The 114,068-nt window shown below is 67.6% G+C and carries 112 protein-coding genes, 1 tRNA gene and 1 pseudogene (1 of these 114 running past the window's edge); 48 read left to right on the top strand and 66 right to left on the bottom strand.

Going from position 1 to position 114,068, the window contains the following annotated elements:
* The 9 genes from ACZY1G_RS17220 to secA2 form a co-directional block, all read right to left on the bottom strand.
* Positions 1-436: the 5' portion of a bifunctional nuclease family protein gene (locus tag ACZY1G_RS17220; protein WP_463816008.1), read on the bottom strand. The gene continues 59 nt to the left of window position 1, outside the view; only the first 436 of its 495 coding nucleotides appear in the window; the start codon lies at positions 434-436; its stop codon lies off the left edge, out of view.
* A 92-nt stretch (positions 437-528) separates the two neighbouring features.
* Positions 529-1,308 carry a transcriptional regulator FtsR gene (gene ftsR, locus ACZY1G_RS17215; RefSeq protein WP_463816007.1) on the bottom strand — a complete coding sequence of 260 codons (780 nt, stop codon included), beginning with the start codon at positions 1,306-1,308 and terminating at the stop codon, positions 529-531.
* Between the two features lie 57 nt (positions 1,309-1,365).
* Positions 1,366-1,836, bottom strand: coding sequence for a glycogen accumulation regulator GarA (garA, locus tag ACZY1G_RS17210; protein ID WP_463816006.1), 471 nt, complete (start codon positions 1,834-1,836; stop codon positions 1,366-1,368).
* 146 nt (positions 1,837-1,982) lie between these two features.
* The gene (gene gcvH / locus ACZY1G_RS17205; protein WP_463823070.1) at positions 1,983-2,378 is read right to left on the bottom strand and encodes a glycine cleavage system protein GcvH; all 396 of its coding nucleotides are present in this window, start codon (positions 2,376-2,378) and stop codon (positions 1,983-1,985) included.
* A 51-nt stretch (positions 2,379-2,429) separates the two neighbouring features.
* Positions 2,430-3,260, bottom strand: a complete 831-nt coding sequence (locus ACZY1G_RS17200; RefSeq protein ID WP_463823069.1) for a DUF881 domain-containing protein — start codon at positions 3,258-3,260, stop codon at positions 2,430-2,432.
* Position 3,261: 1 nt separating this feature from the next.
* Positions 3,262-3,594: a small basic family protein gene (locus ACZY1G_RS17195; protein WP_463816003.1), complete on the bottom strand. Its 333-nt coding sequence runs from the start codon at positions 3,592-3,594 to the stop codon at positions 3,262-3,264.
* On the bottom strand, positions 3,591-4,469 hold the full coding sequence (locus ACZY1G_RS17190) for a DUF881 domain-containing protein (RefSeq protein ID WP_463816002.1): 879 nt from the start codon (positions 4,467-4,469) through the stop codon (positions 3,591-3,593). The genes ACZY1G_RS17195 and ACZY1G_RS17190 overlap by 4 nt, the downstream gene beginning before the upstream one ends.
* Complete coding sequence (locus tag ACZY1G_RS17185; RefSeq protein ID WP_463816001.1) at positions 4,466-5,101, bottom strand: CDP-alcohol phosphatidyltransferase family protein; 636 nt, start codon at positions 5,099-5,101, stop codon at positions 4,466-4,468. Before ACZY1G_RS17185 ends, ACZY1G_RS17190 begins: the two co-directional genes overlap by 4 nt.
* 9 nt (positions 5,102-5,110) lie before the next feature.
* Positions 5,111-7,411, bottom strand: a complete 2,301-nt coding sequence (gene secA2, locus ACZY1G_RS17180) for an accessory Sec system translocase SecA2 (protein WP_463823404.1) — start codon at positions 7,409-7,411, stop codon at positions 5,111-5,113.
* A gap of 230 nt (positions 7,412-7,641) precedes the next feature.
* Between secA2 and ACZY1G_RS17175 the strand changes: the two genes are divergently transcribed.
* Together ACZY1G_RS17175 and ACZY1G_RS17170 are read left to right on the top strand one after the other, a co-directional pair.
* Positions 7,642-9,537 carry an ABC transporter ATP-binding protein/permease gene (locus ACZY1G_RS17175; RefSeq protein WP_463816000.1) on the top strand — a complete coding sequence of 632 codons (1,896 nt, stop codon included), beginning with the start codon at positions 7,642-7,644 and terminating at the stop codon, positions 9,535-9,537.
* A gap of 45 nt (positions 9,538-9,582) precedes the next feature.
* Positions 9,583-11,499 carry an ABC transporter ATP-binding protein/permease gene (locus tag ACZY1G_RS17170; protein WP_463815999.1) on the top strand — a complete coding sequence of 639 codons (1,917 nt, stop codon included), beginning with the start codon at positions 9,583-9,585 and terminating at the stop codon, positions 11,497-11,499.
* 3 nt (positions 11,500-11,502) lie between these two features.
* On the opposite strand, the gene ACZY1G_RS17165 is transcribed toward ACZY1G_RS17170, so the two are convergent.
* Positions 11,503-13,008 (bottom strand): FAD-binding protein, encoded by a 1,506-nt coding sequence (locus ACZY1G_RS17165; protein WP_463823068.1) that lies wholly within the window; start codon positions 13,006-13,008, stop codon positions 11,503-11,505.
* On the bottom strand, positions 13,005-13,496 hold the full coding sequence (locus tag ACZY1G_RS17160; protein WP_463815997.1) for a VOC family protein: 492 nt from the start codon (positions 13,494-13,496) through the stop codon (positions 13,005-13,007). The genes ACZY1G_RS17165 and ACZY1G_RS17160 overlap by 4 nt, the downstream gene beginning before the upstream one ends.
* Positions 13,497-13,685: 189 nt before the next feature.
* On the opposite strand from ACZY1G_RS17160, the gene ACZY1G_RS17155 reads away from it, so the two are divergent.
* Entirely contained in the window at positions 13,686-14,114 is a 429-nt protein-coding gene (locus ACZY1G_RS17155) for a hypothetical protein (RefSeq protein ID WP_463816501.1), read from the top strand.
* 4 nt (positions 14,115-14,118) lie between these two features.
* Here the strand turns inward: ACZY1G_RS17155 and ACZY1G_RS17150 are convergent, their stop codons facing one another.
* The gene (locus ACZY1G_RS17150; protein WP_463815996.1) at positions 14,119-14,802 is read right to left on the bottom strand and encodes a TetR/AcrR family transcriptional regulator; all 684 of its coding nucleotides are present in this window, start codon (positions 14,800-14,802) and stop codon (positions 14,119-14,121) included.
* Positions 14,803-14,908: 106 nt separating this feature from the next.
* Here ACZY1G_RS17150 and ACZY1G_RS17145 point away from each other — a divergent pair, with 106 nt between their 5' ends.
* Positions 14,909-15,376, top strand: a complete 468-nt coding sequence (locus ACZY1G_RS17145; protein WP_463816500.1) for a nitroreductase/quinone reductase family protein — start codon at positions 14,909-14,911, stop codon at positions 15,374-15,376.
* Here the strand turns inward: ACZY1G_RS17145 and ACZY1G_RS17140 are convergent.
* The 5 genes from ACZY1G_RS17140 to ACZY1G_RS17120 form a co-directional block, all read right to left on the bottom strand.
* A complete protein-coding gene (locus ACZY1G_RS17140) occupies positions 15,373-16,047 on the bottom strand; it encodes an Rv1815 family serine proteinase (protein WP_463816499.1) in 675 nt (224 codons plus the stop codon). The genes ACZY1G_RS17145 and ACZY1G_RS17140 overlap by 4 nt on opposite strands.
* A gap of 181 nt (positions 16,048-16,228) precedes the next feature.
* Positions 16,229-17,641, bottom strand: coding sequence for an NAD(P)/FAD-dependent oxidoreductase (locus ACZY1G_RS17135; RefSeq protein ID WP_463823067.1), 1,413 nt, complete (start codon positions 17,639-17,641; stop codon positions 16,229-16,231).
* A gap of 10 nt (positions 17,642-17,651) precedes the next feature.
* Positions 17,652-18,542 (bottom strand): sterol desaturase family protein, encoded by an 891-nt coding sequence (locus ACZY1G_RS17130; protein ID WP_463816498.1) that lies wholly within the window; start codon positions 18,540-18,542, stop codon positions 17,652-17,654.
* Between the two features lie 48 nt (positions 18,543-18,590).
* Positions 18,591-20,168 (bottom strand): carboxylesterase/lipase family protein, encoded by a 1,578-nt coding sequence (locus ACZY1G_RS17125; RefSeq protein WP_463815994.1) that lies wholly within the window; start codon positions 20,166-20,168, stop codon positions 18,591-18,593.
* A gap of 81 nt (positions 20,169-20,249) precedes the next feature.
* Positions 20,250-21,437 carry an MFS transporter gene (locus ACZY1G_RS17120; RefSeq protein WP_463823066.1) on the bottom strand — a complete coding sequence of 396 codons (1,188 nt, stop codon included), beginning with the start codon at positions 21,435-21,437 and terminating at the stop codon, positions 20,250-20,252.
* Between the two features lie 85 nt (positions 21,438-21,522).
* On the opposite strand from ACZY1G_RS17120, the gene malQ reads away from it, so the two are divergent.
* The 4 genes from malQ (at position 21,523) to ACZY1G_RS17100 (ending at position 26,345) form a co-directional block, all read left to right on the top strand.
* Positions 21,523-23,691 (top strand): 4-alpha-glucanotransferase, encoded by a 2,169-nt coding sequence (gene malQ, locus ACZY1G_RS17115; RefSeq protein WP_463823065.1) that lies wholly within the window; start codon positions 21,523-21,525, stop codon positions 23,689-23,691.
* A 109-nt stretch (positions 23,692-23,800) separates the two neighbouring features.
* Entirely contained in the window at positions 23,801-24,274 is a 474-nt protein-coding gene (locus ACZY1G_RS17110) for a hypothetical protein (RefSeq protein ID WP_463815991.1), read from the top strand.
* Positions 24,275-24,333: 59 nt separating this feature from the next.
* A complete protein-coding gene (locus ACZY1G_RS17105; RefSeq protein WP_463815990.1) occupies positions 24,334-25,242 on the top strand; it encodes a metal-dependent hydrolase in 909 nt (302 codons plus the stop codon).
* Positions 25,242-26,345, top strand: coding sequence for a PDR/VanB family oxidoreductase (locus ACZY1G_RS17100; protein ID WP_463823064.1), 1,104 nt, complete (start codon positions 25,242-25,244; stop codon positions 26,343-26,345). The genes ACZY1G_RS17105 and ACZY1G_RS17100 overlap by 1 nt, the downstream gene beginning before the upstream one ends.
* Here ACZY1G_RS17100 and ACZY1G_RS17095 read toward each other — a convergent pair.
* Complete coding sequence (locus tag ACZY1G_RS17095; RefSeq protein ID WP_463815988.1) at positions 26,342-26,815, bottom strand: NUDIX hydrolase; 474 nt, start codon at positions 26,813-26,815, stop codon at positions 26,342-26,344. The genes ACZY1G_RS17100 and ACZY1G_RS17095 overlap by 4 nt on opposite strands.
* Positions 26,816-26,847: 32 nt before the next feature.
* On the opposite strand from ACZY1G_RS17095, the gene ACZY1G_RS17090 reads away from it, so the two are divergent.
* Positions 26,848-27,627 (top strand): hypothetical protein, encoded by a 780-nt coding sequence (locus tag ACZY1G_RS17090; RefSeq protein ID WP_463823063.1) that lies wholly within the window; start codon positions 26,848-26,850, stop codon positions 27,625-27,627.
* Positions 27,628-27,638: 11 nt separating this feature from the next.
* Positions 27,639-28,418 carry an SGNH/GDSL hydrolase family protein gene (locus ACZY1G_RS17085; RefSeq protein ID WP_463823062.1) on the top strand — a complete coding sequence of 260 codons (780 nt, stop codon included), beginning with the start codon at positions 27,639-27,641 and terminating at the stop codon, positions 28,416-28,418.
* Between the two features lie 33 nt (positions 28,419-28,451).
* Here ACZY1G_RS17085 and ACZY1G_RS17080 read toward each other — a convergent pair whose 3' ends face one another.
* A complete protein-coding gene (locus ACZY1G_RS17080) occupies positions 28,452-29,030 on the bottom strand; it encodes a hypothetical protein (protein WP_463815985.1) in 579 nt (192 codons plus the stop codon).
* Positions 29,031-29,091: 61 nt separating this feature from the next.
* A complete protein-coding gene (locus tag ACZY1G_RS17075; RefSeq protein WP_463823061.1) occupies positions 29,092-29,898 on the bottom strand; it encodes a nuclear transport factor 2 family protein in 807 nt (268 codons plus the stop codon).
* Between the two features lie 106 nt (positions 29,899-30,004).
* On the opposite strand from ACZY1G_RS17075, the gene ACZY1G_RS17070 reads away from it, so the two are divergent.
* From ACZY1G_RS17070 to ACZY1G_RS17045, 6 genes are all read left to right on the top strand, one after another.
* Positions 30,005-30,451: a hypothetical protein gene (locus ACZY1G_RS17070; RefSeq protein WP_463815983.1), complete on the top strand. Its 447-nt coding sequence runs from the start codon at positions 30,005-30,007 to the stop codon at positions 30,449-30,451.
* Between the two features lie 190 nt (positions 30,452-30,641).
* The gene (locus ACZY1G_RS17065) at positions 30,642-31,067 is read left to right on the top strand and encodes an MmpS family transport accessory protein (RefSeq protein ID WP_463816497.1); all 426 of its coding nucleotides are present in this window, start codon (positions 30,642-30,644) and stop codon (positions 31,065-31,067) included.
* A complete protein-coding gene (locus ACZY1G_RS17060; protein ID WP_463815982.1) occupies positions 31,064-33,964 on the top strand; it encodes an MMPL/RND family transporter in 2,901 nt (966 codons plus the stop codon). Before ACZY1G_RS17065 ends, ACZY1G_RS17060 begins: the two co-directional genes overlap by 4 nt.
* Positions 33,961-34,293: a DUF732 domain-containing protein gene (locus ACZY1G_RS17055; RefSeq protein WP_463815981.1), complete on the top strand. Its 333-nt coding sequence runs from the start codon at positions 33,961-33,963 to the stop codon at positions 34,291-34,293. The genes ACZY1G_RS17060 and ACZY1G_RS17055 overlap by 4 nt, the downstream gene beginning before the upstream one ends.
* A 2-nt stretch (positions 34,294-34,295) precedes the next feature.
* Positions 34,296-34,946 (top strand): class I SAM-dependent methyltransferase, encoded by a 651-nt coding sequence (locus ACZY1G_RS17050; RefSeq protein WP_463815980.1) that lies wholly within the window; start codon positions 34,296-34,298, stop codon positions 34,944-34,946.
* Positions 34,947-35,004: 58 nt separating this feature from the next.
* Positions 35,005-36,246 (top strand): HNH endonuclease signature motif containing protein, encoded by a 1,242-nt coding sequence (locus tag ACZY1G_RS17045; RefSeq protein WP_463815979.1) that lies wholly within the window; start codon positions 35,005-35,007, stop codon positions 36,244-36,246.
* 10 nt (positions 36,247-36,256) lie between these two features.
* Here ACZY1G_RS17045 and ACZY1G_RS17040 read toward each other — a convergent pair whose 3' ends face one another.
* Together ACZY1G_RS17040 and ACZY1G_RS17035 are read right to left on the bottom strand one after the other, a co-directional pair.
* On the bottom strand, positions 36,257-37,426 hold the full coding sequence (locus ACZY1G_RS17040; protein WP_463816496.1) for an acyl-CoA dehydrogenase family protein: 1,170 nt from the start codon (positions 37,424-37,426) through the stop codon (positions 36,257-36,259).
* A 36-nt stretch (positions 37,427-37,462) separates the two neighbouring features.
* A complete protein-coding gene (locus ACZY1G_RS17035; RefSeq protein WP_463823060.1) occupies positions 37,463-38,485 on the bottom strand; it encodes a hypothetical protein in 1,023 nt (340 codons plus the stop codon).
* Positions 38,486-38,727: 242 nt separating this feature from the next.
* Between ACZY1G_RS17035 and ACZY1G_RS17030 the strand changes: the two genes are divergently transcribed.
* Positions 38,728-39,396, top strand: a complete 669-nt coding sequence (locus ACZY1G_RS17030; protein WP_463823059.1) for a hypothetical protein — start codon at positions 38,728-38,730, stop codon at positions 39,394-39,396.
* A 40-nt stretch (positions 39,397-39,436) separates the two neighbouring features.
* On the opposite strand, the gene ACZY1G_RS17025 is transcribed toward ACZY1G_RS17030, so the two are convergent.
* Complete coding sequence (locus ACZY1G_RS17025) at positions 39,437-41,788, bottom strand: Tex family protein (RefSeq protein WP_463823058.1); 2,352 nt, start codon at positions 41,786-41,788, stop codon at positions 39,437-39,439.
* An 86-nt stretch (positions 41,789-41,874) separates the two neighbouring features.
* Here ACZY1G_RS17025 and ACZY1G_RS17020 point away from each other — a divergent pair, with 86 nt between their 5' ends.
* On the top strand, positions 41,875-42,525 hold the full coding sequence (locus ACZY1G_RS17020) for a UdgX family uracil-DNA binding protein (RefSeq protein WP_463815975.1): 651 nt from the start codon (positions 41,875-41,877) through the stop codon (positions 42,523-42,525).
* A 45-nt stretch (positions 42,526-42,570) separates the two neighbouring features.
* Positions 42,571-43,236, top strand: a complete 666-nt coding sequence (gene phoU, locus ACZY1G_RS17015) for a phosphate signaling complex protein PhoU (RefSeq protein WP_463815974.1) — start codon at positions 42,571-42,573, stop codon at positions 43,234-43,236.
* 76 nt (positions 43,237-43,312) lie between these two features.
* On the opposite strand, the gene katG is transcribed toward phoU, so the two are convergent.
* The 5 genes from katG to ACZY1G_RS16990 all read right to left on the bottom strand — a co-directional run bounded on the left by katG (position 43,313) and on the right by ACZY1G_RS16990 (position 50,889).
* A complete protein-coding gene (katG, locus tag ACZY1G_RS17010) occupies positions 43,313-45,556 on the bottom strand; it encodes a catalase/peroxidase HPI (protein WP_463823057.1) in 2,244 nt (747 codons plus the stop codon).
* Between the two features lie 33 nt (positions 45,557-45,589).
* Complete coding sequence (locus ACZY1G_RS17005) at positions 45,590-46,027, bottom strand: Fur family transcriptional regulator (protein ID WP_463823056.1); 438 nt, start codon at positions 46,025-46,027, stop codon at positions 45,590-45,592.
* Positions 46,028-46,059: 32 nt separating this feature from the next.
* Positions 46,060-47,379, bottom strand: coding sequence for an acyltransferase family protein (locus ACZY1G_RS17000; RefSeq protein ID WP_463823055.1), 1,320 nt, complete (start codon positions 47,377-47,379; stop codon positions 46,060-46,062).
* A 53-nt stretch (positions 47,380-47,432) separates the two neighbouring features.
* Positions 47,433-48,470, bottom strand: coding sequence for a hypothetical protein (locus ACZY1G_RS16995; protein ID WP_463823054.1), 1,038 nt, complete (start codon positions 48,468-48,470; stop codon positions 47,433-47,435).
* Between the two features lie 166 nt (positions 48,471-48,636).
* Positions 48,637-50,889: an NADP-dependent isocitrate dehydrogenase gene (locus ACZY1G_RS16990; protein ID WP_463815969.1), complete on the bottom strand. Its 2,253-nt coding sequence runs from the start codon at positions 50,887-50,889 to the stop codon at positions 48,637-48,639.
* A gap of 139 nt (positions 50,890-51,028) precedes the next feature.
* On the opposite strand from ACZY1G_RS16990, the gene ACZY1G_RS16985 reads away from it, so the two are divergent.
* The gene (locus tag ACZY1G_RS16985) at positions 51,029-51,358 is read left to right on the top strand and encodes a cupin domain-containing protein (RefSeq protein ID WP_463816495.1); all 330 of its coding nucleotides are present in this window, start codon (positions 51,029-51,031) and stop codon (positions 51,356-51,358) included.
* Positions 51,359-51,362: 4 nt separating this feature from the next.
* Here the strand turns inward: ACZY1G_RS16985 and ACZY1G_RS16980 are convergent, their stop codons facing one another.
* Positions 51,363-52,760: an amino acid permease gene (locus tag ACZY1G_RS16980; protein WP_463815968.1), complete on the bottom strand. Its 1,398-nt coding sequence runs from the start codon at positions 52,758-52,760 to the stop codon at positions 51,363-51,365.
* A 190-nt stretch (positions 52,761-52,950) separates the two neighbouring features.
* On the opposite strand from ACZY1G_RS16980, the gene ACZY1G_RS16975 reads away from it, so the two are divergent.
* A complete protein-coding gene (locus ACZY1G_RS16975; RefSeq protein WP_463816494.1) occupies positions 52,951-53,550 on the top strand; it encodes a glycoside hydrolase in 600 nt (199 codons plus the stop codon).
* Here ACZY1G_RS16975 and ACZY1G_RS16970 read toward each other — a convergent pair.
* On the bottom strand, positions 53,547-55,346 hold the full coding sequence (locus ACZY1G_RS16970) for an alkaline phosphatase family protein (RefSeq protein ID WP_463823053.1): 1,800 nt from the start codon (positions 55,344-55,346) through the stop codon (positions 53,547-53,549). The two genes, ACZY1G_RS16975 and ACZY1G_RS16970, sit on opposite strands and share 4 nt — an antisense overlap.
* A 116-nt stretch (positions 55,347-55,462) precedes the next feature.
* On the opposite strand from ACZY1G_RS16970, the gene ACZY1G_RS16965 reads away from it, so the two are divergent.
* Together ACZY1G_RS16965 and ACZY1G_RS16960 are read left to right on the top strand one after the other, a co-directional pair.
* A complete protein-coding gene (locus ACZY1G_RS16965; protein WP_463815966.1) occupies positions 55,463-56,326 on the top strand; it encodes an SDR family oxidoreductase in 864 nt (287 codons plus the stop codon).
* A complete protein-coding gene (locus ACZY1G_RS16960; RefSeq protein WP_463815965.1) occupies positions 56,316-57,224 on the top strand; it encodes a DMT family transporter in 909 nt (302 codons plus the stop codon). The genes ACZY1G_RS16965 and ACZY1G_RS16960 overlap by 11 nt, the downstream gene beginning before the upstream one ends.
* Here ACZY1G_RS16960 and ACZY1G_RS16955 read toward each other — a convergent pair.
* Positions 57,191-57,466, bottom strand: coding sequence for a hypothetical protein (locus ACZY1G_RS16955; RefSeq protein WP_463815964.1), 276 nt, complete (start codon positions 57,464-57,466; stop codon positions 57,191-57,193). The two genes, ACZY1G_RS16960 and ACZY1G_RS16955, sit on opposite strands and share 34 nt — an antisense overlap.
* A gap of 183 nt (positions 57,467-57,649) precedes the next feature.
* Between ACZY1G_RS16955 and ACZY1G_RS16950 the strand changes: the two genes are divergently transcribed.
* Positions 57,650-58,441, top strand: coding sequence for a bestrophin-like domain (locus ACZY1G_RS16950; protein WP_463823052.1), 792 nt, complete (start codon positions 57,650-57,652; stop codon positions 58,439-58,441).
* Between the two features lie 174 nt (positions 58,442-58,615).
* On the opposite strand, the pseudogene arsB reads toward ACZY1G_RS16950, so the two are convergent.
* Both arsB and ACZY1G_RS16940 read right to left on the bottom strand, forming a co-directional pair.
* Positions 58,616-59,944 (bottom strand): annotated as a pseudogene (gene arsB, locus ACZY1G_RS16945) (ACR3 family arsenite efflux transporter); the annotation flags it as partial.
* Between the two features lie 10 nt (positions 59,945-59,954).
* Entirely contained in the window at positions 59,955-60,341 is a 387-nt protein-coding gene (locus tag ACZY1G_RS16940) for an ArsI/CadI family heavy metal resistance metalloenzyme (protein WP_463816493.1), read from the bottom strand.
* Between the two features lie 105 nt (positions 60,342-60,446).
* On the opposite strand from ACZY1G_RS16940, the gene ACZY1G_RS16935 reads away from it, so the two are divergent.
* Entirely contained in the window at positions 60,447-60,806 is a 360-nt protein-coding gene (locus tag ACZY1G_RS16935) for an Rv2640c family ArsR-like transcriptional regulator (RefSeq protein WP_463815962.1), read from the top strand.
* A 14-nt stretch (positions 60,807-60,820) separates the two neighbouring features.
* Here the strand turns inward: ACZY1G_RS16935 and ACZY1G_RS16930 are convergent, their stop codons facing one another.
* Positions 60,821-61,555 carry a hypothetical protein gene (locus ACZY1G_RS16930; RefSeq protein WP_463823051.1) on the bottom strand — a complete coding sequence of 245 codons (735 nt, stop codon included), beginning with the start codon at positions 61,553-61,555 and terminating at the stop codon, positions 60,821-60,823.
* A 72-nt stretch (positions 61,556-61,627) separates the two neighbouring features.
* A complete protein-coding gene (locus ACZY1G_RS16925; RefSeq protein ID WP_463823050.1) occupies positions 61,628-64,696 on the bottom strand; it encodes a BTAD domain-containing putative transcriptional regulator in 3,069 nt (1,022 codons plus the stop codon).
* A 355-nt stretch (positions 64,697-65,051) separates the two neighbouring features.
* Between ACZY1G_RS16925 and ACZY1G_RS16920 the strand changes: the two genes are divergently transcribed.
* Positions 65,052-65,342, top strand: coding sequence for a hypothetical protein (locus tag ACZY1G_RS16920; protein ID WP_463815959.1), 291 nt, complete (start codon positions 65,052-65,054; stop codon positions 65,340-65,342).
* Positions 65,343-65,346: 4 nt separating this feature from the next.
* Here ACZY1G_RS16920 and ACZY1G_RS16915 read toward each other — a convergent pair whose 3' ends face one another.
* Entirely contained in the window at positions 65,347-66,705 is a 1,359-nt protein-coding gene (locus tag ACZY1G_RS16915; protein ID WP_463823049.1) for a neutral zinc metallopeptidase, read from the bottom strand.
* 168 nt (positions 66,706-66,873) lie between these two features.
* Between ACZY1G_RS16915 and lpqN the strand changes: the two genes are divergently transcribed.
* The 3 genes from lpqN (at position 66,874) to ACZY1G_RS16900 (ending at position 68,429) form a co-directional block, all read left to right on the top strand.
* A complete protein-coding gene (lpqN, locus tag ACZY1G_RS16910; RefSeq protein WP_463823048.1) occupies positions 66,874-67,596 on the top strand; it encodes an envelope biogenesis lipoprotein LpqN in 723 nt (240 codons plus the stop codon).
* Positions 67,597-67,725: 129 nt separating this feature from the next.
* Complete coding sequence (locus ACZY1G_RS16905) at positions 67,726-67,929, top strand: hypothetical protein (protein WP_463823047.1); 204 nt, start codon at positions 67,726-67,728, stop codon at positions 67,927-67,929.
* Between the two features lie 23 nt (positions 67,930-67,952).
* Entirely contained in the window at positions 67,953-68,429 is a 477-nt protein-coding gene (locus tag ACZY1G_RS16900) for a hypothetical protein (protein WP_463823046.1), read from the top strand.
* A gap of 58 nt (positions 68,430-68,487) precedes the next feature.
* On the opposite strand, the gene ACZY1G_RS16895 is transcribed toward ACZY1G_RS16900, so the two are convergent.
* Complete coding sequence (locus tag ACZY1G_RS16895) at positions 68,488-68,727, bottom strand: hypothetical protein (protein WP_463815955.1); 240 nt, start codon at positions 68,725-68,727, stop codon at positions 68,488-68,490.
* Between the two features lie 87 nt (positions 68,728-68,814).
* The gene (locus tag ACZY1G_RS16890) at positions 68,815-69,027 is read right to left on the bottom strand and encodes a hypothetical protein (protein ID WP_463815954.1); all 213 of its coding nucleotides are present in this window, start codon (positions 69,025-69,027) and stop codon (positions 68,815-68,817) included.
* 166 nt (positions 69,028-69,193) lie between these two features.
* On the opposite strand from ACZY1G_RS16890, the gene ACZY1G_RS16885 reads away from it, so the two are divergent.
* Both ACZY1G_RS16885 and ACZY1G_RS16880 read left to right on the top strand, forming a co-directional pair.
* Positions 69,194-71,227 carry a toprim domain-containing protein gene (locus tag ACZY1G_RS16885; protein WP_463823045.1) on the top strand — a complete coding sequence of 678 codons (2,034 nt, stop codon included), beginning with the start codon at positions 69,194-69,196 and terminating at the stop codon, positions 71,225-71,227.
* 10 nt (positions 71,228-71,237) lie between these two features.
* The gene (locus ACZY1G_RS16880; protein ID WP_463823044.1) at positions 71,238-73,376 is read left to right on the top strand and encodes a DNA gyrase subunit A; all 2,139 of its coding nucleotides are present in this window, start codon (positions 71,238-71,240) and stop codon (positions 73,374-73,376) included.
* Here the strand turns inward: ACZY1G_RS16880 and ACZY1G_RS16875 are convergent, their stop codons facing one another.
* A complete protein-coding gene (locus ACZY1G_RS16875) occupies positions 73,377-73,799 on the bottom strand; it encodes a pyridoxamine 5'-phosphate oxidase family protein (protein ID WP_463823043.1) in 423 nt (140 codons plus the stop codon).
* 376 nt (positions 73,800-74,175) lie between these two features.
* Between ACZY1G_RS16875 and ACZY1G_RS16870 the strand changes: the two genes are divergently transcribed.
* The 12 genes from ACZY1G_RS16870 (at position 74,176) to ACZY1G_RS16815 (ending at position 84,794) form a co-directional block, all read left to right on the top strand.
* Positions 74,176-76,032 (top strand): hypothetical protein, encoded by a 1,857-nt coding sequence (locus ACZY1G_RS16870; RefSeq protein ID WP_463823042.1) that lies wholly within the window; start codon positions 74,176-74,178, stop codon positions 76,030-76,032.
* A 218-nt stretch (positions 76,033-76,250) separates the two neighbouring features.
* On the top strand, positions 76,251-76,853 hold the full coding sequence (locus ACZY1G_RS16865; protein ID WP_463815949.1) for a TetR/AcrR family transcriptional regulator: 603 nt from the start codon (positions 76,251-76,253) through the stop codon (positions 76,851-76,853).
* Positions 76,854-76,894: 41 nt separating this feature from the next.
* Complete coding sequence (locus ACZY1G_RS16860; protein WP_463823041.1) at positions 76,895-77,620, top strand: hypothetical protein; 726 nt, start codon at positions 76,895-76,897, stop codon at positions 77,618-77,620.
* A gap of 238 nt (positions 77,621-77,858) precedes the next feature.
* On the top strand, positions 77,859-79,391 hold the full coding sequence (locus tag ACZY1G_RS16855; RefSeq protein ID WP_463815947.1) for a nitric oxide reductase activation protein NorD: 1,533 nt from the start codon (positions 77,859-77,861) through the stop codon (positions 79,389-79,391).
* A complete protein-coding gene (locus ACZY1G_RS16850; RefSeq protein ID WP_463823040.1) occupies positions 79,388-80,197 on the top strand; it encodes an AAA family ATPase in 810 nt (269 codons plus the stop codon). Before ACZY1G_RS16855 ends, ACZY1G_RS16850 begins: the two co-directional genes overlap by 4 nt.
* A gap of 14 nt (positions 80,198-80,211) precedes the next feature.
* Positions 80,212-80,343: a hypothetical protein gene (locus tag ACZY1G_RS16845; protein ID WP_463815945.1), complete on the top strand. Its 132-nt coding sequence runs from the start codon at positions 80,212-80,214 to the stop codon at positions 80,341-80,343.
* Complete coding sequence (locus ACZY1G_RS16840) at positions 80,340-81,068, top strand: hypothetical protein (RefSeq protein WP_463815944.1); 729 nt, start codon at positions 80,340-80,342, stop codon at positions 81,066-81,068. Before ACZY1G_RS16845 ends, ACZY1G_RS16840 begins: the two co-directional genes overlap by 4 nt.
* Before the next feature lie 11 nt (positions 81,069-81,079).
* Positions 81,080-81,514, top strand: coding sequence for a hypothetical protein (locus tag ACZY1G_RS16835; RefSeq protein ID WP_463815943.1), 435 nt, complete (start codon positions 81,080-81,082; stop codon positions 81,512-81,514).
* Between the two features lie 160 nt (positions 81,515-81,674).
* Positions 81,675-82,733: an NAD(P)H-dependent amine dehydrogenase family protein gene (locus tag ACZY1G_RS16830; RefSeq protein WP_463815942.1), complete on the top strand. Its 1,059-nt coding sequence runs from the start codon at positions 81,675-81,677 to the stop codon at positions 82,731-82,733.
* Positions 82,730-82,867 (top strand): hypothetical protein, encoded by a 138-nt coding sequence (locus ACZY1G_RS16825; RefSeq protein WP_463815941.1) that lies wholly within the window; start codon positions 82,730-82,732, stop codon positions 82,865-82,867. The genes ACZY1G_RS16830 and ACZY1G_RS16825 overlap by 4 nt, the downstream gene beginning before the upstream one ends.
* Before the next feature lie 98 nt (positions 82,868-82,965).
* Positions 82,966-84,192 carry a cytochrome P450 gene (locus ACZY1G_RS16820; protein ID WP_463823039.1) on the top strand — a complete coding sequence of 409 codons (1,227 nt, stop codon included), beginning with the start codon at positions 82,966-82,968 and terminating at the stop codon, positions 84,190-84,192.
* Positions 84,189-84,794, top strand: a complete 606-nt coding sequence (locus ACZY1G_RS16815; RefSeq protein ID WP_463823038.1) for an isomerase — start codon at positions 84,189-84,191, stop codon at positions 84,792-84,794. Before ACZY1G_RS16820 ends, ACZY1G_RS16815 begins: the two co-directional genes overlap by 4 nt.
* Here ACZY1G_RS16815 and ACZY1G_RS16810 read toward each other — a convergent pair.
* The 5 genes from ACZY1G_RS16810 to ACZY1G_RS16790 form a co-directional block, all read right to left on the bottom strand.
* Positions 84,782-85,051 carry a cytochrome C oxidase subunit IV family protein gene (locus ACZY1G_RS16810; RefSeq protein WP_463823037.1) on the bottom strand — a complete coding sequence of 90 codons (270 nt, stop codon included), beginning with the start codon at positions 85,049-85,051 and terminating at the stop codon, positions 84,782-84,784. The genes ACZY1G_RS16815 and ACZY1G_RS16810 overlap by 13 nt on opposite strands.
* Positions 85,051-85,635 carry a cytochrome c oxidase subunit 3 gene (locus ACZY1G_RS16805; protein ID WP_463823036.1) on the bottom strand — a complete coding sequence of 195 codons (585 nt, stop codon included), beginning with the start codon at positions 85,633-85,635 and terminating at the stop codon, positions 85,051-85,053. The genes ACZY1G_RS16810 and ACZY1G_RS16805 overlap by 1 nt, the downstream gene beginning before the upstream one ends.
* A 17-nt stretch (positions 85,636-85,652) precedes the next feature.
* Positions 85,653-86,402, bottom strand: coding sequence for a hypothetical protein (locus ACZY1G_RS16800; protein WP_463815937.1), 750 nt, complete (start codon positions 86,400-86,402; stop codon positions 85,653-85,655).
* On the bottom strand, positions 86,399-87,076 hold the full coding sequence (locus tag ACZY1G_RS16795; protein WP_463815936.1) for a hypothetical protein: 678 nt from the start codon (positions 87,074-87,076) through the stop codon (positions 86,399-86,401). The genes ACZY1G_RS16800 and ACZY1G_RS16795 overlap by 4 nt, the downstream gene beginning before the upstream one ends.
* A gap of 119 nt (positions 87,077-87,195) precedes the next feature.
* Positions 87,196-88,329, bottom strand: coding sequence for an NAD(P)H-dependent amine dehydrogenase family protein (locus ACZY1G_RS16790; protein ID WP_463815935.1), 1,134 nt, complete (start codon positions 88,327-88,329; stop codon positions 87,196-87,198).
* A 158-nt stretch (positions 88,330-88,487) separates the two neighbouring features.
* On the opposite strand from ACZY1G_RS16790, the gene ACZY1G_RS16785 reads away from it, so the two are divergent.
* The 3 genes from ACZY1G_RS16785 to ACZY1G_RS16775 all read left to right on the top strand — a co-directional run bounded on the left by ACZY1G_RS16785 (position 88,488) and on the right by ACZY1G_RS16775 (position 90,608).
* Entirely contained in the window at positions 88,488-89,306 is an 819-nt protein-coding gene (locus ACZY1G_RS16785) for a mycofactocin-coupled SDR family oxidoreductase (RefSeq protein WP_463815934.1), read from the top strand.
* Between the two features lie 277 nt (positions 89,307-89,583).
* Positions 89,584-89,922, top strand: a complete 339-nt coding sequence (locus ACZY1G_RS16780; RefSeq protein WP_463823035.1) for an ArsR/SmtB family transcription factor — start codon at positions 89,584-89,586, stop codon at positions 89,920-89,922.
* Positions 89,922-90,608, top strand: coding sequence for a cation efflux transmembrane domain-containing protein (locus tag ACZY1G_RS16775; RefSeq protein WP_463823034.1), 687 nt, complete (start codon positions 89,922-89,924; stop codon positions 90,606-90,608). Before ACZY1G_RS16780 ends, ACZY1G_RS16775 begins: the two co-directional genes overlap by 1 nt.
* Before the next feature lie 167 nt (positions 90,609-90,775).
* Here the strand turns inward: ACZY1G_RS16775 and ACZY1G_RS16770 are convergent, their stop codons facing one another.
* Together ACZY1G_RS16770 and ACZY1G_RS16765 are read right to left on the bottom strand one after the other, a co-directional pair.
* Positions 90,776-91,705, bottom strand: coding sequence for an SDR family NAD(P)-dependent oxidoreductase (locus ACZY1G_RS16770; protein ID WP_463823033.1), 930 nt, complete (start codon positions 91,703-91,705; stop codon positions 90,776-90,778).
* A gap of 61 nt (positions 91,706-91,766) precedes the next feature.
* Positions 91,767-92,660 (bottom strand): alpha/beta fold hydrolase, encoded by an 894-nt coding sequence (locus ACZY1G_RS16765; protein WP_463823032.1) that lies wholly within the window; start codon positions 92,658-92,660, stop codon positions 91,767-91,769.
* A 172-nt stretch (positions 92,661-92,832) separates the two neighbouring features.
* On the opposite strand from ACZY1G_RS16765, the gene ACZY1G_RS16760 reads away from it, so the two are divergent.
* The gene (locus ACZY1G_RS16760) at positions 92,833-93,747 is read left to right on the top strand and encodes a LysR family transcriptional regulator (protein WP_463823031.1); all 915 of its coding nucleotides are present in this window, start codon (positions 92,833-92,835) and stop codon (positions 93,745-93,747) included.
* 589 nt (positions 93,748-94,336) lie between these two features.
* Here ACZY1G_RS16760 and ACZY1G_RS16755 read toward each other — a convergent pair.
* Both ACZY1G_RS16755 and ACZY1G_RS16750 read right to left on the bottom strand, forming a co-directional pair.
* A complete protein-coding gene (locus tag ACZY1G_RS16755) occupies positions 94,337-94,543 on the bottom strand; it encodes an excalibur calcium-binding domain-containing protein (protein WP_463815927.1) in 207 nt (68 codons plus the stop codon).
* Between the two features lie 305 nt (positions 94,544-94,848).
* A tRNA-Pro gene (locus ACZY1G_RS16750) sits at positions 94,849-94,922 on the bottom strand.
* Between the two features lie 100 nt (positions 94,923-95,022).
* Between ACZY1G_RS16750 and ACZY1G_RS16745 the strand changes: the two genes are divergently transcribed.
* Positions 95,023-96,501 (top strand): cryptochrome/photolyase family protein, encoded by a 1,479-nt coding sequence (locus ACZY1G_RS16745; RefSeq protein WP_463823030.1) that lies wholly within the window; start codon positions 95,023-95,025, stop codon positions 96,499-96,501.
* Between the two features lie 7 nt (positions 96,502-96,508).
* On the opposite strand, the gene ACZY1G_RS16740 is transcribed toward ACZY1G_RS16745, so the two are convergent.
* From ACZY1G_RS16740 to ACZY1G_RS16655, 18 genes are all read right to left on the bottom strand, one after another.
* Positions 96,509-97,276 carry a sulfite exporter TauE/SafE family protein gene (locus ACZY1G_RS16740; RefSeq protein ID WP_463823403.1) on the bottom strand — a complete coding sequence of 256 codons (768 nt, stop codon included), beginning with the start codon at positions 97,274-97,276 and terminating at the stop codon, positions 96,509-96,511.
* A gap of 25 nt (positions 97,277-97,301) precedes the next feature.
* Positions 97,302-98,711 carry a ribosome biogenesis GTPase Der gene (gene der, locus ACZY1G_RS16735; RefSeq protein ID WP_463815861.1) on the bottom strand — a complete coding sequence of 470 codons (1,410 nt, stop codon included), beginning with the start codon at positions 98,709-98,711 and terminating at the stop codon, positions 97,302-97,304.
* Positions 98,708-99,394 carry a (d)CMP kinase gene (gene cmk / locus ACZY1G_RS16730; RefSeq protein ID WP_463823029.1) on the bottom strand — a complete coding sequence of 229 codons (687 nt, stop codon included), beginning with the start codon at positions 99,392-99,394 and terminating at the stop codon, positions 98,708-98,710. The genes der and cmk overlap by 4 nt, the downstream gene beginning before the upstream one ends.
* Positions 99,391-100,134: a pseudouridine synthase gene (locus ACZY1G_RS16725; RefSeq protein WP_463823028.1), complete on the bottom strand. Its 744-nt coding sequence runs from the start codon at positions 100,132-100,134 to the stop codon at positions 99,391-99,393. Before ACZY1G_RS16725 ends, cmk begins: the two co-directional genes overlap by 4 nt.
* 2 nt (positions 100,135-100,136) lie before the next feature.
* Complete coding sequence (gene scpB, locus ACZY1G_RS16720) at positions 100,137-100,886, bottom strand: SMC-Scp complex subunit ScpB (protein ID WP_463823027.1); 750 nt, start codon at positions 100,884-100,886, stop codon at positions 100,137-100,139.
* A 16-nt stretch (positions 100,887-100,902) separates the two neighbouring features.
* Positions 100,903-101,694 (bottom strand): segregation/condensation protein A, encoded by a 792-nt coding sequence (locus ACZY1G_RS16715; RefSeq protein ID WP_463823026.1) that lies wholly within the window; start codon positions 101,692-101,694, stop codon positions 100,903-100,905.
* Positions 101,691-102,623 carry an AAA family ATPase gene (locus ACZY1G_RS16710; RefSeq protein WP_463823025.1) on the bottom strand — a complete coding sequence of 311 codons (933 nt, stop codon included), beginning with the start codon at positions 102,621-102,623 and terminating at the stop codon, positions 101,691-101,693. Before ACZY1G_RS16710 ends, ACZY1G_RS16715 begins: the two co-directional genes overlap by 4 nt.
* Before the next feature lie 93 nt (positions 102,624-102,716).
* Positions 102,717-103,676 carry a site-specific tyrosine recombinase XerD gene (gene xerD / locus ACZY1G_RS16705; protein ID WP_463823024.1) on the bottom strand — a complete coding sequence of 320 codons (960 nt, stop codon included), beginning with the start codon at positions 103,674-103,676 and terminating at the stop codon, positions 102,717-102,719.
* Complete coding sequence (locus ACZY1G_RS16700; RefSeq protein ID WP_463823023.1) at positions 103,673-104,305, bottom strand: NUDIX domain-containing protein; 633 nt, start codon at positions 104,303-104,305, stop codon at positions 103,673-103,675. Before ACZY1G_RS16700 ends, xerD begins: the two co-directional genes overlap by 4 nt.
* Positions 104,298-106,049, bottom strand: a complete 1,752-nt coding sequence (locus ACZY1G_RS16695) for a CTP synthase (RefSeq protein WP_463816486.1) — start codon at positions 106,047-106,049, stop codon at positions 104,298-104,300. Before ACZY1G_RS16695 ends, ACZY1G_RS16700 begins: the two co-directional genes overlap by 8 nt.
* 74 nt (positions 106,050-106,123) lie before the next feature.
* The gene (locus ACZY1G_RS16690) at positions 106,124-107,065 is read right to left on the bottom strand and encodes a copper transporter (protein ID WP_463815853.1); all 942 of its coding nucleotides are present in this window, start codon (positions 107,063-107,065) and stop codon (positions 106,124-106,126) included.
* 10 nt (positions 107,066-107,075) lie between these two features.
* The gene (gene steA, locus ACZY1G_RS16685) at positions 107,076-108,260 is read right to left on the bottom strand and encodes a putative cytokinetic ring protein SteA (RefSeq protein WP_463815852.1); all 1,185 of its coding nucleotides are present in this window, start codon (positions 108,258-108,260) and stop codon (positions 107,076-107,078) included.
* A 91-nt stretch (positions 108,261-108,351) separates the two neighbouring features.
* Positions 108,352-110,127 carry a DNA repair protein RecN gene (gene recN, locus ACZY1G_RS16680; RefSeq protein WP_463823402.1) on the bottom strand — a complete coding sequence of 592 codons (1,776 nt, stop codon included), beginning with the start codon at positions 110,125-110,127 and terminating at the stop codon, positions 108,352-108,354.
* Entirely contained in the window at positions 110,127-111,050 is a 924-nt protein-coding gene (locus ACZY1G_RS16675; protein ID WP_463815851.1) for an NAD kinase, read from the bottom strand. Before ACZY1G_RS16675 ends, recN begins: the two co-directional genes overlap by 1 nt.
* Positions 111,047-111,856 (bottom strand): TlyA family RNA methyltransferase, encoded by an 810-nt coding sequence (locus ACZY1G_RS16670; RefSeq protein ID WP_463815850.1) that lies wholly within the window; start codon positions 111,854-111,856, stop codon positions 111,047-111,049. The genes ACZY1G_RS16675 and ACZY1G_RS16670 overlap by 4 nt, the downstream gene beginning before the upstream one ends.
* 5 nt (positions 111,857-111,861) lie before the next feature.
* Positions 111,862-112,017 (bottom strand): hypothetical protein, encoded by a 156-nt coding sequence (locus tag ACZY1G_RS16665; RefSeq protein WP_463815849.1) that lies wholly within the window; start codon positions 112,015-112,017, stop codon positions 111,862-111,864.
* 13 nt (positions 112,018-112,030) lie between these two features.
* Positions 112,031-113,044, bottom strand: a complete 1,014-nt coding sequence (locus ACZY1G_RS16660) for an HAD-IIA family hydrolase (protein ID WP_463823022.1) — start codon at positions 113,042-113,044, stop codon at positions 112,031-112,033.
* A gap of 1 nt (position 113,045) precedes the next feature.
* Positions 113,046-113,855: a tetratricopeptide repeat protein gene (locus ACZY1G_RS16655; RefSeq protein WP_463823401.1), complete on the bottom strand. Its 810-nt coding sequence runs from the start codon at positions 113,853-113,855 to the stop codon at positions 113,046-113,048.
* Positions 113,856-114,068 lie beyond the last annotated feature (213 nt).

Genomic DNA, 114,068 nt, shown 5'->3' with positions numbered 1-114,068 from the left:
CCTCGTCCTCGCGCACCGCGCCAGGGGCGTCGTCGTCGTTCTCGTCGGGGATCAGCAGGCCCGCTTCGGCAAGCACCGCTTCTTCCACGTAGATGGGCACCCCGACACGCAACGCGATGGCCACGGAATCCGAGGGCCGAGCGGAGACCTTGATGTCGCGATCGAAGATCAGATCCGCGTAGAACGTGCCCTCTTGCAGATCGACGATGCGGACCTCTTTGAGCGAATGCCCCAGCGCGGCAATGACATCGCGGAACAGATCGTGAGTCAGGGGCCGGGCCGGCTCGACGCCCTGCTGTTCGAGGGCGATCGCGGCGGCTTCGGACTGCCCGATCCAGATCGGCAGGTAGCGGTCACCGGTGGCCTCGCGGAGCAGCAGAACGGGCTGGTTCTGCGGCTGCTCCACACGGATTCCGACGACGCGAACCTCACCCATCTGTGCCTACCCTCCGCACCGGTGTTGCGCTGTAGCCCCGCGGCCCGACGGGGGCCGGAGGAGACGAAAACCCGTCAAGCCGAGTCTAGTCCTCAGCGATCGAGAACGTCGCGCACGGCCGATTTGATCAATGACGTGTGCAGTGTGATCGCCAGCGCCGCGACTTCCCGCGCGAGGTCGTCGGCGCGGTCACGCGCGCCGGCCTTGCCTGCCTTCACCACCGGGCCTGCGATCTGGGCGATGAGGTCGGACTGGCGGTCGGCCGCGGACCGGAAGGCCCGCAGGTGCCGTGGCTCCACTCCGTAATCGGCCAGAGCACGGGCGCATTGCGCGATCACCACCGAATGCTCGTCGAAGAACACCGTGCCCGCGCCTTTGAAGATCGGGGTGATCACCCCGGTTTTCACCAGTGAGGTGAGCAGCTCGTCGCTGACCCCGGACCGTTCCAGCAGGGTGTCCCGGGTCAGCCGCGCCTGTGCCGGGGCGGCCGTGGCGCCGCCGTAGTCGCTGCCGTGGTCGGTCTTCGCCTCACCGACCGGCATCAACCGGGTGGCGTACGCCGACGGGCTCTGCGGCAGTTCACCGTCGGGCTGCGCGTCGAGCTGCGCCTTGATGACCTTCAGCGGCAGGTAGTGGTCGCGCTGCGCCGTGAGGATGAACCGCAACCGCGCACAGTCGTACGCGGTGAACCGGCGGTAGCCCGACGCCGTGCGTTGCGGCGTCACCAGACCCTCGGCTTCCAGGAAACGGATCTTGCTGATCGTGACGTCGGGGAAGTCGGCACGCAGCGTGTCGAGGACGACCCCGATCGACATCCCGGCCAGGGCTTCGGCACGCGCACCGTCCGGTCCCGAAGCCTCAGGGTGGGTCATCGATGATCGTCGCCGCGATGCAGTGTCAGGTGCCGGGGTCGGTGAGAGGTCGCCGGGTCAGTCGGAGCTGCCGTCGACGCCCTTGGGACCGGTCAGGAAGACCAGGCGGAACTTGCCGATCTGGACCTCGTCGCCATTGGCCAGCACGGCCGAGTCGACGGGCTCGCGGTTGACGTAAGTGCCGTTGAGGCTGCCGACGTCGACGACCTGGAACTCGCCGCCCTCGAGGCGGAACTCCGCATGCCGGCGACTCACGGTGACGTCGTCGAGGAAGATGTCACTGTCGGGGTGGCGGCCCGCCGAGGTGGTGGGCTGGTCGAGAAGGAAGCGCGAGCCGGCGTTCGGCCCGCGCTTGACCACGAGCAACGCCGATCCGACGGGCAGGCCCTCCACTCCGGAGACCGCGCTCTCGCCGCTTGCGGCGGGCGGAGCGTCGAGCTCGTTGAGGAAGTCGGCACGGAATACCGAAGTCGTTTCCACGGTGACTTCGTCAGAGTCGGCCCCCGAAGTGAAGTCTTTTTCCGTCACCCGCTGCTCCTTACTGGCTGCTGTGGCGATCTCCGGCCGGGACCTCCAGCTGTCTCGCCGCTGGTGTCGACCGTACCGCGCAGCGGACCCCATTGGGTCCACCACGGCCGGATTCGCTTACTGGTCGACTGCGACCCTAACAACCCTCAGTCGGTCACGTGGGCGCGGTAGGCCTCCGCGTCGAGCAGAGAGGACAGGGCGGCCTGCATCGACTCGGAGTCTGCCTGCAGTTCCACCAGCCAGCCGCCGCCGTAGGGGTCCGAGTTGACCAGTTGCGGGTCGGCGTCGAGATCGGTGTTGACCGCGACGACCGTGGCGGTGACGGGGGCGTAGAGGTCCGACACCGACTTGGTCGATTCGACCTCCCCGAAGGACTCTCCGGCGGTGATCTCCGCACCCACGTCGGGCAGCTGGACGAACACCACGTCGCCCAGCGCCGACTGGGCGAAATCGGTGATGCCGACGCGCACCGTGTCGTCGCCCGTCTTCGCCACCCACTCGTGTTCTTCGGTGTAGGACAGGTCGGCGGGGATCTCGGTCACTGTGCTCCTCGGCTCCAAGGTTCTCGGTTGTTCGCGACCAAGGCGGTCACGTCATTTGACGGGCTGAGCGTATTGGCGGGGTTTCGGTTGCCGCAAGGCAGTGACGTCGACCCGGTCGGACTGTTGTATCACCATCGATCCGCCGACGCGTTCGATGCTGTCCATCGCGCCGCCCGGAATGTTCATCGCCGCCGCGAGCGTGGGCGGATCCCCAATGGCGACAACCGAATACGTCGGGTTGAGGGTGGTGGAGTCGACCACGAGGGCGCCGGCGGCGCCGACGACCCAGGTGTCGACACCGATCCGCACCGCGGCCTGTCCACCGCCATCGGTTCCGCTACCGGAGCCGCCGCGGATCTCCATCGCCTCGGCGCCGGCCGCGCGCAGCTCGTTGATGACGTCGAGCATCGTGTCGGCGGCCACCCCCGAGGACGGATCGGCGATCGTGAGGGTCACCCCCGGCCCGGTCGCGGGCACGGTGCCGATCAGGATCGACAGAGCGGCCAGGCGAGCGCGGGCGTTCTCGATCGCGGCCTGGTCGCTACTGCCCGAGGCCTGCAGTTCCGACAGCGTGCGCTGCAGCTCGGTCACCTCGGAGTTCAGCGCGGCTTCCCGCTGTTGCAGCGAATCCAGCAGCACCAGCAGGTCGGCGGGCCGGGCGGTGTCGAGCGCGTCGCCGGAATCGGTCTGGCGCACCTGGGTGGCGATCGCGATGCCCAGGACCAGGCACAGCAGCACCGCCAGCACGCCGAACACGCCGCTGCGGGGGTGGCGCAACCGGCCCAGCGCAGACGTGTGCGCGGCGGGCGGCATCTCGTGACGGCCGTGATGGTCGGCCGGGTGGTCTGCCTGGTCCTCGCCGTTGTTCTGGGCCTCGCCCATCTCAGGCTCCGAACAGTCGGCGCCGCAGTGCCGCGGCGTTGCCGAAGATCCGGATTCCCAGCACCACGATGATCGCGGTGGAGAGCTGTGTGCCCACCCCGAGCTGATCTCCGACGTACACGATCAGCGCGGCCACCAGCACGTTGAACACGAACGACACCACGAACACCTTGGCGTCGAAGATGTGCTCCAGATAGGCGCGCAACCCGCCGAACACGGCGTCCAGGGCAGCGACGACCGCAATCGGCAGATAGGGCTGGATCACCTCCGGCACGCTGGGGTGGAACACGACACCGATGACGATGCCGACGACCAGGGCGACGATTCCGATCACTGCAGTCCTTTGGCGAAGGTGAGGTCTCGTACGGAGCCGGCCGGCAGGGTCAGGCCGTCGCCGGCGGCCACCGTGACGCCCACGTCGTAGGAGGCCTCGAGCAGCCGCAGCCGCTGCAGGCCGGAGCTGCGGTCGAACGCGTCGGCCATGGCGTGCGGCGGTCCGACTGCGAGCACGGCGTAGGGGCTGCTGATCGGTTGATTGTCGACGAGGATGCCGCCGCCTGCCTGGCGGATCGTCACGTTGGGGCCGATGCGGACGCCGCCCACCGAGATCGCCTCGGCACCGGCCAGCCACAGCGAGTTGACCACCAGCTGCAGATCCCGGTCGAGGATCACCTGCCTGCTGCCCTCGACACGCTGTTTGGACACGTCGGTCAGGTCGCGGGTGACGCCGGGGTCGGTCACGGTGACGGTGAGGCCGGGCCCGATCACCGGTGTCGCGGCCGCGGCGAAACTCGCCTGGTCGAGCTCGCCGAGCAGCTGTCGGCCCGACGCGTCACCGGCGAGCCGGCTGCGCCGCAGTGCGTCGGCGTCGGCGGCCAGGCTGTTGCGCTGCGCGGTCAGCTCCCGAGTCTCTGCTTCGGCGCCGCGCACGCTGGCGACCAGGACCTGCTGGGATTCGCGCACGCCGGGCTCGGTCGCCCGCGCCTGCGACCAGGCGAATGCGAACACCGCCGCGACCAGCGCCGCCGCCGCCACCTGCCACAGCCGGTCGGTGCGGGCCCGTGGCGACTGCGCGGCGGCGGCGTAGCCCGCATCGAGGTGTTCGGACAGCAGCGAGCGCAGCAGCGACGGCACCGGGATCAGCGTCGGCGCCCCCGCCCGGTGCGCGTTGCGCCCCGACGACGGGTCGAAGCCACCCAGCTGCGTCACGGTGCCTGCACCCCGGCGCCCCCGAATCTGGAGCGCGGCATCGACCGCGCGACCATGCCGACCTGGATCAGGTACAGCACCCCCGACCACAGGTACATCGCCGTGCCCCAGATCACGAAGCCCCAGCCGAACGCGAGCACCGGCGGCTGCCAGACCGCGTCGCCCTGCCCGAGCAGCACCAGCGGCAGGCCCGACATCAGCGCGAACGTCGCGGCCTTGCCGATGTAGGTGACCGGAAGCGCGGTCAATCCGCGGCTGCGCAGCAGCGGCAACGTCGTCGCCAGCACGACGTCGCGGCCCAGCAGCGTGATCACCAACCACCAGGGCACGACACCGGCCAGCGCCAACGCGATCGGGATGACGATCATGTAGATGCGGTCCACGGCGGGGTCGAGCAGCGCGCCCAGCCGCGACGACTGGTTGTCGAACAGCCGGGCGATCTTGCCGTCGGCCCAGTCGGACGCACCGCTGAACATCAACACCGCCACTGCCCAGCCGGTGTTGTGCGTGACCAGCAGCAGCACCAGGAACACCGGAACGAGGACGAGCCGCAGCACCGACAACACGTTCGGGATCGTCAGCACCCGGTCGGGCGGTGCCGGGGTGTCCCCCGGTTGAGACCCGCGAGCCATGCGTAGAACCTAGCGGAACACCCCGGGCAAACTCAGCGCTGACAGGGTGTCGTCGTTGAGCGGGTTGTCGTGCACCATGTACGTCCAGGTCGACGTCGGGCGCGCCAGCTTGGACAGATCCACCCCGGGCTCGTCCTCGATCGACGGCGCGGTGTCGAACGTCTGCTGGGCGGCCTCGATCGCGTCGGCGGCCAGCGAGCCGAACGCGTCGACGGCGAGGCGGTGGAATTCGTCGAGTGGGTTCTGCCGTCCCAGCGCGCGCAGGTGGATGCTCTCGCGGATGTCGGCCAGGTAGGACAGGTGATCGGCCCAACCGCGGTCGAGGTGGTAGAGCATGATCAGCCGGCAGATCTTCTCCAGCTTCGCCTCACCCCCCTCGCCCAGCTGCTCGAGCAGCTCCTCGTAGCGCTGCGGCGACAGTGCGGCCAGCTCCTCGCGGGCAGTTGCGGTGCGCAGCAACGCTTCTCGGCGCTCGACCAGGATGGCGCGCTGCTGGGCGATCAACTGGTTGTAGCGCCAGGTGTTGGCGTGCACGTCGAGCAGGCGGCCCTCGGCGACGCGTTGGGCGTGTTCGAGCAGCGTCGCGGCCTTCGGGCTGAGCACCTTGCCGTCGGAGTCGCAGTCCAGCGGCAGCTTGCCGGCGTCGAGGTGCGAGACCACCACGTCGTCCTCCCAACTGGAGAAGAACACCGTCGAGCCGGGGTCGCCCTGGCGCCCGGCACGGCCGCGCAGCTGGTTGTCCAGCCGCTCGGTGTGGTGGCGGCCGGTGCCGATCACGTGCAGGCCACCCAACTCGGCGACGGCATCGTGGTCCTTCTCGTCGGAGCCGCCGAGCCGGATGTCGGTGCCGCGTCCGGCCATCTGCGTCGACACCGTGACCACGCCGAGTGCGCCGGCCTCGGCGATCACGGCCGCCTCTTCGGCGTCGTTCTTGGCGTTCAGCACGACCGCGGGGACACCGGCCTTGACCAGCCGCCGGTGCAGATCCTCGGATTCGGCGACATCGCGGGTGCCGACGAGGATCGGTTGGCCGGTCTCGTGGACGGTCGCGATGTGTTCGAGGACTGCTTCGTTGCGTGCGGCGGCGGTGACGTAGACGCGGTCGGGTTCGTCTTCGCGGATGTTGGGGGTGTTCGGCGGGATCGGCGACACGCCGAGCTTGTAGAACTGACGCAGCTGTTCACCGGCGGCCAGCGCGGTGCCGGTCATGCCGCACACCGTCGGGTAGCGGTTGATCAGCGCCTGAACGGTGATGGTGTCGAGCACCTCGCCCGTCTCGGTGGTCTCGATGCCTTCTTTCGCCTCGACGGCGGCCTGCAGTCCGTCGGGCCAGCGCTGCAGCGTCGCGATGCGGCCGCGGGAGGCGTTGATCAGGTGCACGGCGTCGTCGCGGACGATGTAGTGCACGTCGCGTTGCAGCAGCACGTGCGCGTGCAGCGCGACGTTGATCTCGGTCAGCGTGGTGGCGACGTGCTCTTCGGAGTAGAGGTCGATACCGCCGAGTTTGGCTTCGATCTTCTGGGCGCCGGACTCGGTGAGGTGGACGTTGCGGCCCTCGGCATCGGTGGCGTAGTCGACGCCGTCGACGAGCTCGCCGACGAACCGGATCAGGTCCAGCCGCGGGGACTCGCGGTGGCTGGTGCCTGCCAGCACCAGCGGCACCAGCGCCTCGTCGACGAGGACGGAGTCGGCTTCGTCGATGAGGGCGACGTCGGGGTTGGGCGACACCAGGTCGGCGACATCGGTGACCAGCTGGTCGCGCAGCACGTCGAAGCCGATCTCGTTGACCGAGGCGTAGGTGACGTTGCACTGGTAGGCGGCGCGGCGTTCCTCGGCGGTGGAGTCGGCGGTGATCCAGCCGACGGTCAGGCCCATGGCCTCGATCAGCGGCGCCATCCACTCGGCGTCGCGGCGGGCAAGGTAGTCGTTGATCGTGATGACGTGCACGCTGCGGCCGGCGAGTGCGTAGCCGGCGGCGGCGATCGCGCCCGAGAGCGTCTTGCCTTCACCGGTGGCCATCTCCACGACGTCGCCGGCGAGCATCCGCTGCGCGCCCAGCAGCTGGACGTCGAAGGCGCGCAGGCCGGTGGTGCGTTCGGATGCTTCGCGCGCGATCGCGAGGAACTGCGGGATGTCGGCCGAATCCGCGAGGTCCTCGAGCTGCAGCAGGGTGGCCGCCTTGGTCAGCTTCTCGTCGTCGAGGTCGGCGGCTTTGGCGTCGAAGTCCGCGGCCGCCCGGACCTGGTCCATCGAGCGGCTCTGGTCGCGATCTGTGCTGGCCCCGAGCATTTTCCAGAAGCGTCCCGACATGCGCCCGCCGGATTTCTTGGACTGCGCAGAATTGGAGGCGGGGGCAGACGTTTTCGATGAGGTGCGTGCCACACGATCACGGTACGCGGACGGGGTGGGATTCCCGGCCGTGACTCCCGCCACCCAGAAATCGCGGTGCTGGTCGTCCAGCCCGCGCGTTGTCCGCGGTGGCGCCGCAGCACTGCGGTAACTTCGCGCAGACCGGGCAGTGCCGAAGGGGGGTGCGTCGCGTGGACACCAAGCCGTTCGCGCCGACGCTGGCCTGGAGCCGGGAATGGCTCAACTCCGCGATCTGGGTGTCGACGGCGTTCTTGGTGACCGCGCTGTGTCTGGCGGTGGTCCTCATCGCACTGGGCCGCTTCACCGAGTGGGGCAGGCAGTTCTGGCGGGTCACCGGCGGGTACTTCACGGGCCGCCCCAGCCTTCGGGTCTGGGCGGTGGTCGCGCTGCTGCTGCTGTCGGTGATCATCTCGGTGCGCATCAACGTGCTGCTGACCTACTACGTCAACGATCTGTTCACCGCATTGCAGATCGCGTTCTCCTCAGGCCCGGACCGGTCCAGCGGTATCGCCGGGTTCTGGGCCACGATGGTGGTCTTCGCGGTGCTCGCCGGGTGCTACATCGTGCGACTGCTGCTCGACATGTACGTGACGCAGCGGTTCATCATGCGGTGGCGAATCTGGTTGAGCCAGCGGTTCATCGACGGCTGGCTGGGCGATCTGGCCTACTACCGGGCCCAGTTCGGCAGCCGGCCGATCGACAACCCCGACCAGCGCATCCAGCAGGACGTCGACGTGTTCACCACCGGGGTCGGCGGGGAGACCAACAATCCGATCTTCACGTCGGGCAACACGCTGCTGTTCGGTGCGGTCGAAGCGGTGCTCTCGGTGCTGTCGTTCGGGGTGATCCTGTGGCAGCTCTCCGAGCCGCTGACCGTGGGCGGGGTGACGCTGCAGCGCGCTCTGTTCTGGATCGTGCTGGTGTACGTGCTCGTGGCCACGGTGGTCGCGTTCGCGATCGGGCGCCCGCTGATCCGGCTCAGCTATCTGAACGAGTTGCGCAACGCGGGCTTCCGGTACGCGCTGGTGCGAGTGCGTGAGGGTGGCGCGGCGATCGGGCTCTACCGCGGTGAAGCAGCCGAGCGCAGGGTGCTGGGCAGGCGCCTCGACGGCGTGATGGACAACTACCGGCACTGGCTGAACCGGATGATGCTGTTCTTTGGGTGGAACGTGTCGATGAGTCAGGCGATCAACCCGCTTCCGTGGCTGGTGCAGGCTCAAGGTCTGTTCGCACAGCGGATCTCGTTCGGCGGGGTGTGGCAGTCCTCGAACGCGTTCGCCGCGATCCACGACAACCTGTCGTTCTTCCGCAACGCCTATGACCAGTTCGCCAGCTACCGCGCGGCGATCATCCGGCTCGACGGGCTGGCCGACCAGAACGAGCGGGCGGGCCGGTTCACCCCGGTACGTCCGTCGGATTCCCCGGACGGGCGCCTGGAGGTGTCGGGCGTCGCCGTGCGCCGGCCCGACGGCAGCCCGTTGCTGCACCCGCTCGACGTCGCACTCGAACCCGGTGAGTCACTCGTCGTCACAGGCCCGTCGGGCATCGGCAAGTCGCTGCTGATGGCCAGCCTGGCCGGGGTGTGGCCGTACGCCTCGGGCGAGGTGCGCCTTCCCGGCGGGCGCGACGGTGCGATGTTCGTGCCGCAGCTGCCCTACCTGCCGTTGGGTGATCTGCGGACCGCGGTCGCCTACCCGCACCCGCCGGACACCTATGACGACGCCGCGATGCAGTCCGCGCTGCGCGATGTGGCGTTGCCGCACTTGATGATCAGGCTGGCCGAGGCGCAGGACTGGGCCAAGGTGCTCTCGGTCGGCGAGCAACAGCGCATCACGTTCGCCCGGGTGCTGTTGGCACAACCGCGCGCGGTGTTCCTCGACGAGTCCACCGCGGCGCTGGACGAGGGACTCGAGGAGATGTTGTACCGCCTGCTGCGGGAGCGGCTGCCGGACACGATCGTGGTCAGCGTGAGCCACCGGGCCACCGTGCATCCGCTGCACGACCGTCGGCTCTCGCTGGTCGGTGACGGCCAGTGGCGGCTGGAGCGACGCGCCTCGTCGGGTTGACGCCTCCGCCACGCCGCGGGCAGGTTGGCGCGGTACCTTGCCCGCATGGAGGAATTGTTCACCCCGACGCTGGACTGGGGTAGTGAACTGTGGACCTCGCTGTGGTGGATCGCCAAGGCCTGGGCGATCGCGGCGGCGTCCACGCTGGTCGTGCTGCTGCTGATCGGCCGGTTCACGAATTGGGGTCGGCAGTTCTGGCGGATCACGGGTGGTTACTTCACCGGACGCGACAGCATCAAGGTCTGGGCCTTTCTCGCCGTCCTGCTCGCCTCGGTGATGATCAACGTGCGCCTCGACGTTCTGTTCACCTATCAGAGCAACGATCTGCTGACCAGCTTCCAGGTCGTCGTGCAGGGCCTGACGTCGGACAACGAGGAGGTGAGGCAATCCGGCATCGACGGGTTCTGGTCGACGATCGTCATCTTCAGCATCCTGGCGGCGCTGTCGATCACGCAGCTGCTGCTCGACATGTACCTGTTCCAGCGGTTCTGCCTACGCTGGCGTGCCTGGCTGACCGATCGGCTGACCGGTGACTGGCTGACCGGCCGCGCCTACTACCGGGCCCGGTTCATCGACGAGACGATCGACAACCCGGACCAGCGCATCCAGTCCGACATCGACATCTTCACCGCGACCAACGGGCCGCAGCCCAACCTGCCGTACTACGGCTCGAGCAATTCGCTGCTGTTCGGCGCGATCTCGGCGGTCACCTCGGTGCTTTCGTTCACGCTGATCCTGTGGAATCTGTCGGGCCCGTTGACCGTCGCCGGGATCACGCTGCCGCACGCCATCTTCTGGATCGCGATCATCTACGTGCTGTTCGCCTCGATCATCGCGTTCTGGATCGGCCGTCCGATCATCGGTCTGTCGTTCCTCAACGAGAAGTACAACGCCGCCTTCCGATACGCGCTGGTGCGGTTGCGTGACGCGTCGGAGGCGGTCGCGTTCTACCGCGGTGAGGTCGCCGAGCGCACCGGACTGCGCAAGCTGTTCGCGCCCGTCGTGACGAACTACCGCCGGTACGTGAACCGGTCGCTGCGGTTCAACGGCTGGAACTGGTCGATGGGCCAGCTCATCGTGCCGCTGCCCTATCTGGTGCAGTTCCCGCGGTTCGCCTCCGGCGAGATCCCGCTGGGCGCGCTGAACCAGTCGGCGTCGGCGTTCGGCGCGATCCAGGGCGGCCTGTCGTTCTTCCGCAACGCCTATGACCTGTTCGCCGGCTACCGTGCCGCGATCATCCGTCTCGACGGCCTGGTCACCGCCGACGAGCAGGGCCGGGCGTTGCCGCACCTCGACGTCGCCGGCTGCACCGGCCAGAACGTCACGCTCGAGAACGTCGAGGTCCGCACCCCGGACGGCAAGCAGCTCCTCGACCCGGTGAACCTCCGCCTGGAGCCGGGCGAATGCCTGATGATCACCGGCAAGTCGGGCACCGGCAAGACCACGCTGCTGCGCAGCCTGGCCCAGCTGTGGCCGTTCACTTCCGGCCGGTTGACCTATCCGATCGACGAGAACGAAACCATGTTCCTGTCGCAGATGCCGTACGTGCCGCTGGGCGATCTGCGTGCGGTGGTGTCCTACCCCAACAAGGAGGGCGACATCAGCGACGACGCAGTGCGCGAGGCGCTGCACAAGGTCGCCCTCCCCCATCTGGTCGACCGGCTCGACGAGGTGCAGGACTGGGCCAAGGTGCTGTCCCCGGGTGAGCAGCAGCGCATCGCGTTCGCGCGCATCCTGCTGACCCGGCCCAAGGCGGTGTTCCTCGACGAGTCCACCTCAGCGCTCGACGAGGGCCTGGAGCTGACCATGTACCAGCTGGTGCGTACCGAGTTGCCCGACACGATCCTGGTCAGCGTCAGCCACCGCAGCAGCCTGCAGCGCCACCACACCCGCGAGCTCAAGCTGCTCGGTGGAGGCGCGTGGGAGCACGGGTTGATCGGCGGGGAGCCCGCGCGGGTCTGACCGCTACACGGCGGCCGTGCTGGCGGCGGCCCGGGTGGCGGCGTGCCGCCCGGCCCGGCGGCCGAAGAACGACCCCTCACCCAGTTGGGTTCCGCTCGCGTAGCCCCTGCCGTCCTGGGCGATGTTCGACGCACAGGCCCCGGCTGCGTAGAGGCCTGCGACCGCGCTGCCGTCGGAGCGCAGCACCTCGCCGTCGATGGAGACCTTGAGACCGCCCATCGTGAACCCGGAGTACATGGCGCGGCCCAGGGACAGGTCGAACGCAGCCCACGGTCTCTGGTCCTGCACGGCGACGTACTCGGGCTGCTTGTGGAAGTCGGGATCCTCGCCGCGGGCGGCGCCCGCGTTGTAGCGGTCCAGCGTGGCTGCGAGGTTGCCGGCCGGGATGCCCAGTGCCTCCTCCATCTCGGCCACTGTCTCCCAGCCGTCGATGAACTTGATGAGCGGCATCTCGGGCATCTGCATGTGCGCCTCGTCGACGATCAGGTAGGCCACCTGATCGGGTTGTTCGAGGACGAACGCCGAGGTGCGGGCGTGGTAGGAGTCCTCGGCGACGAACCGCTGACCGTCGGCGTTGACGATGACGCCGGTGAGCAGGATCTCCGGCGGGTACGCGGCGGCGGTGATGAACAGCTCGTTCATGTGGGTGGCCACGCCGCCGGCCGAGACGCCGAGCCCGATGGCCAGGCCGTCGTCGTTGGGGTTGCCCAGGATGTAGGGGGCGACGGTGCCGTGGTGCTTGGTCTTGCGTTCGGTGCCCAACGCCGGGGTGTACTCGGCCACCAGCTCGGCGTTCATCGCGAAGCCGCCCGCGGCGATCACGACCGCCTTGGCCCTGATGTCGCCGGTCTCGCCGAAGTGCTTCCAGCGCACCCCGGCCACGGCTCCGGTGTCGTCGATCACCAGTGCGGTCGCCCCGGTCTCGTAGCGGAACTGCACACCGAGCTCGCCGGCGCGGGCGACCAGCAGATCGATCACCATCCCTGCTCCCCCGAGTTCGCCGGGTACGGGAACGGAGTGCCCGCGCGGCGCGGGGACGGCCTGCTCACAGAACGGCCACACCTTCTCGTTGCCGGTGTAGGAGAGGCCCTCGGTGCCCGGCGGCACGACGACCTTGCCGGGGTAGTAGCTGCGTTCGAATTGGAAGCCGAGGGCCTCCAGCCAGTCGAAGTGCTCGACGCTGTCGTCGCAGTAGGCGCGGATCTTGTCGTGCTCGGGGTCTCGGGACTGCGAGACGAGGTACTTGTACATCTCGTCCGGCGAGTCCGGGTGGCCGGTGGCCTGCTGCACGGCGGTGCCGCCGCCGAGGTAGAAGTGGCCACCCGCCATGGAGGTGGTGCCGCCGGCGGCGGCCGCCTTCTCCAGCACGAGCACCCGCGCGCCGGCGGAGGCGGCGCTGACGGCGGCGCAGCCGCCGGCGATGCCGAACCCGATGACGATGACGTCCACGTCATCGGACCAGGAGGTGACGTCAGCGGCGCGGACGGTGTCGGGGGTGGGCAAGCTCACTTCTGCTCCTGTTTGATGTGGTCGAAGAATGCGGCGAGTTCGTCGGGGATGTAAGCGATTTCGGTGTAGGGCACGCCGGCATCGGGGGCTTCGAGGTAGGCGAACCGCATGCCCGCCATGGCGCCCGCCATCGCGACCGGGGTGCCGTTGCGTTCGGCGGCGTCGACTGCCGCGTCGAACGATTCGAGATCCGGGGCGGCGCGGCAGACGTGGTGCAGGCCGGGGCCGCTGCGGTCGAGGAATTCGGTGTAGATGCTCTGCCCGCGCACCGGTGCGATGACCTCCAGCTGGGTGTCCCCCGCGTAGCTCAGCGCGACGTCGGCGACGTGGTCGGCGGGCCGGCCCCGGTAGGTGCAGGAGTCCGGGCCGAAGTGCACGCCCGGCATGTGCACCCAGGTGCGCGCCCCGAGCAGTGCAGTCAGTGCCGCTTCTGTGGCGTCGAGGTCACGGGTCACCCAGGCAATCTGGACAGGTGTCTGGTCAAGCATCGAGTCGAGAATATCGTCACCCGACCCCTCGTGCTAGAACGTGTTCTATTTCGGCGAGCTAACGGCATCGCCCGCCGCCGCGATAGTCCAGGCATGCGCACCTCGGCCCTGTTTGCCGCACCCGTGCTGGCCTGTGCCGGCCTGCTCGCCGGCGCCGCCCCCGGACTCGCCGCCCCGTCGGAGGTCGACGTGACCGCGTATCCGGCGGTCGACCCGGCGCCGTATCAGGTGTTCGGCGCGCATCCGAGCATGTCCGGGTGGATCTTTCGCACCCCGTCGGGCGTCCGCTGCCAGGACAGCCTGATCCCCGACCTCGGCATCTTCTGCTCAGGTCCGCTGGCGGGCACCGACGCCACGACGGTTTCGGTGTCGCTGACCAACGCGGCGATGTTCACCGAGGACGGCGTGGGACCCGCAGAGGCCTTGCCGCCATTGCTGCCGGCGGGCTCGCGGTTCGACGCGGGCAACGGCGTCGTGTGCGCCGTCCCGGACACCGAGACGCTCGCCTGCCATGCGGCCAAGCCCGCGTCCTGGCCGGCGGACACCGTCGATCCGCCGGATCGTCACTACGGGGAGCACGGCTTCGTCACGTCGCCGGACGGCAGCCGGGGTTACTGAGTCATCATCTCTGAGTCATCATCTCGGTGAGCAGCTGCACCTGGACGTCGAAGATCATCGCGGGGTCGGTCAGCGTGTCGGCGCCGTACTGACCGAAGACGTCGAGGCTGATCGCACCGACGAGCGCGGCCCAGAGCAGGAAGCACCGGCTGAGCGTCGCGTCGTCGAGTGCGAGCCCGAACTCGGCCGTGAGTTTGCTGAAATCTGCTGAGAGTGCCTGTGGTACAGCAGTTTCGGACTCACTGATCGCACCGATTTTCACCGCGGAGTCGACGATGCCGAACAGCGTGCCGATCACCCGGGTGCCCGGCCCGACAGTGCGTTCTGCGGGTGCGTGGTAGCCGGGCACCGGACTTCCGTAGAGCAACGCCCAACAGGCCGGTTGGTCGACAGCCCAGCTTCGTGCCGCACGTGCGACGGCGGCGAGCTGGGAGCGCCAGTCCGGCGCCGCGGCGCGATGCGCCTCGTCGACGGCGTCGGCGAGCTCGGTGTAGGCGTCGATCAGCAGCAGCGTCAGCAGTTCGTCGCGGCTGGCCACGTAGCGGTACACGGCGGAGGAAACCATGCCGAGGTCGCGGGCGATCGCACGCAGCGACAGCCCGGCGGCGCCGTCGGTGATCAGGTGGCGCCGGCCGATCTCGATGATCTGTTTCTCGACACGCGCGCGGCTGTCCTCACGTTTCCCCACGGTCGCCAGTGTGACACGTCCGAGAGCACTGCTCTTGAATTTCAGCGCGATCCGTGTCACCGTTGTGAGAGCAGTGCTCTCTAATCCGACGATCGAGGAGATCGACATGACCCACCGCCACATCGCCCGTCGCTCCACCACCCGCTATGACGCCCCGGGACCGGCTGCTCGCCTGGTGAACAGCGCGATCCGTTGGCTCGCCGAGCGTGGCGTGAGCATCCAGGGCAGTACCGCGCTGCGGGTGCGGGGGCGCGCCAGCGGCGAGCCACGGCAGGTGGTGATCAACCTGCTGACGGTCGACGGCCGTGACTACCTGGTCTCACCGCGCGGCAACACCCAGTGGGCGCGCAACGTGCGCGCAGCGGGCGACGTCGAGACCGGCCCGCGCCGGAACTCGCGCCGACGCGACGCGGTCGAGGTTGCCGACGATGCGAAGCCCGCCCTGCTGCGCCCGTACCTCGATCGGTGGTACTGGCAGGTCAAGGGCCACATCGGCGGACTGACACCAGCATCGACCGAGGAGCAGTTGCGCGCGGTGGCGCCGTCGATCCCGGTCTTCGCGCTGTCGCCCTAGGGCTGGGCGGAGACCGGCGTGATCTCCGCGGAGGCCGCCGAGATGGTGTCCGCGCGGGCCTCGGCGCTCGCGGTCTGCCAGGAGACGGCGGCCGGGTAGGTGCCCCACGTGCTGTTGAACACCCCGATCAGGACGGTGCGGCCGTCAGGCGTCGTGGTGTACACCGGCCCGCCGGAGTCACCCTTACGGCTGACGACACCGTTGGCCATCGTGAACCAGCCGTTGTTGACGGCCTCCACCGTGCCGCAGCTCTCCCCCGTCACCACGCCGAAGTGGCAGACCGGCATACCCGCCACCGGCAGCACCGCGGGATCGGTGACCAACACCTTGCCCGACGGCAGCACGTTGTTGACCTTCGCCGACGGCAGCAGATGGATGACTTCCCAGTCAGCGATCTGATGGTTGGTGTCGACGGTCATGCCATCGGGGGTGTTGTCGCGGTAGGAGCCCTGGGTGCCGATCACGGTGCCCGTCTTGTCGGTGACGGTGCCCGAGGCGCGGCAGTGTCCAGCGGTGAAGGCGGTGCGGGTGGCGGGGTCGACGTATCCGAGGGTGCACAGCACCGAGTCCTGGTGGATCTCCATGCCGGGGAAGACCAGTGGGTCGGGCTGCGCGGCGGCGGGGGCCGTGGGGACCAGCAGCGCCAGCAGGGCCAGCGCCGCAGCCGTCATGGCTTGGCGCGGCGGCACACGCTTCGGCAGTCGGTTCAGCACGGCCCCTCCACTCTCCCCGGGTGAGTTCTCGGCGACCGCCGCGCTCACGGTGGGAAAGAGATACCCCCGCGCGCTGACGGTGTAACTGGCTCATCGCGGGTCGATAACGAGGCGTTACATCAGGTCGCGGGGTCGAGGGTCAGGAATCGAAGCCGAGTCCCACCGCGTCGAGTCCGCGCAGCAGCAGGTTGCGCCGTCCGCCGTTGTGGTCGGCACGGTCCAGCGACCAGCGGGTGGCCTGGATGCCTGCGCTGGCGATCGGTTCGGGCGGGAAGGGCATGGGCTTGCGACGCACCATCTCCAACCGGGTGCGGGGGGTGGAGAGCCCGTCGAGCAGGTCGAGGCAGACGTCGGCGGCGAAGCGTGCCGCTCCGACACCGAGCCCGGTGAAGCCGTTGACGTAGGCGACGCGACCGTCGCGCGCGGTACCCCAGTGCGCGCAAAACCTCGTGTTGGTGTCGATCGCGCCGGCCCACCGATGGGTGAAGCGGACGTCCTCGAGCGAGGGGAACGTGAGGAAAAAGTGTGCGGCCAGCCGGCCGTAACTCTCGGTGCGGTCCTCGTAGCTGGCTTTGACCTTGCGCCCGAAGTGGTAGACGGCGTCGTATCCGCCCCACACGATGCGGTTGTCCATCGTGAGGCGGTAGTAGTGGAATTGGTTGGCCGAGTCGCCGATCCCTTGCCGGTTCCGCCAGCCGATGCGGTCGAGTTGGGCGTCGGTGAGCGGTTCGGTGGCCAGCACGTAGTCGTAGACCGGTACGGTGTGCAGCCGGTTGCGGCGCAGCAGGCTGGGAAAGACGTTGGTGGCCAACACGATCTGGCGACACGTCACCGCCGGGCCGTCGGTGTCGACGCGCAGTGCCGCTCCGCCGGAGTGGATCTGGCGTGCGGTCGTGTGCTCGAAGATCTCCACGCCGGCCTCCTGGCAGGCGCGGGCGAGTTCGAGTGCCAGCTTCGCGGGATTGACGATCGCGCAGTCCTCGGCGCTGTAGAGGCCCGCCAGATACGTGGGTGAGGCGACTTCGGCACGCACCGCGGCGGTGTCGAGGAACTGTCCGTGGGCGGGCGCGGACTCCGAGAGCCACTCCACCTGGTGGGGTTCGGTGGCCACCGTGAGCATGCCGGTGCGCTGCCATTCGGTGTCCAGGCCGAGTTCGGCGATCTCGGCCTGCATGCCCTCGAGGTTCTCGATGCCGAGCGCCTCGAGGGTGTCGATCTCGTCGGGCCAGCGGGACTTCCCGTTCTCGTAGCCGTGGGTCAGGCTCGCGTCGACGAAGCCGCCGTTGCGGCCGGAGGCAGCCCACCCGATGCGATCGGCTTCGATGAGCACGACACGGCGGTCGGGGTGGCGCCGCGCAGCATGCAATGCGCTCCACAGACCGGTGTAGCCACCGCCGACCACCAGCAGGTCGGCGGTCAGCGGCCCCGTCAGCGGCGAATGATCCGGGCGCTGCACCGCACCGGGGTCCAGCCACACCGAGCCCAGCGTGCTGCCGGACAGGGACCGGTCCACCAGAGAGGGGTCGACGGGGGTGTCGAAGACTGTCTGCACTCCGCGAAGACTACGGGCTGACATGGGCACCGGCGACGGGCTGCGCTGCCGGTCGCCACCCGGGCGGACCGAAGATGTACCCGAGTTTGTCGCCCATCGTGCGCGCCGCGCGGACGTCGCGGCCGATCGCGGCGTACTCGCGCGTCTGCAGCCGCCAGATGTTGAAGGTGTGCACCGGTTTCGTCAGCCCGTAGTGCGGACGGAACACCTCGGGCTGGAACGTGCCGAAGAGGCGGTCCCAGAGGATCAGGATGCCGCCGTAGTTGCGGTCCAGGTAGAGCTGGTCCATGCCGTGGTGGACGCGGTGATGCGACGGGGTGTTGAACACGAACTCGACGGGCCGCGGCAGTTTTCCGATCCGCTCGGTGTGGATCCAGAACTGATAGACCAGACTGACCGAGAAGCTGAAGAACACCATCCACGGCGGAATTCCCAACAGCGGCAACGGTATCCACATCACGATCTCACCGCTGTTGTTCCATTTCTGCCGCAACGCGGTCGCGAAGTTGAAGTACTCGCTGGAGTGGTGCGCCTGGTGGGTGGCCCAGATCAGCCGGACGCGGTGGGCGATGCGGTGGTAGGCGTAGAACAGCAGGTCGACGCCGAGGATCGCGATCACCCAGGTGTACCACTGCGTCGCCGGCAGATGCCACGGCGCCACATAGGTGTATATCGCTGCGTATCCGAGTAACGCCCCGAACTTCCACGCGCCCATCGTGGCCACCGACACCAGCCCCATCGAGATGCTCGCCCACGCGTCACGGGTCAGGTACGACCCCGCGCCGGGTCGGTCCTCGGAGTCCTGCTCTGCGACAACGTGTTCGAGCTTGCGGGCCGCGACCCACTCGATGACGAGCAGCAGCAGGAAGAACGGGATGGCGAACAGCACCGGATCCCGCATCGCGGGCGGCAGCACGGTGAGGAACTCCGCTGATGGCACTGCTGCCCCCTACCGGAAGCTCAGCACGTCATCACCCCACGCCTGTCGCACCGGCGCGTCGAGGTCGTCGACGACGGTGTCCTGCCGGTCGATGACCAGCGTGGCACGGGAGTCGTCGTAGGGGCGCCACTGCGGCGCGGCGGCCGGGGCGCCCGGCACGCCGGTGCGGGCGAAGCCGGTCCAGCGGGCACGCATGCGCCGCGACACCTCGGCGCCGGCCGCGCGGCCACCGAGGGCGAACATCGGATCCTTGCGCCCCGCCCCGAGATTCCCCCACACGAAGGGCAATTCGGTGGCGTGCGCGGCGGCCATCCGCAACGCACGCAGCATCGGGGTGGCGAAGTCGAAGCGGTAGAGGTAGACGGGTGCGGTGGCGCGGTGACCGTCGGCGAACCAGATCGACGGCATCCGGAAACCGAGGTCGCTGGCGAGTCCGAGCCCCTTGCCCGCGCGCCTGCCCCGATACATCTTCTCGAGCTGGGCCTTCTCGGGAAGCGTCAGATCTGGTTGCTCGGCCGCGATCTGGGCGAACATCGCGTGGATCGCGTCGGCCTTGATCGGCAGTAACGGCAACTTCATGTACCGGAACAGCGCCGCTTCGTTGCGGTTGGTGCCGATGATCAACGGCACCGGGTGCGTCTGACCGTTCTGGGCCAGCCGGATCGGATAGTCCGGCACCAGGTCGCGGTCGACGATGGGCGCGAAGGCCAGCCGACCCGGGGTGCGCACCGGCACCTCGTTGAACACCGTCCGCGATGCCTCCACGATCGCCCCGATGGGCAACTGGGCAAGCCGGGAGAGCTCGTCGTGGCCGACCCCGACGACGTCGAGGAACCGGGCCGCGATGCGGCCGGCCTGCTCGGTGTCGTAGGAGGAGGTGACGGGCGAGCTCTGCGCGATCGCGGCGTGGAACAGCCCCTTGGCCGCCGGGCTGCCGAGCAGCGTGGTCACCACACCGCCACCGGCGGACTCACCGAACAGGGTCACCCGGCCGGGATCGCCGCCGAACGCGGCGATGTTGTCGCGGACCCAGGTCAGCGCAGCGAGCACGTCGCGCAGTCCGACGTTGGAGGCGAACCGCTCGGACTCCGCGCCGAGCGCGGCGAGCTCGAGGAAGCCCAGCGCGCCGAGCCGGTAGTTCACGGTGACGACGATGACGTCGCCGTCGGCGGCGAGCCGCCGGCCGTGGTAGAGCGGCTGGCTGGCCGCACCCAGGATGTAGGCGCCGCCGTGTACCCACACCATCACCGGTTTGCCGGCGCCGGGTTCGGTGCCGGATGGGGCCCAGACGTTGAGGGTGAGGAAGTCCTCACCCTGGGGAGCGCCGAGAGGAAGAGGAATGCGCGGGTCGGTCGGCTGCGGGCAGGCCGGCCCGACGAGGGAGGCGTCGCGCGGCTCGGTCCACGCTGTCGGCGGGACGGGAGCGCGCCAACGCAGGTCCCCGACCGGAGGTGCGGCGTAGGGAACGGCCTTCCAGGACGCGATCGTCCCGTCGTCGACCCCGCGGACCGGCCCGTATGCGGTGTCGACCACCGGATGACCGTCGGCGTTGCTGCGGGTCTCCTCGGAGCGGGCTTCCGCGGTCATGTCAGTAGATCTCCTTCGATCGAAGGTCCGGTACATCCCCCGTGCGGCCCCGGTACGTCACTGTACCAGCGCATTCTGGCATCACTTCCGGGTTTTGCCGGTCAGCACACCGCCCAGAGCGAGCAGGCTGAGGCCCGCCAGCACCACCATGATCAACCCGACGCGCAACCCCGCCGCATCGGCCACCACGCCCACGATCAGCGGGGCGCCGAGGAAGCCCACGCGCATCAGCCACGTCAGGATCGTCAAGCCCGTGCCGGCGCGCAGCCCGGGGAGTTCGTCGGCGGCGCGCATCGCCGCCGGCACCGCCGTCGCGACGCCCAGTCCGGCCGCGGCGAACCCGGCGATGCTGCCCGGCACCGACGGAAACGCCAGCGCCGCGCCCATCCCGGCCGCGGTGATCACCCCGCCGGCCCGCACCACCGCCCGCTCGCCGAACCGGTCGACCAGGCGGTCACCCACCAGTCGCCCGACGCACATCGCACCGACCAGCGCGACGTATCCGAGCGCGGCGACCGACCCGGCGGCACCCAGGCTGTCCCGCAGATACAGCGTCGCCCAGGAGCTTCCGGCGTCTTCCACGGCGGCACCCGCGATCGCGATGCCGATCAGTGCCAGCAGCGTCAGGTACACCGCGGCACGGGCGGAGGTGGCGCCGCCCTGCGCGGTGGGATGGTCCTCGTGGTCGGGTCCGTGCAGCAGGAACGGATACGCCGCGACCGCCACCGCGCAGAACAGCGCAGCGGACAGGCCGAGGTGCACGGTCCGCGGCAGGTGTACGGCGATGGCGCCGGCGGCCATCAGCCCGCCCACCATCGCACCCACCGCCCACACGGCGTGCAGTGAGTTGATGATCGACCGGCCGTACTGTCGTTGCAGCCGTAGGGCGTTCACGTTCTGCGCGACGTCGGTGATCGCGTCGGCGGCGCCGGCGACGAAGAGTGCCGCGGCGAACATCACGGCACTGGGTGCAGCCGAGGCGATCACGATGAACGCCGCGAGGATCAGCGTGGTGACGAGGTTGACCCGGGCGGACTGGTAGCGCCGGATCAGCGCTGCCGCGGCGGGGCCGGCGATCAGGGCGCCCGCCGAGAACGCGGCCACCGAGCCGCCGAGCATCGCGTTCGACAGCCCGAGGTCGGACTTGACCTCCGGCAGCCGGGGCAACAGATTGGCGAACAGCGCACCGTTGGTGAGGAAGACGGCGCCGATCGCGATCCGGGCACGCCGGTCACGCGTCTGGCCGCCGTCGAGCGGGTGGGGCGCCATGATGGTGCGACCCTACCGGCGCGCGGACCGTCGAGGCGACGGCGGCGGCCGACGCGTACATCGAAAGCACGGCAAGATGGCGCCCATGCCCGTGCCTATGTCCATGGACCGTTCGTCACTGATCGACCTGGCTGCCCGGTACGGCGTGGCCACCGAATATCAGGACTGGTCGGGCCGGCACGTCACCGTGCCCGACACGACGCTGGTGGCCGTGCTCGGCGCCCTCGGCGTCGCCGCGGGAACCGACGCCGAGCGGGCAGCCGCCCTGACCGCGCACGAGCACGCGTACTGGGCGCGCTCTCTGCCCGCGGCTATCGTCGCGCGGGCCGGGACGGCGACGCCGTTCTGGGTGCACGTCACCCACGGCGACCCCGTCGATGTGTGGCTCCAGCTGGAGGACGGCACGCGCCGCGACGATCTGCGGCAGCTCGAGAACAACCGGCCGCCCTACGATCTCGACGGCCGCCTCGTCGGCGAGGCGACCTTCGAACTGCCTGACGATCTGCCGCTGGGATATCACCGGGTGCATCTGCGGGTCGGCGCCTTCGACACCGGAGCGACGGTGATCGTGACGCCGTCTGACATCGCCACCCCGGTGCGGATGGGTGCGCGCCGGCTGTGGGGGCTGTCCACCCAGCTCTACAGCGTGCGGTCCGAGAAGTCATGGGGCGTGGGCGATCTGACCGATCTCACCGACCTGGCCGTGTGGTCGGCGGGTCAGCACGGCGCAGGCTTCATCCTGGTCAATCCGCTGCACGCGGCGGCACCGACACCGCCGATGGAGCCCTCGCCGTACCTGCCGACGTCTCGCCGGTTCGTCAACCCGCTGTACCTGCGAGTCGAAGCCGTGCCGGAGTACGCCTACCTGCGCCACCGCGGGCGGGTGCGTAAGGCCCATGCCCGGGTGCAGGCCCGGGCGGCGCGCTCGCAGCGCGTCGACCGTGATCGCTCCTGGGAAGCCAAACGCGCTGCGCTGCACAGCATTTACCTGGTCCCGTTCAGCCGCGGCCGGGAGCTCGCGTATCAGGGGTACTGCCGCCGCGAGGGACGAGCACTCGACGATTTCGCCACCTGGTGCACGCTGTCGGAACAGCACGGCTCCGATTGGCGCCGCTGGCCGGCAGAACTGCGGCATCCGCGCAGCGAGGCGGTGGCCGCGTTCGCCGCCGAGCACTCCGCCGCGGTCGATTTCCACCGCTGGTTGCAGTGGCTGCTCGACGAACAGCTCGCCGCGGCGCAGGCCGGCGCCGTGGGCGCCGGCATGGAGATCGGCGTCATGGCCGACCTCGCGGTCGGGGTCGACCCCGCGGGCGCCGACGCGTGGGCGCTGCAGGACGTACTGGCGCTCGGCGTGACCGCGGGTGCACCGCCGGACGAGTTCAATCAGCTCGGGCAGGACTGGTCGCAACCCCCGTGGCGTCCCGACCGGCTCGCCGAAGCCGCCTACGAACCGTTCCGTGCGTTGGTGGCCGCGGCCCTGCGACACGCGGGCGGGGTGCGCATCGACCACATCATCGGCCTGTTCCGGCTGTGGTGGATCCCCCGCGGCGTCGCGCCGACCGAAGGCACCTACGTGCGCTACGACCACGAGGCGATGATCGGGATCGTCGCACTCGAGGCGCATCGAGCCGGTGCGCTCGTCGTCGGCGAGGATCTGGGCACCGTCGAACCGTGGGTGCGTGACCATCTGCGGGACCGGGGCCTGTTCGGGACATCGATCCTGTGGTTCGAATCCGGTCACGACGGTGCGCCGCTGCCGGCCGAACAGTGGCGCCAGGCCTGCCTGTCGGCGGTCACCACACACGATCTGCCACCGACCGCCGGCTACCTGGTCGGCGAGCACGTTCGGCTGCGCGACGAGCTGGGCCTATTGACCCGTCCGGCCGAACAGGAATGGGCGGCCGATCGGGCCCACCGGGACGCATGGCTGGGTGAACTGCGGCGGGTGGGCCTGCTGGGCGCGCAGACGGACCCCGATGCCGACCTCGATGCCGACCTCGACGTCGATGAAGTGGTGATCGCGCTGCACCGTTACCTGGGGCGCAGCCCGTCGCAGCTGCTGGCGATGTCGCTGGCCGACGCCGTCGGCGAAACACGCACCCAGAACCAGCCGGGCACCACCGACGAGTACCCGAACTGGCGGGTACCGCTGGCCGGCCCCGACGGCCGCGCGGTGTTGCTGGACGACCTGTTCGACGACGCCCGCGCTGCGGCATTGTGCGACGTCATGCGCGCAGCCGCCGAGGTGCTGTGACAGCTCCGGGGGTGGCCCCCTGTAACGCCGGCGCCCTCTGCAGCGGTTTCACATTCGTCACCGCTGCGATATGTTCGCACCGCGTCGCCGACCCGAGGAGAGAGTTGTCGTGAGAAAGCTCGTCGTGTTCAGCGGTGGCCTGGTGGCCGCCGGAACAATCGCCCTGGTCGGGGCCGGTGCCGCGCTGTCCCAGCCGGCGGGTGCGCCCAGCCCGTACAACGTCACCGGTGAGCAGTACGGCCGCGCGCTGGCGATCCTGAAGAGCCAAGGCATCAAGGCCTACTTCGGCGGTTCCCGCGGCAGCGTGCTTCCTCAGTCGGCGTGCCTGGTGGATCAGCAGAAGGTCACCAGCGGTGGTCGGATGCTGCTGTCCCTGGACTGCACGCAGGCCGCCGCCGATCAGATCAAGGCTCAGGGCCCGGTGGGTGGCCCCACCGTCGGCGCCAACGGTGTGACCACGGTGACGCCGACGCCTGTCGTGCCGATCGCCGGGGCTCCGGGCGCCGGCGCTCCTGTTGCGGGTGCGCCTCAGCAGATTCCGGGCGGCCCGCCGATCCCCGGTCAGCCGCTGCCTGCCGGCTGATCCCATTACCCGGGACCCGCGGTCCCACCAATCGCGAGGTTCGTCGTAAACTCTCGGTCATGCTGCGACCCCGCCGCGACGCCGTGCGCGTCGACGACATCGATCCCGGGCCCGTGCAGATCCAGGCCCGCAAGGTCACCTTCGACGTCAGCGATGTTCCGCTGCACTGGATTCCGGGCCATCCGGCCGCCTCTCACGTGATCAGCGTGCTGAATCTCGTGCTACCTGCCGGTGAGCGCTGGTTCGTGCAGACCTTCAACGAGGCGCTGCCCATGGTCGAGGACCCGCATCTCGCGGACGACATCCGCGGGTTCATCGGACAGGAGGCCACCCACGCCGACGTGCACGACGCGATCCTGCACGACTTCATGGTCGAACGCGGCGTCGATCCGGAGCCGATCCTCGCCCAGGTCGAGCACGTCTTCTCCCGGGTGCTCGCACCGATCGACTCGCCCGACCCCGACGTGCGCCTGAACCACCTCTGTGAGCGGCTGTGGCTCATCGCCGCGATCGAGCACTACACCGCGGTGATGGGCGATTTCGCGCTGAACTGCACCTGGGACCAGCACGGCGCCGATCCCACACTGACCGATCTGTTCCGCTGGCACGGTAGCGAGGAAGTCGAGCACCGCAGCGTCGCCCACGATGTCGCGACCTACTTCCACGACAGCTACCTCGCTCGGATCCGCGCGATGACGATCGCCGCGTCCATGCTGTTCGTGTTCTTCCAGCGCACCGCGTGGTACCTGGTCAAGACCGACCCGGATGTCACGACGACGTGGTGGGGCTTCAATCGCATGCGGATGCGCGACTCCAAACTCGGCCTGCTGCCCCGCTACAGCTCGCTGTTCGGGTCGAGCACGCTGACCTACTTTCGGCGCGGTTACTCGCCGGAGCAGTTCGGGTCCACCGCCCAGGCGGTCGCCTATCTGGCGAGTTCGCCGGCAGCGCGTGCGGCTCATCAGTGATGTCCGTGCTGGGCAAGCACTACCGGCAGACGCCGCCCAGTGCGTCGGGCCGCAGCCGCCACGACCCGGTACTGGCGCTCGCCGGCGCGGGTCTCGCGCGGTTGTTCTCCGTGACCGCGACGCGCCAGATCCGTCCGCCGAGCAGTCAGGGGCAGCCGACTCTGGCCCTCACGGTGCGCGGCCGCCGGGTGGTCGCCCGCGATCAGGACGTCGTCGAGTTGACGCTGGCCGCGGTCGACGGCGCCGCACTCCCCCGCTGGTATCCGGGTGCCCACCTGGACGTGCATCTGCCCAGTGGCCGGATTCGCCAGTATTCGTTGTGCGGTGACCCGGCCACCTCCGGCGAGTACCGCATCGCAGTGCGCCGCATCCCTGACGGTGGCGGCGGTTCGATCGAGTGTCACGACGCACTGCCCGTCGGCGCGGTGGTACACACCCACGGCCCGCGCAACGCGTTCCCGCTGACCGTACCCGGGCACGGATCCCCCACGCGCCGTGTGCGATTCATCGCCGGCGGCATCGGCATCACCCCGATCCTGCCGATGCTGCGGGCGGTGCGGCACCTCGGCGTGGAGTGGTCGATGATCTACACCGGGCGCAGCCGCGACAGCCTGCCGTTCCTCGGCGAGGTGGCGGACTTCGGGGCGCCGGTCGAGATCCGTACCGATGACGTGAACGGATTACCGTCGGCAGCAATACTTCTCGGTGACTGCCCGGCCGGCACCGCCGTCTATGCCTGTGGCCCGGCACCGATGCTGACGGCGGTGCGCGCGGCGCTGGTGGACCGCGCCGACGTGGAACTGCACTTCGAGCGGTTCGCCGCACCCCCCGTGCAGGATGGCACCCCGTTCGAGGTCAGCGTGGCGTCGACGGGCGCGACGATCAGCGTGGGCGCACAGGAGACCCTGCTGACGGCGTTGCAGCGGGCCGGGATCGCGGCACCGTACTCGTGCCAGCAGGGGTTCTGCGGAACCTGCCGGGTCCGGGTGCTCGCCGGCGAGGTGGACCATCGCGACACGTTGCTCACCGACCCCGAGCGTGACGCGGCCATGATGCTGACGTGCGTGTCCCGGGGCCACGGAGCACTGACGCTCGACCTCTAGCCGAGGGCCTCGACGAGCGCATCGAGCAGCGGCCGTTGACTTTTCAGCAGTTTTTCGCGTGCGACCTCCAGACCCCACCACGCGATCCTGTCGAGTTCCGGAAACTCCGCCATCCGCCCCGAGCGGGGCGGCCACTCCATCGTGAACGTGTTGCTGACGGCACCTCGGACGTCGAGATCGCCCTTCACTGCGAATGCGGTGACGATCTTGCCGCCCGCCTGCCGTACCGGCGGCAGGTCGATGCGGGGTCCGGCCGGCGGCGGCATGCCGATCTCTTCGGTGAACTCGCGTTGTGCGGCCGCCCACGGGTCCTCCCCGTCGTCGTACTCGCCCTTCGGGATCGACCATGCGCCGTCGTCCTTGCGCGCCCAGAACGGCCCGCCCGGATGGCCGAGGAGCACCTCGAGTTCGTCGCTGCCGTGGCGGTAGAGCAGGAGGCCGGCGCTGCGGGAAGGCTTGCGGGAAATCACAGCCGACGATAGCCCGTGTAAGGATGGAGGCGATGACCCGTCCCACGCGGCGCATGCTCACCTCGTTGTGGTCGGCGACCACCATGGTGCCGGTCAACAGCGGCGCCGCGGCCGCCTATAGCACACTGTTCGTGACGGTGCGCCGTCTCGTTCTGGGAAGGCGCCTGACAGTGCGTCTGGACGACGGCGATCTCACCCTGACCGTCACCCGATTCGATTCCCGGCTCGACGTGCACGGCCTTTCTGTCGGCCAGCTCACCGACGTCCGATTGGTGGCCTCCGACATCCGTTGGCAGGAAGGCATTCTCAACACCGCAACCGTGGTCTTGCACAACGTTCACCTCCGGCCCGGCGCACCGCCGACGCTGGTGGCCGCGCCGGTGGAGGTGACGTTGGAGGTGCCGGCGCCGATGGTCGACGACATGTTCGGCCGCGCCGCGCCGCGGTTGTCCGGCGACGTCGGTGACGACGGGGTGGCCCGCATCCGGTTCGCTCGCCGGCCGCGGTTCGGCCATGTCGAAGTCGATGTGAGTGTCGACGGTTCGACGCTGTGGCTGCAGGCCCACACGGTGGCGCTGGGCGCCCGGCGCTGGCGGCTGCCCGCGCGCACTCCCGCCTACCCGGTGCGGCTGCCCGAGCTGGCCCACGGCCTGACGCTGACCGGTGTCGAATTCGCACCCAAGGTGGTGCGGGTGACGGGAACGCTGCCCCAGTGGCGCACCGACTTGGACCGGAAACGCTTGGAGGACAGCATCACCGGACTCAGCGTCGGCATGGTGCTCAACCTGACCAGGGTCGGCAGGTCGCGTTAGAGTCTTCTGCCGTGGCCGGTCACATCGGGTACGCCCGCTTCGTCGCCCTCGGCGACAGCCAGACCGAGGGGCTGTGGGACGGCGACGACGCGACAGGCCTGCGGGGTTTCGCCGATCGCCTGGCCGAGCGGCTCGATGCGCTCTGCCCGGGTCTGCAGTACGCCAATCTCGCAGTGCGCGGTAACCAGATCCGCGACGTTGCCGACGTCCAGCTGCCCGCTGCGCTGGACATGAACGCAGATCTGGTCACCCTCTGCATCGGCATGAACGACATGACACGTCCCGGAACGGGTTTCGAGCGGGCACTGATCCAGCTGCGGGAGGTGCACCGCGCGCTGGCCGACTCCGGGGCGACGGTGGTGACGACGACGTTCCCCGACCTGGCCCGCATCCTGCCGATCGGGCGGGTGCTCGGCGCCAGGGTGCTGGCGATCAACGAGGTCATCCGTGCGGCGTCCGAGCGGCACGGCTTCGCGCTGGTCGACCTGTACGGAGCGCCGTCGATGACGCAGCCCGACACGTGGAGCGCGGACCGGGTGCACGGCTCCCCGCGCGGACACCACCTGTTCGCCGAGGCGGCCGCCGAAGCGCTCGGACTGCCGGGCAGCTCCCACGACTGGGCCACCGCGGACCCCACCGCCCCGCCGCCGTCGCTGCGCTCGCGGACCTACTCTCAACTGCTCTGGACGCGGAACATGCTGATGCCCTACCTGTGGAACCACCTGCGTGGCCGATCGCTGAGCGATACGCGCGGTCCCAGGCGTCCGGCGCTGGCTCAGCTGGTCGGCTGACCCTGGCTCAGATTCCCGGCTCAGATTCCCGGCTCAGATTCCCGTCCATGTCGTGTCGAGCTCGTTCGCGACGTCGATCACCTTGGCCTTCTGCGACTCCGGGCTGTCGATCTCGCCCGCGACGTGCGCGGCGATGAACCGCCGAATCTCGGCGTCCACGCCCCCGATGATGCGCACGACTTCTCCGCGCAGCGATTTCGAGGTCACATGGATCGCGATATCGGTGGCGCGCGGTTTCTCGACATCGATGATCAGCAGCAGCGGCTCGGCGGCGCGCGCCACGGCGCGCAGCGAGATCTCGCCGAACACCATGAACCTGGGCTTGTCGATCCGCAGGTCGACCACCATGTCGATCTCCAACGGAATGCGGATCGCGAACGTGATCTCCTCGGCCACCCGCCGGTTGACCCGCGGCGTCAGGATGCGCACCTTGGCGGTCACCTTGGCGAGCTTGCCCGGCCCCTGGGCGATCGGGCCCATTTCGAAAGCCTCGCCGGCGATCTGGCCGATCGCTTCGCCCACCCGCTCTTCGGTCACCGCGACCTCGAAGAACCGCCGGCCGAACTCTTCGTAGCTCATGTAGGTCGTCGGAGCGTCAGAGGTGGTGTTCATGGTCCTGCTACGTTCTCACGTCCACCGCGCCGGAGGCGACAACACCGCCGTTTCTCGGGCCTCAGGCGGTGTCGGTGAAGACCCGAAGCCGGGTCAACGCCGCGCGTTCGGCGCCGCGAGCGCGGTACTCCCCGATCACGACGGCCCGGCGGTCGACCGTGTGCACCCGGGCCGCGACGGACCGGCCGGAGCGGATCCGCTTGTCCCAGCGGCCGCCTGCGAGGAGCCGTGCGACGTCGGAGGCGGTGCGCGGCTCGTCGTCCCCGGTGGTGATCTCGACGCCGGCGGTGCGCCGCCGCAACCCCACTTCGTCACCGGCGCAGGCGTCGTCGAGACACCGCCCGAACGCTGTCCCGATCCCGCTGCCCACACCGCCGAACCCGCGCAGGAACCCCGCGCTGCCGCGCACACCCTGGTGGCTCACCATTGCGCGGCTCAAAGCCAGGCCGGCGGGTAACGCCTGGGTGCCGCCGCGGAGAAACCGGCGGATCATCGCGGGCAGTTCCCAGTAGGCGGACAGAGCGGCGATCCGCAGTCCAGCTGCGGTGTCCGACGTGTCGTAACGGATGTAGGCGGGGACCTGCATGGTCAGCGTCGGCGACATCCGGATCACCAGGGTGAGGTCGCGCAGCACCGTCGCGCCGGCGACAAGGTCCGCGTCGAGGTCGTAGGCGATGTCGCGCGGGCCGATGAAGGTGTCGTAGAAGTGTCCGATCGCGGCGCGGCCCCGGTGCGGCGAGGATCCGACCGGATCTTCGACCCTGCCGTCATCGGTGAACAACCCCAACCACCCGGCGCGGTCGTGCGCGCCTGCCGCGGCGAGGGAACGCTGGGCGGCCGACAGCACGTCGGCGCGCAGAGAGGCCATAGGCGTTGCCTACCACTCAGACCCCCGGGCAGTCGACTGTCCCGGCCGTCGCAGGCACACTGGATGCATCTGCTGTGCGCGCCACAGCCTGGCGAGGAGGACGACCATGAGCGGTAACGGACCTTTCGGCTTCGATCCGGAGGACTTCGACCGAGTGATCCGTGACGCCGGCGACGGCCTGCGTGACGCGTTGGGCAAGTTCATGACGACGTCGGGCGAACGTGCCGGCTGGTCGGTGCTGTTCGACGACCTGGCGCGCGGCGGCCGCCCGCGTCGGCCAGAGACGGCCGGTGAGACCGGCGACGGGGTGTGGGCGATCTTCACCGTCGACCCGTCCGGCGGGGCGCACATCGAGCAGGTGTTCCCGACGGAGTTGGACGCGCTGCGCGCCAACAAGGACAACACCGACCCGACCCGTCGGGTCCGCTTCCTTCCCTACGGCATCGCGGTCAGCGTGCTGGACGCCGCAAAGTCGGACACCGCGAATTCAGACACCGCGGAGTCGGACACCGCGAATTCAGACACCGAGGCCGGTGGCGACACCCCGCAATAAAGGGGCATCTTTCCCTCGTGTGACGCACAGCGCACCGGCGACGAAGTAGTTAGCGGCACCACACAGACTTGCTCTACTGTGTGTCCGGTGAGAAGTTATACCGGCTAAGTTACTATCGGCGGAATCGTACGAGGCCAGGGGTTACATTGCGCGGCACATGCCGGGGACAGATCGGGAGACACGGGTCGTGATGAAGGTTGCCAGAAAAGTGTGGCTGCCCCTGCTGATCGTGTTTGTCGTCGTCGTTGCCGGCCTGACAGTGTCCCGCATCCGGACCTTCTTCGGCTCCGAGGGCATCATCGAGACGCCACGTAATTTCGCCGACCTTCCCGAGCCGTTCGATCCCAAGGTGGTCCGGTACGAGATCACCGGCACCGGCAGCTACGCCGACATCAACTATCTGGATCTCGATGCAAAGCCGCAGCGCGTCGACAACGCTGCGCTGCCGTGGTCGCTGACGCTGTCGACCACCGAACCGTCCGCGGCCCCGAACATCGTCGCCCAGGGTGACGGCGGGTCGATCACGTGCCGGATCCTGGTCGACGACGAGCTCCGTGACGAGAAGACCACCGACGGGCTCAACGCCCAGACCTTCTGCTTCGTGAAGTCGGCATGAGCGCACCTGTCGACGGCGCTCCGACCGACGCCCACCCTCCTGCTCGTGCGCACCGGCCGCTCATCCCCCGCCTGATCCGCACGCTGGCGCTGCCGATCGTTCTCGGCTGGGTCGCGGTCATCATCATCTTGAACACCGTGGTGCCGCAGCTCGAGGAAGTCGGGCAGATGCGTGCGGTGTCCATGAGCCCCGACGACGCGCCGTCGCTGATCTCGATGAAGAAGGTCGGTCAGGCGTTCGAGGAGGGCGACTCCGACAGCTCGGTGATGATCGTCTTCGAGGGCGACAAGCCGTTGGGCGACGAGGCCCACGCCTGGTACGACCAGCTGGTCAAGAAGCTCGAGGCCGACACCACGCATGTGCAGTCGGTGCAGGACTTCTGGAGCGATCCGCTGACGGCGGCGGGTTCCACCAGCAATGACGGTAAGGCCGCCTACGTCCAGGTGAAGATCGCCGGCAACCAGGGTGAATCGCTGGCGAACGAGTCGGTCGAGGCGGTCCAGAAGATCGTCGAGACCGTGCCGCCGCCGCCGGGTGTGAAGGCTTATGTCACCGGGCCGGCCGCGCTGGCAGCCGATCAGCACATCGCGGGTGACCGCAGTATGCGGATGATCGAGGCGGCGACCTTCACCGTCATCATCATCATGTTGCTGTTGGTGTACCGCTCGATCGTCACGGTGCTGATCACGCTCGTGATGGTGGTGCTGTCGCTGGCGACCGCGCGCGGGCTGGTGGCCTTCCTCGGCTTCCACGACATCATCGGGCTCTCGACGTTCGCCACCAACCTGCTCGTCACGCTGGCGATAGCCGCGGCCACCGACTACGCGATCTTCCTGATAGGTCGCTATCAAGAGGCGCGCAGTGTCGGCGAAGACAAAGAGACCGCGTTCTACACGATGTTCCACGGCACCGCGCACGTCGTGCTCGGGTCGGGCCTGACGATCGCCGGCGCGACGTTCTGCCTCAGCTTCACCCGGCTTCCCTATTTCCAGACCCTCGGCGTACCGCTGGCCATCGGCATGGTCATCGTCGTGCTCGCCGGTGTCGTGCTCATGGTGGCGATCATCTCGCTGGCCACCCGCTTCGGCCTCCTCGAGCCCAAGCGCGCCATGCGGATTCGCGGTTGGCGCAAGATCGGCGCCGCGATCGTGCGGTGGCCCGGGCCGATCCTGGTGGGCGCCATCGCGCTGTCGCTCGTCGGGTTGCTGACGCTGCCCGGCTACCAGACCAACTACAACGACCGGAACTACCTGCCCGCCGATCTGCCGGCCAACGAGGGCTACGCCGCCGCCGACCGGCACTTCTCGCAGGCCCGGATGAACCCGGAATTGCTGATGATCGAAAGCGATCACGACATGCGCAATTCCGCGGACTTCCTGGTCATCGACAAGATCGCCAAGGCGCTGTTCCGGGTCGAGGGCATCGCCCGCGTGCAGGCCATCACCCGGCCCGACGGCAAGCCGATCAAGCACACGTCGATCCCGTTCCAGATGAGCATGCAGGGCACTACGCAGCGCCTGAACCAGAAGTACATGCAGGACCGGATGGGCGACATGCTGGATCAGGCCGCCGAGATGGACAAGACCATCGCCACGATGGAGAAGATGTCCACCCTGACCAAGCAGATGTCGGAAGTCACCCACTCGATGGTGACCAAGATGAAGGGGATGTACGTCGACATCGAGGCGCTGCGAGACAGCATCGCGAACTTCGACGACTTCTTCCGGCCGATCCGCAACTACTTCTACTGGGAACCGCACTGCTACAACATCCCGGTCTGCTGGGCGATTCGATCGGTGTTCGACACCCTCGACGGCATCAACGTGATGACCGACGACTTCAAAGAGATCATCCCGGAGATGGAGCGGCTCGACACGTTGATGCCGCAGATGGTCGCGTTGATGCCCGAGATGATCTCCACGATGAAGACGATGAAGACCATGATGCTGACGATGTACCAGTCGCAGAAGGGCATGCAGGACCAGATGGCGGCGCAGCAGGAGGATGCGGACGCCATGGGTGAGGCATTCGACAACTCCATGAACGACGACTCGTTCTATCTGCCCCCGGAGATCTTCGACAACAAGGACTTCCAGCGCGGGCTGGAGCAGTTCCTCTCCCCCGACGGCAAGTCGGTGCGGTTCATCATCGCCCACGAGGGTGATCCGCTGACGCCCGAGGGCATCGCGCGGATCGACAAGATCAAGAACGCCGCGAAGGAGGCGATCAAGGGCACCCCGCTGGAGGGCTCGAAGGTCTACCTCGGCGGTACCGCGGCCACCTTCAAGGACATGAAGGACGGCAACAACTACGACCTGTTGATCGCGGGTATCTCCGCGCTGGGCCTGATCTTCATCATCATGCTGATCCTCACCCGCGCCGTCGTCGCGTCAGCGGTGATCGTCGGCACGGTGGTGATCTCGCTGGGCGCCTCGTTCGGTCTGTCGGTGCTGTTCTGGCAGCACATACTGGGTCAGCCGCTGCACTGGATGGTGCTGGCGATGGCGGTGATCATCCTTCTCGCGGTCGGTGCGGACTACAACCTGCTGCTGGTGTCCCGCCTGAAGGAGGAGATCCACGCCGGCATCGGCACGGGCATCATCCGTGCGATGGGCGGCAGCGGTTCGGTCGTCACGGCCGCAGGGCTGGTGTTCGCGCTTACGATGATGTCGATGGCGGTCAGCGAGCTGACCATCATCGGGCAGGTCGGTACGACGATCGGGCTGGGGCTGCTGTTCGACACGTTGGTGATCCGAGCGTTCATGACGCCCGCGATCGCCGCGCTGATGGGCCCGTGGTTCTGGTGGCCGCAACGGGTGCGACGGCGTCCCGTTCCGGCGCCGTGGCCGAGACCCGGTGGCTTGCAAAGTGATCCGGCAGAAGGAGTGAGGGTATGAAGCGAGTTCTGATGGGGATCGCTGCGGCGGTGTTGACGGCGGGAGCGTTGGGTACCGCGGCGCCCGCGACGGCCGACCCGGACACCGATTTCGCCAACGAGCTACACGTCTACGGGATCTATGGGCAGAAGGACTACAACGCCTGGATCGGCAAGATCATGTGTAAGCGGCTCTACACCGGCGTGGACCCCGATGTGTTCGCCACGGCGCGCTTCATCCAGATGAACATGGAGAAGGGCACCACCACAGAGCAGACCTACCAGTTCATCGGTGCGGGTCTGCGCACGTACTGCCCGGAGAAGCTGCCCGTTCTCGACGCGGCCCGCTAACCGTGCCGTCGGCCGCTCGGAGACGGTTCAACGAGGCGGTCACCGGGTTCTGGAGTGTCGCGGCGCCGGTCTATGACACGGCCGTGGTGCAGCGGTGGGTGTACCGGCCGGCCCAGGACGAGATGATCGCGCTGCTGCAGGCTCGCGGCGCCCGGCAGATCGCCGATGTCGGTTGCGGCACAGGGATTCTCGCCGACCGGATCGCTCGTGAGGTGACGGGCGCCGAGGTCAGCGGAGTGGATCTGTCTGACGGCATGCTTGCCGAGGCCCAGCGGCGCTCGACAAAGGTGAACTGGCTGCGGGCGCCGGCCGAGCAGCTGCCGTTCGCCGACGGCAGCCTCGACGCGGTGGTGAGCACGTCGGCGTTCCACTGGTTCAATCAGCCTGCGGCACTGCGGGAGTTCCGTCGGGTGCTCTCGCCCGGTGGTGTCGCGGCGGTCGCGACGCTGAGTCCGCGCCGACTGGTGCCGGTCGAGATGCTGGCCGCGGTACGGCTGCCGGCGTATGAAGCGCCGGATCCGGCGGCGATGCGACGGCTGTTCACCGACGCCGGCTTCACCGTCGCCGATCAGCACCGCGTGCACCGCCCGCTGTGGACCCAGGTCCTCTCCGACCTCATCACCGTGGGCGAGTTGTCCCCAACGCCGATTTGATCCCCAGCTAGCTCGTCTGTCGGGCCGAATTGTCAGTGGCTGTTGGGAGATTGGGGTCATGTCTCCGAGCAGTTCGCTGGCAATCGATGAGCGGTTGTCGGTGCTGCATGAGGAGTTGGCGGAGCTGACGGGGCAGCGTAACGCGATCGATGCGCGGATCGTGGAGATCGCCGCGGAGATCGACCGCGATGAGTTGTGGGCGGCGGCCGGGGCGCGGTCGACGGCGGGCTGGGTGGCGTGGAAAGCGGGGGTGTCGCGGTCGCGGGGGCAGACGATCGCGGCGATTGCGGCCCGCTACGACGAATTCCCGCAGTGTGTCGAGGGTCTGGCACAGGGTCGGTTCTCCGTGGATCAGGTCGGGGTGATCGCCGAACACGGTCTTCCCGGCTCCGACGCCCATTTCGCGACCATGGCCCGATGCGCGACGGTGTCTCAGTTGCGGACCGCGTTGAAGATGCAACCCAAACCCATCCCGGAACCGCGGCCCGACGACGAGGCAGAGGATGAGGACGGCGTGCCCGTCGTCGATCCGGGGCCGCAGGTGTCGATCACCTCGACCTCCGATGAGCAGTACACCTATTGGCAGATCGCGCTGCCCCATGTCGAGGCCGCCGCGTTCGAGGCGGCGCTGGCCTCGCATCGCGATGCACTGATCACCGAGTGGACGGCCGCCGACCCCGACGGGCGGGCGGCGATGCCGACCACCGCGGCGGCGTTTCTGCGGCTGGTCGACGCGAGCTGGGACGCCGAGGCGGCGGCGCGTCCGCACGGGCAGCGCACCACCGTGGTGGTGCACGTCGACGCCGCCACCCGGGTGGCCGCGCTGCATCTGGGGCCGCTGCTAAGTGACGCCGATCGTCGGTACTTGTCCTGTGATGCGACGTGTGAGGCGTGGGTGCACCGCGACGGGCGGGTGATCGGGGCCGGGCGGACGACTCGCACGGTGAACCGGCGGCTGCGCCGCGCCGTGGAACATCGTGATCGCTGTTGTGTGATGCCCGGCTGCGGGGCCACCCGGGCGCTGCACGCTCACCACCTCGTGCACTGGGAAGACGGCGGACCCACCGAACTGTGGAATCTCGCGCTGGTCTGCCCGTATCACCTTCGGGCCCATCACCGCGGCCTGATCACGATCACCGGACCCGCCGACCACCTCGTCGTCACCGACGCCGCCGGCCACACCCTCACCTCAGCCTCCCTGGCCCGGCCACCCACCCAACCCCCACCGGACGTCGCACCCTGTTCCGGGCCCACCGGCGAACGCGCCAACTGGTGGTGGTACCAGCCCTACGAACCATGAACAGGCTGAGTCAGAGTCCGAACTGGTCCTCGACGATGCCGAGCCACACCGATGCCGCGTCGATCGCGACCTTCTCGCTGATGAACGCGTGCTGGGTGCCCGTGTAGATGTCGCGGAACGCGCGCTCGAGGCGGCTGCCCTCGCGAATCGCCGTCGTGCCCGCGGCCAGGTGCGCCCATTCGGCGCATTCGCGGGCGGTGTCGGTGGCGTGCACGGCGGCCACGCGCATGTCGGCCCGCATCGTAGGGGTGAGCTCATCGCCGGCGGCGACCGCAGCCTCCGCGGTGCCGAACGCGTCGAGGACCAGCAGTCGGGCCGCCCGCCACGCGGCGACGTGCCGGGCGAGCCCCTTCTGGAACGTCGGTCGCGTCGCGAGCGCGGCCATGTCGCTCATCCGGAACTTCGTGGCGGCCAGTTCGGCGACGTCGTCGAGCATGCTCTTGGCCACCCCCAGCGCCCAGGCGGCATGTCCGGCGGCGGTCACCGGCATCATGCCCATCCGCGTGGCGGGCGACGTCCCCCGTCGCGGTTCCCGGGTGAAGAGCGCGAACGTGCGGCCGTGCGGCACGAACACGTCGGTGATGGCGTAGTCATAGGAGCCGGTTGCCTTGAGCCCCTGCACATGCCAGCCGTCGGTGAACTCGACGTCGGCACGCGGCACGATCGCCACCCGCATGTCGGGCACGCCCTCGCTGATCCACTGCATCTCGCCGTCGACCATCGGCAGGAAACCCGCGGCGACGTACTCGGCGTGCCCGGTACCGGAACCGAAACTCCACGAGCCGGTGAGCCGGTATCCGCCGTCGACCGCGACGCCCTGGCCATTCGGGAAGAACTGCCCGCCCATCGTGACGTGGTTGTCGTTCGCGCTGAACACCTCCGCGAAACCGTCATCGGGCAGATACGTGGCGGCGGCGAACGACGATGGCAGATTCGCGATCCCGACCCAGCCAAAAGAACCGTCCTGCCAAGCCATTTCGATCCAGGTCTCGATCATCTGGGCAAACGACGGCTCTGCGCCACCTGCAGGCGCAGGGTTGAATGCCGACATCAGACCCGTCGACCACATTGCATCGACGACGCTGCGGCTCAGCGTGCGCTGGCGCTCCGACTCGGCAGCCTGCTCACGCACCAGTTCTCTCATGCCACGCGCCAACCCGACGAGGTCGTCACGTGCCATCTGCGGGACCGCTGTCACGGCCTCGACGGTAACGCGTCAGGGCACCGCGGTGAACACATTCACCGGAACTGTCATCTCCGGTTCGGGCAGCGCAGGCGTCTCGGCTTCAGGGCCGGGCAGCGGCGCGAGGAGCGGCTCCGCACCGGGCAGGTGCTGTTGAGCGGAGACAGGGAGATGCGGTTCGGCCGACGGAGCCGCCGCGTCGACGGCCGTCTGCGGGAGCGCTTCGATGGCCGGCGTCTCGGGGGTCGCAGTCGGCGCGGGGCCGGGTAGTGCGTCGGGTGGCGGGAGCGCGTCGACGGCCGGGACGGCTGCCGATGCGGCGAGAGCCGCGGGCGCCGGCGCAGCGACCGGAGCTGCAGCAACGGGCGCTGCGGCAGCAAGGGGCGCTGCCACATAGGCGGGAACGGCGGAATATGTCGGCGACGGGGCGGTGACGATCTTGCGCGCCGGCTCCGCAGCAGCGTCGACCGGCGCGGTGACACTGACCCATCCCGGGTCGGCGGCCGGCGCACTGGCCGCTGCCGGTGCGACGTCGGGCACCGATCCGGCGGTCAGGAAGACGACGCCGACGGCGGCCGCAGCAGCCACCCCCATCGCGGCGGCGAGCACCCGGGTGGGTCGCTTTCGACGCGCGACGACACGGGGCAGCGCCACGGTGATCGCCTCGGCGGGGTCGACGTCGGCCAGCGCCGCGCCGTAGGCCAGTGCCACCAGGGGTGGCATGTCGCTGTCGTCAGGATCGATGAGCACGCGGGTCGCGCATGCCAGCGGCACGGCGTCGACGGTCACGCCGAGTGTGCTCAGGTCGGTGCGCAACCGCCGCCCACACGCTTCGGCGTCGGGGGTCCACACCAGGCGCAGCCGATCGACGTCGAGCCCGCATGCCCGAGCCAGGCCGTGGCCGCCGCGGGCGGCGAGGCGGGCGATGTCGGTGTCGACATCGGTGCCCGCATCGAACTCCAATGAGTCGTGGTCGACGACAGTGCGGTCGGCTTCGTTCACCAGCGCCCAGGTCACCTCGGTGCTGGTCAACGACAACCCCAGAACTGCGCCCACGGCATCTCCTTCGGGTGTCGAAGCCGGTGTCTGTGGTTCATCGGGCGACCCAGAACCGGTGTTACACCGGCCATACGAAGCCGCCGACGGGGAGCCTAACGCCGACGGCCAGATCTCGCGCGCCAAGCGTGTGACCAGCGGCTTCGAGCCGGTGGCTGCCTATCGGGCGATCCGGCTCCTTACCGGTCGGCGCCACCCCGAATTTGCTGGACACCCCCGTTGGCGCGGTAACGTGCAGGCCCGTGGGTAGACACCGCTTAGCTTCTGAGCGCCGCCATCGGTGGGCGGCGCCTGCCGCTGCAGTTGTCCTGCCCGCGCTGGCGCTGCTCTGCTCCGGAGCCGATTCGATCCACACCCCGGATTCACCCCCCGCCGCCGAGCCCCCGACGGCAGCGCCGTGCTGTGCCTCGGTCATCGCTCTCGCGTCGCCGATCGCCGACTACCGCAGCACCCCCGCCGACGAGGGCCTGCGGCTTGCGAGCTCGCGGTCGATGCACCGCACCCTCGATGCGGCGCTGCCCGGCACGGTCGGCTCCGAGGCGGGCATGCAGGTGAAGACCATCCTGGTCGCCCGCGCGGTCAGCGCGATCTTCCCCGAGATCCAGAGCATCGGCGGGGTCCGCCCCGACTCGCTGAGGTGGCACCCCGACGGCCTGGCCGTCGACGTGATGATCCCCGACTACAGCTCCCCCGACGGCATCGCTCTCGGCGACGCCATCGTGGCGTTCGCATTGAGCAACGCCGACCGGCTCGGAGTGGCGCACGTGATCTGGCGGCAGACGATGTATCCGGCGCACGGCACTCCGCACGGCATGACCGATCTCGGCTCCGACAACGCCAACCACTACAACCACGTGCACATTGCCACGGTGGGCGGCGGCTATCCCGCCGGTCCCGTCTATCTCGGCTGACCGAACCGGCTGGCCGAACGGGCTGATCGCGGGGCCGTGGTCACCGCCCAAAACCGGCGGCGCGCAGAGCGTCCGCCATCGACCCACCCCCGCTGCCGCTCCCCTTCCGCTGCGCGCCGGCCTCGCGACGTGGCCGCTGCTCCGACCCACGCTTCGGCGCCGTCCGTGGACCCGAGTCCTTGCGGGGCGCACGGGTCTTCTCGTCGAGCCGCAGAGTCAACCCGATCCGCTGCCGCTCCACGTCGATGGAGACCACCTTCACCTTCACCACCTGGCCTGAGCGCACCACCTCGTGCGGGTCGGACACATAGCGGTCGGACATGGCCGAGACGTGCACCAGCCCGTCCTGGTGCACCCCGACGTCGACGAAAGCGCCGAACGCGGCGACGTTGGTCACCACGCCCTCGAGGATCATCCCCTCCTTCAGATCGGCCACCTTCTCCACGCCCGCGGCGAAGCTCGCCGTGGTGAACTCGGGCCGGGGGTCGCGACCGGGCTTCTCGAGTTCGGCGAGGATGTCGGTCACGGTCGGCACGCCGAACCGCTCGTCGGCGATCTCGGCGGGCCGAACCGATTGCAGCGCACGCCGATTGCCGATGATCTCGGCCAGACTCACCCCCGCCCGGTCGAGAATGCGACGCACCACCGGGTAGGACTCCGGATGCACACCAGAGCTGTCCAGAGGATCCTCGCCGTCACGGATCCGCAGGAAGCCGGCACACTGCTCGAACGCCTTGGGGCCCAGGCGCGGCACCTCCAACAGCGTGCGGCGGCTGCGGAAGGGGCCGGTGCGGTCCCGGTGCGAGACGATCGACTCGGCGAGCGTCTCGGTGATACCGGACACCCGAGCCAGCAGCGGTACCGAGGCGGTGTTCACGTCGACCCCGACCGCGTTCACGGCGTCCTCGACCACGGCACCGAGACTGCGGGCCAGGATGCCGGGGGTCACGTCGTGCTGGTACTGGCCGACGCCGATCGACTTGGGTTCGATCTTGACCAGTTCGGCCAGCGGATCCTGCAGCCGGCGCGCGATGGACACCGCACCGCGCAGCGTGACGTCGAGTTCGGGCAGCTCGTGTGCGGCGTAGGCCGACGCCGAATACACGGAAGCTCCCGCCTCGCTGACGACGGCCTTCGTGGGTGCCGCCGCACCCGCCGCCCGGATGTCGGCGATCAATTCGGTTGCCAGCGCATCGGTTTCGCGGGATGCGGTGCCGTTGCCGATAGCGATCAGCTCGACACGGTGCCGCGCAACCAAGGCGGCCAGCGTCGCCTTGGCGGTGTCCCACTGCTTCTGCGGCTGGTGCGGGAAGACGGCGCACGTCTCGAGCACCTTGCCGGTGCCGTCGACGACGGCCACCTTGACCCCGGTCCGGAAACCGGGGTCAAGACCGAGCGTGGTGCGGTTTCCGGCCGGGGCCGCGAGCAGCAGGTCTTTCAAGTTGCGGGCGAACACCGTCACCGCGTCGGCTTCGGCGCGCAGCCGCAACCGGACCCGCGCGTCCACCGACGCCGACACCGACAGCCGCGTACGCCACGCGAATCCGACGACGCCAGCCAGCCATTGGGTGGCGCCAGCGCCGGCGGTCAGGTCCACATCGAGCGCGCGGGCGATCATTGCCTGGTACTCGGCTTCGTCCCCGCCGTCGACGGTGACTGCGAGCACCTCTTCTTTCTCGCCGCGCAGCACGGCGAGCACCCGGTGTGACGGCATCGCGGTCAGCGGCTCCGCGAAGTCGAAGTAATCGGAGAACTTCTGCGCCTTCGGCGTCGCTGCAACGGCGTCAGAGGCGGCCCGCGTCCGCACCGTGCCCTGCTGCCAGAAGTGCTCGCGCACCTGGCCGACCAGTTCGGCGTTCTCGGCGGCTCGCTCGACGAGGATGTGCCGGGCACCGTCGAGCGCCCCGGCGGCGTCTGACACCTCGGCCCCGACGAACTCCGCGGCGACCTGCTCGGGAACCAGCGTGGGATCGGCGAGCAACCGGTCGGCCAGCGGTTCGAGCCCGGCTTCGCGCGCGATCTGCGCCTTTGTCCTGCGCTTGGGTTTGTAGGGAAGGTAGATGTCCTCGACGCGGGCCTTGGTGTCGGCGGCCATCAGCGCGTCGGCGAGGGCGTCGGTCAGCTTGCCCTGTTCGCGGATCGAGGCGAGCACCGCGTCACGGCGCTCGTCGAGCTCGCGCAGGTAGGCCAACCGGTCAGCCAGCGTGCGCAGTTGACCGTCATCGAGGCTGCCGGTCACTTCCTTGCGGTAGCGGGCGATGAACGGCACGGTCGCGCCCTCGTCCAGCAGCCGGACAGCGGCGGTGACCTGGCCCTCCCCTACGGCCAGTTCCTCAGCGAGACGGGCGGTTACGGGTTTCGGGCGGCGAATCGGTGCCGAGCTCGTTGTCACGGCGCAGACCCTACCGAACCCTCCCGACAGCACCCCGGCGCACACACGGGGCGTGTCCGGCGGATGATCGTGGGTATCCCAGCCGCGTGTCCTCCGTCACCGCCGCGGACTTCCTGCCGCCGAGCACCGACCTCGACGACCTCGCCGCCGCCGCGCGCGGCTGCCGCGGCTGCGATCTGCATCAGCATGCCACCCAGACCGTCTTCGGAGAGGGCCCGGCCGGAGCCAGGCTCATGGCGATCGGCGAGCAGCCCGGCGACCAGGAGGACAGGAAAGGCGAGCCGTTCGTCGGGCCCGCCGGGCGGCTGCTGGACAGAGCGCTGCGCGAGGCCGGGATCGATCGTGAGGCCCTGTACGTCACGAATGCCGTCAAGCACTTCAAGTTCACCACCGCCGAGCGCGGCGCGCGCCGTATCCACAAGACGCCCAGCCGCACCGAGGTGGTGTCCTGCCGGCCCTGGCTGCTGGCCGAACTGCGTGCCGTCGATCCCGAGGTTGTCGTTCTGCTCGGTGCGACCGCAGCGAAGTCGTTGCTGGGCAACGACTTTCGGCTGACGGAGCATCGCGGAGAGGTGCTGCGCCTCCCCGACCGCGACCCCGCCGTCGCCGACCGCGACCCCGCCGTCGTCGCGACCCTGCATCCGTCGGCGGTGCTGCGCGGGCCCGCCGATGCGCGTGACGCGTCGTTCGCGTCTCTGGTCGCCGATCTTCGCGTCGCGGCCAGCCGGCTGTCGTGAGTTTGGCGGTGGCGCGACGGGGTACGGACTGACACCGAGGCCCCCATGCGCAACGACTTCCACGACACACTCGACTCGCTGGTGAGCGATCTCGCCCTGATGTGCGATCGCGCGTCGGCCATGATGCAGGCGGCCACCACCGCGCTGCTCGACGCAGATGCAGCAGAAGCGCAGCATCTGCGCGCGGACCTCACACAGCTGACGTCGTTGGCGGTGTCGGTCAACGACCGCGCCTATCGCCTGCTGGCGCTGCAGGCGCCGGTGGCACGCGATCTGCGCACGGTGGTGGCGGCGCTGCACATCGGCGCCGACGCCGACCGGATGGGTGCGTTGGCCTCCCACGTGGCCCGTACCGCGACGCGAAGCCACCCGGAACACGCGGCGCCCGCCGAGGTCGCCGATCTGTTCGCCGAGATGGGGACGACCGCGGTGCGGATGGCGGGCGAGGCTGCCGATGCGGTGCGCTCCCTCGATCCGGTGCTGGCGGAGCGGGTCTGCGCGGACGACGAACGGATGGACGACCTTCATCGGCAGCTCTTCGTCCGGGTGGCAGCACCTCAGTGGCAGCACGGGCCGCTGGTCGCCGCGGACATGGTGCTGCTGGGCAGGTTCTACGAACGTTTCGCCGACCACGCCGTCGAGATCGCGCGCCGCGTCTACTTCCAGGCCACCGGCACCGCGCTGACCGGGGATCCGGTCCGGTTCGCCTAGCGCGGCAGAGACGAGAACGCCCACACCGTTCTCGGGAGAACGGTGTGGGCGCTCATCAGCCACAGACCCGGGGGACCTACCGCAGGTCGAACCGGTCGTTGTTCATCACCTTGACCCACGCGGCGACGAAGTCCTCGACGAACTTGCCCTTGCTGTCGTCCTGGGCGTAGACCTCGGCGACGGCCCGCAGCACCGAGTTCGACCCGAAGACCAGGTCGTTGGCGGTCGCGGTCCACTTGACGTCACCGGTGGCACGGTCGCGGCCCTCGTAGACGTTCTCGGTGTTGACCGACGGCTTCCACTCGGTGCTCATGTCGAGCAGGTTGGTGAAGAAGTCGTTGGTCAGCGCACCTGGGGTGTCGGTGAAGACCCCGTGCTTGCTGCCGCCGTGGTTGGCGCCGATCACGCGCAGGCCGCCGATGAGTGCGGTCATCTCCGGTGCGGTGAGGTCGAGGAAGTACGCCTTGTCCACGAGCAGCTTTTCGACCGGTGTCTTCTCGCCGGGTCGTACGTAGTTTCGGAACCCGTCGGCACGGGTCTCCAGTACGGCGAACGATTCGACGTCGGTCTGCTCCTGCGATGCGTCGGTGCGTCCGGGGGCGAAGTGGACGTCGATGTCGAATCCGCCGTCCTTGGCGGCCTTTTCGATCGCCGCCGAGCCCGCCAGCACGATCACGTCGGCCAGCGAGATCTTCTTACCGCCGCTGGCCGAGGCGTTGAAGTCCTGCTGGATCTTCTCCAGGGCCGGCAGCACCTTGGCCAGCTCGGCCGGCTCGTTGACCTCCCAGTTGCGCTGCGGCTCCAGGCGCAGGCGCGCACCGTTGGCGCCACCGCGCTTGTCGGTGCCGCGGAAGCTGGCCGCCGACGCCCACGCGGTCTTGACGAGTGACGGCACGGACAGCCCCGAGGCCAGGATGGTGCTCTTCAGCGACGCGATGTCCGACTCGTCGACCAGTTCGTGGTCCACCGCGGGCACCGGGTCCTGCCACAGCTGCGGCTCGGCCACCCACGGTCCGAGGTAGCGGCTGATGGGGCCCATGTCGCGGTGCATGAGCTTGTACCACGCCTTGGCGAACGCCGCGTTCATCTCTTCGGGGTGGTCGAGCCACCGCCGGGTGATCTGGCCGTAGATGGGATCGACGCGCATCGAGACATCGGTGACCAGCATGGTGGGCTTGCGTGGCGGGCCGCCGAACGGATCCGGGATCGTCGCCTCGGCGTCCTTGGCCTCGAACTGCCAGGCGCCGGCCGGGCTCTTGGTCAGCTCCCATTCGTTGCCGTAGAGGATCTCCAGGTAGCCGTTGCTCCACTGGGTCGGGGTGCCGGTCCACACGACCTCGAGACCGCTGGTCACGGTGTCGTTGGCGTTGCCCGTGCCGAACGGGCACTTCCAGCCCAGGCCCTGCTGCTCGATGGGCGCACCCTCGGGTTCGGGACCGACGTTGACGTCGGCCGCACCGTGGGTCTTGCCGAGCGTGTGGCCGCCGACGATCAGTGCGGCGGTCTCCTCGTCGTTCATCGCCATGCGCCCGAAGGTCTCGCGGATGTCGTGAGCAGCGGCCAGCGGATCCGGCTTGCCTTCAGGCCCTTCGGGATTGACGTAGATCAGGCCCATGGTCGTGGCGCCGAACGGCTCGGCCAGCTTGCGGTCGCTGTCGTTGGTGCCGTCGTAGCGCTTGTCGGTGCCCAGCCAGGTGTCCTCCTGGCCCCACAGCATCTCCTCGGGCTCGAAGATGTCCTCGCGACCGAAGGCGAAGCCGAAGGTCTGGAAGCCCGCGGATTCCAGCGCGGCGTTGCCGGCGTAGGCGATCAGGTCGGCCCAGGAGATCTTGTTGCCGTACTTGCGCTTGATCGGCCACAGCAGCCGACGCGCCTTGTCCAGGTTGGCGTTGTCGGGCCAGCTGTTCAGTGGCGCGAACCGCTGCGAACCCTGACCGGCGCCGCCCCGCCCGTCGAAGATGCGGTAGGTACCGGCCGCGTGCCAGCTCATCCGGATGAAAAGACCTGCGTAGCTGCCGTAGTCGGCCGGCCACCAGTCCACCGAGGTGGTGACCACATCGCGGACGTCGCGCTTGAACGCTTCGACGTCGAGCTTGGCGAACTCTTCTGCATAGTCGAAGTCCTCGCCGAGCGGGTTGCCCTTCTCGTTCTGCTTGTGCAGCACCGAGACGTCGACCTGCTCCGGCCACCAGTCCTTGTTCGTCAGCGGCGCATGGGCTTTGGGCTCGGGCGCGTCGATGACCGGGTTCTCGGATTCGCTGTGGCTGTGGGTCTTGGTGTCTGACTGCGGCGGGCGGGCATCGGACGTATCAGAGGACACAACATTCCCTTTCGGTGGTGGATGACGAACTGATCACGGATGTGATCGGGGCTGCGGGCTGCAGTCGGGGCACAGGCCCCAGAAGATGACTTCGGCTTCGTCGACGTCGAAGCCGAGATCGTCCGACGCGGTCAGGCACGGCGCCTCGCCCACGGCGCAATCCACGTCGGCCACCACACCGCACGACCGGCACACGATGTGGTGGTGGTTGTCGCCCACTCGGGCTTCGTAGCGGGCGAGATGACCGGCGGGCTGGATCCGCCGCACGAGTCCGGTCGCGGTCAAGGCGTTGAGCGCGTCGTAGACCGTCTGACGGGAGATGTCGGGCTGCCGGTCGCGAGCCGCGGTGATGATGTCCTCGGTGTCGGCATGAGGACGGTGCTCGACCGCCTGCATCACCGCGATGCGCGGACGGGTCACGCGTAGGCCCGCTGACTTCAGCGCGTCTGCGTAGTCCCCGTCGGCGGTCATCTCCTCGATCTTGGCCCGTTTTCTGGATTAGATCAAGATTTGGGGCCAATTTTTTGCGTAGAGTTTTCCGCGACGTCGCTGTGTGGCGCGCCGCCGCCGGCAGTCCCCGCCCCCGCACTGATCCGTGCTGCCACCACCGCGGCGACGAACACCGCCAGCGCGGCCCATCCGGAGCCGGTGAGCCCCAGCTTGGCGGTGAACACGAGCGCGACCCCGGCGGCGCACACCAGCGCGCCGGTGATTCCGGCGCGGACGCCGCGGGCGCTCACCGGCCGGTCCCACCACGGCAGCGGGCGGTGCTCCAGCGGCGACAGCGCCACGAAGAGCACACCCATCACGGCGGCGAACACGACCGCGCGCAGCACCAGCAGGGCCCAGAACCCCGGCGCGTGCACGTGATACGCGTCGAGGCCGACGGCGTGCAGCGCGAAGGCGGCCACCGCTATCGCCGGGATGTGCCACAGGTAGAGCGTCATCGCGCCGCCGTTGCCCGTGCTGACCACCCGCCACACCCGCGGGCGCAGCGCCCATCGCTGCAGCGCACCGGCGGCGAGCACGAACGCGCACGACATCCAGATGCAGTGCAGGGCGAGCAGCAGCGTCGGCGGGGCCACGTTGGACACCTGCTCGTTGCCGGTGACCACCAGCGACACGTCGTAGGGCCCCACGGCGGCCAGGGCCAGTTGGACGGCGAAGGCCCCGATTCCGATCGAGGCCGCCCACCGGGCACTGGTCAACCGCCGTGCGTATCCGACGCCGATCACGATCGGGATGAGCCAGACGACGACGAAGTTGGTGACGCCCGCGGTGGGAGTGTCGAGGGCGAAGCGGGCGGCATCACCGAGCGCGGCGGCCGCGAGGAGACCGGCGAGCACGACGGTGACGGTGCGCGGCGTGGCCATCCGGACCAGGGCGGGGACGAAGGCGAGTGTCACCAGGTAGACCCCGAGGAACCACAGCAGCGCGACGCTCTCGCGGCCCAGCCGTGCGGCCGATTCCGCGCCGAGCGTGAACTGGACGGCCAGCAGGCCGACAGACCACACTGCGAGATAGAAGAACACCGGCCGGCAGAGCCGCTGACCTCTCGTGAAAAGCCATGTGCCCCAGGGGGTTCCCGCGCGGTAGCCGTAGCTGCCCGCAGCCCCGCCGGCCAGGAAGAACAGCGGCATCACCTGCACGATCCACGTGACGGGCGCGATTGCCGGCAACGCACCGATCAGGTTGGCCACATGCAGGCCCCGCCCGTCGATGGTCGCGAGCAGCAGCGCGCAGTGGCCGAACATCACCACCATGAGTGCGGCGAGGCGGGCGACGTCGACGGCGCGGTCGCGGGTGGGAATCGAAACGGTCATGACGCCAGCATGCCGCGGGGCGGGGTCGACCGGATGAGTACTACTACCCCTGTTTACGGCAGCGCTTCGAGGAAGGCGCTCAAGGGACCACCGGATCCCGGAGTGGAGGCAGCGCCCGGGGTGGCGGTGTCCGCCGGGACCGGCGGGGCCGACTGCGCAGGCGCCGGGGCGACGACGGCCTGCACCGGTCCGGCGGCCAGCTGCGACCCGGTGAGATGCGGTTCCCCGATCATCGTGCCGATGGTCTGCGGGTCGCTCGGGGTGATGCCGACCGCCGCGACACTCGCGCTGCCGGGCTGTTGAGACTCCTGCACGGTCGCAACCTGTGGCACCGTCGCGGTCTCGGCGGGTTGGACCGTCGTGTCGATGCTGGCCGCCACCGGGGTCGCATCGGAGCCTGCTGCCGCAGGCGATGCCGTCGGCGCCTCCTGCTCCGAGTCCGTCACGGCCGGAGCGGAGTACGCCTGAGCAGATTCGACGGGGGTGAAAGTCTCGGGCGCGGCCTCGGGGGCCGGCGTGGGAACCGCCGGTGCCACCGCGGGGACGGGTGCGGGCACGGCGGGCGGAGCCGCAGCAGGTGCCGGCACCGGTGCGGACGCCTCCACGACGGGAGCGCTCGCGCTGAAGCCGCCGGTCAGCGCGTAGATTCCGACGCCGGCGACGGCGATCACCCCGGCGGCTGCCGAGACGGGCAGCGGGACGCGGGAGACGAGGCGCACCAGGGCGTTGCGGTGTTCCTCACCGTGCACATCGGCGCGGGCCGCGCCGTAGGCGAGCACCAGGTGCGGGGCGATGTGGCGGGCCGTGCGGTTGCGCCCTTCACGAGCCGCTTCCTGGGTCACCGTCTCGACGGTGTCGAAGCCGAACAGCCGCAGCTTGGTGCGCAGCCGGATGCCGTGCGCCCGTGCGTCGTCGTTCCACGTCAGGCGCACCCCATCGATGTCGCGTTGGCTTTGCAGGGCGAACGCCTGGATGCTGCGCGCCGTGGCTCGGGCAATCTCGTTCGCCGAATCGAGCCCGACCACCTCGTCGGCCAGGATGGTGCCGTCCTTGACATCGACAAGCGCCCACACCGCACTCTTGGCGGTCAACGAAACACCCATAACCACACGCATAGCTACCCCTGACGACGGCCGGTGATGGCCCTTTATCGGCGTATCCACGACGGATGTTACGCACACCACACCGAATTGTGGCCGAACGTGGCGAAACCGCAATCAACCGCAGCGGCGAATCGCGGGGTGTAGCTGGGTGAGCTCAGCTCTGCAGCGACTCCAGGGCTTTGTTGAACGTCTCGCTGGGGCGCATCACCGCGGTGGTCTTCTCCCGGTCGGGGTAGTAGTAGCCACCGATGTCGACGGCCTCACCCTGCACGGCGTTGAGTTCGGAGACGATGGTGTCCTCCTGCTCCGCGAGCGTCTTGGCCAGCGGGCCGAAGTGCTCGGCGAGCTCGGAGTCCTCGGTCTGGTCCGCGAGTTCCTGCGCCCAGTACATCGTCAGATAGAACTGGCTGCCACGGTTGTCGAGCTCACCGGTCTTGCGAGACGGGCTCTTGTTGTTGTCGAGCAGCTTGCCGATGGCGGCGTCGAGAGCCTTGCCCAGGATCGAGGCCTTCTTGTTCCCGGCCTTGTCACCCATGTCCTCGAAGCTGGCGCCCAGTGCGAGGAACTCGCCCAGGGAATCCCAGCGCAGGTGGTTCTCCTCCACCAGCTGGTTCACGTGCTTGGGTGCCGAGCCGCCGGCGCCGGTCTCGTACAGCCCGCCCCCGGCCATCAGCGGCACGATGGACAGCATCTTGGCGCTGGTGCCGAGCTCGAGAATCGGGAACAGGTCGGTCAGGTAGTCCCGCAGGATGTTGCCGGTCGCCGAGATGGTGTCCTGCCCCCGGATCAGCCGCTCGAGCGTGTACCGCATGGCCCACACCTGCGGCAGGATGGTGATCTCCAGACCCTCGGTGTCGTGGTCGCGGAGGTACTTCTTCACCTTGGCGCGCAACTCGTTCTCGTGCGGGCGTTCGTCGTCGAGCCAGAACACCACCGGCATTCCGGAGGCGCGGGCGCGCGTCACCGCCAGCTTGACCCAGTCCTGGATCGGGGCGTCCTTGACGATGGGCATGCGCCAGATGTCACCGGCCTCGACGTTCTGGCTCAGCAGCACCTCACCGGTCTCGTTGTCGACGATGTCGGCGACACCGTCTTCGCCGATCTCGAAAGTCTTGTCGTGGCTGCCGTACTCCTCGGCCTTCTGCGCCATCAGCCCGACGTTGGGCACTGTGCCCATCGTGGTGGGGTCGAACTGGCCGTGGGTCTTACAGAAGTTGATGACCTCCTGGTACATCCGGGAGAACGTCGACTCGGGGTTGACGGCCTTGGTGTCCTTGGTGCGGCCGTCGGCGCCGTACATCTTTCCGCCGAGCCGGATCATCGCCGGCATCGAGGCGTCGACGATGACGTCGCTGGGCGAGTGGAAGTTGGAGATGCCTTTCGCCGAGTCGACCATCGCGAGCTCGGGCCGGTGCTCGTGACACTTGTGCAGGTCCTCGATGATCTCCTCACGCTGCGAGGCGGGCAGGGCCTCGATCTTGCTGTAGAGATCGGACAGACCGTTGTTGACGTTGACGCCCAGCTCGTCGAACAGTTCCTGGTGTTTGGCGAACGCGTCCTTGTAGAACACCTTGACGGCGTGGCCGAACACGATCGGGTGGCTGACCTTCATCATCGTGGCCTTGACGTGCAGCGAGAACATCACGCCTGTCTTGTAGGCGTCCTCGATCTGCGCCTCGTAGAACTCGATGAGAGCTTTCTTGCTCATGAACATGCTGTCGATGACGTCGCCCTCGTCGAGCTTGACCTCGGGCTTGAGCACGATGGTCTCGCCGGCTGAGCCGTCCTTGGGGTGGGTCTTGAGTTCCATTCGAACGCTGCGCGCCTTGTCCAGCGTCATCGACTTCTCACCGTGGTAGAAGTCGCCGCCCTTCATCGTCGCGACGTGCGTGCGCGAGGCCTGCGACCACTCCCCCATGCTGTGCGGATGCTTGCGGGCGTACTCCTTGACCGCCTTGGGCGCGCGACGGTCTGAATTACCTTCGCGCAGAACGGGATTGACGGCACTACCGAGGATCTTCGCGTAGCGTTCCTTGATCTTGCGCTCGTCGTCGGTCTTCGGTTCGCCCGGGTAGTCGGGCAGGTCGTAACCCTTGGCCTTGAGTTCTTTGATCGCGGCGAGCAGCTGCGGCACCGAGGCGCTGATGTTCGGCAGCTTGATGATGTTGGTCTCGGGGAACTGGGTCAGTTCGCCCAGCTCGGTGAGGTTGTCGGGTACTCGCTGCTCCTCGGTGAGCCGGTCGGAGAACTCGGCGAGGATGCGCGCGGCCACCGAGATGTCGGTGGATTTGACGTCGATGTCGGCGGCGCCGGCGAAGGCACGGACCACGGGCAGGAAGGCGTAGGTCGCGAGCAGCGGCGCCTCGTCGGTCAGGGTGTAGAAAATGGTGGGCTGCTCGGCGCTCATGTAGTGGCCTCCCGGCGTTGAGGTGCGGTCAGAGATCTGTCAGTTTCGGGGCGGTTGAAGCCTACCGAACGGGGGTGCTCCCCGGTCCGGTCACATCCTTGGTTGACGGCGCGACGCCGCGGGGCATGGAATGGCATCCATGCAGAAGGTGTCGATCGAAGCGTTGGCCCGACAGCAGCTCGAGCGGGCGACCTCCAGCGGCCGTAACGCCGCCGACACGGTCGTGGGCGGTCACGAGCGGATTCTGCGCCAGACCGTGGTCGGGATGACGGCAGGATCGGAGATGGCCGAGCACGAGAACCCCGGTGAGGCGACGATCTACGTGCTGCGGGGATCCGTCCGATTGGTCGTCGGCGACGACCGATGGGACGGCCGCGCCGGCGATCTGTTGCTGATCCCCGACAGCCGGCACTCGCTGCTGGCGCTGGAGGACGCGGCGATCCTGCTGACGGTGGCCAAACGGCCCTGACCCCTCAGCTGGTGCCGACCGACTCCTCGGCCGCACCGTGGCGCCGGTGCACGATCACGCCGAGAGCCACGATGATGACGGCCGACACCACCGAGAGTCCGATGGCCTGCTGCTGTTTCGGATCGAACGCCATCAGCACCAGCACCGCGATGATCAGTCCGATCACCACCACGGTCAGGTACGGGAACAGCCACATCTTCACCGGCGGTCGCTCGCCGGCGGCCCGCATCTTCCGGCCGAGGACGAATTGGCTGATCGCGATCACGAGGTACACGAACAGCGCGACGGCGCCGCTGGTGGCCAGCAGGTAGCCGAAGATCTTCTCCGGCAGCAGGTAGTTGCCGATCACGGCGAGGAAGCCGACCGCGGTCGAGGCCAGCACCGCGACCCAGGGCGCGCCGTTGCTTGCGATCTTGCGGACCGCCTGCGGTGCGTCGTGACGCTCGCTGAGCGAGAACAGCATTCGCGACGCGGTGTAGAGCGCGGAGTTCAGGCACGACGCCACCGCGGTGAGGATGACGATGTCCATGATGAGCCCGGAACCGGGGATGCCGATCGCCTGCAGCGTGGACTGGTAGGACCCGTCGGGCAGTTCGTTGTACGGCATCAGCGAGACGATGATGAAGATCGAGCCGATGTAGAACAGCGAGATGCGCCAGATCACCGTACGCACGGCCTTGGTGATCCCGTGCTCTGGATCGGGCGATTCGGCGGCCGCGATGGTGACGATCTCGGTGCCCATGAACGAGAACATCGTGATCAGCATGCCGGCGACGACGGCGCCGAACCCGTTGGGCAGGAAGCCGTCAGGCTGCCACAGGTTGTCGATGCCACTGACCTGCGAGTCGGGGATGAGACCGAAGATCGCGGCCACGCCGACGCCGATGAACGCGACGATGGCGACGACCTTGATCAGCGCGAACCAGAATTCGAACTCGCCGTAGTTACCGACGCTCGCGAGGTTGGTTATGGTCAGCAGCAGCGTGACCGCCAGGGCCCAGATCCATTGCGCGCCACCGATGAGACCGGTCAGGATGTCGGCGGCGGCGGTGGCCTCGACCGGAATGACGAGAACCCAGAACCACCAGTACAGCCAACCGATCGAGAAGCCGGCCCAGCCGCCGAGCGCACGGTCGGCGTAGACGGAGAACGAGCCCGTGTCCGGGTTCGCGGTGGCCATCTCCCCCAGCATGCGCATGACGAGCACGACGAGGGTGCCGGCCATGATGTAGGAGAGGATGACTGCGGGGCCCGCCTCGGCGATGGCGTTCTTGGAACCGACGAACAGACCGGCCCCGATGATCCCGGCGATGGAGATCATCGTGATGTGACGGGATTTCAGGCTGTTACCCAGCTTTCGCTCGGTACCGGCCTGTGCAGATTCTGTCCTGATTTCGCTCATCGAGCCGCCTTTCGTCCGGGCCACGCGAGCCCCCCGCACCGAGAACAGGAAGGCAGCTTGCCCACGGCTGCTTCCTTTCAAACGCGCCGTCACTCCAACATTGCCCGCGGCGGCGGCACGCGGCGCTACAGTGCACCTCGTGCGCACGAAACTGTTAGCCAACGGCCGTGGCCGGTGGCTGGCGATCATCATGTCGCTCGTGGTGTCGGCCGGCATGTTCTACGCGCAGGACATGGAAAAGGCTGCCGCGCCGACCTCCGCGCCGCAACTCGAGAAACCAGCCGGATCGTCGGCGTCGCCCGCGGCTCCCCCGCCGGACAAGGCCGAACTCCTGGCCGCCAGCGCACCCATCGACGCGCGGGTCTTCGATCTGTCGCTGCCGCGCGGCGTCGCGCCTGAAGGCGGGTTGCAGGTCAAGACGATCTGGGCGGCCCGCGCGATCAGCGCGATGTTCCCGGAGATCACGACGATCGGCGGCTATCGGCAGGATCCGTTGAAGTGGCATCCCAACGGTCTGGCGATCGACGTGATGATCCCGAACTACCACTCCGACGAGGGCATTGCCCTGGGCAACCAGATCGCCGGCTATGCCCTCGCCAACGCGAAGCGCTGGGGTGTCCTCCACGTGATCTGGCGCCAGGCCCTCTATCCCGGCATCGGCGCGCCGAGTTGGACGGCCGACTACGGCAACGAGACGGCCAACCACTTCGACCACGTGCACATCGCCACCGACGGCGGCGGCTATCCCACCGGCAAAGAGTCCTACTTCATCGCCTCGATGCAGCGCTAAACGGCGATGCTCGGCGCCCTGCACCCCAGGAAGCTCGCCGAGGCCGGATCGTCACCGCACACCGCGAAGAGATCGGCCAGAGTCGTCGTCTCGTCGGGCTGAGGCTCGATCGCGGGCGGTGCCGGCGGCCACAGCGGGAAGATGCTCGCGCCCTCGACACCGGTGAGCTTCGCGACGATCTGCGCCGCGAGGTTCGTCGCGACGTAGATGAGGTCGCCGCCCAACTGGATCGGGATGATCGCGACCTTGGCCACGAGGCTGACCAGCGGGATGCCGAGGTCGACGAGACCCTGCAGACCGCCGGTGAGCTGGTTGGTCGCGCCGAACACGAAGTAGGGCACCGAGGTCACGATGGTGCGGAGGCTCAGTCTGGCCTCGGTGGCCCGGTCCGGATAGCCGTACTTGGCGATGATGTCGAGGAGGTCGGCGCGCAGCTCACCGGGGTCGGGCAGGACATTGCTGTCGTCCTGGTCGGTCAGGGATTCCCCGTCCGAGTCCGAGGAGGGCTGCCCCCCGAACAGGGTGAGCACCGTGGGGGTGACGTCGACGATCGAATACGTCAGGTTGATCGCGCCGGAGTCGAATCCTGCCCCGTTCGCGATCACGAATGTCGATGTCTCGGGCGGCGATTGGAACCCGTGGCCGATGCCCTTCTGCGGCTGGTGCCCGTGGTCGGTGACGACGATGATCGTCCACTCCTGGCCACTGGTCTGGATCGCCTCGAGGATCTCCCCGATGTTGCGGTCGACGTTGGTGACGGCTGCGGCGTACTCCGTCGAGTCGCCGCCGTGCATGTGGCCGTTCTCGTCGACCCCGACGAAGTAACTGAACACGAAGTTGGCGACATCCGGGTCGGCGTTGGCGATAGCAGCCTCGGTGGCGTCCCCGACCCGGTCGTCGGTCTTCGACCAGTCGGTGTCGCCGGCGACCTGGGTGAAATAGATGTTGTTGTCGACGTCGGCTGCCCCGCCGGTGCCCGCGATGCCGGCGATCACGTCCCAGTCGGAGATCGCGGTGGTCTCGATGCTGCTGTCGAACTGCTCGAGCTGGGTGAACAGCGTCGGCCATCGTGAGTAGGTCCAGGGCGTGAAGACGTTGTTGATCACGCCGGTCTTCTCGCCCCACGCCCCGGTCAGGATGGACGACCACGACGGATTGGAGATCGTCGTGTGCCCGACGATCGTCGATGCCGCGGTCGTCCCGCCCTGCATGAGGCTGAACAGGTTGGTGTTCTGCTCATTGGCGAGGATCTTGCTGAGGTTGGTCCCGTCGATGCCGATCACCAGCACGTTCGGAGTGTCGTCGGCGGCCAGGGCGCTCACCTGGGGCACGGCGGTGGTGCGCTGCGCCGTCCGCTCCTCACGCGTGGCGGCAGCGGACGTCAGCAACGTGGTCAGCGCGAGCGGCGCTGCCGGCGGCGCACCGGCCGGAGCATCGGCGCGCGACGACTCGCCATCTTTGGTGACCTTTACCGAGGTGCGCTCGGGACCATCGGTGTCGCGGTCGGCGGAACGAGCACGCCGGGCCTCCTGACGCTCGGCGCGACGAGTCGCGGCAGCCTCGCGCGCTTCTTGGCGGCGTTGCTGCGCAGCGGCCCGTCGCTCGTCGGCCCTGCCGGGCCCGGTCTGCGACGCTTCCGATGACGCATCTGATGACGAGGCAGGCGCCGCCACCGCGGTGTCGCTGCCGGTCTCGTCGGCGTACGCGACGCCGGGGGCGGCGGTGGCCACCGCCCAGCCGACGCCGAGCGTCACGGCGAGCGCGCCGACCCGTCCGATGGTGTGTGCCTGACCCATGAAATGTCCCTTCGCCGACCCCCGTGGCGTGTGTTACGGCAAAATTACGCCCCCGTCAGGCGATCGCGGCGGCAATTCGACCAGATCGTCGTCGTGTCGGCCCTAGAGTTGAGCCGGTGACGAGCTCGCTGCGCCGCGCCCTCCGGCTGGCCGGCATGCGACCGCTTCCCCATCTCTCGGCGGGTACACCAACGGCACTGCGCGGCAAGCGGATTCTGCTCACAGGCGCGTCGTCGGGGATCGGCGCGGTCGCGGCGGAGAAGTTGGCGGGCCACGGGGCCACGGTGCTCGTGGTCGCGCGCCGGGCGGACCTGCTCGCCGACGTCGTCGCCCGGATCACGGCGCGGGGCGGGCACGCAGTGGCGATGCCGACCAACCTCGCCGACCTCGATGCCGTCGACGCGTTGGCCGCGGAGGCGGGCCCGGTGGACATCCTGATCAACAACGCGGGCCGGTCCATCCGTCGGCCGCTGCTGGAGTCGTTGGAACGATGGCATGACGTCGAGCGCACGATCGCACTGAACTACTACGCGCCGCTGCGGTTGATCAGGGGCATCGCGCCGGGGATGGTATCGCGCGGCGACGGCCACATCATCAACATCTCGAGTTGGCGCGTGATGCCGGAGTCCTCGCCGCTGTTCGGCGTCTACAACGCGTCGAAGGCCGCGCTGAGCGCGGTCAGCCGGGTCATCGACAACGAGCTGGCCGACACGGGGGTTCGGTCGACGACCATCTACTACCCGCTGGTCGCCACGCCGATGATCGCCCCGACGCGGGCATACGACGGCTTGGCCGCGTTGAGCGCCGACGAGGCCGCGGAGTGGATGGTCGAGGCCGCGCGCCGGCGCCCGGTGCGCATCGCGCCCCGCAAGATGCTCCCGTTGCGAGCACTCGACCTCGTGTCGCCGCGCCTGCTCAACGGCGTCATGAAGCGCTCGACTCCGAACCTCGCGCCGTCAGTCGGTCGCGGTGCCGGCTGACCGGATCGGCTACCGCACCGAAAACCTCACTGCGGGAGCGCTTCTCACGACCGCAGCTTTCTTCTGTGTCGCACTGGTCGGCGCGCTGGCCAAGGTCGCGGGGCAGCACACCTCGACGGGAGTGCTGCTGTTGACGCAGAACGCGATCTGCCTGGCGGCGGTGGCCCCGGTGGCGCTGCGGCACGGCTGGGCGGCGATGCGGACCCGCAGGATCGGGTTGCATGTGCTGCGCGCCGCGGCAGGGACGGGGTGTTGGTACGCGCTGTTTTTCGCGATCACACAGATCCCGTTGGCGAACGCGACGCTGCTGACCTACAGCGCTCCGCTGTGGATGCCGCTGATCGCGTGGGCGGTGACCCGGCAGCGCGTGGCCGCGGCGACGTGGCTCGGTGCTGCGGTGGGCTTCGCCGGGGTGATGCTGGTGCTGCGACCGCAGGGCCACGGCCTGAGTGTCGGGGAACTGTCGGCGTTCGCCGGCGCGGTGCTCCTGGCGGTGGCGATGATGTCGGTGCGGTGGCTGGGCGCCACAGAACCGACACTGCGGATTCTCTTCTACTACTTCCTGCTGTCCACGGCGATGTCGGTGCCGGTCGCGGCCGCCGACTTCGCCCCGATCACCGCGGCGGCCTGGCCATGGCTGGTCGCCGTCGGCGTCGCACAGTTGTCATCGCAGGCGCTGATCATCGTCGCCTACCGGTACGCACCGGCCGAGAAGCTCGGGCCGTTCATCTACTCGGTGATCGTGTTCACCGCACTCATCGACTGGCTGGTGTGGCACCACAGCCCGGCGCTGTCGACCTACGCGGGGATGGCGCTGGTCATCGGCGGAGGCTTGCTGGCGGTGCGCGCGAAAACTGCTGCGCCTCAGCCTCTTCTGCCTCCGCCGCCGTCACCGTGAGGTCGGTGCGGCCGCTCGATGATGAACGTCAGCCCCCAGCCGCCGTCGTTGCAGTACCAGCATTGGTAGGGGTAGTAGGGCGCATTCGTGCCAGGCCCCTGACCGGTGTTGGCACCGCGCACATCGCCCTGGGAACAGACGATCGTGCCTGCAGCGCTGGTGCAGTCGGCCGTTGCCGGCGGCGGAGCGATCAGTCCGGTACCGATCAGGGCCGGCAGAATCGTGACGTACGTGAGCCGCATGTCGGCCTCCTGCGTACGGTCGCGAACTCGTCATCGCGGAACCGTACCCCTCGATGATAAGCCCGCAGGTGTCTCCGCCCCTAGCCCTTTCGGTGGACAGTTCGGCCACTTGTGCGCCGCGGACGCGACCGCCCGTTTAGAGTCAGCAGCGGCCGGGGTCGGGCGGGTCGCGAGGGGGCAGAGTTGAGTCAATGGCTGGTGACCCATGTGCCGCCATGGTTGTTGCTGATCCTGATCGTGGCCGCGACGGCGGGACTCGCCGTCGTCATCCAGACGCTGGTGCGGCGCCGCTTCCCCGGCGCTCGCGACGAAGAGCACAACGACGTGACGAAATTCGCGTTCGGTGTCGTCGGGTTCGTCTTCGCGTTCTTCATCGGATTCGTCGTCTCGGCCATGTGGGGGCAGATCAGTCACGCGGACTCGGTGGTGCGCACCGAAGGGGCGGCCGGCGCCCAGCTGGCGCGTGACTCCGGTGTGTTCGACGAGCCGGACCGCGGCCGGACACGTGAGAGCCTGCTCGCCTACGAGCGGGCCGCGCTGACAGAGTGGGACGAGTCCAACGCCGGACGCTTCTATCCCGAGGCTGACCAGGCACTGAACCGACTCTATGCGGCCTACGAGGGCGTGGCAGCCCGGACCGATGCGCAAAAAACTCTGCTGTCAACGTCTTTCGGCAACCTCAACGACATGAGCAAGGCCAGGACGGAGCGTGTGCTGCAGGCGCGCACCGATACCGGGCCACCCTGGTCGCTGTGGGCGGTCATCTTCGTCACCAGCGGCCTGCTGCTGGGGTGCGCGATCATCTACGGGGTCGAGAAACCGGCCAACCACTACGCGATGGTCGCCATCATCGGCACCCTCGTCGGGGCGCAGTTGTTCCTCGTGGTCGAACTGTCGCACCCCTACGTCGGGGCCGTGTCCACGGTGCCGGACCCGCTGCAGCAGGTCATCCAAATTCTGGAGGAGGCCCGGTAGCGCCCGATCCTCTCGGCTGTACACCCAGGTCGTCGGCGAGTGCGCGAACCCGTCGTGCGATGTCGTCTCGGATGAGCCGCATCCGCTCGACCCCGTCGATGCCGATCTCTGAAGGTTCGACGGTGTCCCAGGTCTCGAAGCGAGGGCCTGCAACTTCATCCACGCGCGCTTCGCGGCCGAGCGTGACGACGACATCCGCGTCGCGAATGATGCTGCCGTCGAGCGGCTTCGGCGTCTCAGTGCTGATGTCGATGCCCACTTCGGTCAGGGATCGAGCCGATACGGCGTTGACGCACTCGCCCGGTCGCGTTCCGGCGGAGTGGACGATGGCGGAATCGCCCACGAGTTGACGCATCAGGGCCGCAGCCATCTGTGACTTGCCGGCGTTCTTCACGCACACGAACACCACCGACGGAGTCCTCGCCTCCGTCACGCCGGTGTCGTCTCGGGTCGGGCCGCGGCGAAACGCCGGCGCAGTGCCAGTGACACGAAGACGAGACCGACGAGCACGGGAACCTCGATGAGCGGCCCGACCACACCGGCGAGGGCCTGCCCCGAGGTGGCACCGAAGGTCGCGATGGCGACCGCGATCGCAAGTTCGAAGTTGTTGCCAGCCGCGGTGAATGCCAGCGTGGTCGTGCGCTCGTACCCCAGCCCCAGTGCGGCGCCGATGAGATATCCACCGCCCCACATGATCGCGAAGTAGGCCAGCAGCGGCAGTGCGATGCGAACGACGTCGAGGGGCCGGCTGGTGATCTGATCGCCCTGCAACGCGAACAGGACGACGATCGTGAACAGCAGCCCGTACAGCGCCCAGGGTCCGACTCTGGGCAGGAAGATTCGCTCGTACCAGTCACGCCCCCTCGCCCGCTCCCCCAGTCGTCGCGAGAGATAGCCGGCCAGTAGTGGGATGCCGAGAAAGATGGCGACGGATTTGGCGATCTGCCACGGCGAGGTGTCGATGCTCGCCTGCGCCAAGCCGAGCCAGCCGGGCAGGACCGAGAGATAGAACCATCCCAGTGCGGCGAACATGAGGACCTGGAAGACGGAGTTCACGGCCACCAGGACGGCGGCTGCTTCCCGGTCCCCGCAGGCGAGGTCGTTCCAGATGATCACCATCGCGATACACCGAGCCAGACCCACGATGATGAGACCGGTGCGGTATTCCGGGAGGTCGGGCAGCAGCAGCCAGGCCAGCGTGAACATCAGCGCGGGCCCGATAACCCAGTTCAGCACAAGAGAACTGACGAGCAGCCGGTGGTCGCCGGTCACGGTGTCGAGTCGGTCGTAGCGCACCTTGGCGAGCACCGGATACATCATGATCAGGAGCCCGATGGCGATCGGCAGCGAGATGCCGTCGACCGCAATGCCGTTGAGGGCCCCGTCCAGTCCGGGCACCAGGCGGCCGAGCAGGAGCCCGGAGGCCATGGCGATGCCGATCCACAGCGGCAGGAACCTGTCGAGAAACGAGAGCTTGTCGACGACGCCGGCTTCGGCCATCATGAGCGGGCCATCAGCAGCGAGCGCCGAAGGTGTCCGAGTCCGCGAGCACGGTGTAAACCTCCCAGCGTTCCCCGGCGGGACCGCTCACCCACACCTTGTCCTGGGTGGCGAAGCAACAGGTCGTGTTGATCTCTTCCTCGGTGAACAGTCCCTCGCCAGCGAGGCGGGCGATCTCGCTGTGCACGGTGTCGCTCGAATCCACTTCGATGCCAAGGTGATTGATCGTGCCGCCGTGGCCGGAGTTCTCGAGCAGCACGAGCTTCACCGGCGGATCGGCGACGGCGAAGTTGGCGTAACCCGGTTTGACCTTGGTCGGGGCTGTGTTGAAGAGCGCGGAGTAGAACGCGATGGCCTCGTCGAGGTCGTCGACGTTGAGTGCGAGCTGGATGCGGGACATCGAGGACATACCTGCCTCCCTACCTGTACGACGTATGTCGAAGTGTTGACGACGGCCACAATGCCACCTTTGTGATGAATGTCAAGATGGTGGCACTATGGGTGTGTGCCGAAGAGTTTGCCCACCATCGACATGTCCGGCCCGGTGTGTTGCGCGCCGGTGGCCTCGGGCCCGATGAGTGACGCCGATGCGCTTCAGGTGGCGCTGCGCCTGAAAGCCCTGGCAGATCCCGCTCGGGTGAAGATCATGTCGATGCTGTTCAGCTCGTCGACCGGTGAGGAGAACAGCGGCGCGCTGGCGGCTGCACTGGGGTTGACCGAGTCGACCGTCAGTCACCATCTCTCACAACTGCGGCGCGCCGGCTTCGTGGCGTCGGATCGCCGTGGGATGAACGTCTTCCATCGTGTCGCGCCCGACGCACTCGGCGCTCTGTGCGCGGTGCTGGACCCGAACTGCTGCCGCTAGCCGCTACCGCGCACTCACCCGAAAAGCCAACGCACCTCGGTGGTTTCCGATCGCCAGTCGCGGTATTCGAAGAGCAGGTTGATCAGGATGGTCAACAACGCCACGACCAGAGCAGACGAAATCCGATCGCCGTGGCCGCGGATCACATCGGGCCAACTCAGCGCGATCGGGTGAAGGTGGGCCAGCCACAGCGACGTCAGGAACGTCGTCGCCAGTAGCCCCGCAAGCACGCAGATCAGCGCGAACTCGCGAGGCCGCTCTGTACGCACGTACTTCGGGAAGCGCAGCCTGTGCGAGGTGATGATCTCACCCTTGGCCACGGCGACACCGCCGTGGCGTTGGCGGATCTCGATCTCCTTCTCCAGACCGAGATCGTCGTTGCCGGTCGCCCGTTTGAGCGCGTCGGGCAGGTGGCGGGCCAGTGTGTCGACGGCATCCTTGATCGCGGACACGTCGTCACCGTCATGAACCACTCGGATCATGACCGCGCCATGGCGCTCCAGGCTGACCAATCCCTCTACGGTCAGTCCGACCTGGATGTAGATCAGCCCGGCCTGCTGCAACTGGATACGCAAGCTTTCGGGGAATTCCTGCACCAGCGCTTCCACACGGGCCGTCATCCACGGCTCTGTCGGGTCAGCCGCGGGCAGCCAGGTGGTCGGCGCCAGCGCTGCCCGAAGCTCGTCCACGTCCAACGCCGGAGAGATCGGCAAAGTCAACACCGCACGCATCAGACACTCCCGGCTCATGCAGACACTTCAGAGACCGCATGACATTACGAAACTTCGGTCCGACACGCGACAGATCAAGATCACAGATGCTCAGGAGTGTGTCGCCTCCACCCCGGACAAGTGGCCACCGCGACTGTCCGGGGTGCTGGCTCCCCGCATCCGCTGGGCTGCCAGGCGCAGCCGACGCGCCGACAACTGCGCGTCCCACACCCGTTCCCCGGTGGCGGCCGCGATGGACTCGGCGTGGTTGACACAGGCCAGCGCTTCGGCCGGGCCGCGGTGCACCTCCGTCGCATCGGCGAGCAGCCCGTAGTACAGGGGCGAGAAGATCCGGCGGCCACCCTGCTCATGGAGGTTCAGCGCCGAATGCATGTCGTCGACGGTGTCCACCCGGTCAGGCCCCACCGCGCAGGCCCAGCCGTGGATGAGACGCGCGCCCCCGACGAACTGCTCGATACCGAGCTCGACCAGGAGGCTCACCACGGCGGCGGCGTGCTGCGCCACGCCCGCCGGCTCCCCCACCATCGCGCTGAGCTGGACGGCCGAGGTCCGCAGCACCGCGACGCCGAATGCGTCGCCGCGCTCGTTCCCCTGTGCCAGCCCCTCGGTCAGGGCGGCGTGAGCGTTGTCGAGCTCTCCACGCAACGCGTGCGCGTGCGCTGCGACGGCGTAGGCGAGGATCTCGAACGAGGCGAGTGCCCCGTACGTCTGCCAATCCACCGAGGGGACCTCGACTCGCAGGTCCTGTACCGAGGCGAGCGCGAGATCCAGTGAGCCGCGCATGAACTGGGTCAGCGCGCGCATGTAGTAGCCGGCGGCGCCCGATATCGGGTCGGAGGTCACGCGGAAGAAATCGACGAGGCCGTCCGAGAGGCTCGCGGCGTCGTGGTAACGCGCCATCCCGCACGCCTCCAGACACCCCATGGCCACGGCCGTGGTCGCTTCGACGGAGTCGTGCTGCGGTCGCGACGAGTCGCGCAGATCCGCGAGCACACGCGCCGAACTCTGTCCGGTGACAACGGCTTCCACCGATGCCAGTTGCAGCCGTAGGTCCACTTCGCGATCGAAGCGACCACTGTCGGCGGGCAATCGTGCGCAGGCTTCGAGCGCCCGACGATCCAGTTCGGCGACTTCGCGATAGGAGCTGCGCGCCCATGCATCGGTGCGTGCCCGGTCGATCAGCAGCAGCGTGGTGTCCGCGTCGAGGGCCAACCCGGCGTTCCACGCGTGCTGGGCACCGTCGATCGCATCCTGGGACACCGCCGGACCGTCGTCGTCGGCATAGGTGCGGGCAAGGGCGGCGTGCAGCGCGGCGCGGTCGAGTCCCGTCGTCTCCGCAGCGACGGCATCCCGCACGAGTCCGTGCCCGAAGCTGAAGGCGTTGTGGCGCTGGACAGTCGCGACGATCAGTCCGGCGTCGGTGGCCGGCGCGAGGGTCTCGGCCGTCTCGGCGATCAACAATCCGGCCACCTCGGCGAGCCGGGACACCGGGAATTCGGCGCCCGCGACGGCCGCGAGGCGCAACAGGGTTCGGGTGGCTTCGGGCAGATTCGCCATGCGTCGCCGGATGACCCCGCTCACCGCCTCCGGTACGTCGGCGTCATTGCCGAGTGGTGCCTGCAGCTCTGCGGCCCGCCCCTGGTCGACGAGCAAACGCACCAATTCAGTGACGTAGAAGGGGTTTCCGCCGGTGCGATGGTGCATACCGGCGACGAATTCGGGGCACGGCCGTGCGCCGGCGATGTCGGCGATCAAGCCGCCGACGGCGTCGGCATCGATACCCGTGAGCCTCAGGACGTCGACATCGGTGCGGTCGGCGAACCGGTCGAATTCCCGCGCCGTTTCGACCCCGTCGGCGCCGCCGTCCTGCCACGTGGCGACCACCAGCAGCGGCATGCAACGGGCCGCCGACGTGAGATGTTCGAGCACCCGGCGGGTGAAGCGGTCCGCACGTTGCAGATCGTCGAGCACGACGACGGCGGGACGAAGCGCCACCAGGTCGCCGAGAGCGATGACCGTCGCCTCGATCGCGGCGAATTCCCGCTCTCGCTCGTCATCGGTCACACCGTCGACGGTGGCACTCCACCACTGCGGCAGCGGGGTGTGAAAGTGGTTGCCGCGCAGACGTATATGCCCGGCGATACCGCGAACCGCGTGCGCCCACGCCCATGACGGAGGGCGGTGCAGATCGGCCGCGTGCCCGGCCCACGCCGTCGCCATCCCCGACTCTCGACCAGTCTCGACCACCCGTTGCGCCAACATGGTCTTGCCCATCCCGCTGTCTCCACGGATCACGATCACGCCACCTCGTCCGCCCGCGGCGGCCGAGAGCATCGCATGCAGGCGTTGGATCTCGCCTCCGCGACCGTGCATATCGGTGGGTCTGTGCGCCACCACCTCGTCTCGTGCGGCGACGGTGGCCGGCGGACGCCAGTCCAGGATCGTGGCTTCCGTGCGGATCTCGGTGGCGAGACGTTCCAGTTCCACACCGGGGGCGACGCCGATTTCCTCGTGCAGGACCACCCGCGCGCGGTCGTACGCCCGGAGGGCATCGGTGCGGCGGCCACTACGGTGCAACGCCACCATCAAGCAGCCCCACAGTGCCTCGCGCAGCGGATTGGCGGCGACCTCCGATTCGATGCCGTCGACCAGCGAGGCGGACTCCCCCAATTGCAGAGCCGCATCGAAGTACGCTTCGAGCCCGTCGACCCGCAGCGCCTCGAGTCGGTGCACCTCCGGCATGACGAACTCCAGGTGACCGAACTCGCCGAAGGGCTCCCCACGCCACAGCGCCAGGCCCTCGGACAGATCCGCCCGGGCCGCCCCGGCCTGGCCTGCCTGCAGAAGTCGGCGGCCTCGGTGCATCAGCTGGGCGAACTCTCGCGCGTCGACGATGTCGCACTCGGTGTTCAGGACGTATCCGTGCGCGTTCCTGTGCAGCGTGTCCTCACCGACGATGCGCCGGAGGTTGGTCAGATACGAGCGCAGGGAGGCCAGCGGCTTGGGCGGTGGTTCGGCACCCCAGACCTGGTCGATCAGTGCGTCGGCGGTCACGGGGCGGCCGTCGGCGATCAGTAGGGCCGCCAGAACGGTCCGCTGCCGCAACCCGCCCAGTGGGACGGCTCGTCCGTTGTCGAGTATCGACAACGGACCGAGCATCCGGTACTCCACGGCATTGACCGCCTTCGCGTGGTTGTTTGCCGGATATTCTTACGTCTGGCGTCACATTTGGCCACGCATACGGCTCAAATCCATGCATCCCGGTCACAGCAAGCGAGCTCCAACCGAGTTCCAACAGCCCGGTTCTAGCGTGCTCGATGGACACGTCCTCGCCGAAGACCGCAGGAGAGACGCCATGGCCGTCACACAGGAAACCGGGTTGAGCAGCTCGACGGATACATCGTCACCGGCACGGTGTTCCACCGGCTTCCCGGTAGCGGCATCGCGCCCGGCGACAGCCCGCGCGAGTTCGCCAGCGGCGAGCTGACACGGCACGCGACGGACAGCGCCGACGGTGCACCCGACCGCTCCGTTCGTCATCGCCACGGCAGCGGGTTGCGCGTTCTACCGCACCCTGGCCGACGTCGCCGGGGCGTGGGCCGATGAGGCTCAGGCGTTCGATGCACAGGGCCGGCGCCTGTCGATGGCCCGCGGCCGGCTGATCGTGACGTCGGTGGAGCCGCGGGAGTTGGCCCGCATACTCCGACGACATCTGCGTCAGGTCGAGGAACACCGCGGCTGCACGGACTCGTGGCCGCTGTGGCTACTCGTCCACGCGGCGATCGACTACGCCGGCTATGCCTGAGTGCTCAGACCGTGTAGTCGAGGCAGGCCGGTGCCCCGTCGACCACGCCTGTGCGGAAGGCGCGGGTGCGGTCGAACCCGGATCCCTGACGCTCCACGTCACCGGAGCCGCGGAACAGCAGGAGGGCCTTAATGCCCTCGTCGAGGTCACCCGGCGAGATGTGATAGCTGCTGGTGGCCGAGCGGTTGTAGAGGATCACACTCGCGGTGTAGGCACCGGCGAGGCAGTCACCGCGTGCCGTCGAGGTCTTCTCGTCGGATTCGTCGCCCAGCCTCGACAACGCGGCCAGTCCGAACTGGGTGGCCAGCAGCGTCGCGACCGCGTAGTCCCCACCGCGGTTGTAGATCTCGGGCATCGCGTCCACGTTGTCCCATCCCACGTAGTCTTCGGGTACGCAGTAGAACAACACGTAGCCGAAGGTGGACTGCCCGCCGCAGTCCGGAGCATCCGAGGGCCCGAACGGCGCAATACCTTTCAGCGGTGTCCACGGCGTCCCGTCGGTCAGCTCGGGATAGACCTGCGTCCAGTAGTCCTCGAGGTCGTACGGGACCCCGTTGATGATCGAGTCGTAGGGCGCATTGCCCTCGTTGGCGGCATCCTCGGCATCGTTGAAGGGCAACTCCAACACGCCGGGCTGGCCGTCGCGGTAGCCCTTGCATTGGGAGGCGCCGCTGTCGTATCCGTCCTGGAAAGCGCTCACCCGGTCGAAGCCGCTGCCGTGGGCAGAGTCGTCCGTGGCTTCGGTGCCGGGGGTGTCGCGCAGATCCAGGATCCCGGCAAGGGCCGTGTCCAGCGCGTTGCTGTCGACCTCGAAGACTTTCTCGTCCTGGGCGTGGCGGGCCCAGGCCCCCGCGAAGCAGTCCGCCTGCAGCTCGGAGCTCACGGTGAGGGTGTTCTGGTCGAAGAACCCCGAGCGTTGCTGTACGGCGTGCCCGAATTCGTGGGCCAACACGATGGGGATGACGAAATCGCCGTATTTCTCCTGGAGTTCGGGCAGCAATCCGGAAGCGTCCCACGCCACCGAGTCGTCGATCTTGCAGAAGAACGCGTTGCCGGCGACGTCGCTGTACCCGGAGGCACAGGCAGGCCCGGCCTGCGAGTCGGGTGTCAATGCCCAGAGCTTGCCCGAGATCGGCGGGAAGTCCTTGCCGTAGAGCTCCGGATACTCAGTGGTCCAGTACTTTTCGAGGTCACCGATCGCCTCGACGGCCAGCTTGTTGACGGGCGTGCCCGCGTCGCCCTCGATCGTCACCTCGGGGGCAGGCGGGCTGGCCTGTGACGAGCTGGACTCCGTGGTCTTCGCGGGACCGCCACAGGCAACCAGCACCGACGCCACGCTGATGAGGACAGCAGTCTTGATCATGGCCGGGACCGTAACGGGCGGTGTTGGAATTCGATTGGACCGCTGCGCGACGGTCGGCCAACCGCTGCGGACCGTTCCAACAAAGTTCCAATCGCCTGCCTCTAATTTGCTGACGGCCACTGTGGCCGCAGCAGAACGTGCATCGGCGAAATTGACGAGGAGTGGACTATGAGAGCTTCGACACTGACGGGCGTGGCGGCGACGGCCACGGCTCTTGCCATCGTCCTCAGCGGATGCGGCTCGGATTCGAAGCCGGCAGCGTCGTCGAGCAGTTCGAGCAGCGCCACCAGTGCCGCATCGAGCAGCTCACCGACGAGCAAGAAGGCGGCGCCGACGGTGCCGCCCACCACGCAGGCCGAGGCTGCGGGTCCCAATCCGACCATCGCGGACTACATCGCGCAGAACAACATCCAGGAGGCCGGGATCAAGATGGGCGATCCGAGCGCCCCCCCGGTCAACCTCCCTGTGCCCGACGGCTGGGAGGTCGTGCCGCCCGAGCAGACGCCCGATTACGCCTATGGAGCGATCGTCTACAACGGCCCCGAGTTCGTCGAAGATCAGCCCAACATCATCGCGCTGATGTCCAAACTGACCGGTGACGTCGACCCTCAGCAGATCATCTCGCTGGCACCGGGCGAGCTCAACAACCTCCCCGACTACCAGCCGGGGAACCCCGGTTCGGAGAGCACCCTCGGGGACTATCCGGCCTACGTGCTCGGCGGTAGCTACACCCGAGATGGCCAGACGCGCGTCATCGCTCAGAAGACGGTGGTGATCCCGGCGTCCGACGGACTCTACGTCCTGCAACTCAACGTCGACGGCCCACAGGCGGCCGGCGACGTGATCAGCGCGGCCACCGACAAGATCGACAGCGACACCACGATCGGCTGACGGCGCGTCGCCCCTCCAGCGGGAGGGGCACATCTTGACCACAACGCCTGCGAACAACTACCTTCCCAGTTAATCGAGATTAAAAACGTGCACGCACTCACTGCGCGCGCGTCGGGAAAGTAGGGAATCGTGAATCCTCGTGTGCTGACGCTGTGTGCACTCGGTGGGCCGGCGGCTGTCGTGGTGACCCTCGCGGGTTGGCTGATCGCCGGGATGCTGCCCCTACCGCTGGGCCCGGGTGCACCGATGTCCGAGGTGCGTGCCTTCTACCTCGAGCACCCCACCCTGACCGGTGCAGGCTTCGTCCTCGCGTCCCTGGGCATCGTCTTGTAGCACCACTGGTCGCCACGATCAGCATGCATCTTCTGCGAATCGAGGGGCGGCGCCCAGTGCTGGCGTTGACCCAGCTGGCCACCGGGACCGCCACACTTCTGCTCAACCTGTTGCCGATGTTGTTGTGGGCCATGGCCACGTTCCGCACCGACCGCTCCGATGACACGGTGCTGCTCCTGCACGACATGGGCTGGCTCATCCTGTTTCCGGCCATCATGCTGTTCTGCCTGCAGAACGCGTCCATCGGCATCGCCGTGCTGAGTGGCCAGACGGTGTTCCCGCGCTGGGTCGGCTACGTCAACTTCTTCGTCGCCGTGTCGTTCATCCCCGACATCTTCGCGTTCTTCTTCCACAGTGGTCCGTTCGCATGGAACGGGGTGTTGGTGTTCTGGTTGGCGCTGACCACCTACTGCATCTTCCTGTTCACGATGTCGTGGGCGTGCCTGCAGGCGAACAAGACAGCCACAGAGAACGCAGCCGAGGTCCCCGCTCTCGCCTGAGTGTCGAAGTCTGTTGTCCAACAGGGTAATTGGAGCCAGGTCGCGAGAGGGCTGACCGCTATGCCGACCTGCTGGTCTGTTGCGCTCCCCCATGCTCAGCGCCGAAGGCGTCGTAGGCAGCGGCGATCGCATCCGCTTCGGCGTCCGGGTGGTCGTAGGCGATGGCGTTGACCGCGGCGATGGTGGCCGGGCCCAGCCCGCAATCGCGCGCCGCCGCCCGTCCATGGGTGAGGGCGCTGTTCAGCAGGACCTGGAAGTTGACGCGCAACTCGTCGTTGGTCGGCAAAGGGGTAGCCATTGACGCCAGCGTAGAGGGCCACATCCGACGAGGCGGCGCTGGACGGCGGAGTTTTCGCAGAGTTCATCCAGCCGCAACGACGGCTCGTCATTCGCTGCGCGCGGCGTGAATCACCTGACACAGAAGACCGAAGTGATCGGACGGGAAGACTCGCGGCAGCGTGCGGGAGATGGGCTCGGTCCCCAGGAGTTGGGCATGCGCCGGAACCCACCGGTCACCTTTGACCAGGATGCGGTCGAATCGCTCCTTCCTGCGCTTGTTCTTGCTGCGCCGTCGCAAGCGGGACAGGAAGGCGCGCATCGCGCCATGGTGTCAGACTGGTCGAGCATCGTTCGACCGCCCACACTGGGCCGTCATCTCCTGATCACCGCCACAACCCGGCGGCTGAGCTGCAGATCCACGAGGAAGTCGGATCCGCCGTCTACCATTCCACCGATCGGCGCCCTCCCCATGGAAAGGACGAGACGTGAGTTACACCGCCGCTGACATCACCGAGCTCGACGATGTCCAGCACACCCGCCTGCGGCCGGCGGTCAACCTCGGTCTGGACATCCTGAACACCGCGTTGCGTGAGCTGATCGACAACGCGGTGGAAGAGGTGGCCGATCCCAGCCACGGCGGGTCGACCGTCACGATCACCCTGCATACCGACGGGTCGGTCAGTGTCGCCGATGACGGGCGCGGACTGCCGGTCGACACCGACCCGGCCACCGGTAAGAACGGCATCGTCAAGACCCTGGGCACTGCCCGCGCCGGCGGAAAGTTCTCCGCGCATGTCGACGCCACGAGCACCGGCGCCGGCCTGAACGGAATCGGGGCTGCAGCAGCAGTTTTCATCTCCGCCCGGACCGATGTCACGGTCCGCCGCGGCGGGAAGACCTATCTGCAGAGCTTCGGCGGCGGTTACCCCGGCGTGTTCGACGGCCAGGATTTCGATCCCCACGCGCCCTTCACCCGCGCCGACACCCGGAAACTCCAGGGCGTCGGCAACCGGAAGCCCAACGCGCACGGCACAACCGTGCGCATCCTGTTCGACCCGACCGTCGTGCCCGATTCCACGATGGACATCGGCGAGGTACTGCTGCGGGCGCACGCGGCGGCGCGCATGTCCCCCGGCGTGCACCTGTCCGTCGTCGACGAGGGCTGGCCCGGTGACGAGGTGCCTCCGGCGCTGCTCGAGCCGTTCGACGGCCCCTGGGGCACCGACACCCTGCTCGACCTCATGTGCACCGCTGCCGGCTCCCCCGCCCCGGTTGTCCGGGCAGCCGTGGAAGGCCGCGGCGAGTACACCACCGGACGCGGCCCGACACCGTTTCGCTGGTCACTGACGGCGGGTCCGGCGGAGCCGGCGACCGTGGCCGCGTTCTGCAACACCGTACGCACACCCGGTGGTGGATCGCATCTGACCGCGGCGATGAAGGGTCTCTCGGAAGCCCTGGCCGACCGGGCGTCGCGCATCCGCGACCTGGGTCTCGCCAAGGGCGAAGAAGGCCCTGAGGCACAGGATTTCGCGGCGGTCACCGCCCTGGCGGTGGACACCCGTGCACCTGACGTGTCGTGGGATTCCCAAGCCAAGACGGCGGTTTCGTCGCGCTCGCTGAACGTGGCGATGGCGCCGGATGTCGCTCGCAGCGTGACGATCTGGGCGGCCAACCCCGCCAACGGTGAGGCGGTGTCGCTGTGGACCAAGCTGGCGCTCGAATTCGCCCGGGCCCGGCGGAGCGCGGAGGGCGCCAAGGCGCGCTCGCGGGCGGCGTCGAAAGCCAAAGGGTTGGGCACCAATCTGTCGCTGCCGCCGAAACTGCTCCCCAGCAGGGAGACCGGCCGCGGCTCAGGAGCCGAGCTGTTCCTCTGCGAGGGTGACTCGGCGCTGGGCACCATCAAAGCCGCGCGCGATGCGACGTTCCAGGCGGCCTTCCCACTGAAGGGCAAGCCGCCCAATGTCTACGGCTTCGCGCTGAGCAAGGCACGCGCCAAGGACGAATTCGATTCGATCGAACGGATTCTCGGCTGCGGCGTGCGTGACAGCTGCGATCCCGAGCAGTGCCGGTACGACCGGATCCTGTTCGCGTCCGATGCCGATCCCGACGGCGGCAACATCAACTCGAGCCTGATCTCGATGTTCCTGGATTTCTACCGTCCACTCGTCGAAGCCGGCATGGTCTACGTGACGTTGCCGCCGTTGTTCGTGGTGAAGAACGGTGACGAGCGGATCTACTGTCAGGACGAATCCGAGCGCGACACGGCTGTGGCGCAGCTGAAGGCCACCTCCAAGAAGCGGGTCGAAGTGCAACGCAACAAGGGTCTCGGTGAGATGGACGCCGACGACTTCTGGAACACCGTGCTGGATCCCCAGCGGCGCACGGTGATCCGCGTCCATCCCGACCATGACGAGGCGAAGCTGCACCACACGTTGTTCGGTGGGCCGCCCGAGGGACGCCGCACATGGATGGCCGAGATCGCCGCCCGCGTCGACACCTCCGCGTTGGACCTCGACTAGGAGTACTGAAGTGTCTGCCATCCTGGACATCCCCGAACAGAATCCCGACCTGGTGCTCGATCAGAGCGCCGACGACTACTGGAATCACTACCAGCTGACCTTCGCGCTCTACAGCGTCAGCGACCGCGCCATCCCGTCGGCGTTCGACGGCCTCAAGCCGGGCCAGCGGCGTCTCCTCTACCAGATGCACGATTCACGGCTGCTCCCCGGCAACAAGCCGCAGAAGTCGTCGAAGGTCTGCTCGGCGGTCACCGGCAACCTGCACCCCCACGGCGGCGCGTCGATGTACGGGGCGGCGGCACTGATGGCGGCCGAGTTCCAGCGCGTGAAAGTCATTGACGGGCAAGGCGCATTCCCCCGCATCCAGGGTGACATCCCCGCTGCCGACCGGTACACCGAGATGCGGCTGTCGGCGCCGGGAGCGGCGCTGACCGCCGAACTCGACGACCACGCCGTGCCGATGGTGCCCACCTTCGACGGTGAATGGACCGAGCCGACGATGCTGCCGGCGCAGTGGCCGGTGCTGCTGTGCAACGGTGCCGTCGGCATCGCTGAGGGATGGGCCACCAAGGTCCCGGCGCACAATCCCCGCGAGGTGATGGCCGCCTGCCGGGCACTGTTGAAGACCCCCAACATGACCGACGACAGGCTGGTCAAACTCATCCCCGGCCCCGATTGGGGGTGCGGCGCCACCGTCGTCGGTACGAACGGCCTCCGGGAGTACATCACCACCGGCAGGGGCGCGTTCACGGTCCGCGGCACGATCCACGTCGACGGGAAGAACTGCATCATCACCGAGCTGCCGCCCGGGGTCGCGAGCAACACTGTGCAGGAACGGATCCGGGCGCTGGTCGAATCCGGCGAGATGTCGGGCGTCGCCGACATGTCGGACCTCACCGACCGCCGTAACGGATTGCGCATCGTGGTCACCGCCAAGCGCGGTCACAACGCAGAAGACATCCGCACGCAGCTGCTGGCCCTGACACCGCTGGAGTCGACGTTCGCGGCGAGCCTGGTCGCGCTCGACGAGAACCGCGTGCCCCGCTGGTGGTCGGTCCGTGACCTGATCGCGGCGTTCCTGACGCTGCGGGATTCTGTGGTGCTGCACCGCAGCGAGTATCGGTTGGAGAAGGTCACGGCCCGTCGGCATCTGGTTGCCGGCCTGATGACGATCCATCTGGACATCGACGCAGCGGTCGCGGTGATCCGCGGCTCAGACACCGTCGACGAAGCGCGCCAGGGGTTGCAGGAGCGGTTCGGCATCGACGCCGTGCAGGCCGATTACGTTCTGGCACTGCAGCTTCGACGCCTGACCAAGCTCGACGTCATCGAGCTGCGGGCCGAAGCGGAGAAGCTGGACGCCGAATTCGCGGCGCTGACCGAACTGGTGACCGACCCGGATGCCCGCCGGAAGGTGATCGACCAGGAACTCGTCGAGACCGCAAAGCTGTTCAAGGGGCCGGAATTCGATCGCCGCACTGTGCTCGATGCGGAGGCCACGCCCGTCACGGCGGGCAGCGACGAGGACGGCCCGCGCGAGCGCAAGGTCAACACCGCGTGGCGCCTCGACGACCGCGGGGTGTTCTCCGACAGCCACGGCGAGCTTCTCACGTCCGGTCTGGGCTGGGCGGTGTGGACCGACGGGCGGGTGAAGTTCACCAACGGGAACGGTCTGCCCTACAAGATCCGCGACATCCCGGTGGCACCGGACATCACCGGGCTCGTGCGCTCGGGAGTGCTACCGGAGGGGTACCACCTGGCCCTGGTGACGCGGCGCGGCAAGATCCTGCGGATCGACCCGGCCGCGGTCAACCCGCAGGGAGCGGCAGGCAATGGAGTGGCCGGCGTGAAACTGTCCGGTGACGGCGACGAGGTGGTCGCCGCGCTACCGGTGTCTTGCGGTAACGGCGAGGCGATCCTGTCGTTGGCCGAAAAAAGTTGGAAGGTCACCGAAGTCGCCGACATCCCGGTCAAGGGTCGCGGTGGCGCCGGCGTCGGCTTCCATCCGTTCATCAAGGGTGAGGACGCGCTGTTGGCCGCGTCGATCTCGCCGACCGGCTATGTGCGGGGCACGCGGACGGTGCGCGCGGAAAACCGCGTCAAGGCGTCGATCAAGGGCTCGGGAAGCGACGTCGTACCGGCAGGCTGATCAGTCGCCGTACTGCCACGACCGGGTCCGCACGGGCGTCACGTAGATGTAGGCGGCGCCCGGCCTGGGCTCGGTGGGCAACTCGGCCTCGGGCACGCCGCGTCTGCGGGCGCCGTGGCGCGCGAGCTCGACGGCTTCCTCGCTGTCGCGGACGATGCGGGCGTGGCCTTGGATCATGACGCCGCGGATGTCGGACATGGTGGAACCGTCTTCGAGCATGATGCTCACCTTCGGATCGCGTTCCACGTTCGCCACCTTGTGCGTGCCGTCGCGAACACCCATGACGACGTCGTCGCCTATGCGGAAGTAGCCCAGCGGCACCGTGTGGGGGAAGCCGTCCTCGTCGAGGGTGGTCAACGCCGCCCACCCGGGGCGGCTGTCGAGGAAGGCCTTGATCTCGTCGTCAGTGAGTGTGCGTGGCATGACCTCGAGATTACTTGTCGCTTTTCCTTCACAGCTTGTTCCCAGCGTGGTTTGCTGGATGGGCCGCAGGAGGTGCGCGATGGTGCGTGAAGATCATATTGGCCGTGTGGGTGCATTAGCCGTTGCATTGGGAATTGGTTGGGCGGTCGTCGGATTGGCTGGAGAGGCGCAAGCCGAGCCGGACGGGGCGAACGCATCGGCCGGTACGTCGCAGCGCGCCGACGCCCGGGCTGACCGCGGCACCAAGGTCGCCGACAGGCCTTGGCGCGGCAGAGCCCGCGCGAGCACCGACTCTGACGACGGCGCCTCCCCGAAGAAGCAGCGTACGGGCGCGACGCGAAACCCAAGGGCCGCAGAGACGTCCGGTGAGACCGACGTGCCCGTCCCGCAGAGGGCCAAGGGCGCCACCGCACAGAGAACCCTCTTCTCGCCGAAGCCAGCCCGGGTGCCCGGGAACAGCCCGGGCGCCCCGGCCGCCTCGTCGCTGTTGTGGACGATGCTGGGCTCGGCCCGGCGAGACGTCGGCGACGTCCAGGCTGCTGTCGGGTCCTCCGAGCTTCCCGGGGAGGCAGCCGAGGCCCCCGTGGTCGCTGCGAACGGCACCGCGTATCAGGTGACCCGCGAGGTGAGCGCGCCAGGCAAGTCGACCACCCACGTCTTCGTCCTCGACAACAATGCGCAGGTTGTCGCGAGCAGCGATGACATCGCCGGGTATCCCTTCTACGGTGCGGCGCGCCCTGACGGGACGCTGGTCGTCATCACCTCCAACCAGCGCGGCAGCCGCTCCACCGTCTCCGCGGTCGACAGCTCCGGTGCCGTCACCACGATCGCGATGATCAAGGGCGCGCCGGACAGGAAGATCCGCATCGGGGCAGACGGCGCTCTCTACGTCAGCACCGATGTGCCCACCTTCGGACTCCCGGGAGCGACCCGTCCCTACCGGTTGGTGCGGATCTCCTCGAGCGACACCGTGCAGGTGCTGCCGCACGACACCGCAGTCGAACTCAGGCCCGACGGGAGCGCTTACCTGGTCTCCACGCAGGGCGGGTTCTCGTCACTGCGGGTCATCCCGGCGGCCGGGGCGCCGAAGTCCATCACGCTCCCCTACGGTTCGGACCCGAGCGACCCGATCGTCGGCGACGACGGCACGGTCTACGTCACCGCCGGGGTGAAGGGGCTGTTCGGCAGCAAGAGCACCCGCGTCTACACCGTCACCGGAACGTCGAGCACGGTGCGGTCCGTCGACGGGCTTCCCGGGCGGACCGTGGTCACGCCCGGCGGCGTCTACCTCGAGACGTACACCTACCCTGGCTCGAGCGACGACGGCACCGGGACGACGCTCGTCTCGAAGATCACCGCGACCACCGTAGACACCTCGGACGTGATCGACGGCCGCATCGCCAGTTTCCTCATGCAGGTCGCCGCGGATGGCACAGTCTTTGCGCCCCTGGCGCTTCCGGTGTCATCGACGACCACCCCGGTGGCGATCGTCGCTCCCGACGGCACCGTCAGCATCGTCACGCTGCCCGGGTCCCCGGCGCAGCCGAGCTCGCCGGGCCGCGAGAGCACGGTGTCGCCCGCGACGGCGACTGTGGGTTACGTGAACTACATCGCGGGTGGAACCGAGCACGTGGCGGTGCTGAACACCGACGGCACGCTCGCTCGGACAGTCGACCTGCCGGCAGGTGCGTCCGGGAGCTCTGTGGTGTTCGGCCCCGACGGCTCCCCGTACCAGCTGTTGCGATACACCGGGCCTGATGGGTTCATCGTTGCCAACCAGGTACTCGCGCTGACGACCGACACGTTGACGACACAAGTGCCCGGTTCTGTGGGGTACGTCGAGTTCGGTCCGGACGGAACCGGCTATTTCCGTGTCCAGGCGAGTAACGGCGCACAGAGCATTCTGGGCTTCGATTCGGCAGGAAACACCGTCATCCCGCTCAGCGAGTTCAACAGTCTGACGGTCGTCTACACGGAAGACCTTGAGCAGCAGGTGTTCACGTTCGCCCCCGACGGCACCGCGTATGTCATCAACAACGACGTCGGCCCTACCGCAAGCGTGTACGCGCTGACGCCGTCGGGCGCGCAGAAGGTGTTGGAAGCAGCGGGCAGATCCAATACTTCGCAGAGCTTCCTCTCGGAGTTCACGCCGGACGGGATCGCATACGTCAAGCTCGGGACCGCCACCCAAGACACGCTGGTCTACAGCTTCTCGGCGCTGACCGTCGCCTGACGGGGCGTCGGCGTCCGAATCGCACTGTAGGCCTTGTCGACTCGACCAGCACTCCGCGGCGCCGGCAACGACGAGTTCGAGTGCGCCCCGGAACCGTCGTCGGCCTGCGCACGGTCCTACCCCACGCCGATGCGTGTCAGGTCAGATCGCAGATGCCCCACGCGGCCGCTCTAAGGGGATAGCCCACCGTCGGTTCGTGTCGACGCTAGATTTGCTTCATGGCTTCGACTTCCGGTCCGACTGCGCGCGAGACACGTCGGATACAGACCCGTGAGCGCCTCATGGGCGCGGCGATCGCCGAATTCAAGCATTCGGGGGTGGCGGCGGCCGACGTCGCCAGCATCGTCGCCGCGGCCGGGGTAGCTCACGGCACCTTCTTTTTTCACTTCCCCACCAAAGAGCACGTGCTTCTCGAGCTCGAAGGACGAGAGGAGGCCCGCATCGCCAAAGAACTGACTCGCTTCGCCGAGTCAGCCCCGAACCTCGAATCTGTGTTGAGAAAAGCCGTCGATCTCATCACCAGCCTTGAGCGGCGTCTGGGTCCGATACTGTTCAATGATTTTCTCGCGCTGCATTTCTCGCAACGCAGACCCGCGACCGATGAGCTCGAGTCTCACCCTCTCATCGAAGAGGTCACTCGGGCGATCGAGGAGGCCCGCCTCGCTGGTTCCATCGATCGCTCCGTCGATGCCGCCAATTGCGCGATCTTCTTCCTGCTCGGCTTGTACGCACTGCTGATCACAACAGACCAGTGGCCTTCGCAGGAAGCGATGATCGATGACTTTCTCCATCGAACACTTCGCAGCCTCGCACCCACCTGAACCGGTTGACCGATTGCAATCGGTGACTATAGTCAGTCACCATGAACCTGCCGAGCCGTGCTCGCGGCGGTGCTCGGACTCTTGCGCCTGCATCGTCGGGCCGCGGGTTGGCTGAACACGACGCGACGTCGCGAGCAGCGCAAAAGCAAGCGGACAAGTGGCTGATCTCCGGCAGCCTATTGATCGGGACCGCCGCACTCGGCATCTTCGGATTGCCGTTGTTCCTGCGAGGCCTATGGCTTCAACGCAAGGCGCAACGTGACGGACTCTCGGTTCGTCCGATACTCATCACGTTGATCGGCTACCTCGTCATCATCGACGCCGCGATCAACACCGTCGGATGGGCACTCGACCTCGTCGCCAACCACACGATTCTCGCCCGAATCCTGCTGAACGGCTGGGGCGCAATGTTCGACGCCGGCTACTTCTGGCACTACAACGAGCTGCTAATCGGCGGGGCCGCCGGCCCCGGCGAGAAAGCCATGGAAGTCGGCATGATCCTGACCGTCTTCACCATGCGAATCGCGGCGGCCATCGGGTTTCTGCAGATGAAGCGCTGGGGGCACCAATGGATGATCATCACCTGCTGGATGGGGATCCTGATCTGGTGCCTCTACGTGTTCAACATGACGATGTATGCCGACGTCCGCTTCGCCGGTGTCGTCCTCCCTGTTGTCGGCTGGTGGCTCTACGACATCTTCTACATCACCCCCTTCCTTGCCATCCCCTATCTCCATTCGGTCAACCGTGAGATCTTCACAGATTGATGACTGAAATCAGCGAACAACGGGCAACTGGGGTCTCTCGCGAGCACAGGCTGGCCCCACAGCCGGGAGCTTCGAGATCGGCATCTCGGTCCGACCAACAGAGGAGGTTGATATGGCGGGCTGGATCTGGGAAATCCTGCGGTACGTCGGCGCATGGGGCGGAACTGGACTCATCATCTGGTTCTGGTACTGGATGTTCTCCAACATCGGCACGTTCTGAGACGATTGTCGAAAAACGGTGTCAGATCTGATCGATGCGCAAGCCTCCACCATCGAGCGGAGCTGCGGTGTCACCGCTGTCGCGTTGAGCGACCAACGGCGAGCCGGTGTCCAGCTCGTCAGCGGCTCACATCGCGGGTTCTCGCTGAACACGGGGCTCGACGTCGTCTACGTGCCCTTCCCGCTGCCCGTGGCACATTGGTCACGCCACAGCTTGACCTGCGGGATAGCGCTGCAGTGCTCGCCGTCGAAGGAGCGAGTCACCAACTACCGCCTGAACGAACTCACAGCAAGGGAACTGGCCGCCCTCACCGTGGTGGAATCTCAGGTCGCCGTCGCGTGGGTGGCAGCTCACTGGCCGGGTCTGATGCCTGAAATCCACCGACTGATCGGCGATGTCGGCGACGCCGACCCCGACACCGACGCATCCCAGATGTTCGAGCAAGCCATCACCCTGGCCCGCAGTTCGGGGGCGCTGGTCATCGACCCTCTCTGCGGTCAACTGCCACTGGCGCACACCGCGCCACGCGGACTCTCAGACAAGCTGCGGCGATCGTTCGGCCGTTTACCGTGGGCGTCGCGCCAAAAGCGGACTCCGCAGCCACATTCCGTTCCGGTAGGTGGAGACGGCGGCGTGCGCAATCCGAATCTGCCGCCGCCGAGCCGGCCCGACGAGGACGATTTCGACGTCACTCCCGAGCACCGGCCAGGCATTCCCTATCCCGAGTGGAACGCATGGACGCATTCATTTCTGGTCGACCATGTCGCGGTCCTGGAGCGCTCGCGGGCGTTCGACGCGCAGCCACCCGGCCCGATCGCAGTCGACGTGCGCAAGTGGTTCCAGGAGAACACCCATCGCGGTATCCGCCGCGGTCTCGAAGACGGATCTGACATCGAGATCGACCAATATGTCCGGCATTACGTCGACGCCCTGACAGGTCATGCCGCTGAACCGAGATTCTTCCGCGAGCTGTCACCCACAGACAGAGACGTGGTGACCGCGCTGTTGTTGGACGGCAGCTCCTCGTTGGGAATCAACGGAGGCAAGCTCTTCCGATTGGAGCTCGAATGCGCTGACGCCCTGTCGCGCGCGATGACCGACGCGCGGCAACGGCACGGGATGTTCACGTTCACGGGGAACACCCGCCACCGAGTGCGCGTCGACTGCCTGAAGGATTTCAGCGACCGACGCTTCATCCCCCCGAGCCGGCTCGGGCTCGACGTCGGTGGCTACACGCGCCTCGGCGCGCCGCTCCGGCACATGACGAGCCGCCTTCTCGACCAGCCCGCCGAGCGTCGACTCCTCATCATCATCGGTGACGGTTTGATCTGTGATGAAGGGTACGAAGGTCGCTATGCCTGGGCTGACGCGGCGCACGCGGTCGAGGAGGCAGATGACGCGGGCGTGTCCCTGTACTACATCGGCGTCGGCTCGGTGCGCGTCGACCCGCTGCCTGAAGTGTTCGGGCAGCGGCGATCCCAGCGGATAGCACGTATGGAAGATCTTCCCCGAACGCTCGCTTTCGTCCATCGGGAACTGGTGGCCGCATGACCGTGCCCGAGCAGGATTACCAACCGAACGGCGCGGAAGTCGCCCTCTTCGAGCAGGCTTTCAGGCGGCACCTCCCCGTCATGCTCACCGGCCCGACCGGGTGCGGTAAGACCCGCTTGATCGAGTACATGGGCGCGCGGCTGCGGCGCCCCATCGTCACCATCAGCTGTCACGACGACCTGACCAGCTCCGACCTGGTGGGGCGATTCGTCGTCGCTGGTGGCGACGTGACATGGACTGACGGCCCCCTCACACGAGCAGTCAAATCGGGCGCGATCTGCTACCTCGACGAGGTCGTCGAGGCTCGACACGATTCGTTGGCAGTGCTGCACTCCCTCACCGACCACCGACGCACCCTGTATCTCGACAGGGCCGGCGAGGTGGTCACTGCCGCTGACGATTTCATGCTGGTGTGCTCGTACAACCCGGCGTACCGCAGTTCACTCAAAGAGCTCAAGCCGTCATTCCGGCAGCGCTTCGTCACAGTGCCTATGGACTACCTTCCACCCGAGCGCGAAGCGGACGTGGTTGCCGCCGAGACCGGTGTGCCCTTCTCTACCGCACAGCGGCTTGTCAACTGCGCCATCAGTATTCGGACAGCCGAGAAAACCTTCAATTTAGAGCCGCCATCCACCCGCGTGCTTGTGACGGCCGCCCACCTGATCGCCGCAGGCACTGATGAGATCGACGCGGTGGAGGCCTGCGTGCTGGCCCCGCTGTCCAATGACGGCGCCATCAACGAGGGGCTCCGGGAGGTCGCCTTCGCCAGCCTCGCCAGCACCTCCGCAAGCCGCCGGATCACTTAGGAAGGAAACCCCGCATGGTCGACCAACACGAGCGGAAACGCAAGAAGGCGCTCATCGTCCTCCAGATCGTCGTCTACGGCTATCTGCTGACGATGTTCGGAATCCAGCTGTACATGTCGTTCGCCAGGGGTTGGTGGGAACTGTGAACGGGCCCCTGGTGCGTCGACGCAGTACTTGGCAGCGGGCCGAGAACCCGCTGCCCGCAACCGGTCTGTCGAAGCATCATGGGAATTCGAAGGCGGCGCAGAAGCGGGCCGACAAGTGGATGATCGTCGGGGCTGGGCTGATGGGTATGTGGGCGCCGGGCATCATCGGTCTACCGATCTTCCTACGCGGTGTGTATCTCCAGCGCCAGGCCCTGCGATCTGGACTGTCGGTACGCCCCATGATCGTCACGCTCATCGGTTATCTCGTCCTCATCGACGGCATGCTCAACAGCCTCGGCTGGGCGCTCGACCTCGTTGCCAGCCACACCCTGATCAATCGCGTCCTGATGGTCGGCTGGGGGGCGATGTTCGACGCCGGATACTTCTGGCACTACAACGAAGGGTGGGTCGGAGGCGCCGCAGCACCCGGCGAAAAATCCATGGTGTTCGGGATGATCCTGACCGTCTTCGCCATGCGGTGCGCAGCTGCCATCGGCTTCCTGCAGATGAAGCGCTGGGGCCACCAATGGATGATCATCACTTGTTGGATGGGGATCCTGATCTGGTGCCTCTATGTGTTCAACATGACGATGTATGCCGACGTCCGGTTTGCCGGCGTCGTCTTTCCTGTCATCGGCTGGTGGCTCTACGACATCTTCTACATCACGCCATTCCTGGCGATCCCCTACCTACACACCGTCAATCGCGAAATCTTCACGGACTGAAGGAGTTCCCCGTGATCACCTCACCGGACACAACTGAAGACAAGATCGACGATCTGCCCCCCGGCACCACGCCCTACTACGCCCGCATGCACAAATGGATCAAACGAGCGGTGCTCGTCTGTCTCGTCGCCCTTGTCATCGAAGGTGCTTTCACCTTGCCGTTCATGGCGGTCTACTACGGTTACCCGACACTGAGTTTGACGCAGATCTGCAGCGAGTTACTCAAAGTCCGGTACTCGGACGACACGCTGGAGTGCCAAGTGCCCTACCCTGCTTTCGGGCCGCCCGAGGGCGCTGAGGGCAAGGACACCGCCAGGGACAAGTGGGGTATCCAACCGGTTCCTGAGTACAAGCGCATCGGATTCCGTGAGCTGGTGCGAAACTACCAAGAGCGCGAGGCGCGCAAGGCGGCCGAGGCAGGCCAAGAACCAGCCGGGACACCGTGATCCGCTCACGACCGCATACCGCCGCGCTGCGATCGCGTGTCAACGCGCGCCTGCACGCGCGGTGGATCCACGATCTTCGCAAGCAGCATCAATCCGGATTTCATCCGTTGCTGCTCCCCCACGGGATCAGTCGCCACGCCGCTGCCGACAGGAAACAGTGATGCCCGCACCACCGCACAGAATCATCCAATGGATGACCGGAGACGTCGGTCAGGTGGGGGTTCGACACTTCGCGTCGAACCCGTCGTTCGAACTCGTCGGTGTTCTGGTCCACAGCCCCGAGAAGGTCGGCAGAGACGCAGGGGATCTCGTCGGGATCCCGCCTACCGGCATCATCGCCAGCGACGATATCGACGCCGTGATCGGCCTCGACGCCGACTGCGTGTTCTACACACCCATCATCATGGATGTCGACACCGTCTGCAGAATCCTGCGGTCTGGCAAGAACGTCGTGACGACCGCGGGATTCTTCGCCCCCTCACCAGATTTCGCCGCATTGGGAGATCAGATTCGAGCCGCGTGTGTTGAAGGCCAAAGCTCGTTCTACGGCGGCGGGATACACCCCGGTTACGCCGGTGACCTACTGCCTCTGACACTCGCACGCGTAACCAACCGGATCGACAAGATCAGCGTCTACGAGGTCGTCAACATCTTGACCAATGCACCGGTCGATCACATCGACTGGATGGGCTTCGGTAAGGACCGCGAACTGTTCCTGAACGAGCCCACGATCCTCGGTCTCGGACTTCCCTTCTTCGCCCATTCGATGTACATGATCGCCGAGGGTTTGGGCGTCGTTCTCGAACGAGTCACCGCCGCCGACATCGACGTGGCCGTCGCGACCCACGACATCACCCATGACGACGGCGTCATCGCCTCGGGCACCGTCGCTGCGCAACACCACGAATGGACCGGTTGGGCGGACGGACGGCCGTTGATCGTCTTCCACGCCATCTACGTCGCAGCTTCCGCCGATCAGCTCAGTCCACCCTGGGACTGGGGAGGCACACGCTATCGCATCGTCATCGACGGTGACCCGCCCACCGAGCTGACCCTGCAGGGCGTTCGCGACGCCGACGGATCCCACAAGCATCCCGGCTACACATGGACGGCCATGGGTGCCGTCAACACGATCCCCGCCGTCTGCGCCGCAGCGCCCGGCTGGTACACCAACCTCGACCTCGGCCTCATCCAACCCCGCGGATTGGTACGGCGGTGACACGTCCAACGGCACCGCGCCCCAACGGCAACGGCGTCGACACCGTCGTCATCGACATCCCTGACACCGACGCGGACGAAAGGGTCACCGACCACGAGCGCACTGACGCGCTTTCGCCAGAGCTTCGCCGGTGAAGGTTCCTAACTGCACGAGATCGACCAGTCGGTACTCGGCCTGCCCCTGACTCTGCTCTTCACCAATGTGAACCAACCCGGGTGACCCGTGAGGAACGATGACGATGACCAATGCGCTCAACGTCTTGGACGCAGACCTGCCCGTGCTGGAGTACGGATTCACCGACACTCCGCAGGACGTCGAAGGTCAGTTCCGTGAGGCCCAGCGACGCGCGCCGATCGCCCGTGGACCCATTGGTCCCGAGGTGCTCTCGTACGATATGGCCAGGGAAGTCTTGCGCGACCCGCGATTCACCATCCCGCCCGGCATCCACCTGTCGGCTCACGGAATCACCTCCGGCCCGCTCTGGGACCGGGTCACCCGCAGCATCCTCAACATGGAGGGCGAGGAACACCGGCGACTGAGGAGCCTCGTCTCGCGAGCATTCACGCCGCGGGCGACGTCCCGCCTCGACAGCACCATCCACGCCGTCATCAACGAACTCTTCGACGCCGTAGAAGATGCCGGGCGATGCGAGTTCGTCGCCGACGTCGCGCGGCCCTACCCCATACCGGTGATCTGCGCGCTGCTGGGTGCGCCGCGCGAGGACTGGGAGCAGTTCTCCCGATGGGCGGAGGACATCTTCAAGATCGTCAGCTTCGACTGTGACCTCGCCGAGGAACAACCCGTCATTCTGCAGGCCTGGGGCGAGTTCGACGAGTACCTGGACGAAATGATCGCCAAGAGGCGACGAAGCCTGACCGACGACCTACTCTCTGAGCTCATCCGTATCGAGGACAGCGGCGACCGCCTCAGCGCAGAAGAACTGCGAATGTTGGCGTTCTCCATCCTCATTGCGGGTACCGACACCACACGAAATCAGCTCGCAGCTTCGATGCAGGTGCTCTGCCAGCATCCCGATCAGTGGACCATGCTGCGTGACCGACCCGAGCTCAGCATGCGCGCCGTCGAAGAGACGATGCGCCATTCGCCATCGATGTGCAGCACTGTGCGGACAGTGAACCAAGACACCGAAATCGACGGCTTCGGTTTCCCTGCTGGCACGTTCATCCTGGTCAACACCTTCGCCGCCAACCGCGACAGCACGGTGTACGACGAGCCGGCCCGCTTCGACATCACCCGCGCGGATCCACCGCCCATCCTGACATTCGGCGGCGGCGTGCACTATTGCCTGGGCGCCAACCTCGCGAGACGCGAGCTGGCCGAGGCCTTGAGCATCCTCGCGGCGCGCCTCGACGTACCCCGATGCGCCGGACCTGTTCCCTGGAAGCCCCTTCTCGGCCTCAGCGGCCCGACCGCTCTGCCATTGGAGTTCGGACTGTGACTTACAAGATCGAACCTGCTGTACTGCAGCAGATCGCGCGGACTGTGGCGGCTTCGGCTTCAGACAGCGACGACGCGGTAGCACGCACGATCAGGCTCTTGGCGGCGGAGTATCCCGCGTTGGTCACTGACGCCCCCGGGCGCTGGGTGGCCAGCAAAGCCGGCGGCATTTTGGGCAAAGTACGATTCCTTCACGCCAGCGCGCGAGAGTACATCGTCATCTTCGGATCCCCGACGGGAACGCAGGGATTCTCTGGACGCTACCGGCACATCGACATTCACAAATTCCTGTTGGCAGGCCAAATAGATTCCTACGACTTGGAATCCGACAGCACTGCTGCGCTGCCCTCCCTGTATCCAGGGGAGGGCACGTGCCTGCGGCGTGGCGAGGCTCGCGGACTCACGATCCACCCCGGCTCGTGGCACCTCGAGTACGGACGGGGTGCGGTGCTGACCACCGTTCCGTTCGCCATGGTGGACACGCTGCTGCTGTCGCTGGAACTCACCTCTGTCCGACGTTCGACTGCGGAGTTCGTCCGGCTCATCCGAGATCGAGCTGGTGAACCGTCCCCTGGACCCAGAGTTCCTCGTCAGACTAGGTAAAGGGCGGTGATGGTTCCGCCCACGACGAGCAGCCACACGTCGGCGAACAGTCTGAGCCAGGTCGGACCGGTTCTGACGTCCATGAAGTGGCTGATGATCAAATGCACCTTGACGAACGCGATGACTAGCACCACGAGCGCGACGATTGAGGTCGCGCGGCCACCCAGGCTTCGCTCGGCATGTCCGAGCAGCCAAGTGATGACGGTGACTGCCGAGAGGACGAGCCACACCAGGGTCAAGCGGCGGGTCTCCGTCATCAGGACCTCAGCACATAGAGCAGCGCGAAGATGATCACCCAAAGAAGGTCCACCATGTGCCAGAAGGTGGTGGCCTGCTCTATCACCGTCACTCGCGGTACGCGGCGAACGCGCAGATGCTGTAACGCCACTGCGATGATCGCGATGCCCATGATGACGTGGAGCATGTGCAACCCAGTGAGTGCGAAATAGAACGCCATGAACGTTCCGCTGTTGAAGGTGTCGCCGGCGTGCACCTCGTACCACCACTCGGCGAGCTTGACCACGAGAAAAACAGCGCCGCAGGTCGCCGTCATGGTGAGGTAGCGCGCGCTGCCGGCCCCCTGTCCCGACCGCGCCGCGAGCACAGCCCGCGCTGCGAACCAGGAACTCAACAGCAGCAGGAGCGTGTTCAGCACGCCGACGTCGAGCAGCAGATTTCGTTGGGCGTCATCGAACGCGGTGAGCTCACGGTCGCGAAAGATCATGTAGGCAACGAAGTACGCGCCGAAAATGATCATGTCGCCCAAGACGAAAAACCACATGGCGCCATCGCCTGGCAGATGTCGCCTGCGGGAGCGTTCGTGGTCGGTGTCGTCTGCCACCGCGGGCCCCAGGCCCGTCATGCGGGCTTTCCGACCGGTTGCCGGGCGATCGCCTTGTTCAGGACGTAGAACTGACACACCTGCCAGAACACGTACACAACTGTGTTGATGTAGAAGGCCATCAATCCATTCCATGCGAACGGGCCCGAGTGGAAGTTGAATACGACGCCGGCGAGGAACTCCGTGACGATCTGCCAGATCGTGGCATAGCCGAACCATTTCGGGTAGATGCGGTTCTTGTCGAGAAGGATGGCGGCGCCGAGAATCGCCCACGCTGCTGCAAAGCACCCCAGCGACCCGATGTAGGAGAGAAACGCCATGTCGTAGAGGACGGTCAACATCTCCGGTGAGCGGTCCGGCCGCAGGACGGCAGTCAGGAATGCAAATGCGCCCCAGAGGAATCCGGGCGTGGAACCGACTGCGAGCGCGGCGATGAAAGCGTACGAGAATGCGGGGTGAACCGACATCCGCCTGATCTGATAGGCGATCAATCCGTTCGCCGTGCCGACAAACCCGGCCACCACCATCAGCAGCCCGAACCCGATCTTGATCCCGAGGGCGTGGTCGTCGAAGAACGCCGCGATCTGCTCCGGTGTGATGTCGGGCCTGCGAGGCGGCATCAGACGTGTCAGCGGAACGTAGATGATGCCTTGGATCGCATAGAACGCCGGGATCGTCCACCAGACCACCCACAGGTCGATCTTCGGGCGACCGAACAGACCTCGCCGCGCCGGTGTAGACGTCGGCGGCGGTACGGTGCGTGTCACAGGACCAGCTCACCGACCGGCTCATCGCGCGCCTCCCGGGCCTGCCGGAGTACGGCTCGACGGAGCACGACGAACATGACGCTCATGTAGATCACCAACGCCGCTAACTTCAACCAGAAGGACAGGAGACCGTCCCAGGCGAAGGGGCCAGTTGTGACGACTGCCGCACCGGCGGCGGGGACCATCGCGACGGCGATGAGGACCGCGAATGGCGCGACCCACCGTGGCAGGATGGGGTCCTCGCGAGAATCGAGGACAACGGCCAACGCCAAGCAGAGGTTCTGCACGCAGAGCATTCCCACCGGCGCGACGAAGATCATCCACGCCATGTCGTTGAGGAGCTGGGTCAACTCCGGATTGCGTTCCGGCCGAAAGGCCGCCAGCAGCCACATGATGTCGGCCATGGCGAACACCGTGGCGCCGCTGGCCGCCGCGGTCAGATAGCAGTACCCCAGAACCCGACTCGGTGTCGCCATTCGTTGCATCTGGGCAACGACGACGCCGGTGAACGGGAGCAGCATCACGCCGAAGAGGTTGAAGACGATCATGCTGAATCGCACGCCCGCCGAGTGGTCCCGATAGAAGTCAGCGACCTGCTGTGCGGACATCGCCGGAGACATGGGCGGCAAGAATCCCGGAAAGGCGATGAAGGCGATCAGAAGAACCGCCGCCATGACAGGCAGAGACCACAGGCACACCAGTTGCGTTCGCACCACGTACCATGTTGGCGCGCGTGATGTTTCGGCAATCTGATCGCTCACCGGACCACCCCGATCATGAAGTTCCCCTGGGTTCATCTGACGTATGACTGACTTGCGTCGACCGAAGGCACCGTTGCTGGCGAAGTCGCGGTCCGAACGGTCAATGGAGGCAGCAGGTGAGCCGGCGGGATGTCTTCCAGGGCGATGAGCCCCGGCGGTGCCGCACACACCCATTCGAGCGCATTGAGCGCCCGAGCTGCCGTCGACATACAGGCAGCATCAGTGGTGTCGAACCGGGGATGCGATATGTGCGTGTCGATTTCGACGCTGGGTTCGCCATCGACGAGCACCCGATGGACTCCCGTCCTACCCTCGGGCGGATACACCCAGTCAGGCGCCGCCGCTGCGGTGAGGCGGGTGACGTGCTCGATGGTGATGACGGGCCGCCCCTTCACCACACCCTCGACGGCGAAACGCACGGCCGCACGCCGGCCCGGCTCGACATCCATCATCGTGCACCGTATGGGCGTCGGGGTGTACCAGCTCTCGGTCCGCTGTTGCACTCCGTCGAGTTCCAGACCCATCAAGTCGGCCAGTCGACGCACCTGGCCACCCCACATGAACTCGACGATCCCAGGCTGGAACAGCATGGGTGTGTCATCGTCGTGGGCCTGATTGAATCCCATCGAAGCGCCGGTGAACTCCGCGTCGTCGTAGTTGGCGTAGTCGAAGATCTCCTGCACCGTGATGGACCTCGCTGCAGTCGTCAGGCTGAGTGCGGTGTGCGCCAACGTGTCTGCCGAGTACCCGGGGTCGACCCCGTTGACGAACAATGAAGCTCCCCCGGCCTCGCAGGCCTGCCGCAGCGGGTCGCGAAGCCAATCCTGAGCATGGCTGGGGGTGACCATCCACACCAGCGAAGTGCCTACGACGTTCGTGCCCGCCGACAAGAACGCGGCCATCTGCTCGAGCACCTCGAGTGGTCGCGTCTCCGCCTGGGCAGTGAACACAACACAATCGGCTCCCAGTGCGACCAGGGCGTCCAGATCATCGGTGGCGATGACGCCGGTGTTCTGCTCTGACCCGCAGAGCATGCCGGCGTCCTGGCCGACCTTTGCGCTCGACGACGCATGGACCCCGACCAGTTCGAGGTCTGGACGCTCGATGATGGCCCGCAGAGAATGCCGGCCGACATTGCCTGTCGAGAACTGAATGACCCTGCGCACGTTACTCCTCGGGTGGCCGGACAACCCACCCCTCGTCGCTACGAATTCTTTTAAATGACTATACTCAGTGACGAAAATCAGCAATAACGTTTGACGATTCAGCGGATGGCTCCGCGACATCTATCCCTTAAGCAACCGCCACGAGCGAAAGGATCGTCATGACGATACCGAGGGGATCACGGGTCGCAGGTAAGCGAGTTCTCGTCACGGGTGCGGCCCGGGGCATGGGTCGCAGCCACGCGGTGAGGTTGGCCGAGGAGGGCGCTGACATCGTCATCGTCGACATCTGCGCACCCATCGCCGGGCTGGAGTACGAACTCGCCAGCGAGGACGACCTCGCGCAGACCGCCGAGGCGGTCGAGAGCGCTGGGGCCCGGTGCATCTCCGTGGTCGCCGACATTCGCGACGAGCACGCGCTGACCGGCGCCGTCAACGATGCCGCGGCGAGCCTTGGAGGCCTTGACGCTGCAGTGGCCAACGCAGGCGTACTCACTGTCGCGACGTGGGACCGCACCACCGCGCATCAGTGGCGAACAGTATTGGACGTCAACCTGATCGGCACATGGAACACGTGCGCAGCGGTCATTCCACACCTGATCGAACAGGGAGGTGGGAGCTTGGTCAACATCAGCTCGGCGGGTGCCTTGAAGGGTTTCCCCCTTCAGCACCCCTACACCGCCGCCAAACAAGGTGTCACCGGCTTGACGGTCGCGCTCGCGAACGAACTCGCAGCCCAGAAGATTCGGGTCAACTCCGTACATCCGACCGGCGTGCCCACAGGGATGATTCCACCATCGCTGGGCGCTCTGCTGGGCGAACAGCGCCCCGACCTCGTCCCCAGCTTCATCAACGCCATGCCCACCCCCTTCGTCGATCCACTCGATGTCAGCCACGCGGTGACCTATCTGGTGTCCGACGAATCGCGGTTCGTCACCGGCATGCAGCTCAAAGTCGATGCCGGCGTCACCATCAAGTGACGAGACGCGTGACCGACCCGCCGTTACTTTAGTTGACTGAAGTCATTCAATACTCCTCCAGCGACGCGCTCAGTAGGGAATTTGCGAGCGAGTCGCACGGTTCCTCGCCTTCGATGCCTGGCTTGCCGAAGAGAAGATGACCGATGCGAGGATCTCATCAGAAACCCTGGGCACGTGTCGGGCGAACGCCTCAACGCGGCACACGACCATTGACCGACATCAGTACCCATCTTGTACAGGCTCTTGTGAATACACGTTTTGATGTACTGTCGTCGACGTGCAGACACTCGCCCATACCGACGCGTTGGCGAGGTTCGGTCACGCCCTGTCGGATGTCACGCGGACCCGCATCCTGCTCAGCCTAAACACCGCTCCGAGCTACCCCGCCGACCTCGCCGACCGCATCGGCGTTTCCCGACAGATGCTGTCCAATCATCTGGCGTGCCTGCGCGGCTGCGGACTGGTGGTCGCCGCGCCGGAAGGCCGACGCACCCGGTACGAGTTGGCCGACCCACGCATCGGTCATGCCCTGAACGACCTGATGGGCTTGGTCCTCGCCGTAGACCCCGACTGCCAATGCGTCGGGCCCGACGGCACCGTCTGCGGGTGCGGCTGATGGCCTCCCCGGCGGCGGGCGTGGCGCCCACCGACGACCGGCGCGCGGTGCTGTCCCGCCGCATCCGTCTTTTCGTCGCTGCCACGATCTCCTACAACGTCATCGAGGCCATCGTGGCGCTCACGGAGGGCGCGCGGGTGTCCTCCACGGCGCTCGTCGGGTTCGGCCTCGACTCCGTGATCGAAGTGTCGTCCGCGGCGGCGGTCGCATGGCAATTCGCGGGGCGCGATCCTGAGGCGCGCGAGAAGATCGCACTCCGCGTCATCGCGTTCTCGTTCTTCGGACTGGCCACCTACGTCACGGTGGACGCCATCCGCGCGCTGCTCGGCGTCGGCGACGCCGAGCACTCAACCATCGGCATCGTGCTGGCGGCGCTCAGCCTGGTCATCATGCCGGTGCTGTCCTACGCGCAGCGCCGGGCGGGTCGCGAACTCGGATCGCTGTCCGCGGTAGCCGATTCCAAACAGACGCTGCTCTGCACCTACCTGTCGGCAGTGCTGCTCGTCGGCTTGATCCTCAACAGCCTGTTCGGTTGGTCGTGGGCCGACCCCATCGCCGGACTGATCATCGCCGCAATCGCGGTGCGCGAGGGCGTCAATGCCTGGAAGGGCGACACCTGCTGTCCCGCGCCCGTCGCCACCGGCTCCGAGCCGGCCCGGTCGAGCTGTGACTGCTGCGACAACTAGGTAAGGGTTCCAGTCACTTCTTCTGTTGTGTCGCAATCACTTCTGCCGATAGGGACGTGATCGGGCTCCTGCGGAAGACCGACTTCGTGGTCTCGTTTGCCTGCGAGCCCGCACCTCAGGCAGCTGTGCACGACGGCGGGCGGTGATTGGACAGTTCACCTGGCCCCTCAATGGATTCCGATCAGTGCGGCGCACGTGTCCCAGAGGCGCGCGGCATTGTTGGGGTCCAGGGCGTAGGGCGCGACCCCGCCATCCTTGCCCAGGTTCGCAGGACGTTCGCTGACGATCGTCGCTTCGTTGTTGTTTTCGAAGTACCGTCCGCCTATTCCCTCAAGGTGCGGTGATGCGGCCAGCAGCGCCGAGGTTGAGGCGCCCTGAGGAACGCTTTTGCGGAACTGCTCGGGGGTTTTGAGACCGCCGGTGTGCTGTTGCAGACCGGTTGCGATCGCACCGGGGTTCACGGCATTGGCCAGGACGCCGTCCGCGGCCCACCGGCGGGTGAGCTCCACCGCAAGCAGAACCGTGGCCGTTTTGGATTGGCCATAAGCTCCCAGAGGGTCGTATGGGCGAAAGCGGAAGTGGAGGTCGTCGAACACGACCGGTGAGAAAAGGTGCCCGGAGGAGCTCACCGACACCACGCGGGCCCCGTTGGCTGAGGCCAGGGCGTGTCGCAGTCTCGTGGTGAGTGCAAAATGACCGAGGTAGTTGCTCACCAGTTGGAGTTCCCAGCCCTGTGGTGTTCGGGTCAGGTCGGGGATGCCCATCACTCCGGCGTTGTTGACCAGGATGTCCAGCGGGCCGTGCCAGAGCTCGGCAAAGCGGGCGACGGAGGCTTGATCCGCCAGGTCTAGCGGGCGCACGTGAAAGGCCGGGTTGCCGGTGGTTCGGCGTAAGTCTCCTGCTATCTGCTCGCCGACGTCGAGCTTGCGGACGGCCAGGGTGACGTCGGCACCGGCGGCGCCCAAGGCGCGCGCCGTCTCGACTCCGAGGCCACTGGTCGCGCCTGTCACCACCGCCCGCCGATCGGTCAGGTCGATGCCGGCCAGGACGTCGTCGGTCGTGGAGTCGAACCCGAACGGGGTGCTGACGAGTGTCATCGACGTTCTCTCTGAGTGGTCAGGACCTGGGACGAGACGACCCCCGAATGCGTGCCGGGAGTCAGGTTGCAGGCGACGACGGCTGGGCCAGCGCGCGGGGCAGGAAGTCTCGGATGTACCCGCTGATTTCCTCGCCGTGGGTCTCCAGAGCGAAGTGCCCAGCGTCGAGGAGGTGAAACTCGCCGTCAGGGAAGTCGCGGCGGAAGGCCTCTGCGCCGGGTGCACCGAAGATCTCATCGTTCTTCCCCCAGGTGACCAACAGCGGGGGTTGATGGGTACGGAAGTACTCCTGGAACGCCGGGTAACCGTCGAGGTTGAACTGATAGTCCCAGAACAGTTGCAGCTGGATGGCGTCGTTGTCTTTGCGGTCCAGACCGAGCTGATCGAGTTGCCAGGCTTCTGGGGCGATGCGGTCGAGCCGATCGGCGGGCACGCCGTGGGTGTACTGCCAGTAGGTGGTTTCGGGCGTGAACTTCTCCCGCACCCCGTCCTCGTTGGCGGCCCGGTCTTTGGCGTGAGCGAACAGAATGTCCCAGAACGGCGTGAAACCCTCCATGTAGGCATTTCCGCTTTGAGTGATCAGCGCGGTGATCCGTTCGGGACGTCGGCTGGCGATCCGTAGCCCGATCGGTGCGCCGTAATCGTGAATGTAGAGAGCAAATCTCTCCAGCCCGAGGTGGGTGATCAATCCCTCGGTGATCTCGGTCAGGCGGTCGAAGCTGTAGTCGAATTGTGTGGTCGTCGGCATGGCAGATCGTCCGAACCCGATGTGATCCGGAGCCACTAGGTGGTACTCGTCGGCCAGCGAGGCGATCAGGTTACGGAACATGTGCGAACTCGACGGAAAGCCATGCAGGAGAAGCAATGTCGGCTTCGCGGGATCACCCGCCTCGCGGTAGAACACTTCGAGGCCGTCAATCGTGGCGGTGTGATAGCGGGTAGCGAAAGCGGCCATGTGTCGTCGCGCTCCTGGTGGTCGCGGATGTACGCCGCAGCAAGGCGGCTCTGACAGACGAATTGTGTGCAGCGTCCGAGTGCTCGATAAAGAGCCAACTTTTGTTAGCTGTGATTGAGGGGGCCGATCAATAGCTGGCCGAGCTCGACCCTTGCCAGTAAGTTCACAGGTCATGGAGCTGCGTCAGCTCACGGCGTTCGTGGCGGTGGCCACCGAACTGCATTTCGGGCGCGCGGCCGAGCAGCTGCACATCAGTCAACCCACCCTCAGTCAATTGGTGCAGCGGCTCGAGAGAGAGGTGGGCACTCCGCTGCTCGTCAGAACCACCCGTCGAGTCGCGCTCACAGCTGCCGGCGCCGAACTTCTGAAGCGCTGCAAGATCATTATCGACGAGGTTGATCTCGCCAAAGCTGCGGTGCTGCGAGTGGCGCACGGTGAGACCGGGACGGTGCGGGCGGCCATCACACCTCCGGTGGCGCCCGTCTTGGCGCCCCACCTGAGAGCAGCATTGCGCGAGCGACTGCCTGACGTGAAACTCGACGTGGAGAGGATGTGGTTGCCGGATCTGATCCGCACGATCGCCACCGATCACGCCGATGTGGCCATTACGTGCGGCGTGCCGCCCAATCCTCCGGGTGTGGTCGGCAGAATCTTCTGCAGCGAACCGCTCCTCGTCGGAGTCCGCCGGACACACCCACTCGCAGACCGTGATTGCGTATCGCTCGATCAGCTAGCCGACGACACGCTAGGAGTACCCAACGAAACACTGTTTCCCGCATGGGCACTGACGCAACGTCAAGCACTGGAAGCGGCCGCCGTGTCTCCACCGACGACTGTCTTGGCTGCCACCGGGTTCTCCTCGACAGGATGGAGCCGACAACCCGACGTGACGTGGGTTCTGCTGAGTGAATCGCTGGGACTCCCGCCCGACACCGCAATCCTCCGAATCCACGGCGACCCACGTATCCCCTACGTCCTCCAATGGGCACCGGAACGTGTAGGCACCGCCGCCATCCGACGGTTCGTGGAGATGGCCCTGACGATGGACGCTCCGCCCGGATGGCGCGTCGAGCCGGGTCGCGAATGACCACCACGACGACATGTCGTTGATTGGCGGAACCGATCAATAGGTGAGCATTGATTGCTGGAGGCAATCAATGAGACGGAGTCCAGCACTGACTCCACTCACTATTGCCCACCACCTGTGGGAAAGCGACCGCTTTCACCCAACCCCTCACACGTGGTTCACGAGCCGACCGCGTCCGCGGCGATCAGGCCGAAGCACTGCCGTGGGTCAACGCACGTGCCGGACCACATTGGCATGGGCGTCACCGGAGAAGTGTTGCGGGACTTCATTCTCGGCTGCACCAGGGGCTGAAGCGGTTCGCGGCGACGATCAGTCTCCGTAGAACAGCGTGTAGTGGCCAGGTCCTGTTTCGTAGCAATAGGAACGGCTTGCGCCTGGCGGAGCCGCTGCGTTGGCCTGTCGGGCTGCGGCCTTGCATGCAGCCTCGTTCACCCCGAAAGGGATGTACTGGTCCGCGCTGGCCGTAGGCGCCGCATGAACTGCCCAGATGAGAATGGCGGCAAAGGTGAGAATCTTCACCATGCTCAGCTCCTCTATCGCCGTTAAACGTGCCGATTCGTTGCGGCATCATCAGGAATTCGCCGACAGCTCAACTTTCGCAGCCGACGCCGTCACGATCCTTGTCCAGCCACATGCCGTAGTACGGCGACGAGGATGGAATGTCTTGATAGCCAGCAGCCCTCGCTTGCGTGCAGTTCGAGAAGGGTGTCGACCCAGGCTGTGCATTGACTACTGCGGGCGCCACTACTGAAAGCACTGCAATGACAGAGCTGACAAAGAGCGCGCGCCGGATCATGAGAGTCCCCCCTCGATTTGCTGATCTCCCCCACGACCCTAACGAGATTACGGCGCAACGTGCCACATTTGTGAATTTGCTGTCGGCTAGGAAAGCGACCCGGCGGTGTTCCTCGGGACGATATCCGCGCCTGCTGATCGAACCGTGTCAGCCGTCCGCCCCCGCACTGAACCCGAAGTGCCGCAAAGACACCCGCCGACCGGCGCGCTGGTCCTACATTCGGTTTGTGAGGTGGGTTGGGCCGACGGCAAGGCAAGGCAAGAAAAAGGCGGCTTCCGGTGACCGGAAACCGCCCTTGACCTGCGTCGGGCTGACAGGATTTGAACCTGCGACCACTTGACCCCCAGTCAAGTGCGCTACCAAGCTGCGCCACAGCCCGCGCGCCTCCCGGGATCGCCGGTCGGCGGTCGAAAGCTTACAGCAGGGTTACCCGCGGCTCCCAACCGCGTCGCCGCGGCCCGCGCGGGTACACCTGACCGATGAGCGACACTCCCCTGTGGCTGTTCGCCGACCAGCTCGGCCCCGCCGTCTACGGCGGTGAACACGCCCACCGCGAGGTCTTGCTCGTCGAGGCCACCTCCGCCCTGTCCAAGCGCCGCTATCACCGCCAGAAGCTGCACCTGGTTCTCTCCGCACTACGCCACGCCGAACGCGACCTCGGCGACCGCGCGACCCTGCTCAAGGCCGACACCTACACCGACGCGCTCGCACAGTTCGACCGCCCCGTCCTGGTCCACCAGCCCACGTCGCACGCCGCCGAGCGCTTCGTCAACCGACTGCAGAAGCAGGGGCTCATCGAAGAGGTGCTGCCGACACCGACATTCGCGTTGCCGCGCAGGGACTTTCAAGAGTGGGCCGGAAACCGCACCCGGTTCCGGATGGAGGATTTCTACCGCGATCAACGGCGCCGCTTCGACGTGCTGATGGAGGGCACCGATCCCGTCGGCAAGCGCTGGAACTACGACGAGGAGAACCGGGAGTCCCCGCCGAAGAAGCAGCAGCATCTCGACGTGCCCGCCCCGTACAAGCCCCGTGAGGACGACATCGACGAGCAGGTCCGCCGCGACCTCGACGCGATGGACCTCCACACCGTCGGTGCCGACGGCCCGCGCCTGTTCGCCGTCACCCCCACCGAGGCGAAGCGGGCGCTGAAGCGCTTCATCGACCACCGGCTGCCGCTGTTCGGTCGCTACGAGGACGCGATGATGGGAGGCGACTGGGCGATGTCGCACTCGCTGCTGTCGGTTCCGCTCAACCTCGGCGTGCTGCATCCCCTCGACGCCGTCGAGGCCGCCGAGCAGGCATACCGCGACGGCAACGCCCCCCTGGCCGCCACCGAGGGCTTCATCCGCCAGATCCTGGGCTGGCGCGAGTACATGTGGCATCTCTACTGGCATTTCGGCCCTGACTACACGAAGAAGAACGAGCTGAAAGCCCGCACGCCGCTGCCGCGGTGGTGGGCCGATCTGGACGCCGACGCCGTCACCGCGGCCTGCCTGCACCACGCCCTGAAAGGGGTCCGCGACCGCGGCTGGTCCCATCACATCCAGCGGCTGATGATCCTCGGAAGCCACGCGCTGCAGCGCGGCTACCGTCCCGACGAGCTGACCGAATGGTTCGCCACCGCCTACGTCGACGGGTTCCGCTGGGTGATGCCCACCAACGTCGTCGGGATGAGCCAGCACGCCGACGGCGGCCTGCTGGCCACCAAGCCGTACACCTCGGGGGGCGCCTACATCAACAAGATGAGCGACCACTGCGGCGACTGTGCGTTCGATCCGAAGAAACGGCTCGGCGAGGACGCCTGCCCGTTCACTGCGGGCTATTGGGCCTTCACACACCGCCATCGGGATCTGCTGGCCAAGAACATGCGCACCCGGCGCGCGGTGTCGTCGATGGACCGCCTCGGCGACCTCGACGCGGTCCTCGAGCAGGAGTCAGCGCGGGAGCACTTCTGAGTGCGGGCTACACAGCCAACAACCGGTACAGCCCGATCAATCCGACGACGACGATCACCGCGCGGAGCACGTTCGGCGAGAGTCGTCGACCGTAGTGCGCACCGACGAATCCGCCGATCAGCGACCCGATCGCGATCAGCCCGGCGGCTGCCCAGCTGATCCGATCGAACGCCACCACCGTGTACGCGACAGCCGCGACGATGTTGACGAGCAACGACAGCAGGTTCTTTGCCGCGTTCATCCGCTGCATGTCCTCAGGCAGCAGCGCACCCATCACAGCGACAAGCAGAATGCCCTGCGCGGCGGTGAAGTAGCCGCCGTACACGCCGACCGCGAACGTCAACGCGACCAGCGCCGTCATCCGCGCAGCAGACACGTGGTCGGCGGACTCACCCTTCGCTTCGGCACGCCGGCGCGCCCAGGCCTGGATTCGAGGCCCGATGAGCACCAACACCAGGGCGAGCACCAACAGCACGGGCACCACGGTGGTGAACACCTTCTCGGGCAGGTGCAGCAGCAGCCAGGCACCACCACCCGCGCCGAGCAGCGACGCGGGGATCTGCCAGCGCAATCGGCGCCACTGACCGCGCAGCTCGCGCCGATACCCCCACGTCCCTGACACCCCGCCGGCGACGAGGCCGACGGCGTTGGACATCGTCGAGGTCACCGGTGGATACCCCAGCGCGACGAGCGTAGGGAACGTGATGAGGGTGCCGGAGCCGACGAGCGCGTTGATCGCGCCGGCGCCGACCCCCGCGAGGGCGATGAAGATCATGTCGACGACGGGCACTCCGCCGACCCTATCGGCGCTTGGGACCCCTCTTTTCACGCACCCTGACATTGATGCGGACCGGGCTGCCGTCGAAGCCGAACGTCTCGCGTAGCCGCCGCTCGAGGAAGCGACGGTAACCGGCCTCGAGGAAACCGGAGGTGAACAGCACGAACGTCGGCGGACGGGTGGTGGCCTGCGTGGCGAACAGGATCCGCGGTTGCTTGCCCCCGCGCACCGGCGGCGGTGTCGCGGCGACGACCTCTTTGAGGAACGAGTTCAGCTGGCCTGTCGTGATCCGCTTGTCCCATGAGTTCAGGGCGGTTTCCAGGGCAGGCACCAGCTTCTGCACCGCCCGGCCGGTCATGGCCGAGATGTTGACCCGGGGCGCCCACTGGATCTGCGCCAGCTGCAGGTCGATCTCCCGGTCGAGCAGGTAGCGGCGGTCCTCGTCGACGAGGTCCCACTTGTTGAACGCGAGCACCAGCGCCCGGCCCGCCTCGATCACCATCGTCAGCACCCGCTGGTCCTGCTCGGTCAGCGGTTGCGAGGCGTCGATGAGCACGATCGCGACTTCGGCGGCGTCGATGGCGCCGTGGGTGCGCACCGAGGCGTAGAACTCGTGGCCGCTGGCCTGGCCCACCTTGCGCCGCAACCCGGCGGTGTCGACGAACCGCCAGAGTTTTCCGTCCATCTCGATGAGTGAGTCGACGGGGTCGACGGTGGTGCCTGCCACGTCGTGCACGACGGAGCGTTCGTCACCGGAGAGTCGGTTGAGCAGCGAGGACTTGCCGACGTTCGGCTTGCCGACCAGCGCCACCCGGCGCGGTCCCCCGCCGCTGCCCCCCACCTCGGACAGGGCGGGCAGCTCGTCGAGAACGGCGTCGAGCAGGTCGGCCACACCGCGGCCGTGCATCGCGCTGATCGGATGCGGCTCCCCGAGTCCGAGAGACCACAGCGCCGCGGCGTCGGCCTCGCCGCGGTCGTTGTCCACCTTGTTGGCGGCCAGGAACACCGGCTTGCCGGCCCGCTGCAGGATTTTCGCCGCAGCCTCGTCGGCGCTCGTGGCACCGACGACGGCGTCGACCACGAAGACGATCGCGTCGGCGGTACGCATCGCCACCGACGCCTGCTCGGCGACCAGCTGCTGCAGGCCCTTCGCGTCGGGCTCCCATCCACCGGTGTCCTGAACGACGAACCGCCGCCCCGACCAGGACGCGTCGTAGGACACGCGGTCGCGGGTGACACCGGGGATGTCCTGCACGACGGCCTCGCGCCGACCGAGGATGCGGTTCACCAGTGTCGACTTACCGACGTTGGGCCGGCCGACGACGGCGAGCACCGGCGGTGGAGCCGAGGCCTCCTCCACCGCCTCGGCAATGTCGTCCGCGCTGACCTCCCAGTCACCTTCGTCGAACCAGACGCCGTCTCCATCACTCATCTGATCGCACCGGCTTTCTGTTCGACCAGTGCGGTCAGATGGCCGATCACCTGGTCCTGGGTCATGTCGCTGGTGTCGACCACCAGCGCGTCGTCAGCGGCGCGCAGCGGCGACACCGCCCGGGTGGAGTCGAGGTGGTCGCGGCGACGGACATCGGTGAGGACCGCGTCGTAGTCGTCGGGCAGTCCGGATGCGACGTTCTGATCGTTGCGCCGGCGCGCCCGTTCTTCGGCGGAGGCGGTGAGGAAGATCTTCACGTCGGCATCGGGCAGCACGACGGTGCCGATGTCGCGTCCTTCGACGACGACAGGACCCGTTCCGTCGGCGAGATCGCGCTGCAGCGAGACCAGGCGGCTGCGTACCTCGGGCACCGCGGACACCGCCGACACCGCCTTGGTCACCGCGTCGCCGCGGATCTCGGCCGAGACGTCCTCGCCGGCCAGGAAGGACCGGTCCTCTTCGGGGTCGTGTCCGACGGCCATGTCGATGTCGACGACCGCCGCCACGATCGCCGCCGGATCGTCGAGGTCGACCCCCTGACGCAGTGCGCTCAGCGTGACGATCCGGTACATCGCTCCGGTGTCCAGATAGCGAGCATGCAGAGCTGTCGCCAAACCCCTTGCCACAGTGGACTTTCCGGTTCCCGCCGGGCCGTCGATCGCGATCACCACCGACCGGGTCACAACCCCACCGCCTTGTACAGCTCGCCGATCTCCTTCTGCGTCAGCACCCGGATGCTGCCCGGTCGCTGCTCGCCGAGCGTGACGGACCCGATGTCGGTGCGGACGAGTTCCTGGACAGGAAAGCCGACGTCAGCCAGCAGACGTCGCACGATGTGCTTGCGGCCCTCGTGCAGCGTCACCTTCACCAGAGAACGGCCCGGCACGGTGTCGACGACAGCGAAGTCGTCCACGCGTACCGGTCCGTCGTCCAATTCGACGCCGGCGCGCAGCTTCTTGCCGAGCCCGCGGGGGACGCTGCCCAACACGGTCGCCAGGTAGGTCTTGGGCACCTCGAACGACGGGTGCATGAGCCGGTGGGCGAGCTCACCGTCGTTGGTGAGCAACAACAGTCCCTCGGTGTCGGCGTCGAGCCGGCCGACGTGGAAGAGGCTCTTCGTACCCCGGACCCGGTGTTCGACAAGGTCTCCGACACACGGACGTCCGCGATCGTCGGACATGGTCGAATGCATGCCGCGCGGTTTGTTGATCGCCAGGTACACCCGGTCCTCGTCGACGGCGATCCGCGCGCCGTCGACCCGAATCGTCGAGTTCTGCGGGTCGACCCGGGTGCCGAGTTCGGTGACGATGACCCCGTCGACCTCGACCCGCCCGTCGCGGATCATCTTCTCCGCCACCCGCCGGGACGCGATTCCGGCTTGGGACAACACTTTCTGCAGCCGCACACCCTCGTCGTCGCTCATCGTCACTCCCGCTCCGCGTCGACGTCGATCGCGGCGTCGGGTTTGGACCCCGACGCCCCGTTGAGTTTCATGAAACGTGGCTCCTCGTCGAGGTTTTCGCTGATGTCGTCGATCACGTCGACATTCGGAAGCAGCGGTGCGATGTCGGGCAGATCGGTCAGCGACGACAGCCCGAGGCGTTCGAGGAACAGCTCGGTGGTGGCGAAGGTGACCGCACCGGAATCAGGGTCGGTGCCGGCCTCGGTGATCAGGCCGCGCGCCATCAACGTGCGGATCACCGCGTCGACGTTGACGCCGCGCACCGCACTCACCCGGGCCCGCGTCACCGGTTGGCGGTAGGCGATGACGGCCAGGGTCTCCAGCGCGGCGCGGGTCAGTCGCGTGCGGGCTCCGTCGAGCAGCAGCTTCTCCACGTACGGCGCGTACCGGGAGCGGGTGTACATCCGCCACCCGCCGCCGGCTTCACGCAGATCGATGCCGCTGCCCCGTGCTGCGAAGCCGTCGGCGAGCACCTGCAGCCGCTCGGCGACGCGGGCCTCCGGGACCTCGGTGGCCGTCGCGAGGGCATCGATGGGCACCGGGGTGTCGACGACGAGCAGCAACGCTTCGAGCACCGCGTCGAGCTCGGCATCATCGAGCACTACGTCATCGAGCTCGGTGTCATCGAGCTCGGCGTCGACGAGGTCGGCCTCGACGTGCTCAGCATCGGGCTCGGTGTCCGGCTCGGTGTCCGGCGAAAAATTCTCAGGCATCTTCTCTAGTTCCGCGCTATTCGGCGTCCGCGGTCGCCAACTGCTCGCTGCTCGGCCGCTCCCCTGTCCAGGAAATCTGGAGCACTCCCAGCGGTTCTGACTGGTCGAATGCTACCGCCCGGGCGCGAAACAACTCGAGCAGCGCCAGGAAGCGTCCGACGATCTCCATCGGCATCTGGCAATCGGCGACCAGGTCGGAGAACGACGCCCACTGGCCGATCCCCCGGTCTTGCAGCAGTGACATCAGATTGGCGGCCTGCTCGGGCACCGAGACGGGGACCTGATGGAGATGGTCGAGACCGACCGACGGCACCGGCCGGGGAGTGAAGGCTGCGGCCGCGATCTCGGCGAAGCGGGTCGCATCGACCCCGAGCATCACCTCGGGCAGCAGGTCGGCGAAGCGGTCCTCCAACGCGACGGCCCGCGGATAGCTGCGCAGCGCCGCGGACTCCAGTTCGGCGAACATCTCCGCGACGTGCTTGAACGCGCGGTACTGCAACAGCCGAGCGAACAAGAGGTCCCGCACCTCGAGCAGCGCCAGGTCGTCCTCGTCGTGCACGTCGCCCGCGGGCAGCAGCCGGGCCGCCTTCAAGTCGAGCAGTGTGGCGGCGACCACCAAAAACGATGTCGTCTCGTCGAGGCCGAGCTTGCTGCCGATCTCCTTGGTGTAGGCGATGAACTCGTCGGTGACCTGGTGCAGCGCCACCTCGGTGACGTCGAGTCGGTGCGCGAAGATCAGCTGCAACAGCAGGTCGAACGGACCCTCGAAATTGCTCAGCCGAACCTGGAAACCGGTCTGCTCGCTCACGCGCCGAACCGGTGGATGACCTCGCGAGCCAACGCGCGGTACGCCTCTGCCCCAGCCGATTTGGGCGCCCACGTGGTGATCGGCTCGCCGGCGACGCTGGTCTCAGGGAAGCGCACGGTGCGGGTGATCACGGTGTCGAACACGAGGTCACCGAAGCGTTCGACCACCCGGGCCATCACCTCGCGGGAGTTCACCGTGCGGGGGTCGTAGCGGGTGATCAGGATCCCGCTGATGTCGAGCTTGGGATTGAGCCGGTCGTGCACCTTCTCGACGGTGTCGGTGAGCAGCGCCAGACCGCGCAGCGAGAAGTATTCGCACTCGGTGGGGATCACCACGCCGTCGCTGCACGCCAGTCCGTTGACGGTGAGCAGGCCCAGCGACGGCTGACAGTCGATCAGCACGTAGTCGTAGCGGTCGAGCACCGGGTAGAGCGCCCTCGCCAGCGACTGCTCCCTGCCGACCTCGTTGACCAGTTGGATCTCTGCGGCGGAGAGATCGATGTTGCTGGGCACCAGGTCCAGCCCCGGCACCCGGGTGGTCATCAGCACCTGGTCGATCGACACCCGCGGTTCGACCAGCAGGTTGTAGACCGTGTTGTCCAGCTCGTAGTGCGGGACGCCCAGCCCGGCCGACAGCGCGCCCTGCGGGTCGAGGTCGACGAGCAGCACCCGGCGACCGTATTCGGCCAGCGCTGCGCCCAGGTTGATCGTGGACGTGGTCTTACCGACCCCGCCCTTCTGGTTGCACATCGCAATCACGGTGGCCGGGCCGTGCGAGGTGCGCGGCGCCGGTTCGGGGATCTCGCGTGGCAGCCGGCCGGTCAACCCGGGGGTGGGAGCGGGGACGGGCTCGGGCGCCGGGTCCGCGATGGGTCCCGGGTGTGAGATGGATCCCGGGTCTGTGATGGATCCGCCCGTGTCGTCGGTCATGCCGGACCGTCGCTGGTCAGGCATCCTTCGGGCGTGGCGGACATCGCGACGAGTTTAACGGGAGATGGCGCGCCGGCGAGGCAGACCCGCACGCTAGCGCGCTCTCGGGTGCGCACCGGCCCACACCTCGCGGAGCGCGTTGACGGTGACCATCGTGTAGATCTGCGTGGTGGTCACCGAGGCGTGGCCGAGTAGTTCCTGCACGACGCGCACGTCGGCGCCGCCATCGAGCAGGTGGGTGGCGAATGAATGCCGCAGTACGTGCGGGGAGACCGCGGCGGTGATGCCGGCGCGATCGGCGGCGTCCTGGAGCACCTGCCATGCGCTCTGCCGCGACAGACGCCCGCCCCGGGCGTTCAGGAAGATTCCCGGGGTGCCGCGGCCGCGGCGGGCCAGCTCCGGCCGGGCCCGCACCAGGTACGCGTCGAGCGCAGCGACAGCGGGCCGGCCGATCGGGATGAGGCGCTGCTTGCCACCCTTGCCGTGGAGCAGCACCGAGCGGGCTTGCAGGTCGATGTCGTCGAGGTCCAGGCCCACGGCTTCGGAGATCCGCGCCCCGGTCGAGTACAGCAGCTCCAGCAGGGCCCGGTTGCGCAGCGTCAGCGGCCCGTCGGCGTCGCTGTCCCCGCCCGCGGCTTCGAGCAGCGCCAGCACTTCGTCCAACGTGAGGCTCTTGGGCAGCCGTCGGCTCGGTGTGGGCGGCTTGACCTCCCGCGCGACGTCGGCCGTGGCGATGCCCTCGGCCGCGGCGAAGCGGTGCAGGCCGCGCACCGCGATCAACGCGCGCGCCGCCGAGACCGCCGACAGCGCGGGTACGCCGTTGTCGGGGTCGCCCTGGCGAAGGGCGACGAGGAATTCACTGACGTCGGGTTCGGTGGCGTCGGCCAGATCGGAGACGCCGCGCGAGAACAGATGCTCGACGTAGCGGCGCAGATCCCGCCGGTAGGAGCTCAGCGTGTTGGCGGCGGCGCCGCGTTCGATCGCCAGGTGGTCGAGGTAGCCCTGGATCTGGACCTCGAGGGTGGAGCCGACAGACGAGAACGTCTGGGTCACGCGTGTCCCTTCCGCCGTGCGAACGCCCTGGGCCTGTCGGTCCAGGGCGCGTCGACGGCGCGGAGCGCATCGATGCCGGGCATCGCGTGCGCGGCCAGGATGCCGGCGACGGCGATCGAATTCACGATCTCCCCCGAGTACACCCTGGCGACGGCGTCTTCGAGCGCGACACGCTCGACGATCAGGTCGGCTTCTTCGTGTTCTGCGTCCGGGCGGCCGACCTCGCGCAGCCCGGTCGCCAGGAACACCCGCACGCTCTCGTCGCTGAACCCGGCGGCGGTGTCGAGGTCGACCAGCGTGTGCCAGGTGTCTGCCGCCAGTCCGGCTTCCTCCGCGAGCTCCCTCGCCGCCGACTCGTGCGGCGGTTCGCCACTCATGTCCAGCAGGCCGGCGGGCAGCTCCCACAGCCGACGGCCGAACGGGTGCCGGTACTGATAGACGAGGACGACGCTGCCGTCGTCGTCGAGGGCGACCACGGCCACCGCGCCGTAGTGCTCGACGATCTCGCGTCGCGCCGTCGACCCACCGGGCATCCGCACCTCGTCGGCACGCAGCGCGAAGATGTTGCCCACATAGAGGGTTTTCGAGGAGGCGACCGAGAAGTCGTGGGTGCCGGCCTCGTCAGCCACGGGCGGGCGCGTCTTCCAGAGAATGCTTGGCGCCGTTGGTCTCCCGCTCGGGAGCCTCCGGGATGTCGACAGGGAGCCGTTCGGCGTTGTTGTACTCGAGCGACGCACCGACGAACGCGGTGAACAGCGGGTGTGGGCGGGTCGGGCGGCTCTTGAGCTCCGGGTGGGCCTGCGTGCCGACCAGGAACGGATGAACCTGCGGGTCGTATTCGACGAACTCGACCAGATGCCCATCGGGCGACGTGCCCGAGAATCGCAGGCCGCTCTCGGCGATCTGCGCGCGATAGGCGTTGTTGACCTCGTAGCGGTGCCGATGGCGCTCGGAGACCTCGGTCGCCTGATATGCCTGCGCGACAATCGAATCCGGGGTCAGGACCGCCGGGTATGCACCCAGGCGCATGGTGCCGCCGAGGTCCGCTTCGCCGGCGACGATCTCCTGCTGATCGGCCATCGTCGAGATCACCGGGTCAGGAGTGTCGGGGTCGAATTCCGCGGAGCTCGCCTCGGTCAGACCCACCGAGCGCGCCGCCTCGATCACGATGCACTGCAGGCCAAGGCACAGGCCCAGGACCGGCAGGCCGCGACGGCGGGCGTAGCGGATGGCGCCGATCTTGCCCTCGATCCCGCGGATGCCGAAGCCACCCGGGATCAGCACCCCGTCGACATCGGCCAGAGCCGTGGCCGCACCGGCGTCGGACTCGCAGTCGTCGGAGGGGACCCAGCGCATCTCGACCCGGGCGTGATGGGCGAAGCCGCCCGCACGCAGCGCTTCGGCGACCGAGAGGTAGGCATCGGAGAGGTCGATGTACTTGCCCACCAGGGCGATCCGCACGGTCTCGCGCGGTTCGTGCACGCGGCGCAGCAGGTCGTTCCACTGCGTCCAGTCCACGTCACGGAACGGCAGATTGAGCCGCCGCACCACATACGCGTCGAGCTCCTCGCGATGCAGCACCTTGGGGATGTCGTAGATCGACGGTGCGTCGGGCGTCGAGATGCAGCCGTCGATGTCGACGTCGCACATCAGGGCGATCTTGTTCTTCAGCCCTTCCGGCACGTCGCGGTCGCAGCGCAGGATCAGCGCGTCGGGCTGGATGCCGATGCTGCGCAGCGCAGCCACCGAGTGCTGCGTCGGCTTGGTCTTCAGCTCACCTGAGGGCGCCATGTAGGGCACCAGGGAGCAGTGCAGGAAGAAGCAGTTCTCCCGGCCGACCTCGTGACGCACCTGCCGTGCGGCCTCCAGGAACGGCAGCGACTCGATGTCACCGACCGTGCCGCCGACCTCGGTGATCACCACATCGGGGCGGTTCCCGTCGGCGTCGGGCTCGGCCATCGCCAGCACCCGGTTCTTGATCTCGTCGGTGATGTGCGGGATCACCTGCACGGTGTCGCCGAGGTACTCGCCGCGGCGCTCCTTGGCGATCACCGACGAATACACCTGGCCCGTCGTCACATTGGCGTACCCGCTCAGGTTGCGATCCAGGAAGCGTTCGTAGTGGCCGACGTCGAGATCCGTCTCGGCACCGTCCTCGGTGACGAACACCTCACCGTGCTGGAACGGGTTCATCGTGCCCGGATCGACATTGAGGTACGGATCCAGCTTCTGCATCGTCACCTGCAGACCACGCGCGGTGAGTAGCTGACCGAGGCTGGAAGCCGTCAGGCCTTTACCGAGAGAGGACACCACCCCACCGGTCACGAAGAGGTGTTTGGTGGCGGTTTGCGGATGCTTCCGCAGCGGCTTCATTTGGCCTGGCACGGAACCCCACCCTAACACCGTCTGCGGCACCGCGTCGCTGACACGCGGGCGGGTGACCGGCGTTACTGCGGGACGGTGACCGCGCTGGCGCCCTGTCCGGTTCCGTACTGACCGGGTTTGCCGCCTGCGACCAGCGCGCCCAGCGCGAGCACGCTGGTGATCCGGCCGGATTCCCGGTCGACGTCGTCGACGGTGCTCATCGCGCTGGTGAGTGCGTTGTCCGAGCGTACGACCGCGACAGCCGAGGTGCCCGTGGCCGCACCGTCGCGGCCGGCGAGCACGACGCCCGCGCCATGGGTGGCCAGACCGGCGGCGAACCGGGCCACCGTCGCGCCCTGGTTGCCCGCGTCGTCGCCGAGTGCGCCGCCGGTGACGACGACCGCGGTGTCGGCCACTCCGATGCGGTCGGTGCCGTAGGTGATGAATCCGGTGTCACGCAACGCGGAGAGCACGGTGTCGCGCTGATCGTCGTTGACGGGCGGACCCTTGGGGTCCTTGTTGGCGAGCAGCGTGATGCCGAGCAGATCGCCGGCTTGCGAGCCCTGGTCGACGGTCGTGGTGCTCAGTTGCGTGCCTGCGGGCACGATCGGGGAGTTCACCACCGACAGCAGCTTCTCGGCGGAGTTGGCGTCGACGAACTCCTGGGTCAGCGCGACGGTGCCGCTGACCGCGCCGCCCGCCTCACCGACGAGGCGAGCCACGGCGTCGACGTCGTCATCGGTCGCGTCCGGGGTGCGGAACAGCACCACCGATTTGTCGGCCAAGCTGCCACGCAGGATGCGCGGCGCCATCTGTGCATCGAAGTCGCCGGCGGCGCTGAGCTTTTCGTTCAGCGCATTGCGATCGGTGGTGAGCGTGTCGATCTCGGTCTGCATCTGCGCCTTGTCGTCGCGCAGGCCCGACAGCACGGTGTTGGACAGCAGCCCGGAGCCCAGGGCGATGCCGATGGCCAGCGCGAGGAACACGGCGGCCAGCGAGATGGCGTGCGAACGCAGCGAGATCACGGCGCGTGTCCTACGAGACCAGACCCTGGACCCACAGCAGGAACTGGTTCCACGTGTGGGTGACCCATTCGAGCACGGCGGCGTCGGCGCGCGACACCCACAGCGCGGCGATCACCGCGATCAGCATCGCGAGGACCAACAACGCGATCGCGCCACCGGAGACACGGCTGCGGTACAGCGTCGCAACGGCTTTCGCGTCGACGAGCTTCTCCCCCACCTTGAGCCGGGTCAGGAAGGTCGACGGGTTGCTGCGCTGCCGGGTGCGATCGAAGAACTCCTCGATGCTGGCGGTGTGGCCCACGGTGACGATCAGCGACGCCCCGTGGTGATCGCAGAGCAGCAGCGCCAAATCGGCGGCCGACCCCGCGGCGGGGAACGTCATCGCTCCGACGCCGAGGTCCTGGATGCGTTCCAGTCCGGCGGCGTGCCCGTCGGCGTCGGCGGGGAGCACCACCTGCGCTCCGCTGCGTAGCGCCTCGGTGCTGATCTTGTCCGGGTCGCCCACGATCAGCGCCGGTCGGTAGCCCGCCTTGCGCAGGATGTCGGCTCCGGTTCCGACCCCGACGAGGACCGGCTGATACTCCTTGATGAACGGTTTGAGTGCCTTCAGGTCGGCTGCGGCATGGTCCTCCTCGGCGACGACCACGACGTGCCGGCGATTGACATCGACGTCGATGTCGGGGATGCCGATGCCGTCGATGAGCAAAGGGCTCTCGCTGCGGATGAACTCGATGGAGTTGCCGGCGAAGGCCTCCAGATGCGCGACCAGCCCGCCCTTGGCTTCCTGCATCAGCTCGTGAATGTCGGCGTCGGTGCGCTCGGTGCCGAGGATCAGCCGGCGGTCACCGGAGTAGACGCCGCCCTCGTTGATGCGGATCCGTGCGCCGTCCTTGACCTTCTTGAAGATCTCCGGGCCGGTGTCGTCGACGAGGGTGATGCCGTTGGCGACGAGCACCTCGGGCCCGAGGTTGGGGTAGCGCCCCGAGATCGACGACGACGCGTTCACCACGGCGGCGATGTTCGCCTCGACCAGCGCGTCGGCCGTGACGCGGTCGAGGTCCTGCACGTCGATGACGACGATGTCGCCGGGCGTCACCCGGCGCAGGAGCCGGTCGATGTCGCGGTCCACCCGGGCGGTGCCGGTGATGCCCGGCCGTGAACTGGCGTTTCGGGAGAGCAGCGCTGACATCTTCATGGGGGGATTCTGGCCAGCAACGCCCGAGATCTGTCGGAGGCGCGCCGTAACATCAGCCCCAGAAGTATGTTCTTTTCACTCCAGTCACACGCTAGCCGGGCGCGTCACGCTCCGTGCGGGCCGCATCGAGCAGTTCGCGCGCATGCGCTCGGCCGCTGTCGGACTCCCCGAGACCGGCCAGCATCCGGGCCAGCTCGGCGACTCGGTCGTCCTCGTCGAGACGGCGCACACCGCTGGTCTTGGCCCGCGTGGAGGTCGCCTCCGCCTGACCCTCGATGACCAGGTGCACGTCGGCGTAGGCGGCGACCTGGGGCAGGTGGGTCACCACGATCACCTGATGCGTGCGGGCCAAGCGGGCGAGCCGACGGCCGATCTGCACGGCCGCGCGCCCGCCGACCCCCGCGTCGACTTCGTCGAACACCATCGTCGTGCCCTCGGTGGACGCGGCCAGCACCACCTCGAGGGCGAGCATCACGCGCGACAGCTCACCGCCGGACGCACTCTTGTGCAGCGGCAGGATGTCCGACCCGCTGTGCGCGGCAAACCCGAATTCCACCGCGTCGACACCGTCGCGTCCGGCGTGTACGACATCACCGGACGCCAGCGTCAGCGGAGCGCTGTCGTCGGGTCGGGCAGGCAGCGGACTCACCGCGATGGTGAACTGCGCGCCGGCCATCGCCAGTCCGCCGAGTTCGGCGGTGACGGCTTTGGCCAACCCCTTTGCGGCCTTGACCCGGGCCTTGGTCAGGTCCGCCGCAGCGGCCGCAACGGCCCCGGCGAGCTCGTCGACGCGGCGCGCGAGACCGGCCATCGCCTCCTCGGAGACGTCGAGCTGGGCCAGGCGGTCGCGGGCAGTGGCTGCCCAGTCCAGCACGCCGTCGACGTCGGGGGCGTACTTACGGGTCAGCGAGCGCAGCTCGGCCTGGCGCGCCAGCTTGGTCTCCAACGCACTTGCATCACTGGGCAATTCGGACAGGAACTGGCCGAGTTCCGCGGAGACGTCGACGACGACGGTCAGGGCCCCGTCGAGCTGGCCGGCCAACGCCTTGAGCGCAGCGTCATCGGTGTGTTCCAGCGCCGAGCGCGCCTGTCCGATCGTGTCGACCGCGGACACACCGTCACTACCGGGCTCACTCTCGCCGGAGAGCGCCGAGCGCGCTGTGTGCACGGCCTCGCGCAGCGCGTCGAGCTCGGACAGGCGCCGGATGTCGGACACCAGCGACTCGTCTTCACCCGGCTGCGGCGCGACCGTGTCGATCTCGTCGATGCCGAACTGCAGACGGTCCGCCTCCTGGGCCAGTTCGCGGGCGCTGCGGCGCCTCTCCTCGAGATCGGTGCGGGCGGCCAGCCACTCGTCGCGTGCGGTCCGGTAGCGCTGCAGCTTGTCCGTGACGCCCGCGTAGCGGTCGAGAGCGGCGCGCTGCTGGTCCGGGCGCATCAGGCGCAGCTGGTCATTCTGGCCGTGCAGGGTCAGCAGCTCACCGGTGAACTCACTCAGCGACTTGGCGGGCACGCTGCGGCCACCCAGATAGGCGCGCGAGGGCCCTTCGCGGCTGACCGAACGGGCCGCGATCACGCTGCCGTCGTCGTCGCGGTCGGCGCCCGAGGAATCGAGGATGTCCTCGACCCGGGCGACCGCATCCGCACCGATGTCGGCGGTGACGAACCGTCCCTCGACAACCGCCTTGGCCGACCCGGAACGCACCCGAGCGGGGTCGGCGCGGGCACCCCCGAGCAGATGCAGGCCCGTCACCACCATGGTCTTGCCGGCACCGGTCTCACCGGTGAGCACGGTCAACCCACCGTCGAACTCCGCGATCGCGGCGCTGATCGCGCCGAGCGACTCGATCCGAATCTCGGCTAGCACTACTGTCCGCGCCACCCCGTGACAGGCAACCGGAACTTGCGCACCAGCCGGTCGGTGAACGGCGCGCTGTCCAGCCGCACCCACTTCAGCGGAGTACCGCAGCGGGTCACCTCGAGACGACTGCCCGCGGGCAGCACCATCTCCCGCCGCCCGTCGCAGAACACCATCGCATCGTGGCCGCCTGCCTCGATCTCGATCGCGATCAAGGCGTGCGGACTGGTCACCATCGGGCGGGCGAACAACGCGTGCGCGTTGTTCGGCACGACGATGATCGCCTCCAGGTCGGGCCACAGCACCGGGCCGCCGGCAGAGAACGCGTAGGCGGTGGATCCGGTGGGACTCGACACCAGCACTCCGTCGCACCCGAACGAAGACACCGGCCGGCCGTCCACCTCGAGCACCACGCCGAGTACGCCCAGCCGCGGCCCCTTCTCCAGACTCGCCTCGTTGAGCGCCCAACCGCGGTCGAGCAGTTCCCCGCCCGACCACACGGTCACGTCGAGCGTCATCCGCTCCTCGACGCGGTAGTCGCGGCGGACGATGTGGTCGAGCACGGTGTCGATCGAGTCGGCTTCGGCCTCGGCGAGGAAGCCGATCTTGCCGAGGTTCACACCGAGCACCGGTATCTCGACGTTGCGGGCCAGCTCGGCGGCACGCAGGAACGTGCCGTCACCGCCGAGCACGAGAACGAGCTCGCACCCCTCGGCGGCACGCTGATCGGCGTCTACCACCGTGACGTCGACCCCGAGGGCGGCCATGTCCGTCGAGCGGTACTGCGGCGACCCGCGGTCAACGGCTTCAGCGGAGAGCACGCGCAGGGCGATTCCGTTGTCGCCGAACACCTTTGACACCCGCCGTGCGACATCGACGGCGTCGTCACGTCCGGTGTGCACCACCAGCAGGACGGTGCGTTGGGCTGTCATTGCGGACCTTCCTCGACGGCGCGGCGGATCGCTGTCTCGAGTGCGTCACCCGTCAGGGCATCCGCCGCGTCGGCGCGTAGATGCAGGAAGTACTCGACGTTGCCGGCCGGGCCGGGCAGCGGGCTCGCCGTGACGGCGACGCTGCGCCAGCCCAGCGTCTGCGCGGTCGCGGCGACCGAGCGGACCGCGTCGATGCGCAGCAGCGGGTCCGACACCACGCCACCGGCGCCGACCCGGTCCTTGCCGACCTCGAACTGCGGCTTCACCATGGGAACGATATCTGCGGTCGCCGACGCGCACGCAGTCAGCGCCGGGAGCACCGTCGACAACGAGATGAAGGACAGGTCGGCGACGATCAGATCGACTGGCCCGCCGATGGCCTCGGCGGTCAGTTCCCGCACGTTGGTGCGCTCCATCACGGTGACCCGGTCGTCGGTGCGCAACGCCCACGCGAGCTGGCCGTAACCGACGTCGACCGCGACGACCTCCTGCGCCTCGCGGCTGAGCAGCACCTCGGTGAACCCCCCGGTGGACGCACCCGCATCCAGGCAGCGCCGGCCCCCCACCGCTACCCCGAACGCGTCGAGGGCCCCGATCAGCTTGTGCGCTCCACGCGACACCCAACTGGGCTCGTCGGCGTCGTCGACGGTGAGATGCGCTGTCGTCGCGATCGCTGTCGCCGGCTTGGCTGCCCGCATACCGTCCACGCTCACCCGGCCGGCGCCGATCAGCTCAGCCGCCTGCTGACGCGAGCGGGCCAGCCCGCGCCGGACCAGCTCGGCGTCCACACGAGCGCGCCGCGTCACGCGGATCAGCCTTTCTCGACCGATTCCAGCGCGCGCACCAGCAGGTCGTGCGCCTCCTCCAGGCGGGCGGCGACGGAGTCCAGATCAGCGTCGGTGGGTTCGGTCGACTCTCCGAGGAGTTCAGCGACCTGGGCGCGGATCTGGTCGGGTTCGGTACTCATCTCGGGTGCCACGCTAGTCGATGGCGGGGTCGAGCAGCGACCACCGCTGCGCCGCCTCGCGCGCCGCGTCGTCCGCCGCGACGATCGCGGTGCGGCCAGGTTCGCCCCCGGTGGCCCAGACCGCCGCCGCGATCGCACGCACGATGGACAGGGCGTCGCCGGGCTCCTCGCCAGTGGAGGCCACGCCGATGTGGTCGTGGACATCGACGCGCCACGCTGGGTGCGGACCGACCCGCAGGCTGTCGGCGTCGGCGGTCAGTGCGCGAAGATCCTCGGCGATCATGTCCGGCCGCTGATCGGCCACCGCGAATATCGCATCGGCGGAATCGTTGACACCGCACAGCACCATCAGGCTGGGCAGGCCCGCCGCGCGGGCTCCTTCGATGTCGGTGTCGAGCCGATCCCCCACCACCAACGGTGCGTCGAAGTCCCCGCGCGCCAACGCATCTGCCATCAGGGCAGGTGCCGGCTTGCCGGCCACCTGGGGCTCCTGATCGGTGGCCGCACGCAGCGCGGCGACCATCGAGCCGTTGCCGGGCAGCAGACCACGTTCCGAAGGAAGTGTCTTGTCGACGTTGGCGGCGACCCACAGCGCGCCCGCCCTCACGGCGAGTCCCGCCTCGGCGAGATCGGACCATGCGGTCTCCTGCGAGTGGCCTTGGACGACGGCGACGGGCTCGTCGCCGAACTGGCGCACCGGCTGCAGACCGACCGCCCGCACCTCGTCGGCGAGCGCATCAGTGCCGACGATGAGGACCTTCGACTGGCTCGGCAGCTGCTCGGCGAGCATCCGCGCGGCTGTCTGCGCGCTGGTCACGACGTCGTCGGGGGTTGCGGCGAAGCCGAGTTCGCGCAGGTGTTCGGCCACCTGGTCGGCGCTGCGTGAGGCGTTGTTGGTCACGAACAGCCGCCGGGCTTCCAGTGCAGCGAGAGTGTCGACCGCGCCGGGGGTGGGCTCGTGTCCGCGAAAGACAGTGCCGTCCAAGTCGAGCAGGAAACAGTCGTGAAGGTGCGCAAGAGTACTCACGTCAGGACAGTTCCGTGATCCGCTCTTCGGCGTCGGTGACACCTTCTGCATCGGCAGCAGCGGCCTTGAGGAACCATTGCAGCGCATCGTCTCGACGATCCAGAGCCAAGAGTGTGTCGGCGTAGACGTAGAACAGGCGAGCGGCCGTCTGGCCGGTACGGGCCGGATCCAGTTGCGGCGAGGACAGCACGGCGAGCGCCTGCTCGTGCTGGCCGAGATCGGAACGGGCGCCGGCGACGACGATGCGCAGTTCGTCGGCGTCATCACCGGTCAGCTGGGCGGCCTCTGGACTGCGCGCCAGTTCGATCGCGCGTTCGGGACGGCCGACACCCCGCTCGCAGTCGGCGATCATCGCGAGAAGTGGTGAGCGACTGCCCATTCGGCGGGCCGCTCGGAGCTCTGAGAGCGCCTGCGCCCAGTCGCCGCAGGCGTAAGCGGCGATGCCGACGGCTTCACGCACGGCAGCGATGCGTCCCGAGCGGGCACGTGCGGCTCGGGCATGCTCGAGCGCGGCCTCGGGATCCTCGTCGAGCAGTTCACCTGCGGCCACAAGATGACGGGCGACGGCATCTGCGGTAGCCCGATCCAGCGTGGTGAGCTCTCCCCTGATGTCGGGAGCGAGTTGACGGGCCTCGATCTCCGGAGGAATCGGCGGTCCCGCCGGCTTCGTATCGTCCTGCGATCGGGGCTGAGCGGAACGAGCGCGGTGGGGACCCGAGGCACGCGGAGCCGAGCGCTGATCGCGGCGCGGACCCTGCCTGTTTTCGGCCGGACCGCCTCGGTGGGGCCGACGGTCACCGCGGCCAGCCATATTCTCTTCGGGCACCACAAAAGGATACGGGCACCATCGACGACACCACAATTGCGCGAATTCATTGAGCAATAAATGGCGTCGAAATATGTCGTAGAAATAGGAAATCGCCCCCCACGAAAGTGGGGGGCGATTCCAATGTGTGTTCGGCGGTGTCCTACTTTTCCACCCGGGTGGGTAGTATCATCGGCGCTGGTAGGCTTAGCTTCCGGG

It is taken from the genome of Mycobacterium sp. IDUB_5, from assembly GCF_055419565.1.
Note: the sequence above shows the minus strand (reverse complement) of the source record. Positions and strands in the feature narration are given on the sequence as shown.

Bases quoted from the DNA above. Each gene is read 5' to 3' on its own strand.
- ftsR (WP_463816007.1), bottom strand. From the start codon at position 1,308: ATGACCCACCCTGAGGCTTCGGGACCGGACGGTGCGCGTGCCGAAGCC.
- ACZY1G_RS17200 (WP_463823069.1), bottom strand. From the start codon at position 3,260: ATGGGCGAGGCCCAGAACAACGGCGAGGACCAGGCAGACCACCCGGCC.
- ACZY1G_RS17185 (WP_463816001.1), bottom strand. From the start codon at position 5,101: ATGGCTCGCGGGTCTCAACCGGGGGACACCCCGGCACCGCCCGACCGG.
- secA2 (WP_463823404.1), bottom strand. From the start codon at position 7,411: ATGTCGGGACGCTTCTGGAAAATGCTCGGGGCCAGCACAGATCGCGAC.
- ACZY1G_RS17170 (WP_463815999.1), top strand. From the start codon at position 9,583: ATGGAGGAATTGTTCACCCCGACGCTGGACTGGGGTAGTGAACTGTGG.
- ACZY1G_RS17160 (WP_463815997.1), bottom strand. From the start codon at position 13,496: ATGCTTGACCAGACACCTGTCCAGATTGCCTGGGTGACCCGTGACCTC.
- ACZY1G_RS17145 (WP_463816500.1), top strand. From the start codon at position 14,909: ATGACCCACCGCCACATCGCCCGTCGCTCCACCACCCGCTATGACGCC.
- ACZY1G_RS17140 (WP_463816499.1), bottom strand. From the start codon at position 16,047: ATGACGGCTGCGGCGCTGGCCCTGCTGGCGCTGCTGGTCCCCACGGCC.
- ACZY1G_RS17130 (WP_463816498.1), bottom strand. From the start codon at position 18,542: ATGCGGGATCCGGTGCTGTTCGCCATCCCGTTCTTCCTGCTGCTGCTC.
- ACZY1G_RS17125 (WP_463815994.1), bottom strand. From the start codon at position 20,168: ATGACCGCGGAAGCCCGCTCCGAGGAGACCCGCAGCAACGCCGACGGT.
- ACZY1G_RS17120 (WP_463823066.1), bottom strand. From the start codon at position 21,437: ATGGCGCCCCACCCGCTCGACGGCGGCCAGACGCGTGACCGGCGTGCC.
- malQ (WP_463823065.1), top strand. From the start codon at position 21,523: ATGCCCGTGCCTATGTCCATGGACCGTTCGTCACTGATCGACCTGGCT.
- ACZY1G_RS17105 (WP_463815990.1), top strand. From the start codon at position 24,334: ATGCTGCGACCCCGCCGCGACGCCGTGCGCGTCGACGACATCGATCCC.
- ACZY1G_RS17100 (WP_463823064.1), top strand. From the start codon at position 25,242: ATGTCCGTGCTGGGCAAGCACTACCGGCAGACGCCGCCCAGTGCGTCG.
- ACZY1G_RS17090 (WP_463823063.1), top strand. From the start codon at position 26,848: ATGACCCGTCCCACGCGGCGCATGCTCACCTCGTTGTGGTCGGCGACC.
- ACZY1G_RS17080 (WP_463815985.1), bottom strand. From the start codon at position 29,030: ATGAACACCACCTCTGACGCTCCGACGACCTACATGAGCTACGAAGAG.
- ACZY1G_RS17075 (WP_463823061.1), bottom strand. From the start codon at position 29,898: ATGGCCTCTCTGCGCGCCGACGTGCTGTCGGCCGCCCAGCGTTCCCTC.
- ACZY1G_RS17070 (WP_463815983.1), top strand. From the start codon at position 30,005: ATGAGCGGTAACGGACCTTTCGGCTTCGATCCGGAGGACTTCGACCGA.
- ACZY1G_RS17065 (WP_463816497.1), top strand. From the start codon at position 30,642: ATGAAGGTTGCCAGAAAAGTGTGGCTGCCCCTGCTGATCGTGTTTGTC.
- ACZY1G_RS17060 (WP_463815982.1), top strand. From the start codon at position 31,064: ATGAGCGCACCTGTCGACGGCGCTCCGACCGACGCCCACCCTCCTGCT.
- ACZY1G_RS17055 (WP_463815981.1), top strand. From the start codon at position 33,961: ATGAAGCGAGTTCTGATGGGGATCGCTGCGGCGGTGTTGACGGCGGGA.
- ACZY1G_RS17045 (WP_463815979.1), top strand. From the start codon at position 35,005: ATGTCTCCGAGCAGTTCGCTGGCAATCGATGAGCGGTTGTCGGTGCTG.
- ACZY1G_RS17040 (WP_463816496.1), bottom strand. From the start codon at position 37,426: ATGGCACGTGACGACCTCGTCGGGTTGGCGCGTGGCATGAGAGAACTG.
- phoU (WP_463815974.1), top strand. From the start codon at position 42,571: ATGCGCAACGACTTCCACGACACACTCGACTCGCTGGTGAGCGATCTC.
- ACZY1G_RS17005 (WP_463823056.1), bottom strand. From the start codon at position 46,027: ATGACCGCCGACGGGGACTACGCAGACGCGCTGAAGTCAGCGGGCCTA.
- ACZY1G_RS17000 (WP_463823055.1), bottom strand. From the start codon at position 47,379: ATGACCGTTTCGATTCCCACCCGCGACCGCGCCGTCGACGTCGCCCGC.
- ACZY1G_RS16990 (WP_463815969.1), bottom strand. From the start codon at position 50,889: ATGAGCGCCGAGCAGCCCACCATTTTCTACACCCTGACCGACGAGGCG.
- ACZY1G_RS16985 (WP_463816495.1), top strand. From the start codon at position 51,029: ATGCAGAAGGTGTCGATCGAAGCGTTGGCCCGACAGCAGCTCGAGCGG.
- ACZY1G_RS16980 (WP_463815968.1), bottom strand. From the start codon at position 52,760: ATGAGCGAAATCAGGACAGAATCTGCACAGGCCGGTACCGAGCGAAAG.
- ACZY1G_RS16975 (WP_463816494.1), top strand. From the start codon at position 52,951: ATGTCGCTCGTGGTGTCGGCCGGCATGTTCTACGCGCAGGACATGGAA.
- ACZY1G_RS16970 (WP_463823053.1), bottom strand. From the start codon at position 55,346: ATGGGTCAGGCACACACCATCGGACGGGTCGGCGCGCTCGCCGTGACG.
- ACZY1G_RS16955 (WP_463815964.1), bottom strand. From the start codon at position 57,466: ATGCGGCTCACGTACGTCACGATTCTGCCGGCCCTGATCGGTACCGGA.
- ACZY1G_RS16940 (WP_463816493.1), bottom strand. From the start codon at position 60,341: ATGTCCCGCATCCAGCTCGCACTCAACGTCGACGACCTCGACGAGGCC.
- ACZY1G_RS16930 (WP_463823051.1), bottom strand. From the start codon at position 61,555: ATGAGCCGGGAGTGTCTGATGCGTGCGGTGTTGACTTTGCCGATCTCT.
- ACZY1G_RS16925 (WP_463823050.1), bottom strand. From the start codon at position 64,696: ATGCTCGGTCCGTTGTCGATACTCGACAACGGACGAGCCGTCCCACTG.
- ACZY1G_RS16915 (WP_463823049.1), bottom strand. From the start codon at position 66,705: ATGATCAAGACTGCTGTCCTCATCAGCGTGGCGTCGGTGCTGGTTGCC.
- lpqN (WP_463823048.1), top strand. From the start codon at position 66,874: ATGAGAGCTTCGACACTGACGGGCGTGGCGGCGACGGCCACGGCTCTT.
- ACZY1G_RS16900 (WP_463823046.1), top strand. From the start codon at position 67,953: ATGCATCTTCTGCGAATCGAGGGGCGGCGCCCAGTGCTGGCGTTGACC.
- ACZY1G_RS16895 (WP_463815955.1), bottom strand. From the start codon at position 68,727: ATGGCTACCCCTTTGCCGACCAACGACGAGTTGCGCGTCAACTTCCAG.
- ACZY1G_RS16890 (WP_463815954.1), bottom strand. From the start codon at position 69,027: ATGCGCGCCTTCCTGTCCCGCTTGCGACGGCGCAGCAAGAACAAGCGC.
- ACZY1G_RS16875 (WP_463823043.1), bottom strand. From the start codon at position 73,799: ATGCCACGCACACTCACTGACGACGAGATCAAGGCCTTCCTCGACAGC.
- ACZY1G_RS16865 (WP_463815949.1), top strand. From the start codon at position 76,251: ATGGCTTCGACTTCCGGTCCGACTGCGCGCGAGACACGTCGGATACAG.
- ACZY1G_RS16860 (WP_463823041.1), top strand. From the start codon at position 76,895: ATGAACCTGCCGAGCCGTGCTCGCGGCGGTGCTCGGACTCTTGCGCCT.
- ACZY1G_RS16850 (WP_463823040.1), top strand. From the start codon at position 79,388: ATGACCGTGCCCGAGCAGGATTACCAACCGAACGGCGCGGAAGTCGCC.
- ACZY1G_RS16845 (WP_463815945.1), top strand. From the start codon at position 80,212: ATGGTCGACCAACACGAGCGGAAACGCAAGAAGGCGCTCATCGTCCTC.
- ACZY1G_RS16830 (WP_463815942.1), top strand. From the start codon at position 81,675: ATGCCCGCACCACCGCACAGAATCATCCAATGGATGACCGGAGACGTC.
- ACZY1G_RS16820 (WP_463823039.1), top strand. From the start codon at position 82,966: ATGACGATGACCAATGCGCTCAACGTCTTGGACGCAGACCTGCCCGTG.
- ACZY1G_RS16810 (WP_463823037.1), bottom strand. From the start codon at position 85,051: ATGACGGAGACCCGCCGCTTGACCCTGGTGTGGCTCGTCCTCTCGGCA.
- ACZY1G_RS16795 (WP_463815936.1), bottom strand. From the start codon at position 87,076: ATGGCGGCGGTTCTTCTGATCGCCTTCATCGCCTTTCCGGGATTCTTG.
- ACZY1G_RS16785 (WP_463815934.1), top strand. From the start codon at position 88,488: ATGACGATACCGAGGGGATCACGGGTCGCAGGTAAGCGAGTTCTCGTC.
- ACZY1G_RS16775 (WP_463823034.1), top strand. From the start codon at position 89,922: ATGGCCTCCCCGGCGGCGGGCGTGGCGCCCACCGACGACCGGCGCGCG.
- ACZY1G_RS16770 (WP_463823033.1), bottom strand. From the start codon at position 91,705: ATGACACTCGTCAGCACCCCGTTCGGGTTCGACTCCACGACCGACGAC.
- ACZY1G_RS16765 (WP_463823032.1), bottom strand. From the start codon at position 92,660: ATGGCCGCTTTCGCTACCCGCTATCACACCGCCACGATTGACGGCCTC.
- ACZY1G_RS16760 (WP_463823031.1), top strand. From the start codon at position 92,833: ATGGAGCTGCGTCAGCTCACGGCGTTCGTGGCGGTGGCCACCGAACTG.
- ACZY1G_RS16755 (WP_463815927.1), bottom strand. From the start codon at position 94,543: ATGATCCGGCGCGCGCTCTTTGTCAGCTCTGTCATTGCAGTGCTTTCA.
- ACZY1G_RS16745 (WP_463823030.1), top strand. From the start codon at position 95,023: ATGAGCGACACTCCCCTGTGGCTGTTCGCCGACCAGCTCGGCCCCGCC.
- ACZY1G_RS16740 (WP_463823403.1), bottom strand. From the start codon at position 97,276: ATGATCTTCATCGCCCTCGCGGGGGTCGGCGCCGGCGCGATCAACGCG.
- der (WP_463815861.1), bottom strand. From the start codon at position 98,711: ATGAGTGATGGAGACGGCGTCTGGTTCGACGAAGGTGACTGGGAGGTC.
- ACZY1G_RS16725 (WP_463823028.1), bottom strand. From the start codon at position 100,134: ATGAGCGACGACGAGGGTGTGCGGCTGCAGAAAGTGTTGTCCCAAGCC.
- scpB (WP_463823027.1), bottom strand. From the start codon at position 100,886: ATGCCTGAGAATTTTTCGCCGGACACCGAGCCGGACACCGAGCCCGAT.
- ACZY1G_RS16710 (WP_463823025.1), bottom strand. From the start codon at position 102,623: ATGACCGACGACACGGGCGGATCCATCACAGACCCGGGATCCATCTCA.
- ACZY1G_RS16695 (WP_463816486.1), bottom strand. From the start codon at position 106,049: ATGAAGCCGCTGCGGAAGCATCCGCAAACCGCCACCAAACACCTCTTC.
- steA (WP_463815852.1), bottom strand. From the start codon at position 108,260: ATGAAGATGTCAGCGCTGCTCTCCCGAAACGCCAGTTCACGGCCGGGC.
- ACZY1G_RS16675 (WP_463815851.1), bottom strand. From the start codon at position 111,050: ATGACAGCCCAACGCACCGTCCTGCTGGTGGTGCACACCGGACGTGAC.
- ACZY1G_RS16665 (WP_463815849.1), bottom strand. From the start codon at position 112,017: ATGAGTACCGAACCCGACCAGATCCGCGCCCAGGTCGCTGAACTCCTC.
- ACZY1G_RS16655 (WP_463823401.1), bottom strand. From the start codon at position 113,855: ATGGCTGGCCGCGGTGACCGTCGGCCCCACCGAGGCGGTCCGGCCGAA.